Origin of the sequence: Lacticaseibacillus suibinensis, from assembly GCF_003946175.1 — a bacterium.
Taxonomy (GTDB): Bacteria; Bacillota; Bacilli; order Lactobacillales; family Lactobacillaceae; genus Lacticaseibacillus; species Lacticaseibacillus suibinensis.
The window spans coordinates 1-93,904 of the sequence record NZ_RHOK01000012.1; the positions used below are offsets into that span (position 1 = coordinate 1).

83 protein-coding genes, 7 tRNA genes and 1 riboswitch are annotated in these 93,904 nt (G+C 53.9%); of the genes, 21 read left to right on the plus strand and 69 right to left on the minus strand.

What is annotated here, in order from left to right:
- Positions 1-581: 581 nt before the first annotated feature.
- The 19 genes from EKM90_RS07215 to EKM90_RS07305 all read right to left on the minus strand — a co-directional run bounded on the left by EKM90_RS07215 (position 582) and on the right by EKM90_RS07305 (position 19,519).
- Positions 582-923 (minus strand): phage holin family protein, encoded by a 342-nt coding sequence (locus tag EKM90_RS07215; protein WP_125581171.1) that lies wholly within the window; start codon positions 921-923, stop codon positions 582-584.
- Positions 923-1,210, minus strand: coding sequence for a hypothetical protein (locus EKM90_RS07220; protein ID WP_125581173.1), 288 nt, complete (start codon positions 1,208-1,210; stop codon positions 923-925). Before EKM90_RS07220 ends, EKM90_RS07215 begins: the two co-directional genes overlap by 1 nt.
- Positions 1,211-1,221: 11 nt before the next feature.
- Positions 1,222-2,664 (minus strand): daptomycin-sensing surface protein LiaX, encoded by a 1,443-nt coding sequence (gene liaX, locus EKM90_RS07225; protein WP_125581175.1) that lies wholly within the window; start codon positions 2,662-2,664, stop codon positions 1,222-1,224.
- A gap of 181 nt (positions 2,665-2,845) precedes the next feature.
- Positions 2,846-3,523, minus strand: coding sequence for a phosphate signaling complex protein PhoU (phoU, locus tag EKM90_RS07230; protein ID WP_125581177.1), 678 nt, complete (start codon positions 3,521-3,523; stop codon positions 2,846-2,848).
- A 24-nt stretch (positions 3,524-3,547) separates the two neighbouring features.
- On the minus strand, positions 3,548-4,306 hold the full coding sequence (gene pstB / locus EKM90_RS07235) for a phosphate ABC transporter ATP-binding protein PstB (protein ID WP_125581179.1): 759 nt from the start codon (positions 4,304-4,306) through the stop codon (positions 3,548-3,550).
- A gap of 23 nt (positions 4,307-4,329) precedes the next feature.
- A complete protein-coding gene (gene pstB / locus EKM90_RS07240) occupies positions 4,330-5,136 on the minus strand; it encodes a phosphate ABC transporter ATP-binding protein PstB (protein ID WP_125581181.1) in 807 nt (268 codons plus the stop codon).
- Between the two features lie 16 nt (positions 5,137-5,152).
- Positions 5,153-6,040, minus strand: a complete 888-nt coding sequence (gene pstA / locus EKM90_RS07245; RefSeq protein WP_125581183.1) for a phosphate ABC transporter permease PstA — start codon at positions 6,038-6,040, stop codon at positions 5,153-5,155.
- The gene (gene pstC, locus EKM90_RS07250) at positions 6,040-6,960 is read right to left on the minus strand and encodes a phosphate ABC transporter permease subunit PstC (protein ID WP_125581185.1); all 921 of its coding nucleotides are present in this window, start codon (positions 6,958-6,960) and stop codon (positions 6,040-6,042) included. The genes pstA and pstC overlap by 1 nt, the downstream gene beginning before the upstream one ends.
- 1 nt (position 6,961) lies before the next feature.
- Positions 6,962-7,810 (minus strand): phosphate ABC transporter substrate-binding protein PstS family protein, encoded by an 849-nt coding sequence (locus EKM90_RS07255; protein WP_373301018.1) that lies wholly within the window; start codon positions 7,808-7,810, stop codon positions 6,962-6,964.
- Between the two features lie 71 nt (positions 7,811-7,881).
- Positions 7,882-9,558: a two-component system histidine kinase PnpS gene (gene pnpS, locus EKM90_RS07260; RefSeq protein ID WP_125581189.1), complete on the minus strand. Its 1,677-nt coding sequence runs from the start codon at positions 9,556-9,558 to the stop codon at positions 7,882-7,884.
- The gene (locus EKM90_RS07265) at positions 9,551-10,255 is read right to left on the minus strand and encodes a response regulator transcription factor (protein ID WP_125581192.1); all 705 of its coding nucleotides are present in this window, start codon (positions 10,253-10,255) and stop codon (positions 9,551-9,553) included. The genes pnpS and EKM90_RS07265 overlap by 8 nt, the downstream gene beginning before the upstream one ends.
- Positions 10,252-11,358, minus strand: coding sequence for a PDZ domain-containing protein (locus EKM90_RS07270; RefSeq protein WP_125581194.1), 1,107 nt, complete (start codon positions 11,356-11,358; stop codon positions 10,252-10,254). The genes EKM90_RS07265 and EKM90_RS07270 overlap by 4 nt, the downstream gene beginning before the upstream one ends.
- A gap of 192 nt (positions 11,359-11,550) precedes the next feature.
- Positions 11,551-12,438, minus strand: a complete 888-nt coding sequence (ftsX, locus tag EKM90_RS07275) for a permease-like cell division protein FtsX (RefSeq protein ID WP_125581196.1) — start codon at positions 12,436-12,438, stop codon at positions 11,551-11,553.
- Complete coding sequence (gene ftsE, locus EKM90_RS07280; protein ID WP_125581198.1) at positions 12,428-13,114, minus strand: cell division ATP-binding protein FtsE; 687 nt, start codon at positions 13,112-13,114, stop codon at positions 12,428-12,430. Before ftsE ends, ftsX begins: the two co-directional genes overlap by 11 nt.
- Positions 13,115-13,196: 82 nt before the next feature.
- Positions 13,197-14,313, minus strand: a protein-coding gene (gene prfB, locus EKM90_RS07285) for a peptide chain release factor 2 (protein WP_125581200.1) whose coding sequence is annotated in 2 segments (ribosomal slippage) — positions 13,197-14,240 and positions 14,242-14,313 — 1,116 coding nt in all. Because the reading frame shifts where the segments join, the coding sequence is not laid out codon by codon here.
- A 93-nt stretch (positions 14,314-14,406) separates the two neighbouring features.
- The gene (secA, locus tag EKM90_RS07290) at positions 14,407-16,773 is read right to left on the minus strand and encodes a preprotein translocase subunit SecA (RefSeq protein ID WP_125581202.1); all 2,367 of its coding nucleotides are present in this window, start codon (positions 16,771-16,773) and stop codon (positions 14,407-14,409) included.
- Positions 16,774-16,918: 145 nt separating this feature from the next.
- Positions 16,919-17,479 (minus strand): ribosome hibernation-promoting factor, HPF/YfiA family, encoded by a 561-nt coding sequence (gene hpf / locus EKM90_RS07295; RefSeq protein ID WP_125581204.1) that lies wholly within the window; start codon positions 17,477-17,479, stop codon positions 16,919-16,921.
- 121 nt (positions 17,480-17,600) lie between these two features.
- Positions 17,601-18,209 carry a ComF family protein gene (locus tag EKM90_RS07300; protein ID WP_225422773.1) on the minus strand — a complete coding sequence of 203 codons (609 nt, stop codon included), beginning with the start codon at positions 18,207-18,209 and terminating at the stop codon, positions 17,601-17,603.
- Positions 18,210-18,259: 50 nt separating this feature from the next.
- Complete coding sequence (locus EKM90_RS07305) at positions 18,260-19,519, minus strand: helicase-related protein (protein WP_125581206.1); 1,260 nt, start codon at positions 19,517-19,519, stop codon at positions 18,260-18,262.
- A 28-nt stretch (positions 19,520-19,547) separates the two neighbouring features.
- On the opposite strand from EKM90_RS07305, the gene EKM90_RS07310 reads away from it, so the two are divergent.
- On the plus strand, positions 19,548-20,183 hold the full coding sequence (locus EKM90_RS07310) for a YigZ family protein (RefSeq protein WP_125581208.1): 636 nt from the start codon (positions 19,548-19,550) through the stop codon (positions 20,181-20,183).
- A gap of 63 nt (positions 20,184-20,246) precedes the next feature.
- On the opposite strand, the gene EKM90_RS07315 is transcribed toward EKM90_RS07310, so the two are convergent.
- The 11 genes from EKM90_RS07315 to EKM90_RS07365 form a co-directional block, all read right to left on the minus strand.
- Entirely contained in the window at positions 20,247-22,334 is a 2,088-nt protein-coding gene (locus EKM90_RS07315) for a KUP/HAK/KT family potassium transporter (protein WP_125581210.1), read from the minus strand.
- Between the two features lie 804 nt (positions 22,335-23,138).
- Positions 23,139-24,707 (minus strand): ribonuclease Y, encoded by a 1,569-nt coding sequence (gene rny, locus EKM90_RS07320; protein ID WP_125581212.1) that lies wholly within the window; start codon positions 24,705-24,707, stop codon positions 23,139-23,141.
- 172 nt (positions 24,708-24,879) lie between these two features.
- Entirely contained in the window at positions 24,880-26,124 is a 1,245-nt protein-coding gene (locus EKM90_RS07325; protein WP_125581214.1) for a competence/damage-inducible protein A, read from the minus strand.
- A 66-nt stretch (positions 26,125-26,190) separates the two neighbouring features.
- Entirely contained in the window at positions 26,191-26,778 is a 588-nt protein-coding gene (gene pgsA / locus EKM90_RS07330; protein WP_125581216.1) for a CDP-diacylglycerol--glycerol-3-phosphate 3-phosphatidyltransferase, read from the minus strand.
- A 2-nt stretch (positions 26,779-26,780) separates the two neighbouring features.
- A complete protein-coding gene (locus EKM90_RS07335) occupies positions 26,781-27,692 on the minus strand; it encodes a helix-turn-helix domain-containing protein (protein ID WP_125581218.1) in 912 nt (303 codons plus the stop codon).
- 86 nt (positions 27,693-27,778) lie between these two features.
- On the minus strand, positions 27,779-28,504 hold the full coding sequence (gene ymfI / locus EKM90_RS07340) for an elongation factor P 5-aminopentanone reductase (protein WP_125581220.1): 726 nt from the start codon (positions 28,502-28,504) through the stop codon (positions 27,779-27,781).
- Positions 28,501-29,805 carry an EF-P 5-aminopentanol modification-associated protein YfmH gene (gene yfmH / locus EKM90_RS07345; RefSeq protein ID WP_125581222.1) on the minus strand — a complete coding sequence of 435 codons (1,305 nt, stop codon included), beginning with the start codon at positions 29,803-29,805 and terminating at the stop codon, positions 28,501-28,503. Before yfmH ends, ymfI begins: the two co-directional genes overlap by 4 nt.
- Entirely contained in the window at positions 29,805-31,064 is a 1,260-nt protein-coding gene (gene yfmF / locus EKM90_RS07350; protein WP_164507901.1) for an EF-P 5-aminopentanol modification-associated protein YfmF, read from the minus strand. The genes yfmH and yfmF overlap by 1 nt, the downstream gene beginning before the upstream one ends.
- A 13-nt stretch (positions 31,065-31,077) precedes the next feature.
- On the minus strand, positions 31,078-33,342 hold the full coding sequence (locus EKM90_RS07355; RefSeq protein ID WP_125581226.1) for an FtsK/SpoIIIE family DNA translocase: 2,265 nt from the start codon (positions 33,340-33,342) through the stop codon (positions 31,078-31,080).
- A 113-nt stretch (positions 33,343-33,455) separates the two neighbouring features.
- Entirely contained in the window at positions 33,456-33,965 is a 510-nt protein-coding gene (locus EKM90_RS07360; protein WP_125581229.1) for a tRNA (cytidine(34)-2'-O)-methyltransferase, read from the minus strand.
- A gap of 205 nt (positions 33,966-34,170) precedes the next feature.
- On the minus strand, positions 34,171-35,001 hold the full coding sequence (locus EKM90_RS07365; RefSeq protein ID WP_225422775.1) for a putative RNA methyltransferase: 831 nt from the start codon (positions 34,999-35,001) through the stop codon (positions 34,171-34,173).
- A 71-nt stretch (positions 35,002-35,072) separates the two neighbouring features.
- Between EKM90_RS07365 and EKM90_RS07370 the strand changes: the two genes are divergently transcribed.
- Both EKM90_RS07370 and EKM90_RS07375 read left to right on the plus strand, forming a co-directional pair.
- Entirely contained in the window at positions 35,073-36,020 is a 948-nt protein-coding gene (locus EKM90_RS07370; RefSeq protein ID WP_125581231.1) for a magnesium transporter CorA family protein, read from the plus strand.
- 221 nt (positions 36,021-36,241) lie between these two features.
- A complete protein-coding gene (locus tag EKM90_RS07375) occupies positions 36,242-37,219 on the plus strand; it encodes a GMP reductase (protein ID WP_125581233.1) in 978 nt (325 codons plus the stop codon).
- Positions 37,220-37,288: 69 nt separating this feature from the next.
- On the opposite strand, the gene EKM90_RS12810 is transcribed toward EKM90_RS07375, so the two are convergent.
- Entirely contained in the window at positions 37,289-37,459 is a 171-nt protein-coding gene (locus tag EKM90_RS12810; RefSeq protein WP_164507902.1) for a hypothetical protein, read from the minus strand.
- 482 nt (positions 37,460-37,941) lie between these two features.
- On the opposite strand from EKM90_RS12810, the gene EKM90_RS07380 reads away from it, so the two are divergent.
- The 3 genes from EKM90_RS07380 to EKM90_RS07390 all read left to right on the plus strand — a co-directional run bounded on the left by EKM90_RS07380 (position 37,942) and on the right by EKM90_RS07390 (position 40,572).
- On the plus strand, positions 37,942-38,976 hold the full coding sequence (locus EKM90_RS07380; protein ID WP_125581235.1) for a lactonase family protein: 1,035 nt from the start codon (positions 37,942-37,944) through the stop codon (positions 38,974-38,976).
- Between the two features lie 120 nt (positions 38,977-39,096).
- The gene (locus tag EKM90_RS07385; RefSeq protein ID WP_125581237.1) at positions 39,097-39,918 is read left to right on the plus strand and encodes an undecaprenyl-diphosphate phosphatase; all 822 of its coding nucleotides are present in this window, start codon (positions 39,097-39,099) and stop codon (positions 39,916-39,918) included.
- Between the two features lie 12 nt (positions 39,919-39,930).
- A complete protein-coding gene (locus tag EKM90_RS07390; RefSeq protein ID WP_125581239.1) occupies positions 39,931-40,572 on the plus strand; it encodes a copper homeostasis protein CutC in 642 nt (213 codons plus the stop codon).
- Between the two features lie 67 nt (positions 40,573-40,639).
- Here the strand turns inward: EKM90_RS07390 and EKM90_RS07395 are convergent, their stop codons facing one another.
- From EKM90_RS07395 to EKM90_RS07410, 4 genes are read right to left on the minus strand one after another with little or no spacing between them, the layout of a single operon-like run.
- Positions 40,640-41,509, minus strand: a complete 870-nt coding sequence (locus EKM90_RS07395) for a DegV family protein (protein ID WP_125581241.1) — start codon at positions 41,507-41,509, stop codon at positions 40,640-40,642.
- Between the two features lie 13 nt (positions 41,510-41,522).
- Positions 41,523-42,419, minus strand: coding sequence for an RluA family pseudouridine synthase (locus EKM90_RS07400; protein WP_125581243.1), 897 nt, complete (start codon positions 42,417-42,419; stop codon positions 41,523-41,525).
- Positions 42,409-43,218 carry an NAD kinase gene (locus EKM90_RS07405; RefSeq protein ID WP_125581245.1) on the minus strand — a complete coding sequence of 270 codons (810 nt, stop codon included), beginning with the start codon at positions 43,216-43,218 and terminating at the stop codon, positions 42,409-42,411. The genes EKM90_RS07400 and EKM90_RS07405 overlap by 11 nt, the downstream gene beginning before the upstream one ends.
- A 2-nt stretch (positions 43,219-43,220) precedes the next feature.
- Complete coding sequence (locus EKM90_RS07410) at positions 43,221-43,886, minus strand: GTP pyrophosphokinase (RefSeq protein WP_125581247.1); 666 nt, start codon at positions 43,884-43,886, stop codon at positions 43,221-43,223.
- A gap of 104 nt (positions 43,887-43,990) precedes the next feature.
- Here EKM90_RS07410 and EKM90_RS07415 point away from each other — a divergent pair, with 104 nt between their 5' ends.
- The 3 genes from EKM90_RS07415 (at position 43,991) to ald (ending at position 46,530) form a co-directional block, all read left to right on the plus strand.
- Positions 43,991-44,578 (plus strand): CYTH domain-containing protein, encoded by a 588-nt coding sequence (locus EKM90_RS07415; RefSeq protein WP_125581249.1) that lies wholly within the window; start codon positions 43,991-43,993, stop codon positions 44,576-44,578.
- A gap of 103 nt (positions 44,579-44,681) precedes the next feature.
- A complete protein-coding gene (locus EKM90_RS07420) occupies positions 44,682-45,290 on the plus strand; it encodes a DsbA family protein (RefSeq protein ID WP_164507903.1) in 609 nt (202 codons plus the stop codon).
- Between the two features lie 130 nt (positions 45,291-45,420).
- Positions 45,421-46,530, plus strand: a complete 1,110-nt coding sequence (gene ald / locus EKM90_RS07425) for an alanine dehydrogenase (protein WP_125581253.1) — start codon at positions 45,421-45,423, stop codon at positions 46,528-46,530.
- Here the strand turns inward: ald and EKM90_RS07430 are convergent.
- Positions 46,513-47,550: a competence protein CoiA gene (locus tag EKM90_RS07430; protein ID WP_125581255.1), complete on the minus strand. Its 1,038-nt coding sequence runs from the start codon at positions 47,548-47,550 to the stop codon at positions 46,513-46,515. The genes ald and EKM90_RS07430 overlap by 18 nt on opposite strands.
- 186 nt (positions 47,551-47,736) lie before the next feature.
- A complete protein-coding gene (gene recA / locus EKM90_RS07435) occupies positions 47,737-48,828 on the minus strand; it encodes a recombinase RecA (protein ID WP_125581257.1) in 1,092 nt (363 codons plus the stop codon).
- 197 nt (positions 48,829-49,025) lie between these two features.
- On the opposite strand from recA, the gene EKM90_RS07440 reads away from it, so the two are divergent.
- On the plus strand, positions 49,026-49,340 hold the full coding sequence (locus EKM90_RS07440; RefSeq protein ID WP_125581259.1) for a SemiSWEET family transporter: 315 nt from the start codon (positions 49,026-49,028) through the stop codon (positions 49,338-49,340).
- A gap of 44 nt (positions 49,341-49,384) precedes the next feature.
- Here EKM90_RS07440 and EKM90_RS07445 read toward each other — a convergent pair whose 3' ends face one another.
- The gene (locus EKM90_RS07445) at positions 49,385-50,317 is read right to left on the minus strand and encodes a diacylglycerol/lipid kinase family protein (protein ID WP_125581261.1); all 933 of its coding nucleotides are present in this window, start codon (positions 50,315-50,317) and stop codon (positions 49,385-49,387) included.
- 149 nt (positions 50,318-50,466) lie between these two features.
- On the opposite strand from EKM90_RS07445, the gene EKM90_RS07450 reads away from it, so the two are divergent.
- The 4 genes from EKM90_RS07450 to asnA all read left to right on the plus strand — a co-directional run bounded on the left by EKM90_RS07450 (position 50,467) and on the right by asnA (position 54,054).
- Positions 50,467-51,024, plus strand: coding sequence for a TetR/AcrR family transcriptional regulator C-terminal domain-containing protein (locus tag EKM90_RS07450; RefSeq protein WP_125581263.1), 558 nt, complete (start codon positions 50,467-50,469; stop codon positions 51,022-51,024).
- A 96-nt stretch (positions 51,025-51,120) separates the two neighbouring features.
- A complete protein-coding gene (locus EKM90_RS07455) occupies positions 51,121-51,762 on the plus strand; it encodes an SDR family oxidoreductase (RefSeq protein ID WP_125581265.1) in 642 nt (213 codons plus the stop codon).
- A 261-nt stretch (positions 51,763-52,023) separates the two neighbouring features.
- A complete protein-coding gene (locus EKM90_RS07460) occupies positions 52,024-52,677 on the plus strand; it encodes a YoaK family protein (protein WP_125581267.1) in 654 nt (217 codons plus the stop codon).
- Between the two features lie 369 nt (positions 52,678-53,046).
- Positions 53,047-54,054, plus strand: coding sequence for an aspartate--ammonia ligase (gene asnA / locus EKM90_RS07465; protein ID WP_125581269.1), 1,008 nt, complete (start codon positions 53,047-53,049; stop codon positions 54,052-54,054).
- A gap of 66 nt (positions 54,055-54,120) precedes the next feature.
- Here asnA and EKM90_RS07470 read toward each other — a convergent pair whose 3' ends face one another.
- The 3 genes from EKM90_RS07470 to EKM90_RS07480 all read right to left on the minus strand — a co-directional run bounded on the left by EKM90_RS07470 (position 54,121) and on the right by EKM90_RS07480 (position 55,895).
- Positions 54,121-54,732, minus strand: a complete 612-nt coding sequence (locus EKM90_RS07470; RefSeq protein ID WP_125581271.1) for a histidine phosphatase family protein — start codon at positions 54,730-54,732, stop codon at positions 54,121-54,123.
- 62 nt (positions 54,733-54,794) lie between these two features.
- On the minus strand, positions 54,795-55,103 hold the full coding sequence (locus tag EKM90_RS07475) for a hypothetical protein (protein WP_125581273.1): 309 nt from the start codon (positions 55,101-55,103) through the stop codon (positions 54,795-54,797).
- 9 nt (positions 55,104-55,112) lie between these two features.
- On the minus strand, positions 55,113-55,895 hold the full coding sequence (locus EKM90_RS07480) for a tyrosine-protein phosphatase (RefSeq protein ID WP_125581275.1): 783 nt from the start codon (positions 55,893-55,895) through the stop codon (positions 55,113-55,115).
- Between the two features lie 267 nt (positions 55,896-56,162).
- Between EKM90_RS07480 and EKM90_RS07485 the strand changes: the two genes are divergently transcribed.
- The 3 genes from EKM90_RS07485 to EKM90_RS07495 are packed head-to-tail and all read left to right on the plus strand — an operon-like array spanning position 56,163 to position 58,812.
- A complete protein-coding gene (locus tag EKM90_RS07485; protein WP_125581330.1) occupies positions 56,163-57,512 on the plus strand; it encodes an MFS transporter in 1,350 nt (449 codons plus the stop codon).
- A gap of 60 nt (positions 57,513-57,572) precedes the next feature.
- Entirely contained in the window at positions 57,573-58,193 is a 621-nt protein-coding gene (locus EKM90_RS07490; protein WP_125581277.1) for a hypothetical protein, read from the plus strand.
- A 10-nt stretch (positions 58,194-58,203) separates the two neighbouring features.
- Positions 58,204-58,812: a GNAT family N-acetyltransferase gene (locus tag EKM90_RS07495; protein ID WP_164507904.1), complete on the plus strand. Its 609-nt coding sequence runs from the start codon at positions 58,204-58,206 to the stop codon at positions 58,810-58,812.
- A gap of 213 nt (positions 58,813-59,025) precedes the next feature.
- Here EKM90_RS07495 and EKM90_RS07500 read toward each other — a convergent pair whose 3' ends face one another.
- The 7 genes from EKM90_RS07500 to EKM90_RS07530 form a co-directional block, all read right to left on the minus strand.
- Entirely contained in the window at positions 59,026-61,545 is a 2,520-nt protein-coding gene (locus EKM90_RS07500) for a M1 family metallopeptidase (RefSeq protein WP_125581281.1), read from the minus strand.
- Between the two features lie 107 nt (positions 61,546-61,652).
- The gene (locus tag EKM90_RS07505) at positions 61,653-62,192 is read right to left on the minus strand and encodes an RNA polymerase sigma factor (protein WP_164507905.1); all 540 of its coding nucleotides are present in this window, start codon (positions 62,190-62,192) and stop codon (positions 61,653-61,655) included.
- A 209-nt stretch (positions 62,193-62,401) separates the two neighbouring features.
- Complete coding sequence (locus EKM90_RS07510; protein WP_125581285.1) at positions 62,402-62,686, minus strand: hypothetical protein; 285 nt, start codon at positions 62,684-62,686, stop codon at positions 62,402-62,404.
- Between the two features lie 137 nt (positions 62,687-62,823).
- A complete protein-coding gene (locus EKM90_RS07515; protein WP_225422776.1) occupies positions 62,824-63,231 on the minus strand; it encodes a hypothetical protein in 408 nt (135 codons plus the stop codon).
- A 39-nt stretch (positions 63,232-63,270) separates the two neighbouring features.
- Positions 63,271-64,839, minus strand: coding sequence for an ATP-binding cassette domain-containing protein (locus EKM90_RS07520; RefSeq protein ID WP_164507907.1), 1,569 nt, complete (start codon positions 64,837-64,839; stop codon positions 63,271-63,273).
- 106 nt (positions 64,840-64,945) lie between these two features.
- Positions 64,946-66,730, minus strand: coding sequence for an ABC transporter ATP-binding protein (locus EKM90_RS07525; protein ID WP_125581332.1), 1,785 nt, complete (start codon positions 66,728-66,730; stop codon positions 64,946-64,948).
- Positions 66,723-68,447 (minus strand): ABC transporter ATP-binding protein, encoded by a 1,725-nt coding sequence (locus EKM90_RS07530; RefSeq protein WP_125581291.1) that lies wholly within the window; start codon positions 68,445-68,447, stop codon positions 66,723-66,725. The genes EKM90_RS07525 and EKM90_RS07530 overlap by 8 nt, the downstream gene beginning before the upstream one ends.
- Before the next feature lie 191 nt (positions 68,448-68,638).
- Between EKM90_RS07530 and EKM90_RS07535 the strand changes: the two genes are divergently transcribed.
- A tRNA-Leu gene (locus EKM90_RS07535) sits at positions 68,639-68,722 on the plus strand.
- A 133-nt stretch (positions 68,723-68,855) separates the two neighbouring features.
- On the opposite strand, the gene EKM90_RS07540 is transcribed toward EKM90_RS07535, so the two are convergent.
- The 7 genes from EKM90_RS07540 to EKM90_RS07570 form a co-directional block, all read right to left on the minus strand.
- Positions 68,856-69,806 carry an ATP-binding cassette domain-containing protein gene (locus EKM90_RS07540; RefSeq protein ID WP_125581293.1) on the minus strand — a complete coding sequence of 317 codons (951 nt, stop codon included), beginning with the start codon at positions 69,804-69,806 and terminating at the stop codon, positions 68,856-68,858.
- Entirely contained in the window at positions 69,796-70,896 is a 1,101-nt protein-coding gene (locus EKM90_RS07545) for an ABC transporter ATP-binding protein (RefSeq protein WP_125581295.1), read from the minus strand. The genes EKM90_RS07540 and EKM90_RS07545 overlap by 11 nt, the downstream gene beginning before the upstream one ends.
- Positions 70,897-70,911: 15 nt before the next feature.
- Positions 70,912-71,859: an oligopeptide ABC transporter permease OppC gene (gene oppC / locus EKM90_RS07550; protein WP_125581297.1), complete on the minus strand. Its 948-nt coding sequence runs from the start codon at positions 71,857-71,859 to the stop codon at positions 70,912-70,914.
- Between the two features lie 3 nt (positions 71,860-71,862).
- Positions 71,863-73,371 carry an ABC transporter permease gene (locus EKM90_RS07555; RefSeq protein WP_125581299.1) on the minus strand — a complete coding sequence of 503 codons (1,509 nt, stop codon included), beginning with the start codon at positions 73,369-73,371 and terminating at the stop codon, positions 71,863-71,865.
- Positions 73,372-73,482: 111 nt separating this feature from the next.
- Complete coding sequence (locus EKM90_RS07560) at positions 73,483-75,453, minus strand: peptide ABC transporter substrate-binding protein (RefSeq protein ID WP_373301006.1); 1,971 nt, start codon at positions 75,451-75,453, stop codon at positions 73,483-73,485.
- Between the two features lie 337 nt (positions 75,454-75,790).
- Positions 75,791-77,290, minus strand: a complete 1,500-nt coding sequence (locus EKM90_RS07565) for a hypothetical protein (RefSeq protein ID WP_125581301.1) — start codon at positions 77,288-77,290, stop codon at positions 75,791-75,793.
- A gap of 240 nt (positions 77,291-77,530) precedes the next feature.
- Positions 77,531-77,614 (minus strand) — tRNA-Leu (locus tag EKM90_RS07570).
- A 129-nt stretch (positions 77,615-77,743) separates the two neighbouring features.
- On the opposite strand from EKM90_RS07570, the gene EKM90_RS07575 reads away from it, so the two are divergent.
- On the plus strand, positions 77,744-78,568 hold the full coding sequence (locus tag EKM90_RS07575) for an NAD(P)H-hydrate dehydratase (protein ID WP_125581303.1): 825 nt from the start codon (positions 77,744-77,746) through the stop codon (positions 78,566-78,568).
- 26 nt (positions 78,569-78,594) lie between these two features.
- Here the strand turns inward: EKM90_RS07575 and EKM90_RS07580 are convergent, their stop codons facing one another.
- The 3 genes from EKM90_RS07580 to leuS form a co-directional block, all read right to left on the minus strand.
- Positions 78,595-79,296 carry a pseudouridine synthase gene (locus EKM90_RS07580; protein ID WP_125581305.1) on the minus strand — a complete coding sequence of 234 codons (702 nt, stop codon included), beginning with the start codon at positions 79,294-79,296 and terminating at the stop codon, positions 78,595-78,597.
- A 4-nt stretch (positions 79,297-79,300) separates the two neighbouring features.
- Positions 79,301-80,929 (minus strand): putative polysaccharide biosynthesis protein, encoded by a 1,629-nt coding sequence (locus EKM90_RS07585; RefSeq protein ID WP_125581307.1) that lies wholly within the window; start codon positions 80,927-80,929, stop codon positions 79,301-79,303.
- Positions 80,930-81,094: 165 nt separating this feature from the next.
- Positions 81,095-83,503, minus strand: a complete 2,409-nt coding sequence (gene leuS, locus EKM90_RS07590; RefSeq protein ID WP_125581309.1) for a leucine--tRNA ligase — start codon at positions 83,501-83,503, stop codon at positions 81,095-81,097.
- A gap of 703 nt (positions 83,504-84,206) precedes the next feature.
- Here leuS and EKM90_RS07595 point away from each other — a divergent pair.
- Positions 84,207-84,905: a phosphatase PAP2 family protein gene (locus EKM90_RS07595; protein WP_125581311.1), complete on the plus strand. Its 699-nt coding sequence runs from the start codon at positions 84,207-84,209 to the stop codon at positions 84,903-84,905.
- 49 nt (positions 84,906-84,954) lie between these two features.
- Here the strand turns inward: EKM90_RS07595 and EKM90_RS07600 are convergent, their stop codons facing one another.
- The 6 genes from EKM90_RS07600 to metK form a co-directional block, all read right to left on the minus strand.
- Positions 84,955-85,884, minus strand: coding sequence for an ROK family protein (locus EKM90_RS07600; RefSeq protein ID WP_125581313.1), 930 nt, complete (start codon positions 85,882-85,884; stop codon positions 84,955-84,957).
- A gap of 15 nt (positions 85,885-85,899) precedes the next feature.
- Complete coding sequence (locus EKM90_RS07605) at positions 85,900-87,330, minus strand: 6-phospho-beta-glucosidase (protein ID WP_125581315.1); 1,431 nt, start codon at positions 87,328-87,330, stop codon at positions 85,900-85,902.
- Positions 87,331-87,412: 82 nt separating this feature from the next.
- Entirely contained in the window at positions 87,413-88,759 is a 1,347-nt protein-coding gene (locus EKM90_RS07610) for a PTS sugar transporter subunit IIC (RefSeq protein ID WP_125581317.1), read from the minus strand.
- A gap of 242 nt (positions 88,760-89,001) precedes the next feature.
- Positions 89,002-89,751 carry a MurR/RpiR family transcriptional regulator gene (locus EKM90_RS07615; RefSeq protein WP_125581319.1) on the minus strand — a complete coding sequence of 250 codons (750 nt, stop codon included), beginning with the start codon at positions 89,749-89,751 and terminating at the stop codon, positions 89,002-89,004.
- A gap of 76 nt (positions 89,752-89,827) precedes the next feature.
- Positions 89,828-91,285 (minus strand): MDR family MFS transporter, encoded by a 1,458-nt coding sequence (locus EKM90_RS07620; RefSeq protein WP_125581321.1) that lies wholly within the window; start codon positions 91,283-91,285, stop codon positions 89,828-89,830.
- 72 nt (positions 91,286-91,357) lie between these two features.
- Entirely contained in the window at positions 91,358-92,542 is a 1,185-nt protein-coding gene (metK, locus tag EKM90_RS07625; protein WP_125581323.1) for a methionine adenosyltransferase, read from the minus strand.
- Positions 92,540-92,625: riboswitch (SMK box riboswitch) on the minus strand. (Overlaps the previous gene by 3 nt.)
- 94 nt (positions 92,626-92,719) lie before the next feature.
- On the opposite strand from metK, the gene EKM90_RS07630 reads away from it, so the two are divergent.
- A complete protein-coding gene (locus EKM90_RS07630) occupies positions 92,720-93,355 on the plus strand; it encodes a hypothetical protein (RefSeq protein WP_125581325.1) in 636 nt (211 codons plus the stop codon).
- 48 nt (positions 93,356-93,403) lie between these two features.
- Here EKM90_RS07630 and EKM90_RS07635 read toward each other — a convergent pair.
- From EKM90_RS07635 to EKM90_RS07655, 5 genes are all read right to left on the minus strand, one after another.
- A tRNA-Asp gene (locus EKM90_RS07635) sits at positions 93,404-93,477 on the minus strand.
- An 18-nt stretch (positions 93,478-93,495) separates the two neighbouring features.
- Positions 93,496-93,568, minus strand: a tRNA-Val gene (locus EKM90_RS07640).
- Between the two features lie 8 nt (positions 93,569-93,576).
- Positions 93,577-93,648: transfer RNA gene (locus EKM90_RS07645), tRNA-Glu, on the minus strand.
- A gap of 10 nt (positions 93,649-93,658) precedes the next feature.
- Positions 93,659-93,747, minus strand: a tRNA-Ser gene (locus EKM90_RS07650).
- A gap of 8 nt (positions 93,748-93,755) precedes the next feature.
- Positions 93,756-93,828, minus strand: a tRNA-Asn gene (locus EKM90_RS07655).
- Positions 93,829-93,904 lie beyond the last annotated feature (76 nt).

The window sequence follows — 93,904 nt, forward strand, 5'->3', positions numbered from 1 at the left end:
GAGTTGTTGGTAATGCTTGTGGGTGTTAGTCTGAGAGTGGGTCATGAAGATTCCTGCTTTCTTGTTTAGCTAGTACTAACAAGAATAGGTCTTCATGGCCTTTTTGGTCTAGTCGTCAGGGTGTTGCACTTGAATTGTAAACTGGGGATTCGAATGAAGCCTTTCTCTATATTGTGTAACAATTAAGGTCTGGCCGAAGGTAGCCATTGGTGTTAAACGCTAAGGATCTAATAAGCAGCCGCATCATAAAACTACCAAAACACAGGAAATGCACCTCCTGTGTGTAACCGCTCTTGTCAGGACAGATCCCAATCGAACAATTCCGGAACTAGTCAGGCTGGGATCAGAAGTGTCCTATCAGGGTGTAACTTGAAATTTTCACTTTCAATCAGCTAACCTAAAGGAGCATCGGGTTTAAAATCTGATGGGATTCATGATAATGGCAATGAACTTGGGAAAGGTGGCGAAGCGCCTATTCGCTTCATTGGCTTTCAATCAAACAAAAAGGACCAAGACTAGAAATCTTCGTGATTTCCGAGTCTTGGTCCTTTTTTGAGGGGTTATGTCACGCTCCCCTTCCATTAATCTCGTCTCGGTTCCCCTAACGTGGCATTCACGACACTGACAATGATGGCCAAAATCATTTCGGCCCCAAAGCCACTGAAGATAATACCTGGCACCAAATTCGCCATCAAGCTGACCATCAAGGCATTCAAGATCAACAATGAAATGCCTAACGTCAGCAAGGTCAGCGGGAAGGTCAAGACCTTCAGGATTGGTCGCAAGAGCCCATTCAAGAGCCCAAGCACCACCGCGCCGGTTAACGCGGTTTGCCAATCCGCCACATACAGTTGTGCCGGAAAGAGCTGAGAGTAAACGATGAAAATCACCATCGTTAAAACCACTTTACGGATGAAACCCATTAGAAATCACTCCAGTCATCATGATGCTCATGATGCGCTGGCTTTTCTTCGTGCACATGATGGGCTTCTTTGCGTTGCCGCGGCACGAATTGTTGCCAATCTTGATGCCGCGCCGGCCGGTTGCTGCCGTTGCGGCGGCGTACAATCCACCACACAATCAAGCCGATCACCACTGGCCAAAAAAGAATGTGAATCAACGCGACTCCGATAAACAGGCTCATGCCGATCACCAAGATCAACGCAATGCCCACCGCGATTAAAATGATGGGAAGTAACAGTAATGGCATGTTAGCCCTCCTTATTTCGTCAGCTCAGTGTCTTTCAGTTGCACATTACCACTGGAAACATTGAGTTTCAATTCGCCGCTGCCGGTGCCTGGGCGATCCAAGGTCAGATTTTTAACCTTATCGTCCAACACCACGCCGCTCATGCGACTCTTCAAACTGCCAAAGCGGGTTTTGATTTCACCCTTGGCCGCTACGCTGGCAGGCAAAGCCAGTTTCAGATCACCATTGACGCTTGAAGCCGTTAATTGGGTGAAGTCGCTGACCAAAGTGGCCCGCACCGTCCCATTGACAGTTTTCAGGTTCAGCACTTTGGCATTACCCTTAACTTTGATATCGCCATTGACGGCATCCACCAGCAGATCGTGAATCTGGCCGCTGACATGGACACTGCCATTAACGCCTTCGGTTTCCAGCATCACGGCATCTAAATCAGTGAACTGCAAGTCGCCATTGGTGCTCTTGGCATAGAAATCCTTACCGGTCAGGTGCGCACCTTTCACGTTCCCATTGAGCAGGCGCAACGACACATGGTCATAGCTGCGCGTTGGCAAGGTAATGATGAGGTCGGCTTGCACCCGCTTGTTCGGCACTTGGAAAATCAAATGATCATCCGTCACTTCGATGCGGCTGCGATCCAAGAAGGCTTGAAGCGGCTCGCCATCCATTTTACCGAATAATTTCACATCGGCTTGAATGGTGATGTCGTCGCCGTCGCCTTGCACCAGCTGCACATCCCCGTTGGCCACCTTGACGTCAATAATCGAAGCTTGGCTGTTCGGGTAAGTGAAAGTGTGACTGAACTTTTCTGTTGCCAAGCCTGGCACGCGAACGGTCACATCTTTCCAATCCACGTTGTCGAGCACATCGCTGAAGGTCTTCTTCATGAAAGAGCCCAGCTGGTTGGTAGCGTCATTTACAGTTTTGCCAATGTCATTCAGTGCGCTCTTGGTTTGGTCTTGCCAGTCATCAGGCAGGACATGGTCGGTGAAGCGCTGCTTGGTGAGCTGACGCTTTTGCCGGTTCAAATCGCTGAGCTGGTTGCGCAGCTGTTCTTGCTGATCGGCCAGCTGCACGAGTTCCTCACCTAACTGCTCATTTTCGCGTTTCAAGGCGCCGCGTTCTTGGTATTTATCCGCCGTTAAGGTGTCCAAGTCTTCCATCGTGTCGAGCACAATGATTTGTTCCTTGTTGGCCGCCACTTTAGCGCGAGTCTTTTTGATCTGCATCGTGGCCGCATCCAGGCTGCCAGCAGTTTCAGCAATCTGGGTATTCAAGGCGGTTAATGCTTCGTCTTCAGCAGAAGATTGCTGCTGGGGTTGCGCGGCTTCCGGCTGCGCGGTGGTTTTGTTATCAGTGGTTTGGGCCTTAGCCAAGTTTTCGAGCAAGACTAATGCTTCTTCACTGGTGATGATCCCTTGTTTGACTAAATCTAAAATCCGTTCACGTTCATTCATGAGATTACCTCCACGGTTTTGACTACTGCTCTGTAGTTATAGTATGAACGGTCCCGGGTAAAATGACATAGGGCCTAAGGTTGATTTTGGCTTCGGGCCGAAGATGCGCAGGCGTCTGCACCCACCGCCAAAGAAAAAAGCCCAAGCCGGGATGCGGCTTGGACGCGAGGGTAATCAGGAGCTAAAACCCATCCTCTTTGGCATTGGAATTCAATTCCAAGAGCTTGCCCGTTTTGAGGTACAAAATCCATTCGCAGATGTTGGTGACGTAATCGCCGATGCGTTCCAAATAGGAAGACACCAGCATGTAATCCATTGAGCCCACAATAGTGTCGGCATCGCGGGTCATTTCGTCAATGCAGCGCTGGTAGATGTCCTTAGAGAAGGCGTTGATGCCATGATCTTCTTCGGCGATTTTGCGCGCCTTCAGCACATCTTCTTTGACGTAGGCATCCAGCACGGATTCCACCATCGTCTTGACCGCCGCCGCCATTTCGGCAATCACTTGCTCAATCGCAGGCACGCGAGTTTCGCCTTTCACGCGAATGGTGGATTTGGCAATCGAGACGGCATGGTCACCCATTCGTTCGAGATCTGAGCTGGCCTTCATAACGGTCACAATCATGCGCAGGTCGGTGGTCACCGGCTGCTGCAAGGCAATCAGTTCAAAACAGCGTTTTTCCAAGTCAACTTCGCGCTTGTTGATGTGGTAATCATTGTCGATCACCGTGTGCGCCAAGGCCTTGTCATGATTCACAAACGCCTTCACGGAATTAAAAATTGCTTCGTTGACCATCATGCCCATCTCGGAAAAACGAGCGTGCAAATCATTTAACTCGTCTTCAAATAGTCGCCGCATGTCGGGCCTCCTTTGTCTGTTGACTTACCCAAACCGGCCGTTCAGGTAATCTTCCGTTTCTTTTTCCTTGGGATTCAAGAACATTTTCTTCGTATCATCGAATTCCACGACCCGGCCTTGCAAGAAAAAGGCCGTTTTGTCGGAAATGCGCGATGCCTGGTGCATGTTGTGGGTCACTAAGATAATTGTATACTGACTGCGCAATTCCAGCAGCATATTTTCGATTTGAGTACTGGAAATCGGATCCAACGCCGAGGTCGGCTCATCCATCAAAATGACTTCGGGCCGCACCGCCAGCACCCGCGCGATGCACACGCGCTGCTGCTGACCACCAGATAAGGACAAGGCGCTTTCGTGCAGTTTGTCTTTGACTTCATCCCAGATGGCCGCCGCCTTCAAGCTAGTTTCGGCTGCTTCGTCGAGCTGCGCCCGGTCCTTGACACCAGCTAACCGCAGCCCATACACCACGTTATCATAAATCGAAAACGGGAACGGGTTGGGCTGCTGAAACACCATCCCCACCTGCTTGCGTAGCTGCACAACATCGGTGTCCGGTGCGTAAATGTTTTTGCCTTCAAGTTCGATGTCGCCGGTGATTTTGACGTTAGGAATCAAGTCGTTCATGCGATTCAAAATCCGCAGGTACGTGGACTTCCCGCAACCAGACGGGCCGATCATGGCGGTGATTTCATGTTCATTGAAGGCCAGATCAATGCCGGTTAAGGCCTCAAAGTCGCCATAAAATAAATGCACATCGCGACTGGTGATGACTTGTTTTTTCATCGCTGCCTCCTTGTTATCCCGGCTTAGCCAAAGTGGCCTGATACATAGTCTTCCGTGGCCTTAATCTTCGGCCGGGTGAAGATTTTGCGGGTTTCATCGTATTCAATCGCAGTGCCGGAATAGAAAAACGCGGTGTAGTCGCTGATCCGGGCCGCTTGCTGCATGTTGTGGGTCACGATGATGATGGTGTAATCATCCTTCAGCCGCAGCAGCGTTTCTTCAACGGTGGCGGTGGAAATCGGATCCAAGGCACTCGCCGGTTCATCCAGCAGCAAAATATCGGGCTTCATGGCAATCGCTCGCGCGATGCACAGGCGCTGCTGCTGCCCGCCTGAAAGTGACAAGCCGCTTTGATTGAGGTCGTCTTTGACCTGATCCCAGAGTGCCGCCTGTTTGAGGCTGGTTTCCACCAGCTCATCCAAGACCGCCTTGCGCTTTTCGCCAAAGCGCCGCGGCGCAAAGGTGATGTTGTCGTAAATCGACTTGGCAAACGGATTCGGGCGTTGGAACACCATGCCGATGTGCTTGCGCATTTCATACACGTCCACTGCATCGGAGTTAATATCGAGATCCCGGTACATAATCTGCCCCGTGACTTTAGTGCCTTCAATATTATCATTCATTCGATTCAGGGACCGCAGAAAAGTCGACTTCCCCGAGCCACTGGCGCCAATCAACGCCGTGATTTTGTAGCGTTCAAATGGCAACGACACGCCATGAATCGCTTCTTTTTCGCCATAAAGGACTTTGAGGTCCTTGGTGGCGATGGCGATTTCTTGACCTTCATCAAAAGGCTTGAGATACGTATCGGTCAGCGAATAGTTTTGCATAAAATCCCTTCTTCCGCTACGATTCAGCGGTCATCTTGCGATACAAGCGATTGCCCAGGAACCGGGCCAAGATGTTGAATAGCAGCACCGCTAAAATCAATACGGCGCTGGCGCCAGCGGATACCGCGGCGGCATCCGGCTGAATGCCTTCAGAATTAATTTTCCAAATATGGACGGCTAAGGTCTCGGCCGGCCGAATGGGATTCAGCGGGCTCGCAATGTCGAACGGATTCCAATCGCTGAAATTCAGCGCCGGGGCACTTTGCCCAGCAGTGTAAATCAGCGCGGCGGCTTCACCAAAGACCCGGCCAGCCCCTAAAATCATCCCAGTGATAATCCCAGGTAGCGATTCAGGAATCACGACATGAATCACCGTTTCCCAGCGTGACAGCCCTAGCGCCAGCCCCGCTTCCCGTTGCGCAAAGCTGACTTGCCGCAGCGAATCTTCCACGTTTCTGGTGAGCAGCGGCAAGTTGAACATCGTCAAGGCCAAGGCGCCAGAGAGAATCGAGAAGCCAAAGTTGAACTGCAGCACGAAGACCAAAAAGCCGAACAACCCTACCACCACTGAAGGCAGCGAGCTCAGGATTTCAATGGCAGTCCGCACGACATCCGTGATCCAGTTGGCCTTGGCGTATTCCGCCAAGTAAATGCCGGCGCCAAGCGCAATCGGTACAGAAATCAGCATGGACAAAACGAGCAGATAAACCGAATTGAACAACTGAATGCCAATCCCCCCGCCGGCTTCAAAGGCTTTGGCGGGCGACGTGAGGAAATGCCAGGACACATGTGGCAAGCCTTGGATTAAGATGTAACCCAGCAGGCTGGCCAACAGCAGGACGATGATGCCAGCAATGGCATACAAGATGCCAGTCGCCAGTTTGTCTTTTTGTTTGGCGTCCATCACTTCATCTCCCCTTTCTTCCCAATCCAGCGAATCAGCAGGTTAAAGGCCAAGGACATCAAAAGCAATAGCAGGGCCAAGGACCACAACGCATTATTTTCAAGGGAGCCCATCACGGTATTACCGATGCCCGAGGTCAACACCGAAGTCAGGGTTGAAGCCGGACTGATCAGGTTTTGCGGCAGCAGGGCGGCGTTACCAATGACCATTTGCACCGCCAGTGCTTCCCCGAAGGCCCGCGCCATGCCGAACACCACGCCCGTTAAAATCCCTGGCATGGCGGCGCGCAGCACCACTTTGGAAATGGTTTGCCAGCGGGTGCCACCTAACGCCAGACTGGCTTCCCGGTAATGGCGCGGCACGGCACTTAAGGCATCTACCGTCATTGAAGTCACCGTCGGTAAAATCATGACGAACAGGACAAAGGTCCCCGCTAGAATCCCAAAGCCAGTGCCGCCAAACACATTGCGAATCAGTGGCACCACCACGGACAGACCAATGAACCCGTAAACGACACTGGGAATGCCCACCAGCAATTCAATCACCGGCTGGAGCACCCGTTTGCCGACTTGCGGCGAGATTTCCGTCATGAAAATCGCGGCCCCTACCGCAAACGGCGTGGCGACAATCGCTGACAGGAAAGTCACCCCAAAGGACCCCACAATCATCGGCAAAGCGCCGACTTGCGGGGCGCCATGGGCATCTTTCACGGCAGGCGACCAGGTGGTTTTGCTCAGAAAGGACCAGAGATTGACTTTGTTATCGAAAAACGTCGCCAAGCCCCGCGTGGCCACGAAGGAAAAAATCGCCACCACCACGAGCACGATGATGCTGATACAGGTGAAACTGATCCAGCGGCCGCGCCGCTCCAGCTTGGCCGCTTTGGAGCGATGGAGCATCGCTTCTTTGATTGGATCCATCTTACTTGCCCCCTAGTTTAACGAGATTGCCGCGATAATCGCGTTCAACTTTCATTGCGGTCATGGGAATGTAGCCCATCTTGCTGACGAGCTTTTGCTGCATGGTGGCACTTTGAATGTAGGCCAGGAACTTTTTGGTCAAGCCAGTCGGCGCGCCTTTGGTATACATATGTTCATACGACCAAATGGGCCAAGCCCCAGTCGTGACATTCTGATCGGTGGGCTTAACGCCGCTGAGGGCTAGTGGCCGCACGGTTTTGTCCACATAGGAGAAGGCCACGTAAGACACAGCGCCTGGCGTGCTGGCCACAATCGACCGCACCATCCCTGTGGAGTCTTGCTCCTGGGCCGCCATCGGTTGGCGGTCGCCGAGCACCCACTTCTCAAAAGTGGCCCGAGTGCCGGAGCCTTGCGCACGGTTAACCACCACCACCGGCAGGTCCTTGCCGCCGACTTGCTTCCAGTTGGTAATTTCGCCAGTGAACAGACGACGCAATTGCACCACGGTCAAATCAGACACCCCCACTGCCTTGTTGACAATCGGGGTGATGCCGACCACCGCCACGCGATGATCGACCAGCTTTTTAGCGTTGATGCCGGATTTTTCTTCGGCGAACAGATCCGAATTGCCAATTTCCACGGCGCCTTCTTGAATCTGCGACAGGCCAGTGCCACTACCGCCGCCTTGGACGTTGATGAACACCCCTAAGTGATCGCTTTGATACTGCTCCGCGGCAGCTTCCACCAGCGGCTGCAAGGCACTGGAACCTACCGCGGTAATCGATTGGCTGTTACTTTGTTTTCCGCACCCGACTAAGGCGAGTAAACCGGCCAACACAATAAAAATCAGTCGTTTTTTCACATCCAACCCTCCATTGACATAACAGATTTAATTGTAGCAATCACGTGTAAAACTAAAGGTCAATCCTTGTAAAAGGTGGGTAAATCGGCCAAGGGCAAGGACACAACGAAGGTGGTGCCCACCCCAAGCTGACTGGATAAAGAAACTTCCCCACCCAGTTGCAGCACCATATCATGCACAATTGCCAGCCCCAGCCCGGTCCCACCATTATGGCGGCTGCGGGCCTTGTCGACGCGATAGAAGCGTTCAAAAATTCGCGCCTGATCATTCTCGGCGATCCCAATGCCGGTATCGGCGACACTCAGCAGCAGGCTCTTATCATCAGTGGTGGCAGTCACGGTGACCTTGCCCCCATTGCGATTATAGAACACCGCATTGTTGAGCAGGTTGCGCACGACTTGTGAGAACTTCACCGGCACCGTGGTCAAGGTCAAGTCATCGGGAATGATGGTTTCCAAGGTCAGGTTCTTTTCTTCAATTGGCTTGCGCAAGTTCACCAAGGCGGTTTGCACCACTTCGGCGACCTTCACCGCCGTGGCTTGCGCCTGCCCGGTATCAGGCCGCGACAAGGTCAAAATATCGGTAATCAGTTGGGTCAAGCGCGTGCTTTCATCAAAAATGATCTGCAGGAACTGATTGAGCGTCGCCGGATCATCTTTGGCGCCATTCAGCAGTGTTTCGGCAAAACCGCTGATCGCTGTCACTGGCGTCTTCAGCTCATGGGAGACATTGCCGACAAAGTCCAACTGCATCTGTTCAACTTGCCGCAGATAGGTCACGTCATACAGCATCACCAAGACTTCCAAATGGTCGGTGCCACGGTTAAGTGCAATCACGCTCGCATCAACCGCTTTTTGGGTGTTCAGCATGGTGAGTTCTTTGTGATGCGTTTTCTGGTTGCGGTAGGTGTGCTCAATCATCCGCGCTAGGCGGTAGGTTTTGATGTCATCAAAATAATCATGCTTAACCGCCGCAATCTGGTGGCCGACCATCGTGCCCATCGCTTGGTTGGCCAGTACCACCTGACGCTCATCATCTAGCAGCATGATGCCTAGAGGCAAATGATCGATCAAGCGGTCAAAGGACGCTTGGCGGATCGCCACCTTATCGCGCAGGTGGCGCATTTCTTCGTCCAAAGCGTCAATCTGTTTGCCCATGGCCATAAACGCCGAACCTGGCGTCAAAATAATTGGCTCTGGCACCCCGCCAGCTTCGATCCGCGCCAAGTTACTGGTCATTTTCTCGACATGGCCATTCCAATAGTGGAATCGTTTGATCATGAGGGTGGCGATGGCCAGCAGACCGAGCACGCCAATCACAATCAGCGTCCACGCAAAGGCTGGCGCCGCAGAAAACAACGTAGCGCGCTGCTGCCAGACGCCAATAAACGTGGTGCCTTCCCGGGCGACATAGACCTGCTCCGCTTGGCCATTGACTGTCAGCGTGGTGGTATGGCCAGCAATCGTGCGCTGGCGGTCCACCAGATCCTGCAGCAACGTGCCGCGCCGATCAGTGGGTTTGCCTTTCAGCACAGTAAAGGTCACATGGTTGTCTTTTGCCAGGGGTTGCACTTGCGCCGCCGCGCCGTCAAAATCGCGATACGTTTGATACAGTGCGCTTAAATGGTCGCCTTGCTGCTGATAAAGCGTCCGGTCCATGCCGAACCAGAGTAGAAAAAAGCCTGCGACGAAAGTAATCCCCGTCCAGGCGAGCCGGCGCTTGAATCTGCTACTCATTAGGCGCCTCCATTTGGTAACCAAAACCACGGACCGTCTTAATGTAGTCCGGATGCTTTGGGTCCACTTCAATTTTATCGCGTAAATGACTGACTTGAATATCCACCATCCGCGTTTCGGCCGGGTACTCAAAACCCCAAACGCCGTTCAAAAGCGCATCCCGCGAGAGAATTTTGCCGACCCGTTGCGCAAAGAACACCAGTAGTTCGAATTCTTTCGGGGTCAGCTGCAGGCGCTCGCCGTTTTTGGTCGCCTGATAATTATCGGGGTCAATCACCAGCTCCCCAACGCTGAGAATCTTGGCTGGTGCCTTGGCGCTAGTTGGCGTCGGGGCCTGCACACGCCGTTCGATGGCCTTAATCCGCGCCACGATTTCCCGCGGCGAGAACGGCTTGGTCACATAGTCATCCGCGCCTAACTCCAGGCCCACAATCTTATCGGTTTCACTATCCTTGGCGGTTAAAATCATGATTGGGGTTTTATTGTCAGCCGCCCGAATTTTCTTGGTGACTTCCAGCCCATCCAACCCTGGCAGCATCAGATCCAAAATGATGAAGTCGAAACTCTGCTGGAGCGCCAGGCTTAACGCCGTGTCACCGTCGCCGGCGGTGGTGACAGCATAATGTTCTTTTTCCAAGTTGTATTGCAATAAGGTCACGATCGCTGGTTCATCATCGACAACAAGAATTTTCTTCATGCTTGCTCCTCCGCAAATGTGATCATTCCTAATTCATGTGGGGCCCCTTTGAAAATCGCGGTTTCGGCGAGGCGAATCGCCCCATCTAACCGCTCTACCTTCAGCCGGCAATAGGTCGGCTGGGTTTGAAGCGCCGCGTAGAGTTCGGCTTCATTGTGCACTGGCAGATGGTTGCAGGTCAAAATAATATCGCCGGCCTGCAGCGCCATTTTGCTGGCTGGGGTATCGGGTTGCACTGCCACCAACCGCACGCCGGCACTGGTTTGGGAAATCGCGGCAGCGCCTAGCTTGGTGGCGCGCCAGTTGCCAATGCCCACAATCACGCCCAGCACCGCCAGCATCACAAGCGCTGAGCCCGCGGCGGCCGGCCGCCAAAAGGTCAACCCGGCAATGATCAAAGCCAGCACACTAGCGCCTAAGTATTGCCAGCGCCATTGCAGGGTTGCGGCTTGCGGCAGCTGCCGCTTGGTCATCAGCGCCGCCCCAATCACCAGCGGCACAAACAGGAGCGCAAACTGGTGCGTCCCAATCCCCAAAGTCGGCCACCAGCTCGGGGCAGTGAACCAAGTCCCAGGCACTGGCACCACCAGCGGCAACCAGTACCACTGCCGATGCCGGTAAACCGCGACTTTGGCGCCGCGCTTGCCTGCCACCACTTTGGGAATATCAATCGGCGGATTGAGCAAATGAAGTAGCAGCGCCGTGGCGGCCCATATCCCCGCCACCAACACCGCAAACCCACCAACCCACGGGCCCAGTGCAATCTGCACGCTAGGCAAGAACGCAATCAGGCCCGCCACGGCAAAGAACCAAGGCGCAAAACCCAGCCACGACAGTAGCAGTGCCAGCACATTCAGTGCCACCAGCGCCAGCCACACCATTTTTGGCAGGAGGGCCCCGGCCGCCAGCAACATCCCGTCTAGCACCAGACTGACCGCAACGCCGCCAATTAACCCGGCCCATAGCCCGGTCCAATGGCGATCAATGCCGACCCCAAAAAGCCGTCGTTCTTGGCGAATACGCAGCACCCGGCCTAAGTCAGCCACCAGCGCCCCCACCCAAGTCACTGGGCTTAAGATAAATGAAAGCACAAGCTGTCCCATAGGTGCCCCTTTCCAGACTGGATTTACTGTAAGTATAGCATATCTGACGCGAACTCGAAGGGGGATGAATTAGGGCTAAGCAGGCATCACAAAAGGAGCTGCGACGAGTGTCACAGCCCCTTAGCAATTACCTTAACTGTTATAGCAGCACCGCGGGCCAACCAGGTAAAAACACCCGGTTTTACAGCCCGTTTAGATTTTCAGGAAGCGGCGCATGGAAACCACCGCGCCTAACGCCCCGATGACCATCCCGATCACCGCCAAGGCGAGATCGATCCACACCAGAAATGGCATGTTGGGATACAACGAGAACCCGTTCGCTGCCACGGTGAATGGCGCATTGCGTGTCACCAAGCCGTAACCAAAGTCGACAATCAGCATCGGTAGCACGGCCCCGAACAAGCCGGTCCAGGCGCCTTCCAGCAGAAATGGCCAGCGAATGTAGGCATTCGTTGCCCCCACCAGCCGCATGACGCCAATTTCAGTGCGCCGCGACAAGATGGTAATGCGGATGGTGTTGGAAATCAGGAACACGGCAACAAACAACAGTAAAATGGTAAAGCCGAGCCCCCAGCGCTGAATCGTGGCCACGGTCTTAAAGAGCTGTTTGGCCTTGGCGCCCCCATAAGTGGCTTCCGACACATGCTTGAGCTTATCAGCTTTCTTGGCCACTTTGATCGTGTCCTTGGCGTCTTTCGTGTCCACCACGAAGACGTTGTTCAGCGGGTTTTGATCGCCTTTGAAAGTCTGCCACTGCTTACCGTAACTGCCAATGATGTTATCCAGTTCTTGGCTAGCCGAGCGGAATTGCACCGACTTCACTTCAGCGAAATTCTCCAGTTCCTTCTTCAAGGCCGCCTGCTGTTTGTCCGTGGTTCCTTTTTGAATGGACACCCGCACCCGGACATCATTCTCAACTTGGCTAGAAACCCGGTTAACATTGGCCAACAAGGCTAAGAAAATCCCCACCAACAGCAAGGTGACCGTCACGGCAGAAACTGCCGCCACTGACATCCAGCCATTGCGTTTCAGGCTCTTGAGGGAGTCTTTGAGGTGACGCATCATGACATCAGTCTTCATCGCTGTAACTCCCTCCTTCTTCGTCGCGGACCAGGCGGCCGCCGGCAATTTCTAGCAGGCGGTGCGGCCGGGCGTTGACCAGTTCGCGATTATGCGTGGCCATGATGATTGTGGTGCCATCGGCGTTGATGCGTTCCAAAATGTCCATGATGCCGTCAGACGTATCCGGATCAAGGTTCCCAGTTGGCTCATCGGCAATCACGACATCTGGCGCGTTAACAATCGCGCGGGCAATGGACACCCGCTGCTGCTCCCCACCAGAAAGTTCACTCGGGAAGCGGCGCACTTTTTGTTCCAAGCCGACCAGCTTCAACACATGCAGCACCCGCGGCTTAATGTCTTCGTCACGGGCTTCGATGACTTCCATCGCGTAGGCAATGTTTTCGTACACCGTCAGCCGCGGCAGCAACTTGAAGTCTTGAAACACAATGCCAATGCCGCGCCGGAAATAAGGCACATCCTTATCGCTCATGGTACTGAAATCATACTTACCAACCTGGATGGTGCCACTGGTGGGCACCAGTTCATGGTAAAGCATTTTAATCAGCGTTGACTTCCCGGCACCACTGGGGCCGATGACATACAAAAATTCCCCGGGGTCAACCGTCAAGCTGAGGTCTTTAATCGCGATGACGCCGTTGGTATACTTTTTCATCACGTTTTTCATCTGAATCATGACTTCGCTCCTTTATTGAATCACTAGGCCGAGTATAGCAGACCAATAACACAGACTGATTGCAACCACGTTACAATTGCTTTCAGACTGGATTCGATTGGGCCAATTGCCACTGCAGGTAAGCATAGATGAACGGACTAAGGTCGCCATCCATCACGGCTTGGCCATTGCCGGTTTCATAATTACTGCGGTGGTCTTTAACCATCGTATAGGGATGAAAGACATACGATCGGATTTGGGAGCCAAACGCCACGTCTTGCTGCTGGCCCTTGATGGCCGCCGCCTCTTGGGCCTTTTTTTCTTGCTCGCGCTGATAGAGTTTCGCCTTCAACATCGCCATCGCGGTGGCTTTGTTTTGGAACTGACTCCGCTGGGCCTGACTGGAGGTCACAATGCCAGTGGGGATGTGAATTAGCCGCACGGCGCTAGAGGTTTTGTTAATATGCTGCCCACCGGCCCCGCTAGAGCGGAAGACTTCCATCTTGATGTCTTCCGGCCGCAGATCAACTTCGATGTTATCATCCAGTTCTGGCATGACATCAACTGAGGCAAAACTGGTATGCCGGCGGCCGGCCGCGTCAAACGGCGAAATTCGAACCAGGCGGTGCACGCCTTTTTCGCTGCGTAGCATGCCATAGGCGTTGGTGCCATTGATCAGCAGCGTCACACTCTTGATGCCAGCTTCATCCCCTGCTTGGTAATCGGCGACTTCCACGCTGTAATCATTCTGGTCGGCCCACCGTTCATACATCCGTGTCAGCATGGAGCCCCAGTCTTGGGCTTCGGTGCCCCCAGCGCCTGGGTGAATTTCAACGATAGCGTTATTGTGATCATAAGGTTGGTTCAGCAGCAAGGTCATTTCGTAATGATCCAACTGTTCTTGCAGCGTGGTGATCTGGGTCGTGACTTCCGTTTGCAGCTCGGCGTCAGGTTCTTCCTGCAATAGCTCAAACGCTACTTCGATGTCTTCCAGCTGATTCTGCAGATTCAGGAAGTTATCGTGCTTGCCTTTTAGTTGATTGTTTTCGTCAATCAACTGCTGAGCCTGCTCGGCGTGGTCCCAGAACCCGGGTTCCGCCATGCGGCCTTCGTTTTCAGCGATGCGTTCGTTCAAGGCATCGAGGTCAAAGCGACCCCCTAAAGTGATTGATTTTGGCCCGCATGGTGGCCAAGATGGTGCGCATTTCTGCTATTTCCATATTTGATGTGCTCCTTTTTTTGCCTCGTCTAGTGTACCATGCCGACAAAAATGGGACAAAACCATTTTGGTTTGCCCCATTCCCGATTCGCTATTAACGACGAATGTTTTGCCGAATCTGTGCCTTCATGAACAGGCGCGTCACGCCATCGTCCATGTTCGCAATCATTTCTTCAAACATCCGGTACGCTTCTTCTTGGTATTCGACCAGTGGGTTCATTTGCCCATAACCCCGCAGGCCAACGGATTGACGCAGCTGATCAAGCGCATCGATATGATCTGTCCACAGACTGTCAACCACCCGCAAAATCACGACTTTTTCAAACTCAAGCATTTGGTCTTTATCACCGAGCTGGCTGAGCTTGTCTGCATAGTTGGCTTCCGCTAAGGCTTGGAGTTGCGCAATGATTTCGTCTGGCGTCTTGTCATCCAAGGCCGTGCGCTTCAAGTCCTCATCGGTGACCATATTGGTGGTGACATAGTCGTAGATCTTGTCCAGATCCCAATCCTTCTTGTCGCCTTGGGTATGCGCCAAGACGATGCGGGTCACGCAGCGGTTGATCATCGCCATCAGCACTGACTTCAGGCTTTGGTCTTCGTTGATCACTTGCTGACGCTGCTTATAAATGACTTCGCGCTGTTCCCGCATCACATCATCATATTGCAAAGTGTTCTTACGGGTATCGTAGTTGTTCCCTTCAACCCGCTTTTGCGCGGATTCAACGGAGCGGGAAATCATGCGGCTGCGAATCACTTGTTCATCGTCTTCCAGCTTGAAGCGATCAAGCATTTGCTTGATGCGATCTGAGCCGAAACGCTTCATCAAGTCGTCCTCAAGGGACAGGTAGAACTGAGTCGAGCCGGGATCCCCTTGCCGGCCTGAACGCCCACGCAGCTGGTTATCAATCCGGCGGCTTTCATGGCGTTCGGTCCCAATGACGGCCAAGCCGCCCACTTCCTTGACGCCAGGGCCGAGCTTGATGTCGGTCCCCCGCCCAGCCATGTTGGTCGCGATGGTGACGGCACCGCGCTGGCCTGCGTTCATGACGATTTCGGCTTCACGGGCATGGTTCTTCGCGTTCAAGACGCTGTGCGGAATGCCTTCATCATCCAGTTGTTTAGACAGGCGTTCAGAAGATTCAATGGCTACGGTGCCGACCAAAATCGGTTGGCCCTTTTCGTGCCGCGCCTTGATGTCAGCGGTAACGGCGTTGAACTTGGCATCCAGCGTTGGGTACAGCACGTCAGGTGAGTCCACCCGAATCACCGGCTTGTTGGTGGGAATGGAAATAACTTCCATGTTGTAAATTTCGCGGAATTCTTCTTCTTCGGTTTTCGCCGTCCCGGTCATCCCGGCCAGCTTGTTGTACATCCGGAAGAAGTTCTGGTAGGTGATGGTCGCCATGGTGGCATTTTCGTCTTGAATCTCGACGCCTTCCTTGGCTTCAATCGCCTGGTGCAGTCCATCTGAGAAGCGGCGACCTTCCATAGCACGCCCGGTGAACTGATCGACAATCAGCACTTCGTTTTCTGGCGACACCATGTAGTCGATATCCTTGAGCATGATGAAGTTCGCCCGCAGTGCCTGATCCAAATGGTGGGTCAAGGCGGTGTTTTCGGTGTCATACAGGTTCTTCAAGCCGAAGATTTTTTCGGCTTTGCGAATCCCATTTTCGGTCAAAGACACGGTCTTGGTCGGCCAGTCGATCTTATAGTCGTCTTCTTCTTTGAGCGTCTTGACGAAGCGATCCGCCCGGATGTAGAGCCCGGTAGATTTTTCGGCCCCACCGGAAATAATCAACGGAGTCCGCGCTTCATCAATCAAAATCGAGTCCACTTCATCGACAATCGCATAGTTCAGCGGCCGCTGGACCATCTGCTGCTTGTACACCACCATGTTATCGCGCAGGTAGTCAAACCCGAGTTCACTGTTGGTGGAATAAGTGATGTCGGCATCGTAAGCCGCCCGCTTTTCATCGGAACTTAAGTCGTGGGTATTGAGACCCACACTCAAGCCGAGCCAGTTATACAACTCGCCCATTTCTGTCGCGTCACGGCCACTCAGGTATTCGTTAACGGTGACCACGTGCACGCCTTGGCCGCCAAGGGCATTCAGGTACACGGGCATTGTCGCGGTCAGGGTTTTCCCTTCCCCGGTTTTCATTTCGGCGATGTTACCTTCATGCAAGGTAATCCCACCAATGATTTGCACGCGGAATGGGAACAGCCCCAGCACCCGCTTGGCGCCTTCACGGGCGACCGCAAAGGCTTCTGGCAAAATATCATCCAGCGTTTCGCCTTTTTCCAGGCGCGCTTTGAGGGCAGGTGTTTTCGCCTGCAGCTGTTCGTCGCTTAACGCGGCATATTCATCTTCATAGCTTTGGACTTGATCGGCGATTTTACCAAGCCGCGTCACTTCGCGCTTGTCGCTTTCAACCCATTTTTTTAAGACGTTAGGCATTGTTGATCCTCTCCTGTCATCAGTATGCGCATAATACTGACAGTATCTTATGTATTTTAGCATTGATGAAGCGGCTTTAACACCTTGGAAAAATAAAAAAACGCAAATCCTCACCGGATCTGCGCCATGTTTAATCAGCGATTGCTTATTCGTCGGTTTCAATCAGCCCATAACGGCCATCCCGACGCTTATACACGATGCTGGTCCCATTGGTATCGGCATCTTCAAAGATAAAGAAGTTATGCCCAAGCATATCCATCTGCAAAATGGCTTCCTGCGAATCCATTGGCTTCAGTGATACCCGCTTGGTGCGGACCACTGTCAGGTTATCCTCTTCTTCAGCTGGCTCAGTTGGTGCTGGCGTGCCTTCTGGAGCCACGTCAATCGGGGCAAAGCCCTTTTCCCGCGACTTACGGTTGATCTTGGTCTTGTATTTACGGACCTGCCGTTCCAGCTTGTCAGTCACTAGATCGACACTGGCGTACAAATCAGGGCTAGTTTCTTCAGCACGCAAGGTCAGATAGGACAATGGAATTGTCACTTCGACTTTGGCGGTTTTATCAGGATACACCTTCAAGTTGACGTGCGCGGTCGCCTGAACTGAGCTCTCAAAGAACTTGTTGAGCTTGCTGATCCGCTTTTCGACATAACTGCGGATGGCATCAGTGACCTCGATGTTTTCGCCACGAACGTTGTATGTGAGCATAAAACTTCTCCCCTTTCATCCGTGCAAGTCGCTTGCACGTGGGCGATTGGGTCTATTAAAGCCCTTTCACCCTACACCCTTATTATAGCGAACTGCTCGCCTTGAAACAAATATAATCCGTTTATCTAATCAAGGTCCGAGCCGTTATCTTGCCCGTATAGCCAGCCTCACGCAGCGCGGCTTGGGCATGATACAAGGTGCGGCCGGTGGTGTATAAATCGTCTAATAAAATCACTTGCGGCGGCAACTTGGCCGGCAAATGCGCCGTGAAGCTTTGCGGCGTCTGCAGGCGGCCTTGGCGATCCTTTTGGGCTTGCGGCATTGCCGTGTCGGCTTTCTCCAACCACAGCGCTAGCGGCAAATGGCCGAACAGCCCAATCACCGGATCAAAGCCGCGCCGCGCATAATGCCCAGGTTCAGAAGGCAGTGGCACCAGTGCCGTGCGCCGCGTGGGTAGCTGGAGTTGGTCAGCAAAGACTTGATGTAGCCGAAAATCGCCTAATCCTTTGTACTGCTGAATGAAAGCCTTCATCGCCGGCGTGTAAGCAAACCACGCGCGGTTGTGCAGCAGCGCATACCCCTGCCGCCGCCAGCGCTGACAGTCGTTGCAAAGTTTCGGCGAATGAGCGCGGCCGCAGCCAGGGCAAGCCGAGGTCGCATCGATCGGCGTGAACTGGGCCAGACACTGCGGGCACAGCCGACTCAGCGTTAGCGGTTTAAAACTGAGCAACTGCGCCAGCGACCAATCACTGCGCAAAGGCTGCTGGCATAGCAAGCAGTTCATGGCTGGCGCCGATTCATTTGCCGAATGGCATGAATCGCCTCAATCTGGGCCAAGGTGATGTGTCGGGCTAAAAACAACACCGGATCATCCGGACTCGCCGCACTGCGCCCGGCCCGGCCGGCCATCTGAATCAGGCCACTGGCCGAGAATTGTGGGTCATCGGCGGCCACCACCACAACGGCACAGCGGGGAATGGTGACCCCCCGCTCCAAAATCGTGGTCGTCAGTAGCACCGTAAACTCACCTTGTCGAAAGGCCTGCACCACCGCCGCCCGTTCGGGATCGGCGGCGTGCGCCGTGCGCACCGCCAGCCCAGCTTGCCGCAGGTGCGCCGCCAGCGGCTTGAGCCAGGCAATCCGGGGCACAAATACCAACACCCGGCGGTCAGCGGCCAGATTTTGCAACAGCGCCAAATCCCGCCTTCCCAGCTGCTTAGGTACTTGTTTGAGCCCCGTCAGCCGCTGCCGCGGCACCGGCAGCGGCGCGCCATGAAACCGCCGCGGCAGAAACGCCACTGCCAGTCGCGCGCGTTTAACCGCCTGCTGCATCGGCTTATCTGGTGTGGCGCTCAAAAAAATCGTTGGCCCACGGCGCGCCTGCTGCACCGCAGCCGCCAGCATCGGGGTTTGCGTATACGGAAAGGCATCGACCTCATCCACCACCATGAGATCAAAATGTCGATAATACCGCAGCAGTTGATGGGTGGTGGTCACCGTCAGATCTGCTGGGACTTCCGGCCAGGCGCTGCCGCCAAACAGTACCGCCAGCGACGCCCCGGCGAAAGCCTGCGCGAACCGCGGCGCTAATTCACGCACCACATCCACTCGGGGTGAGGCAATGGCCACCCGCAGGCCCCGGCTTAAAAACGCTGCCACCACCGGAAACAACATCTCGGTTTTGCCGGCGCCAGTCACCGCCCACAGTAAAAAATCCCGGCCTTGGTTGACCGCGGTTAACGCCGCCTGGGCAGCTTGCTTTTGCGCTGAGGTTAACGTGCCGCGCCAAGTCATGGCACTGGGGGTTGCCGGCCCTGACGGCAGGCGCCACAGCTTGGTCGTGGTCGTCACCCGGCCCAGCCCCACGCAGGCGGTGCAATACTGCCGGCCATCCGGCAATGGCGCCAAGGCGCGCTGCTGACAGCGCTGGCAGCGCCCGGATTGAATGGCCATGATTGGCGTCAGCTGTGCTAAACTGGCCATAGTGAGGCCCACTTTTGGCAATTCTTCATCGGTCAATTGAAAGCCTAAGGGCAACATTTTGCTCACCTCAAAAGGAGATTACGCAATGTCTGAGTATCGCACCATCAAAGCCGCTGGTCAGGCGGAACTGGTGATTAAAAAATCGCGGTTCATTTGCCAGGTGGGCCGCGTGCACACCGAAGCCGAGGCCCAAGCGTTTATCGCTGCGGTACGCAAACAAGAACCGAAAGCCACCCACCATGTCCCGGCCTATCAACTGGGCGACGACGATCACATTCAGCGCGCCACCGATGATGGTGAACCCGCAGGCACGGCAGGCGTCCCGATGCTTAAAACGCTCCAAGAAATGGGCTTGCATGATGTCGTTGCCGTCACCACCCGGTACTTCGGCGGAATCAAACTTGGCGCCGGCGGCCTGATTCGCGCCTACGCCAACAGCGTGGCGGCCGCGGTTCATCAAGTGGGCATCGTGAAGCGCGTCATGCTGCAAACCATGAACCTAGCTGTGCCTTACCCACAACTGGATTCGCTCCAGCACTATCTCACCGCCAACGCAATTACCTTACTCAACAGCGATTACGGCGCAGCGGTCGCATTAACCATTGCGGTCCCAAAATCCGAAGCCGCCGCCGTGGCCACTGCCATCACCAACCAAACCGCCGGCAAAGTCACCATCACCCTGGGGTCGCTTCAAGCCAGTGAGGTGCCAGTGACTGAATAGAGCGCTAGCAACGCAAAAGAAGCCATCAAACCGCTGCCGGTTTGATGGCCTCTTTAGTTGCGCTTATTCTGGATCTTCTTTGGGATTGATGATCTCAGTTTCGGTTTGAATCGGTTGGTTCTTCGCTCGGAGCTTGAAGGCTTTCGCGTTCATAATCTGGTGCTTCGAGAAAGCCACGGTGCGCGGCACACTGATAAACAGTGGCACGACTTCTTCGACCACATTCGAGAATTCAAGGCCGTACCAGTTGGCCGGGCTTGTGGTGACGTTTTGCAACCAGAGCCGACCACCAATCAAACGGCGCTGCCAACCAGGAATATTTTCCGTCGCCATCAAATTCTGGGCTTGCTCGCGAATGATGACGAACTTGAAGTCCCCGACATTGCGATTTTTAACCGTGGTGTACTTCGGCGTTTGCGGATCGATCACCTTGGCACTGAGCAGGTCATTGATGATCTTGCGAATGTAGACATTGACATGCTGCGACATTCTGAAGCCCAGGTAAATCTGGACGGAAATCACATTGCGGGTGTGGAGCATGTCGACGGTGTAGCGCATTTCCACCGGTTTGTCGGTTTCGTTCACCGTCACGAACCAGTAGACCTTAGCGCGCTTGGGCCGTTTGTCCAAAATGGAGTACAGCGTGGAGCGCTTCAGCCGGTAGCCCGGCTTAACCTTGGTCATATACACCAGGTTCGTGGTGTAGGTGGGGATGGTGTCATCGGCAGCCAACGCCGTCAGCTGATCGAGGTAATCGGTCAGCACGACATATTCGCTTTCATCCTGGTAATGCTCGCGGACTTTGTTCCCAAAGTACCACACCACCATCATCGCCAAAATCAGCAACATGATGAACAGCGTGATGTAGCCCCCATGCAGGAACTTCACCAGGCTGGCAATCAGAAAGACCGTTTCAATCAGGCCGAAGAACCCAGCCACTAACGCCGCCATCGCCCGCTTGATGTGCATGGCTAAGAACTCGTACAGCAGCAAGGTCGTCATCAGCATGGTGACCGTGATGGCCAAACCATAAGCCGCTTCCATGGCTTTGGAAGTCCGAAAGAACCAAACCACGCTTAAGGTGACCAAACACAGGAACCAGTTCACAAAGGCGATGTAAATCTGACTGCGTTCACTGGAGGGATGTTTGATGGCCATCCGCGGCAAAAACTTCAGCCCCACTGCTTCATGCACCAGCGTGTAGGACCCCGTGATCAAGGCCTGCGAAGCGATGATTGCCGCCGCAGTCGCCAAAATAATCGCGTATGGCCGCATCCCGGTCCCTAGCATTTCATAAAACGGGTTCATGGTCGTCAAGTTGGCATAAGCCGCATCTTGATAATGCGCAATCAACCATGCCCCTTGGCCAAAGTAGTTCAGCATCAACATGACATAAACAAATGGCCAAGTGGCATAGATATTACCTTTGCCGACATGGCCCATGTCGGAGTACAAGGCTTCTGCCCCAGTGGTGGCCAGGAAAATACTGCCTAGCAAGAAAATGCCGACTTTATTTTCCGGACTGAACAAGATCTTGATCGCATATACTGGCGACAAAGCCTTGAGAATTTCCAAATGGCCAGACATATGACTCAGACCAGCCACCCCGAGAAACAAGAACCACAAGAACATGATCGGTCCAAAGGCATTCCCAATCTTCGCGGTGCCAAAGCGCTGAATCAAAAACAGCGCCAGCAAAACCCCAGTGGTGATCACCAGCACCACGGTTTGGTTATTGCTGAACACAAAGCGGCCGAAGGTTTGACCCTTCAGCCCTTCCAGCGCCGTAGTGACCGTCACGGCTGGCGTCAAGGTGCCATCAGCCAGCAGCGCCGCGCCCCCAATCAAGGCCGGAATGGCCAACCACGCCCCGCGGCGACGGACTAAGGCATAAAGCGCAAAAATGCCGCCTTCGCCGTTGTTATCGGCCTGCATCGCCAGCACCACATATTTGATGGTGGTCAAAATCATCAGGGTCCAGAAAATCAGCGATACCGACCCAATAATATAATCAGGCGAAAGCGCCCCAACCGAGCCGGCATCAGCGATGATCGCGTTCATAACGTACAGCGGTGACGTCCCAATATCGCCGTACACGATGCCCAGAGTAATCAACATGCCAAGCATGGTGGCTTTTTTCTTACGTGTCATTTTTCTCTCCTCAACCTCCACGCTTTACCGCGGTGGAAGAAACTACTGTCAAGGAATCATAGCTCATTGCCGTGATTGCGTCAAACCGGGCAGGCTGCGGAGTGAGGCCGCCTTTAGCCGGATGGGTAGCCTAGCATGGCGTCTTGAAGCCGCGCTTTGGCTTCGAGGCGCCATGCGTAGCTAGCCACTCGGGCGTTGGCCTCACGCAGCGCGACTACGCTAACAGACCTGCGGGAGACAATCTGCCGGGCAGGTCAGCTTCCGCAGCCATGGGCTGGAACGTGGTGGCCAGCGCTTTCAGCCTCTGCGAGTCTCAAAGTCGCGGCTTGTTCTAAGCCAACAAGTTGGCTAAGAACAATTTCACCACTGAGCCCCTGCCTGCTCCAGCTGACTTGCCCTAGTTTAATCGTCAACTGATTAATAGAGCTGCACCCACGAATTCCGTCTAATTCATTTGAATACCAAGACCATACAGCAGTCAAACTGGGTGTCATGACGTAACGATAAGCCTTGAGCATCACCGTTATTGAGCGGGTTCGGTCGGGGTAGCAGAGAGGCGCGGTGGTGCGGCAGCGAAACAGTTGGCACACGAGGAGACTGCGCAGCAGGCTGCTCCTGTGCTAACTGGGGGCAAAGGCGAGACAGCGTTGAGCGTCAGCGATGCTGGCTTGCCTTTGAGGCTGGAGACCGCTCTTTGGCTCCGGCCGACCCCGCAGCCGCACCGCCGCGCCTCGGCGCCACCCCGACCGGACCCAGCGGCCATCAAGGCAAAACAAAAGCGCCAGGTTACCCCAGCGCTTGTGGTCACTTCGCGTATTCCACCGTCCGCTTCTCGCGAATAACAGTGACTTTGATGTGACCGGGATATTCGAGTTCTTTTTCGATGCGATTGCGAATGTCGCGGGCCAGGACCACGGATTGTTCATCCGACAAGGCCTCAGGCTGCACGATTACGCGCACTTCGCGGCCAGCTTGAATCGCATAAGAATGATCGACGCCAGTGAAGCTGTTGGCAATTGACTCCAACTTCTCCAGGCGGTGCAGATAATTCTCCAGCGATTCGGACCGCGCGCCTGGCCGGGCGGCGGAAATGGCATCTGCTGCCGCCACTAAGACCGCAATCACACTGGTTGGTGCCACGTCGCCGTGATGCGAGGCAATCGTGTTGATCACCACTTGTGGTTCTTTGTACTTGGTGGCTAATTCCACCCCAATTTCCACGTGGGAGCCGCCGACTTCACGGTCCTGCGCCTTCCCGATATCATGCAGTAATCCTGCGCGTCTCGCTAAATTGACATCTTCACCCAGCTCAGCGGCCATAATCCCAGCCAACTTCGCCACTTGAATCGAGTGATCCAACACATTTTGCCCATAACTGGTCCGAAAATGAAGGCGCCCTAAAATCTTGATCAGATCCGGATGCATGTTATGAATGCCCACATCAAAAATGGCTTGCTCCCCGACTTCACGAATGCGTTCGTCCATTTCCTTGCGCGCCTTGTCGACCATTTCTTCAATGCGGGCAGGGTGGATTCGGCCATCCTGAATCAGTTTTTCAAGCGCCATCCGCGCAATTTCACGCCGAATCGGGTCAAACCCTGACAGCACAACGGCTTCCGGGGTGTCATCGATAATCAAATCAATACCCGTTAAGGTTTCCAAAGTCCGAATATTACGCCCTTCACGGCCAATAATCCGGCCCTTCATGTCGTCATTCGGCAAAGTCACTGTCGTCACCGTGGTTTCAGCCACGACATCAGAGGCACTTCTTTGGATGGCATCAGCAATCAACGACTTGGCCGTGCGGTCAGCCGTTTCATGTGCTTCATCTTCACTTTCTTTAATCAACTTCGCCCGTTCATGGGCCAACTCTGCCTTGGTGGCAGTAAGGATTTGGTCCCGCGCTTGGTCTTTGGTTAAGCTGGCAATGCGTTCAAGTTCTGCTTGTTGTTTGGCAATGGTCGAAGTAATGTCTTGTTCTCGCTCGTCCAATTGTTGCTGCCGATCGTTGAGGTGCCCCTCGCGATCCGACAAGCTCTGTTCCTTCCGATCAAGGGTATCATCACGATGGTCCAAGGCCTCTTCCCGCTGCAAAACGCGGTGTTCTGACTGTTGGACTTCATGGCGCCGTTCCTTGAGTTCGTTTTCCACCTGCGTGCGATATTGATGGGATTCTTCTCTGGCCTCGACTAATTTCTCTTTTTTTAGCGTCTCGGCTTCTTTGTTAGCAGTCTCGATGATCCCGGCAGCACTATCGTGGGCTTGGTTCAAAGTATTCTGGTGGCTCCGTTTCTGAAGCCAGTTTCCGATCAACAATCCGAGCAATAAAGCGATGACTGCGAGGATTATCGAGATCAGCATTTCTGCGCTCATCTTTTCACCTCCGCATCATCAATTTCTTTCAAGATGCAAATTATATTTTTAAATATGACACAAGGTCGATTGTAGCGGTTTCGCGATTTACTGTCAATACAGGGCCAAGCCGCCAGCCTTACGCTAAAAGGGCTTTGACGCCGGTTCCAGCCAGCATCAAAGCCCTTTTCTGTTAATCTGCTTGCAACGTTTTCAACAGCCAAAACAACCCGGCTTTAACCGCCCGCCCGCGGACTGCCGCCCGGCTACCAGGAAAATGAAACAACTGCGCTTGCGGCGCCTGGCCGCGCTGGGCCAACCCAATCCACACGGTGCCTGCCGGCTGACCGTCATTGGGACCCGGCCCGGCCACGCCGGTAAAGCTGACGGCGACATCCGCTTCGACCTTGGCCAGCGCACCAGTAGCCATCGCCTTAGCAGTGGCTTCACTGACGGCCCCATCACGATTAATCGTGGCTTCATCGAGGCCGAGAAAAGCAGCTTTGGTGTGATTTGAGTAGGTGACAAAGCCGCCTTTGAACCATTCAGACACCCCTGGTACATCCGCCAGGGTCGCTTGGAAAGCGCCTGCGGTCAAACTTTCCGCAGCGGTGACTTGCTTCTGCTGCTCAGCCAAGGCTTTCACCACGGCTTGCGGCAAGCTATTGTCGTCGCCATAACCATAAAAGTATTGCCCGAGACGCGTCTGAATTTCGGCTTCTAGGGGATCAAGCAGCGCCTTGGCCGCGGTTTCATCAGCCGCTTTGGCGGTCAGGCGTAGCGTCACTTCGTAAGGCTTGATATAAGTGGCCAAGGTCGGGTTCTTTTGGCTCTCAATCAAATCCGCCAGCACCGTGGTGACTTTGGATTCACCGATACCGAAGAACCGGAGCACACGGCTCACCATTGTGGCATCGTGACCAAGGCTTTTCAGCAAATAAGGGACCAGCTGATCGAGCACCATGGGTTCGAATTCTTTCGGCGGGCCTGGCAGCAAGATGTACTGTTTGCCTTGGCTGACGCTCACTGCGCCTACCGCCAAGCCGACCTTATTCGTCAGCACCGTGGCGCCGGCAGGATATTTAGCTTGGAGCAAATTGTTGGGCGTCATCGGTTGTTGCTGCTGGGCGGCATACGCCTTCAGTTTCGCCAAAGCCGGCGCATCATCCACCAGCGCCACGCCCAAATGTGCGGCTAAGGTTTGCTTGGACAAATCATCTGGCGTGGGGCCCAACCCGCCGATCAAGATAATGATTTCGGCGCGTTGCTCCGCCAGGGTGATGGCGGCGTCCAACCGGGCCTGATTATCGCCCACCACCTGCTGGTTAAGGCTATCAATGCCTAATTCCGCCAGCTGGTTGGCCAAAAACGCGCCATTGGTATTGGTGATTTGACCCAGTAAGATTTCGGTACCGACTGCGATTAATTCTGCGTTCATTTTGCCACCTCGTATGGTCTTGATTGCATGAGAAAAGCGCAAGGGCAAAGGCCCCTGCGCCGTTGGTTATTGTCCAAATGAATCCGCAAAGACACTGCGATTTTTGTAAAAGTATTCGACCCCGGAGTACACGGTGAAAATTACAGCCAGGTAGAACAGGATTTCACCCAAACCGACCCCGAAGATGGCAGGAATACCAAAGTCGTTCATGAACAAGAAGACAATGGCCAAATCTTGAGTCACGGTTTTGATTTTGCCAGGCCAAGCCGCCGCGAGAACCTCTCCGCCATTGGCCAACAGCAGCCGCAAACCGGTCACCGCCAGCTCTCGCCATAGAATAATGGCAACGCCCCAGGCCGGGATAATGCCAGCCGCTGTGAGGAAAATAAAGGCGGTCATCACCAGAAGCTTGTCGGCCAAAGGATCGGCAAACTTACCGAAGTTGGTAACCAAGTGCCGGGCCCGGGCAATTTTGCCATCGGCCAAGTCCGTCAGCGAAGCCGCCACAAAGATAATGGCTGCCACCAGGTAGGTGACGCTGAGCTTCGCGCTCCCCAGCATGATGGTGCCTGCTGGCCAGCCCAAGACCAGCAAAATGGTGAACACCGGAATCAGGATAATCCGTAGCATCGTCAGTTTATTTGGTAAATTCACGCCTAATCCCCGCTTCCTGTGGTACTGCTATCAGCGAGCTTGAAGGTGATCGTCCGGACCACGCCAGTCGCACCGCTGATATCCACGGTCTTGTCATTCAACTTGATGGTGGTGCCTGGCGTATTACCGGAATGCACGGCAAAACTCGTGACCCCATCTGGCAAATCAACAGTGTGGTCTGAGCCGCCTTGGAGCGTCCCTTGCCAAGTGATACTACCGTTGACATACACTGCAATCCAAGCGGCGCCATCAGGAGCGGCAACGGTCAACTGATTGCCAGATTTAGGCAAGTTAGTGACAGTAGCCGTTTGCTGACTGGCGCTGACCGTGGTCACGGCAACGCTCTGTTCAGCTTTTTTACTGCTGGATGAGGCCTTCTTCTTGCTGGAAGAAGCCGCCTTTTTGCTCGAACTGGTCTTCTTGGAAGAAGACTGAGCGGAGCTGCTGGCTTTCTTCGAAGAAACCGAAACGCTGGCGCTGTCGGTCGGCACGGTTTGCTTTGGCCCTTGCGAGGACTTCCACATCACAAAGTACACGCCAAACACAATAATCACCACGGCCACCACAATCATGATAGGCACAGCATGTTGGCGCAATTTGTTCACCGGGCTGGCGGCGCTACTACGTTCACTGCGGGTCCGATTTTCAACTGATTGTTCAACATATTCCTGCGGCTGCGTGTCGGGAATATCCTGCTGAAATTGTGTGAGCAGCTCGTCGGCGTTCAGGCCAACGGTTTCCGCATATTGCTTGATGAAGGCCCGAACATAAAAGTCACCTGGGAGCGCATCAAAATTGCCTTCTTCAATCGCGATCAAATAACGCTTTTGAATCTTCGTGATTTGTTGAAGGTCATCTAATGTATACCCTTTTTCAATTCGAGCAGTCCGCAGCTTTTGCCCAATTTCATCCATTTGTTTTCTTCACCCGCTATTAATTATTCGTCGTTTTCAGTATAGCATGAAAATTACATCCCATGAATTAAGAAATTGTTGAGATGCTAACGTAGCCAACCCCCGGTCACATATAACGTTTGGCCGGTCAAATACATCGCCTCTGGGGCCAGCAAACTGGCCACATAGTAGCTGATGTCCGCTGGCTGCGCCAACCGCCCGGCGGGAATATCCGCCTGCACCGCCGCTAAAGCCTCGGGCGAGAAAAAGCGATTCATCTTGGTCGCCACCGCGCCTGGCGCCACCACATTCACCGTGATGCCCAGACTAGCCACTTCTTTGGCATAAGCGCGGGCAAACGCTGACTGGGCGCCTTTTACCGTGCTATAAGCGACTTCCATGGCACTGCCACTGCCGCCGTACACCGAACCAATAAACACGACCCGGCCGTGGCCTGAAGCGGCCAGTTTGCCTTGGAGCTTGGTTAATAAGGCCATGGGCGTCAGCAAATGCACCTGCATGAGCTGGGTCATTTCCGGCAGCGTGCTGCTCTCAAACAAGTGGTACGCCGTCGCGCCAGCCGCAAATACCACCGCATCCACCGCAAATAATTGCGCGGTAAGGGCCTCTAAATGTGTCGGGTCGGTTAAATCATACCGCATCGGGATAAAGTCTTGCTTGGGATAAGCCTTCGCCAATTCGGCGATGAGGGTCGTGACCGGTGCCTCGTGGTCATGATAATGCAGATATAAGGACCAGCCTTGACGCGCGAGCCGCCGCGCACAAGCTTGGCCAATATCGCCGCTGGCCCCAATGATCAAGACTGAGCTCATGGTTGCACCTCCGGGCGAATATGGAAGACTGACAACGCGTCAACGTCAAAGAACATCGCCGCCGCCGCTTTTAAGTCCGCTAACGTGATGGTGCGCATGATTTTGGCCATGTCAAAGTCATTCACCTGGTAAAAGCTTTGAGCGCTGAGCTGGTTCGCAGTTTGTTCCAGTGAATTCAAGGACATGTAATACTTACCCAAACTGGCCTGCTTGATGCGGTCGAACCGCTCCTGCGTCAGGCTCGGCTGCTCCGCGCCATTGGCAATCACTGCCGCCACGGCATCAGACAGTTTTGAGGGTTCATCCGTATCACCAGAAAAAAGCGCGTAGTTATACGTGCGGCCGGCGGTGAATTCAAAGTCAAACGAATCATCCACCCAGCCCCGGTCATACCAATCCTGATAGAGCGGTGACGAGTCGCCAAATAACATTTCCAGCAGGAGCAAAATCGTCAGCTTATACCGCGTGCCGGCTTCATCATCAGGAATATCCACTTGCCCTTTAAGCCCAACGGCACTTTTCGGTCGAATGACAGGTAAATCGGCGGCGCGATAAGGCAAAATTTCCGCCAGTGCGCCATCAAAAGCCACCCCACGCACAATCGGCGTCGCCGGCGCAAAGGTCTTGGCGGCTTGGTTGGCGCTGATCAACGCCATGATTTGGTCAGGATCAAAATGGCCCACCAAGGTCAGCGTCATGTTGCTTGGCTGATAAAACGTGCGATACGCCCGGTATAGTTTCTCCGGCGTAATGGCCGCAATCGAAGCCAAACTTCCGGTCACATCTTGGGCAATCGGATGGCCGGGATACAAGTTGCCCAAAATGCCATAGTACAAAAGCCAGCCAGGATCATCTTGGTACATCTGGATCTCCTGGCCAATAATGCCCTGCTCCTTCGCCACAGTTTCGTCACTGAAATAAGGCGCTTGGACAAAATCCAAAAGCGCGGTGAGGTTTTCCGCCACTGCATTCGCTGAGGAAAATAGGTACGCCGTATTGGTCGCCCCGGTAAAAGCATTGGCTGAAGCACCGGTTTGGCCGAATAAGGCAAAGGCGTCGTGATCTTCTTTTTCAAACAGTTTGTGCTCCAGAAAATGCGCGATACCTTCCGGGTCCTGCACCATTTCGCTGCTGCCAGCCGGTTGATAACGCACATCAATCCCGCCGTAATCAACGGCAAACATGGCATAAGTCTGATGATAGGCCGGCTTGGGCACCAGCTGGACGCGCAAACCATTGGACAGGGTTGCTTTGAGCAGGGTTTCCCCTACTTCGGGATACTCGAACTTCTCCAGCGCCATCACCCTTCCTCCTGTTCTTTCAGCAAATACACAGCCTGCAGGCGCCAAGTTTGCGCTGCCGCCTGCACCTCGGCTTTGGTCACAGCATCAATCGCCGCGGCATAAGCGGCAAAGCCCGGTTGGTGGTTCACTGCTAAGGCGTGCAGCAACTCCTGGCGGGCCAAAAAACGAGGCGAATCATAGGCCGCTTGCCGGCTATTGCGCAAGCCTTCCTTGATGCGGTCCAGCAGGTCATCCTCAAACGCCCCAGTCTGGACGGCTTGCAGTTGCGCCGCAATCAAGGCCTGCACGCGCTTGGCGTTTTGGCCATCGATGCCAGATTGCACCACCATCATGTTCCGAAACGGATCGAAAGCGGCGCTGGCATAGTACGCCAGACTGGCTTTTTCCCGCACGTTGGTGAATAAAAGCGACAGCGGCGAGCCGCCAAACAAATCAGCCGCGACGACATTAGCAAAGTATTTACGCCCATACAAATCGGCATCCACATGGTATGCCAAGTTCAACTTGGCTTGGTTGACATGCGCCGTTTGCGCCTTGGTGCGCAGCTTACCGACGGGCTGGTCGACGGTGAGTTTCATCGGCGCCACTGCCCGCGGCGCAAAGCCCAGGGCTGAAGCCAGCGGTAAGACGTCTGCTTCTGTCACCTGGCCCAGCACCACGATTTCGATTTGGTCATGCGCCAGCATCTGCTGATAGGTTTGCATCAAGGATGCTGGCGTCACCGCCTCCAGCTGCGTAATGGTGCCAAAGCTCGGGGTCATTTGTGCCGGCTGACCCTCGAAATATAACCGCTGCGTTGCCATACTGGCCTGCAACTGGCGATCCTCGTCCAAACTCCCTAGGTAAGCGGCGAGATTTTGCTGCTCTCGGGCAAAAACTTGGTCATCAAACTCGCCGTTCGCCAGCAGCGGGTGCATCAAAACTTCCTTCAACAAGGCAAACCCCGACGCCAGTAGCGGTGCTTGGGCCAGTTGGTCGCTCACCAAATTTAAGGTTGCTGTCACGCGATGCATCTGGCCATCTTTGGCCACCCCGATACCGAAACTAGCGCCAAAGAGCTGCTCTAATGCCGCCGACAACAAACTCTGGGTAGGATAAGCGGCGCTACTGGTTTCCAGCACCGAGGTCAATAACGTGCGGGCCGCATAAGTGGCGGCATTTGCCGGGGCGATAAAATGAATCGCCACCCGCGTGGTTTTGAACTGCGTGGTGGGCACCACATTCAGGTAAACCCCTTGCGTCAATTCCGTTCGCATAGTAACTCCTTTGTTAGTCGTGATTAGGTGCGTCAGGCTGGATATAGACCTTGCGCGGTTTGCTGCCTTCGCTTGGTCCCACCACATGATTGGCAGCCAAATCATCGATCAGCCGGGCCGCGCGGTTGTAGCCAATGCGAAAACGTCGCTGCAACAGTGAGGTCGAGGCCCCTTGTTGTTCAATCACAAATGCCTTAGCTTCTTCATACAACTCATCTTCCGAATCGCCCTGATCGGCTTTATCTGTGCTTTCACTCGGGGCCATGTCTTCAACATATTCTGGTGCCACTTGGTCAGTGATGGCCTTCACCACGGCTTCCACGTCAGCGGAAGGGATAAAGGCACCTTGAATCCGCATTGGCTTAGCCGCATCAATCGGGGCATAAAGCATATCGCCACGGCCCAGCAGTTTTTCCGCGCCGTTCATATCCAAAATCGTCCGGGAATCGACGCCGCTAGACACAGCAAACGCAATGCGGGACGGGAAGTTTGCTTTGATCAGGCCAGTGATAACATCAACCGAGGGCCGCTGAGTGGCGATGATGACATGAATACCAGCCGCCCGGGCCATTTGTCCCAGCCGCACCAAGGCGGTTTCGACTTCATTACCAGCCACCATCATCAGGTCGCTTAATTCATCGACCACCACCACTATCAGTGGCATGTGCGGCAAATCCGGGTCGTTAGCCGCGGCCACTTTGCGGTTGTACTCGCCGATATTGCGCACGCCAGCGGCAGAGAAGCGCTCATAGCGATTCTCCATTTCCTTCACGATTTTATTCAAAGCCGATGGCGCCTTTTTGGCTTCGGTGATGACTGGGGTCAACAAGTGAGGCACGCCATCATACACCGACAGCTCCACTTTCTTCGGATCAATCAACATCATCCGCACGGCTTCTGGTTTAGTGGTCATGAGGAGGCTCGTGATGATGACATTGATCATCACCGACTTACCGGACCCGGTCGCCCCAGCAATCAGCAGATGCGGCATTTTTGTCAGGTCAAAGGTGATCACATGACCATCGACATCTTTCCCCAGCGGGATGACCAGTGGCTTGCCAGGGTGCGGCGGGGTTGCTTCCAGCACATCACGATAACCCACCGTAGCGATTTGCTGATTCGGGACTTCAATCCCAATCACCGACTTACCAGGAATCGGGGCCTCAATCCGGATATCTTTTGCCGCTAAGGCCAACGCCAGGTCATCAGAAAGATTCGTGATTTTGGACACTTTCACGCCCACTGCTGGTTCAATTTCATACTGCGTGATACTGGGGCCTAAGTTGGCGGCCTTCACCGTCACATACACGCCAAAACTCTTCAGCGTGTCGCGCAACTTAGCACTGTTCGTACGAATTTTGCTCATTTCCTTGGACTGATCGACGGCTGGGATAGCGGTCAGCAGTTGCATGCTGGGCAGATTATAATCTGACGTGCCATCCCCAGCGGTCAGCGGCGTTTCGTCTTTTGCCGCCGGGTCATCCGCCAATATTTCGGTTTGTTCTACTTTAGGTTTGGGGACATTGATTTTAAACTCGTCGGCCTCAGCACGCGGCGTTGGCAAGTCCTTCTCCGGGGCCGGCTGCGGCTCAGGCTCAGGCGTCGGGGCTGGTTGCGGATTAAGCTTGGCTGCAGCTTTTGGCTTGGCGGGACGGTCTGCGAATTGCGCCTGCAAACTGCGTACGCCTTCAGCGAGCTTGCTACCCAGCCAGTGCGCAGCAGCAAAGACTTGCGCCGCTTTGACGCCGGCGAGAATACTGAGGCCCACCAACACGAGCAGCCAGAACAAGATCAACGCCCCAATATTGGCCAACAGCGGCGTCAGCACATTCACTAGCGCCCCACCAATCAGACCCCCGCCCACGCGATTGGACGTGGTCATTAACGTAAAATCTTGTTGCAACAGGCGCCAAGTCGCCAGCAAAAAATGCGCATGCACATGCTGTGCGGTCATCGCCATGCTGGACAAAATGCCCAGGCCCCCAAGCGCCAGCACCCCACTGCCCCACAGCAGCCGCCCGGTTGGTCGCAGCGGTTTGCCCGCCACCAACAGCCAGGCGCCATAGGCAATGAGCACCCCGGCGCCGATCAGATAGGCATCCCCAATCACCAAGCGGAAGCAGTTAGCAAAAAATGTGCCCACAATGCCCAGCCGGAAAAAGGCCAGCGCAGCCACAACAAAAAGACCGCAGCCCACCCAATTGAGCGTGTGGTCATCCGGCCGTTTCCGTTTGGTGGCCGGCCGTCTCTTTTTACTGGTTTTTCGCGCTTGCGCCATAACTGCCTCCTTGAATCATTCACGCCCATTATACACGAGGGTTAACCGAACTAAAACCGCCGAAAGCCCTAGGCCCCCCAAGAAAAAAGCGGCCTTGACAGCCGCTCATGGGGTTATTTGAGTTTATCATGCGGGTAAGTGTGACTGCGCTCCAGCCCAGCGAAGTTTTGCTGCCGCAGCGCTTCGTACACCACCAGCGCCGCACAATTCGAGAGGTTAAGGGCCCGCACCTTGTCAGTCATGGGAATGCGCACTGCCTTTTCGGGATTGGCTCGCATAAACGGCTCTGGCAGGCCAGTGGTTTCCTTCCCGAACATGAAATAGTGATCCACCGTGGGATCGCTTAAATCGCGGTCGGAATAGGTGGTTTCTGCAAACTTGGACACCAAGTACAGATACCGCTGATCCGGCACGGTTTTCATGAAGGCCTCAAGCGATTCGTGGTAAACGATTTGGACTGAAGCCCAATAATCAAGCCCGGCGCGCTTCAGATGCTTATCATCGACGGAAAAGCCCAAGGGTTTGATCAAATCCAGCACACTGTCGGTGGCTGCCGCCGTGCGGGCAATATTACCGGTGTTGGCCGGAATTAAAGGTTGATACAACACAAGGTGGTTCGTCATTTTACGCCTCCGCTAAAAACATTGTTTCTATCTTACCACACAAAAAAACGTACTGCCTCGGTGTCTGCACGGCGAGGCGGTACGTTAATAAAGTTTTTCATCGCTAACTTTTATCAATTTCCCAAAAGCAAGCCCTGATAAAAGCCAGAAATAAAAATGCTTGTCAATAATCTAACACTTTTGTTCAGGAAAAGCAATCGAATCTTTAGAAGTTGTTCACTTGTAATAGACGAACTGCCACATGAATGTGCGTCGGTGGTGCTGCTAGCAAGGCCTCACGTTTGGCCGCCGGCGCCTGCCAGCTCAGTGGCGTCATGGCCATCACATCCTCAAATTGCGCTGACGTCACTGCGAAGTCGTAGCTAAACAACTGACTGGTGGCCTGCGGATAAGTCGCCATGAAGCGGCTCAGCACCGCCTCGTTGCTATAAGTGGCTTTATCAGTGCCGGCATACAAGCCGGTGCGCAACTCTTGAAGATAACCGGCTTCCGGGATGACCTTAAACAACCGGCCGCCGGGTTGCAGCACCCGATCAAATTCCCGATAAGCGCCTGGCGAAAACAGATCCACCACGGCTGAAAAGCGGCTCGCCAGAAAGGGCAACCGGGCCAAATCGGCCACACAGTACAGCGCCGAGGTCGCCAAACTGCCAGCCAGATTAATTGCCGGCGCCGAAATATCAAAGCCCACGGCCTGCGCCACAGTCGCCAGAAACGCAGTCGGGGTGCCTTCCCCGCAGCCAACATCAAGCACTAAATCTGCCGCGGTGAGTTGCGATTTGATGGCTGTTAAAAACGGCTCAAAGAACCCCGCTTGCAGCACTCGGCGCCGCGCCGCCAGCATTGGCGCATCGTATTCCGTCGGTACTGGCTTGTTCAGAAAGTTCACCGTGCCTTTTTTGGCCAAATCAAAGCGATGCCCATTTTCACAAACCAGACTGGTGCCCTCAATCTGCAACGACTGCTGACACACTGGACAAGCAAATAACGGTTCTAACGCTGCCATCGCTTGCGCTTTGGCTAATATTTTGCGCAACTGCTTCGTCTCCTCTGTATTCTGAGCGCGTTTTCCAGTACACTTAACCTAAAGTGCTAAAGGAGGTTCACATGCTCTCGATTTATAAATACGATGATACCGTGGGAAAAATAAAGTCACAAGACAAAATCGAAGCCGGTGTGTGGATCAACGCCGTGGCGCCCACCACGGCGGAATTGACCAAACTGATCAAAAAAGCGCGCGTGCCGGAAGACTTTTTGCTCTATGGCCTTGATCCAGACGAAGGGGCCCGCTATGAATATGATGAAGACGTTGATGCCCACCTGCTGATTTTTGACATGCCGGTGGCCTCAATCAATGATAAAAAGCGCGTCATCTACAAAACTGTGCCGCTGGCCATCATTATTACGGCCACCGCGCTGATTACCATTGACCGCGAACCCCAGCCCTTACTGGCGCTGTTTGCGGAAGGCAAAGTGGCCAATTTCAACCCCAAGATGAAGAACAAAGCGGCGCTGATCATGATGTACCGGGCCACGGCTGCTTACCTGACCTACTTGCGTGACATCAACAAAGATCGCGAAAATTTGGAAAACAAACTGCAATCTAACCTGCGCAACGAAGATCTCTATGCGTTAATGGGTGTGCAGCGAGGATTGGTGTACTTCATGATGAGTCTGCGCACCGACCGCAACGTGCTGGAACAACTGCAGCGCAATAACCCGCTGCGGCTCAATGAAGATGATCAGGATCTGCTCGATGACATCTTGATTGAAAATCAACAAGGGACTGAAATGGCGCAGATTTCCAATTCCATCATCAGCGAAACTTCGGATACGTACTCGTCCATCATCTCCAACAACATGAACGGCGTCATGAAGTTCTTGACCTCTTACTCGATTATCCTCACCATCCCCACTTTGGTCTTCTCCTTCTATGGCATGAACGTTGAATTGCCACTGGCAGGGATGCATGTCAGCTGGATTATCACGATTATCATTTCCTTGATCATCGCAGTCCTACTGGGCTATCAGTTCTGGAAAAAGAAGTATTTCTAACACTTACCTGCCAGGTTGGCCTTGCCACCTGGCTTTTTTCATGGCAAAAATCCTGCCACCGGTGCATTCGGCACCGTCTTTTCATTGAATGTTCGATACGTCACGAACATTATTCTGACATTATCCGAAAAAATTTGACATTTCCGGACAATGTTTGTATATTAGCGCGTGGTGGCCTGCAACCCTAACGAAAATTCACTGCAGGCGAAAGGACGATCAACATGGAAATTTTCGATTATGAAGACATTCAACTGATTCCCAACAAATGCGTGGTGCGCTCCCGCAAGGAAGTTGACACCAGCGTTGAGTTTGGCGGCCGCACCTTCAAGCTGCCGGTTGTCCCCGCCAATATGCAAACCATTATCGACGCCCCCCTGGCGAAGTGGCTAGCAGCACATGACTACTTTTACGTCATGCACCGGTTTAACCCAGAAACGCGAATGCAGTTTATTCAAGACATGCATGCCGCCAACTTGTTTGCCTCGATTTCAGTCGGCGTCAAGGCCGAAGAATTCTCCTTCATCAAAGAACTCGCCGGCGCTGAACTGGTGCCAGAATACATCACCATCGACATTGCCCACGGCCATGCCGACATTGTGATGGATATGATTCGCCACATCAAAAAATACCTGCCCGATAGCTTTGTGATTGCCGGTAATGTTGGCACCCCACAAGGTGTCCGCGACCTTGAAAATGCCGGCGCTGACGCCACGAAAGTTGGCATCGGTCCCGGCAAGGTCTGCATCACCAAAATCAAAACCGGTTTTGGGACCGGCGGCTGGCAACTGGCCGCCTTGCGCTGGTGCGCTAAAGCCGCCCGCAAGCCCATCATCACCGACGGCGGCATCCGCACCAACGGCGACATCGCTAAGTCGATTCGCTTTGGCGCCACCATGTGCATGATTGGCTCGCTGTTTGCTGGCCATGAAGAAACCCCCGGCAAGCACGTCATCAAAGACGGCAAAGAATACCAAGAATACTTTGGCTCTGCCTCAGAATACCAAAAAGGCGCCAAGCACAACGTCGAAGGCAAAAAAATCCTCCTGCCGGTGAAAGGCTCTATCAAAGACACCCTCACCGAGATGCAAGAAGACCTGCAATCTGCCGTCTCCTACGCCGGCGGCCGCGACCTCAAAGCCTTAACCACAGTTGATTACGTTATCGTCAAGAATTCCATTTTTAATGGCGATCAATACTAAGCCAAGTAAGGACCGACAATTCGGTCCTTTTTGCTTACAACGTTGTCGTAGCATCCTGGTCAAGCTAATCTATTTTCGATACCTCACCGCCACCGCAGCAGTGCCAATCAAGCCGACCAGACTAAAAATTAGCGTCAACGTGAGTGAAATTACCCTAGCCGCGCCCAAAAGCAGGGCAATAGAGGTCAAGCCAACAAACAGCCAGCCCCAACCAGTCCGACCCCAGAATTTCTTCGACATGGACTGCCACCTCCGAAATGATTTGACAACACTTTAAGCCAGAATCGCAGTAGATACAATCAATCAGCATCGCCGCGAGGTCACCACCCCAGGGCCGGTCAGCCGGAGTCGGCAGGGGCTCAGGGGTGAAATTGTTCTTGGCCAACTTGTTGGCCTAGAACAAGCCGCGACTTCGAGACAAGCTTTGCTTGGCTCAAAGCGCTGGCCACCCCGTTCCAGCCCCTGCCGGCGGAGGCTAACCGGCTCGGCAGTTAACACTAAACCCTCTCCACAGCCTAGTCGCGCTGCGCTGGGCAACGCCCGAGCAGCTAGCTACGCCATAGGCCTTCCCGCCAAGCTCGGCGGCAATGCCTATGACTAGGCTACCTGTCGGGCTAAGTGCGCCCAGCTCCACAGCCTGTTCACGCCGCTGCCTGTTCTTGCGGGAGCGTTTTCTGGTATAATGCAGGAGATCGCGCTATTGCGCAAAGGAGGCAACATTGATGAAGGAAACAGTATTACTCGGTGGCTATACCCGGCATGAAGGCCAGGGCATCTACCGCGCCGACTTCGATTCAGATACTGGGGCGATGAGCACCCCGGAACCTTATATCACGTCTTTGGGCTCACCCACTTACATGGCCGTCTCCAACGCCGGCATTGCTTACGCCGTGGATGCAGCTGACGGCAAAGGCGGCGTGGCTGCCATCGACTTGAACCAAAACCCACCTGTTTTGTTGAATACGGTCTTAGAACCTGGCACGTCGCCGGCTCACATTTCAATCGATGAAAAGCGCCAGCTGGTATTTGCTGCCAACTATCACGAAGGCCGCGTGAATGTCTACAAGATCAACGCGGATCACACCATTACCCCGACTGATGTCGCACGTCATCACGGCCATGGTCCCAAGCCGGAACAAGATGCTAGCCATGTCCACTTCGCTGGTCTTACCCCAGACGGCCGCTTAGCTGTGATTGATTTGGGCACCGATGAGGTTTACACCTACCCGTTGAATGATGAAGGCAAGTTGGACACGCCAGCGATTTTGAAGCTGGCGCCAGGGTTTGGCCCGCGCCACCTGGTGTTCCACCACAGCAAGCCGATTGCCTACTTGCTGGCTGAACTCTCCAGCCAAATCACGGTGTTGCAATACGACCCTGCCACTGGGCGCTTCACCCAAGGCCAGACGCTGAAGACCATCCCGGCTGATTGGACGAAGCACAATGGCGCTGCCGCCATTCGCATTAGCGCTGATAGCCGGTTCATCTACGTCACCAACCGCGGTTACAACAGCGTCACTGTGTTTGAAGTGAGCGAAGATGGCCAAAGCCTCACCGAAATCCAGCAGATTCCTTCTGAAGGCGACTTTCCGCGGGACGCTGCGCTAGACTTGTCAGAAAACTTCTTGCTGGCAGTGAACCAGAACACCAGCAATGGCACGCTGTACAAGCGTGATTCCGACAGCGGCAAGCTGACGCTCGTGCAAAAGGACATTGTCGCACCCGAAAGCGTCAATGTGGTTTTCCTGAAAGCCTAGGCTTAAACTGACCCAGCAATGGGTCTTTTTTATTGGGATTGTGTAAAATTTGCTTTTCCCCCTCGCCAGCACCGTCTTGCAAGGTATACTGAAAACATTGAAATGCTTTAGGAGGAAATTATGTTAGATATTATCAAAGCCGTGATCATCGGGATTGTTGAAGGGCTCACCGAGTTCCTGCCCATCAGTTCCACCGGCCATATCGATTTGGTCAGCCAACTGGTGAAAATCAACCAACCTGCCGCTTTCATGGCGATGTTTGAATATGTGATTCAGTTCGGCGCCATTTTGGCGGTGGTGCTGCTGTACTTCAATAAGCTCAATCCTTGGAGTCCCCAGAAAAACCACGACCAACGCCAAGCCACCTGGGTGCTATGGGCCAAAGTCGTGGTTGCCGTCCTACCGTCAGTGGTGATTGGCCTGCCGCTGAATGATTTCATGGATGAACACCTGCACAAGCCGCTGGTTGTGGCCTCGATGTTGATCCTCTATGGGATCTTGTTCATCGTCATTGAAAACATCTTCAAAAACCGCGCACCGAAAATCAGTAAGCTCGCTGACTTGAGCTTCCAAACTGCCCTCTTCATTGGCCTGTTCCAAGCGCTCTCGATTGTGCCAGGGACCAGCCGTTCTGGCGCCACGATTCTTGGGGCGATCATTCTCGGCACCAGCCGGTATGTGGCCACGGAATTTTCTTTCTTCCTGGCAATTCCGACGATGGTTGGGGTCTCCATTCTCAAAATCGGCAAATTTCTGCTGCAAGGTAATGCCTTCACCGGCGCTCAGTGGGCCATTTTAGCCACTGGGATGATTGTTTCATTCCTTGTCGCGGTGGTATCCATCAAGTGGCTGCTGAAATTCGTGCAAACCCACGATTTCAAACCCTTTGGCTGGTACCGCATTGCCTTGGGGCTGGTCGTGCTACTCGTTTTGTTCCTATAAGGAGGCAAATTTATGTTACTGAAAGAAGCTTGTGTTGAGAATTTCACCAATATCCCAGCCGCGCTGCAAGCCGGCGCCAAGCGCATCGAATTGAACGATAACTTGGCTGTCGGCGGCACTACCGTTTCCCGGGGCGTGATGGCAGAAGCAACCCGCTACGTCCATGAAAATGACGCCAGCTTGGTGGCCATGATCAGACCGCGCGGCGGCAACTTTGTCTACTCGGACACCGAGCTGAAAATCATGGAAGCCGATTTGTTTGTCGCGCAGGAACTTGGTGTGGACGCCGTGACCTTTGGCGCCTTGACCCCGGACGGCTGGCTGGATGAAGAGGCCATGGAAAACCTCATTGCCGCTAGCGCCGGTATGACGGTGGTAATGCACATGGCCTTTGATGCCATTCCTGAAGCCAAGCAAGCGGCCGCCATTGATTGGCTGGCCGCCCGAGACGTCAGCCGCATTCTCACCCACGGCGGTCCGCTCACCGAGTCGATTGACGCCACCACCCCTCATCTCAAGGAATTAGTGACGTTGGCGCAAGGCAAGCTCGAAATTCTGCCTGGCGGCGGCATTACCGCAGCCAACGTCGAAGCCGTCACCTCGGCAATTGGGGTCAACCAAGCCCATGGCACCAAAATCGTGACCATCGCGTAATGCTTGAAACACAAACAGAGCCGCACTGCTTCAAATGTTGAAGCAGTGCGGCTCATTTTTTACGGTTTTACTTGCGGTCGGCGGCGCCCATCACGAACGCCGCTACGCAGCCAAAGCCAGTGTGGCTGGCAATGGTGAGGCCGATGTCGCCGAGGGTCACGTTCGCGTCAGGCGCTTTGGCCAAAATCATCTTCTTGGTTTCTTCCGCCGCGGCGGTGTCCCCTGAGGTGCCAATTAACACAGGCTGCTTGGGGTCACTGGGCAAAGCGGCAACCACTTTGTCGGCTAAGGCCTGCAGCGAACGCTTGCGGGCGCGCACCTTGCTGACCACGCGCAACTTACCGGCGGGATCGACATCCATCACCGGTTTGATATTCAGCATCGTCCCTAACGCCGCTGAGGTCCGCGACACGCGGCCGCCGTGGTACAGGTAATCTAGGCTGTCCACCGTGAACCACTGCTGCAAACGCAGGCGGTTGGCTTCAAACCACGCGACCAATTCGGCCAGCGTCTTGCCTTCTTGCTGCAGGCGGATGGCTTCCAGCACCATCCGGCCTTCGCCTTCAGAAGCTGCCAGCGTATCCACGATTTCCAACTGGGCATCGGGATACTGCTCCAGCACCATCGCCTTGGCTTGCTGGGCGCTGGCCATTGAGCTGCTCAGCCCGCCGGAGAACCCAATATAGACTGCAGGTGTGCCTGCCTTCGCGTAAGGCGTGAAAAAGTCCACATACTCGCCGATGTTGATGGCTGAAGTTGATGGCATCACCCCGGCTTTGATTTTCTCAAAGAATTCTTGGAGCTCATACGAGCCGCCCATGTCATCGGTCAAATCCTGGCCGGCCACATTAAAGTGAAACGGCACGAACGCCACCTTGTTGGCCTTTAAGGTCGCCAAGGGGAGATCACAGGCAGAATCCGTTAATAGTTGATACATCTTTTCCACATCCTTACTTGAGCTGCAACTTTTCTTGCGCTACCAACGATAACATATCAGGCGGCAGCGCCGCGGTCAACTCTAGCCGCTTTTTGGCAATGGGATGCCAAAACGTCAAAGCGGCGCAGTGCAGGGCCTGCCGCGCCATCCCTGGCGGCCCGCCATAGAGGTCGTCGCCGAAGAGCGGATGACCAATCGCGGCAAAATGCACCCGGATCTGGTGGGTGCGGCCGGTGTGCAACTGCACCTGCACTAACGCCGCGGCAGGATTAGCCGCTAGGGTTTCATATTCAGTCACCGAGGTTTTCCCAGTTAAGGTCACTTGGCGCTTCATGTAAAAATCCTGACTGCGGCCGATTTTGAGCACCAACCAACCATGCTCAGCCAAGCCGGCGCCACCTCGCACCACCGCTAAGTAGGTTTTGCTGAGGTCATCGGTGTGGAGCTGCCGGTCCAGCAAGCTGTGAACAAAGCCACTTTTGGCAAACAGCATCAGGCCACTGGTATCTCGATCCAGCCGGGTCACCACATGAATGGCCGCACTTTCGGCATGGGTCTTGATCAAATAGGCCTTCACCCGATTGGCCATACTGTCGTTGCCTTTGGCAGCATCGGGAATCGAGGCCACCCCGGCCGGCTTATTCACCACCAGTAAATATTCATCTTCGTAGCAAATGGCCAGTGGCGCTTCATATGGCACCACGGTATCCACCGCCACTTCCGGCGCCGTTTGCAGGAAAATCTGATCCCCCGACCGCAAGCGAAAGGCGGTATTGCGCTGCTTTCGATTCACAAACACAAAACCGCCATGAAATTTTAGCTTTTTCAATTGGGCCAAGGAAAAACCTTGTTGAATCAAAAAGTGTTGCAAGGTGTTGCGCGGGCCTTCATACGTCCACTTAAAGCGCATCAGGTTTCTTCGCGCCGATAAAGGCGTCCTCCACGCGGTCCCAGAAGTGCATATGGCGATAGCGAGCAAAGTGAATGCGCTCGCTGGCAATTTTGAAGCGGATGGCATTGATCATCGAGGGCCGGGCAGTGAATTGATCGATGGTCATCACGTAATCCTGGAACGGCTCTGGCCGGAGCGAAATCCATTCGTCTGGCGCCAAAATCATCGGGGCGGCCAACGTCCGGAACACCCGGTTGTTGATCGAGGCGATTTCGGTGACTTGCATCGCATCCAGCCGCGGATGAATCACGGCCCCGCCGTTGGACTTACTGTAAGCCGTGGAACCGGTTGGCGTGGCCACACACAACCCGTCGCCGCGGAAGCTTTCGAAGAAGTTCTCCCGGATGTACACATCGCTGCGCATCGTGCCGCTTTCCCGCTTCAGCGTCGCTTCGTTCAGCGCTAGGTAATGCGCCGTCGTGCCGTCTTCAAAGTCGGCCAGGACGTCGAGCAAAGGATACGAAATACTTTCGCCGGAATCGCGATTCAGGGCTTCAATCAAGGCATCCACTTCAAAATCGCGCCAGTCCGTGTAAAAACCCAAGTGCCCAGTGTGCACGCCAATAAACCGGACATGATCTAGCTGGTCGGCATAGCGGTGAAACGCTGATAACAGCGTGCCATCGCCGCCGACGGTAATCACCACATCCGGGTGCGCTTCATCGATTTGAAATGCTGGGGCCTTCAAACCAGCCAAGAGCTTGCCCTTGGCCACTTGGGAATTCGCGTTTGAATTGGCGTGAATAGACACTCGCATGCTTAGTCATCCTTTTTTTCTGGCAACGACTGGCGGCGCGGCATGTTCTGCCCTTTGCCATATGAAAACAGTTGCTGCGCTTCTTGAATTTCCTCACGAATTTCGGACATTTCATCATCCAGCAAGGCACTGGCTTCGGCGGCGCGCTTGAGCCGCTCTTTCAAGGCATCAGGGAAGTCGCCTTGATATTTATAATTCAGGCTGTGCTCAATGGTGGCCCAGAAATTCATCGCCATGGTGCGAATCTGAATTTCCGCCAGTAGCTTCTTTTCGCCTTCGACCATTTGGACCGGGTACTCGATCACCACATGGTAACTGCGATATCCCGACGGCTTGACGTTGGTGACATAGTCGCGCTCTTCCACGACCTTCATATCCGTGCGCTGGTGAATGAGCTCCACCACAGCGTAAATGTCTTCAACAAATTGGCATTGAATGCGTAGACCGGCAATATCTTGCATGTCCTGCTCCAGCAACTCGTCGGTGATATACCGGCGCGACTGCTTTTCCACAATCGAGTCCACTGGCTTCACCCGCCCGGTGACGATTTCAATCGGGGAATAGGTGCCTGACTGCAGGAATTGACTGCGCATCCCGCGAAATTTAATTTTGAGTTCCTTAACCGCTTGTTCATACGGCATCAAAAACGTTTCCCAATCCCGCTGCATCTTGCCGCCTCCAATTCTAACCTGTTTCATTTTACCATAAAGTCGCGCTCACCTCGCGCTTGTCATTGGAACATAGCGTATACTTAATCCGAGGTGATTTGACCATGAGTATCCACAGCGAACAAGAATTCAAGACCCTGATCACGCCGGCCCAAAGTGCAGCTATCTTGGCTGCTCTGCCGTTCGCCCCGGCTTTTGACCAAACCAACACGTACTACGACACCCCTGACTTTGCGCTACGCCAGCAAAACCAAGGCCTGCGCATTCGCCAGTTTGCCACTCGCGCCGAGCAAACCTTGAAACAGCCCCATGGCGCCGGCCACCAGCTACTGGAAATCACGGACCCTTTGACGGTGAGCGAAGCGCGGGCGCTGATCAGTGCCAACAGCGTGGCCAATCACGGCCAAATCAAAACGACGCTAGAAGCCGCGGGCATTGAACCGAGCTCACTGCAACAGTTTGCTGCCGCAGTCACGCGCCGGCGCGTCTCCCACCAACCAGGCGGGCTAGTGACTGTGGACGAGACCCACTACCCGAATGGCCACAGCGATTTCGAGTTGGAACTGGAATACACCACTGATGCGCATGCCTATTGGCAGACCCTGCTGAAGCAATTCGCCATCACGCCTTCCCCGGTGCAAAACAAGGTGGCCCGGGCGGCCGCCAATGTCAGCAATTCACAAGCACATTAATTGTCATAAATTAGTTTTCTGGTAAAGTGAGGAGTAGAAGCCCATTATGCAGAAACCCTTCTTTTCCGCGCTTCCACTTAAAAACTCTCCGGGAGGACTCACCGTGTTAGAACTTTTCCTATTCATCAATCCCATTGGCACCCGCTGCCGCGAAGCAGAACGTGCGGTTCAGCGTTTGGCAAAAGAACTGACGCAAAAAGTGAAGCTCCGCTTTGTCCCACTCGTGAATTTTACCGTGATTGACCGTTATATGGCCGAACTGGGGCTCGACGCCCATGACCTCGACCTACGCAACCAGCTGTTCGACACTGCCTACCAAATCGCGGTGGACTACAAGGCCGCTCAATTCCAAGGCAATAAAAAAGCGCGCGCCCTGCTGTTGGCAGAACAAGCGCCTTTAACCTGCCCCGCCCAGGCGTACGATTCGCAAGTGGCCGCCGAGGCCGTCGCGGCGATTGGCTTTGACGTGGCCGCCTTCAACGAAGACCGCGCCCGTGAAGCGATGCATCAGTGTTTATGCTCAGATCAAGCCATTGCCCTGGAAATGGCCATCACCTCCACCCCAGCAGCAGTGATTTTCGACACCAACAAGCCGCAAGAGGGCCTGCGCCTTGAGCAACTGCCCTCGCTGCACATGCTTAAACGCATCTGTGAAAAATATCTGCTCCAACCAGAACTCCCAGCACCAGAAGCGATGTTGCGGGTGCTTTAGCCATCAAAACCGGATTAGCCTTTGACTAATCCGGTTTTTTATTTGGCCGCAAGTGTTGAAACGCGACAATGCCCCTTTCACTTAGGTATGATAAGTTAAAGTCGTCAACTAAATCCAGGGAGGGATTGCGATGAAAATTGGTGTGCCAAAGGAAATCAAGAACAATGAAAATCGGGTGGGCCTGACCCCTCCCGGCGCGGCGAGTTTGATCAAGGCCGGCCACAAGGTGGCAATTGAGCATACGGCCGGTACCAGCGCCGGCTATGCCGACGCAAAATACGAGGCGGCGGGCGCGCAGCTGGTCGATGCCGACACCGCTTGGCAAGCGGACTTGGTGATCAAAGTCAAAGAGCCCCTCGCCAGCGAATACCACTACTTCCGGTCGGATTTGATTTTGTACACCTACCTGCACTTGGCCGCTAACAAGCCCCTAACGGAAGCCCTGATGGCCGCTGGGGTCACCGCCATTGGTTACGAAACCATGGTCGGCCCCGCCGCTGACTTACCGGCGCTGGCGCCAATGAGTCAAGTGGCTGGCCGCATGGCAGTGTTATTCGGCGCCCAGTATCTCCAAACGCAAAACGGCGGTAAAGGCGTGCTACTCACCGCCGTGCCTGGCGTGGCCAAAGCCAATGTTGTCATCATTGGCGGTGGCGTGGTCGGCTTGAATGCCGCCAAAACTGCTTTGGGCCTTGGCGCCAATGTCACCGTGCTGGATATCAACAGCCACACCCTGGCGCGCATTGATGCCCAATTTGGCGGTCAAGTCCAAACGCTGTTCTCCAATGAGGCCAATCTAGCTGCCACCATTAAAACTGCTGACCTGGTGATTGGAGCCGTGCTTATTCCAGGCGCCGTGGCCCCAAAGCTGGTTTCGGAGCAAATGATTGCCAGCATGACCCCTGGTAGCGTCGTGGTTGACATCCCCATCGATCAAGGCGGCATTTTTGCCACCAGTGATCATGCCACCACCTTTGATGATCCGATTTACATCAAACACGGGGTGATTCATTACGCCGTGGCCAATGTCCCGGGCGCAGTGCCAAAAACCGCGACCGATGCCTTAACCGCAGTGACAACGCCACTTGCGGTCAAGCTCGCCACGCAAGGCCTCACTCAAGCCGCGCAAACCGACCACATGCTTTACACCGGCGTCAACATCTATGCCGGTCAGCTGGTCGAACCCGCCGTTGGCGCAAGCCTGAACCTAGCTTATGAGGATTTAGCGAAGCTGCTGTAGTTTCTCCGTCACCGTCGCATACCAATTTGGCTGCTGCTGCCATTGCCAAAACAGCGGCGTTTCCTGCAAATAACCCGCCTGTTTTAATACTGCCAGCCACTGCCGCCGCACGGCTTCCAGCACCGCTTGATCTGGTATCAGCGGCGTGCGCACCTGCGAAAACTGCCGCCAAAAAGCCGCTTCGGCGGCTTTTTGAATCGGTGCGGTTTGAAACTGTAGCAACCACCAAGTGCGCAGCTGCCACTCTGGCAAAACCAGTCCCGGCAAATGCCGCTGCTGCTGATGCACCACCCACGGCACTCCGGCCACGTTCAACCCAAACCTAGCCGCCTGACCCTGCAGCGCCATGACCTTCGGCTCCCGAAAGCGTAGCCCAGCTTGCACGGCCTTGGCCTCAGCCACCAGCCGCTCGGCATAATCGAGGCGCCGCTGTTGCACCCGGTTAGGCCATTGCAGGCGCTGATCGATATGATCAGCGTGCAGCGTCCACTGACTCAGCACCCCCGCCTGCGGATCCAAGAATAATAATTGAAACCCGCCGGCGGTGTAGCGCAGAAATTTGGCCTGTTTTGCTGCCGGCCAGCGATCAAAATAGCGCGGCCCGGCAATCCAAATCACGACCAAATCGAGCTTAGCATAACCGGCAGTACGCTGCGCCAGCGCCTCAACGCTAAGCGGACTGCATTGATACTCCAAAACCGTGCGCTTGCCTTCCCGCAACCACACGACATCCGCCCGCTGCTTAATTGCTGGGTAGTAAACCTCTAACTCACTGCGATAACCGAACTGCTCACCCAACGCCGAGAGCCACTGCTTACCAAGCAAATGCGGTAAACTCTCAGGCTCACTGGCTGCACAGGGCGGCCCCAAATGATAAAAATGGGCCGGCATCAACGCCCCATTGCGAATCCCTACAGGCCGCAAACACGCGGGACACACAAACCGCTCATGAAGTGCTTTAGCCTGCTGATGATCCCGCAACGTCACCAACCGACCATTTTCTGCTTGGGCAACAAACATGCTCCTCACCTCACCCAAACATTACGCAAACAAGGTAGGCGCAGACGCTATGAACTCTTCCTTGTGCCTGCACCGCGACAGCCAACCGACGCGCTCTTGTTTCTGGTCCTTGAATGAGCGCGTGACGTAGCGGTTTCGGCCGCCGGGCACGCTAAAACCGCCAGCAACTTGCTGACGGCTAAAGGCTTACTTATCGATATCAAGGGTGGATGGGTCGGATTCTTCCGCTTCAGCCGGCGCTTCGTCAGCTTCGGGCTTCGGGAACAGCTTGTCTTGCAACTGCTTGCGCAACTTGTCGGTGACATCCTGATGGGCAATCAAGTAGTTGGCCGCATTGTCGGCCCCTTGCCCAATCCGCTCGCCATCGTAAGAGTACCAAGAACCACTCTTCTCGACGATTTCGTTATCCACGCCCAAGTTGAGCATATCCGCCTCTGGCGAAATCCCGTGGCCATAGCTCATCGTGGTTTCTACCGTCTTGAATGGCGGTGCCACCTTGTTCTTGGTTACTTTGATCTTGGTGATGTTACCCACGACATCCGTGCCGTTTTTAACTTGCTGCGCGCGCCGCACCTCCAGCCGAATGGTGGAATAGAACTTCAAGGCGCGGCCACCAGGCGTGGTTTCTGGGTTGCCGAACATGACGCCGATTTTTTCCCGCAACTGGTTGATGAAAATCACAATCGTCTGCGTCTTGAAAATCGTGGACGTCAGCTTCCGCAGCGCCTGAGACATCATCCGGGCTTGCAGACCGACATGGCTGTCACCGATTTCACCTTCAATTTCGGCTTGTGGCACCAAAGCGGCGACGGAATCGACGACGACGATGTTAACAGCCCCAGACTGAACCAAGGCATCAGCAATTTCCAATCCTTGTTCACCGGTATCTGGCTGCGATAACAGCAAGTCGTCGATGTTGACGCCCAGCGCTTCGGCATACTTAGGATCCAAGGCGTTTTCAGCATCGATATACGCCGCCGTGCCGCCATTTTTCTGGACACTGGCAACGGCTTGCAGGGCAATGGTGGTTTTCCCTGAACTTTCAGGGCCATAAATCTCGATGACCCGGCCTTTCGGAAAACCACCGACGCCCAGCGCCAAATCCAAAGATAAGATACCGGTGGAAACCACCGCAACATTCGTGAGCGACTTGTCGCCCATCTTCATCACGGCGCCATCACCGAATTGTTTCTTGATCTTCTTCAGCGCCGCATCCAGCGCCTGTTCGCGGGCGCCGCCATCCAGTGAGGTTTGCCCATTCGCAGATTTTTTAGCCATTGTTTTCGTCCTCTCTATCTCGTTGTCTGATTAATTATACACCAAACGAATGTTCGATGCGACCCCTACCAATAATTAAATTCGCAATTACCTGGTATTCACCTTTCATTGCTGCCCGGCTTTTTGCATTGATCCAACATGTGCGTTAAACTGGAACCCAAATTTGGGGGACAAGCAAACGCAGAAAGGATGATTCAATGCGTATCGACACAAGCAAGTACCCAGAAGGCCAAGACGCGGTTGATCCCAAGCGGGTCAAACGGTTAAAAATCCTCAGCCGCGTCGCCACCATTACCTGCATCTCCATGTACATCTCTTACATTCCGCAAATCATCGCCAACTTCTCTGGCAATCCAGTTTCACCACTGCAGCCGCTGGTCGCGATGATTAATGCGACGCTCTGGGTTGGCTACGGCTGGTTCAAAACATACAAAGACTGGCCTGTGATTATTTCTAATCTCCCAGGGATCGTCTTTGGGTTCATTACGGTCTTAACCGTCTACATTCACTAAACGCAAACGGGCAATCAACGCAGCGGCGCTGATTGCCCGTTTTTTTACTGAATGGGAAGCAACATGGTTTGATCGACTTGCGTCAGCACCGCATGCACTGGGCTGGTGTACTCCTCACCGTCCAACTGAATATGTTCATGTGCGTCGGTACTGAATTCATAGCGGTTCGCCTTCACATGGCCAAGCTTGCGGTGCTCCGACTTACCGCTCAAAATTGCCATCAGCACTTGAATCAGCAACCGCCATTTCTCCTTGCGCACCAAGACAAAACTAAGCTGATGCCAATCTTGAGCACGGTCTGGGAACAGGCGCAAACCGCCGCCTAAAAACGGATGGTTGGTGAAAACGCACAGGAAGGTGTTATCAATCGTCACCGGCTGATCGATTTTCACCGTGGACCGGAAGGCTTTCTGGCTCACCACGGCACGTAAAATGTTGGCGGTGTATGAAAGCTGGCCCAAATGCACCTTGTTTAAGGCGGCCTTGCTGGTGGAATGATTGGTGTCGTACACGATACCGCCATCAACTCCGACGCCGAAGTTGTTCAAAAAGTACAAGGTGCCATATTCCTCAGTTTCGGCCTTGCCGATGCGGGCGGCGTGCGGGCGAGCGGTTTTTAACGCCGCCACTGCAGCAAAGGGGTCCAAAGGAATGCCATGCGCCCGGGCGAAATCATTGCCGGTGCCATTAGGAATGTAACCGACTGGGATATCCCCTTGCCCCAAAGCTTGCAAGCCGTTCACGACATCGTGCAAAGTGCCATCCCCGCCAATCACCACCACGAGGGGCTTGACGCTGGCCGCCTCGACTTTGGCTACCACGGCAGCGACGGCATCGCGGGCATCACCGGGTTGCTTCGTATAAGTGGTGGTGGCGAAGGTATACTGCTCGGCCAAAGCCGCCATCAGCGCTGGAATTTGTTTTTTCGTCCGCGCGTTGCCGGCATATTCATTAATAATTAATTCGATTTCTTCCACTTCGCACCCCATACTCTAACGACTGATTAAACATTAATGCTTAGATTATAGCAGAAAAATCATGGCCTATCGCAAGTTAAAGTTTCCGGTCAGCGGGCAGTTTTTCACCGCGCCACTGCTTGTGGTAAGCTAACGACGGAGATGAGACCATGGCAAAAGCAAAAGCGACCATCGTGAAAACGACCAAAGTATTGGTGGGGACCATGCCGCTGACGCAAATCAACGTGACCACCATCATGAAACAAGCCGGCTTGCGGCGGCAAACCTTTTACGACTATTACCGAGATAAATTCGATGTCCTCGGTGACATCTACCGCACCGAAATCGATGCCGATGTTTGGTACTGTGGGGATTACCGGCGCTGGCCGCAAACGGTACACGCGATGCTCACGTATTTTGATGCCAACCGTGACTTCTACCGGCAGGCGCTACAACTCGATGAGCAGAATGCGCCGGAAACTTACATTCGCGCCCACCTAGAAGAAATGTGTCGCACCATTTTGCGCGATCTACAGCACGCCGAGCAACTCACCTTACCTGCTGACTACCAGCAGTTTCTCGCCGCGGCGATGGCCGATATGAGCTTAGGCGTGTTGCGCCGGTTCCTGTTGGCCACTCCGGCAGAACCGGTGGCGACAGTGGAGCGTCATCTGAGCACCTTGATCGCCGATAACCTGGCCGGGCTCAAAGCCCGCACCGGACACTAGGCTCATATTGTCCGCTTTGCTTACTTTAAATCAGTGTTACACTCTATTTGTCGTTAATCAAAACGCAGCTTTCTCTGCGTCAAAGGAGTGAAAAATATGAGTCATGTCTTAATCTTAGGTGCCAACGGGCAGATTGCTCGTTTGGCCGAACAGCAGTTGCTAAGTACCACCTCACACCAGTTGACCTTATTTTTGCGGCACGCGAGCCGCCTGCAGGTTCAAGACCCAAGCCGTGAAACGGTGATCGAAGGCAATGCCACCGACGTTGCTGCCCTCAAAGCGGCACTGACCGGAATCGATATTGTGTACGCCAACTTAGGCAATGCCCAGATTGAAAAGCAGGCCCAAAGCGTCGTCGCGGCGATGGACCAGGCCGGCGTCAAGCGCCTGATTTGGATTTCGACATTGGGGATTTACGATGAAGTGCCAGGCAAGTTTGGCGCTTGGAACCACGCCCAACTCGATGGCGGCTACCTTGAACCTTATACTGCTGCCGCCAAGGTCATTGAGGATTCCGATTTGGCCTACACCATCATTCGGCCAGCTTGGCTGTCCAATAAGGATATTGTCAGCTACGAAATCACGCACCGCCATGATGCCTTCAAAGGCACCGAGGTTTCGCGTAAGAGTATCGCCGATGTGGTCGTCAAGCTCATCGATGATCCCTCAAAGGCTCAACGTGATTCGCTGGGGGTCAATCAGCCCAATACCGATGGCGACAAGCCTTCGTTCTACTAACTTTAAAGCAAGGACCGAGACCTCATTAGCGTTAATGATGGGTTCTCGACGATTTCAGAACAGTACGAGCCAAAATGCGACGCCCTAGCCGTATAAGCCAAGCGGCCTGCAAAACCGAAGTTCGGGTTTTACAGGCCGCTTGGCTTATACTCTGGGCTAAAACCGCATTTTGTCTCAGCCTCTGGGTGGTCAAGGCGAGTTGCTTGACCTCCCTAGCGGATGCGGTAAACTGGCAGCCATCACGCAAAGGAGGCGACATGAATGACTCGCCCTGATTACACCGCACTCCTGCCTGGCGCGCTGCTCGCCGCAACGGCAGGGAGCTTAGATGGGTACACCTTTTTGCATCAAGGTGCCGTGTTTGCCGGCCTGCAAACCGGCAACTTGATTTTACTCGGCGTCCATCTCGGCGGCGGGCAGTGGGCTGAAGCCGCCCATTACGCCGGGGCGCTCCTGACCTTCATGCTCGGCACGGCGGTGGCACGCGGCATCCAGCACCGCTATCAAGGCGCTAGGCTAGACCGAGGAACCTTGATTTTGTGCTATGAGCTCTTGTTGATCAGTCTGGCCCTGCTGGTGACGCAGCTTGGTCCTCAGCCCCTGGTCACTTGGCTTTTAGCGGCGGCCGCGGCGGCGCAACTCCAAGAATTTCGCTCGCTCCATGGCGCGCCATTCACCTCGCTCATGATGACCGGTAATCTGCGGTTATTGGTTGAATCAGGCTACGACTGGCTGATCAGACGCGAGCATCAAGCTAAGCGCCGCACCGTGGATATCCTGGTGATTTTGCTTAGCTTTGCTGCGGGTGCCGCAGCCGTGCAGGGTTTGTCGTTCATCCTTGGCCGTAGCGCCCTGGTTTTGGCTTTGGCGAGTTTAATGCTGGTCATCGCCACCGGCCACCGAAAAAAAGTTTGAGCGGCCTCTTTTCAAACCGCACCGAAGATGCTAAAGTAAGTCCAACATTAAAAAACGAAAAGAAAGTTCAGTAACCGCAGCTGCTCTGCCAGTGAATCGAGGCCAGTGGAAACTCGATCAGACCCCAACTGCGGTGAATAACCCTTTCTTATGTTGCTACCCCAAATGGCTGCGGCCAAAGTAGGCGTAGCCGTGACCGGCCCGTTACCATCCGGAAACGCATGTTAGTGCGTGTTGAGGTGGTCTATTTTAGATAGGCAACTTGGGTGGTACCGCGAAAAGTCTTTCGTCCCTTGCTTAAGGGGACGAAGGGCTTTTTTTGTGGCCATCCCTGCTGGCTGTTGCGATTTTCAAAAGGAGTGCATTGATATGACTTTAATAATTCCAGACCACTATGATCCAAAGCTTTCAGTCAAAGAGACGGAAGCGGCCATTCGCTACATCCGGGAAACCTTCCAGGATGAATTCGGCCAGCAAATGGGCTTGCAGCGAATGTCGGCGCCGATGATGGTGGAACAAGCCACCGGGCTCAATGACAACCTTAACGGCGTGGAAAAACCGGTCAGCTTTACCATGCAAGCCCTGCCTGGGGAGCAGCTCGAAATTGTGCACTCCTTGGCCAAGTGGAAACGCATGGCCCTTTATCGTTACGGCTTCAAACGACACGAAGGCCTCTACACCAACATGAACGCCATTCGTAAGGATGAAGACCTCGACAACTTTCACTCCATCTATGTCGATCAATGGGACTGGGAAAAAATCATCACCAAAGAAGAACGCACCGAAGCGACGCTAAAGGCCACTGTTCGCCAAATCTTCAAGGTCATCAAGCACATGGAAGATGAGGTTTGGTACAAATATCCTCAGGCCGTCCATCACTTACCGCAAGAAATTCACTTCCACACCACGCAAGAACTGGAAGACCGCTGGCCCGACAAAACCCCACAAGAGCGGGAAGCGGCGATTTGCCAGGAGGACGGTGCCGTTTTTCTGATGCAAATTGGCGGCCTACTCAAATCCGGCCAGCGCCATGATGGCCGCGCCCCTGACTACGACGACTGGACCTTGAACGGTGATCTCCTGTTCTGGTACGAACCCCTCCACCATGTAATGGAGCTGTCCAGCATGGGCATCCGCGTCGATGAGGCGGCCATGCGCCGGCAGCTCAAAGCCGCACATGCTGAAGACCGGGCGCACCTACCGTTTCATGAGTTGCTACTGGCCGGCAAGCTGCCTTACACCATTGGCGGCGGCATTGGTCAATCCCGGCTGTGCATGTTGCTACTCGGCAAGGCGCATGTCGGCGAAGTGCAGGCTAGCGTTTGGCCGCAAGCCACGCTTGATGCCTGTCAGGAAGCGGGCATTCAGATTCTCTAGTTTGGCAGATGAAAAGAGCTGCTTCATTTACGAAGCAGCCCTTTTTGCATGGATGCAGTTAAACCCTCATTGCGGAATTAGCACCCGATCATACGTCAACAACCGCGCCCTAAAGCCATCGTGTTCGTCGAAATGCAAAGCGTTTACCGCCACATTTTGCGGTGCGGCTAAGGCTTCCGGCGACAGATGCAAGGCTGCCGCCACCAAGGCGCGAATGGTCATACCATGGCTCACTGCCAGCACCGAGGCAGACGGCGCCGTGCGCTGCAGCATCGCGAGAAAATCCATGGCCCGGACGGTCAATTCGGCATAGCTTTCGGCATGCGGGGCATGCTTGCTGAAGTTGGCATTGAACATGCCATGATAATCGAAGCTATCTGGGAATTGATGCCGGAACGGTTCCGGATCAAGCCCTTCCCAATCGCCGAAGCCCATTTCCACCAGCCGCGGATCCTCATGTAACGGCATATGCTCGCCTGTCAGCAGCGCCGCCGTTTGCTTGGCGCGGGTCATCGTGCTGGTGTAAACCACATCGAACCGCTGCCAATCAAAAGCGCCGGCACACTGCTTGGCATAGGCAATGCCCGCCTCAGACAGGGGCACATCATCACCGTTCCCAGAGATGCGTTCCTGGTGATTGGACACGCTGATGCTGTGACGCACAAGTACAAGTTCCATTAAGTCATCCCTCCATTTGTAAGCAGTTTCAGGATACCATACTTTGCTTGCGCTGCGCCGGCTTAATCCTGGTCGGCCCCGGCTTTATCGACGAGTTCTGGATGGGAGGCTTGAAAATCCTTCCAAGTACTCATCGAAGTCGTGATGAACTTGTTGGTGTTCACATCCAGCAGCGTCACCTTGGTGCGGCGAGTCAAAAACAACGCAAACGCACCGGCACTAGCGACGGCAATAATCAGGAGCCACCACCAAGCGGTAAACAGCATGACGGCCAAATCAACAATGATGATGCCGGCGGTGAGTTGAAACGCCTTTTGGGTCTCGGCGCCAGCCTGCTGCGAATAATGATGTGTGGGGTCTAATGCGGTCATGTTACCCTCCTACTCTAAATACAATTCGCGAAGCGTCGTTAATTGTCGATTCGACAAGGCCAGCGCCTCACTCAAGTATTGCTGCATACTGCCATAAGTCTCGTGAATCGCCGCCAGCGCCGCATCAAGATATTCTGGATACACGACCCAAATATCATGCATTCCTTGCAGCATGTTGGCATTGCCGCCAGCCTGTTTGGCCTGGGCAATCACTTCCGCCACGGCCTGCTCCATGTACTGATTAGTCGCGAGATAGTCCATGCGAATCGTGGCTTCATCCACGCCCAGCGCTGAGAGCAAATAGACCGCGCCCATCCCAGTCCGGTCTTTGCCGGCAGTGCAGTGGAACAAAAGCGCGTCTTTGTCATTGGCCAACACCAAATCAAAAAACTGGCGGTAAGCCTTTTGTGCCGCATCACTTAATACAATGTCGCGATAGGTCCGCAGCATATTATGGTACCCAGCCTGACCATCCAGTGCGAAGGCCTTTTGCTCTTCAGCCCAGGATTTGGACACTTGGGTTTTGTCTTCACTGAACACCGGATCGAACACGTACCGGGCCGACCCGGGTAGCCGATCAGGTTTGGCGCTGCGCTCATCTTGCGTCCGAAAGTCGACATCCACCCGCACCCCGTATTGATGCAAAAAGTCGATGTCGCGCTGGGAGAGCCGATCCAGACTCCCTGAGCGAATCAACCGGCGTGCCTGGATGCGCTTGCCATCGGTGGTCGGATAACCGCCTAAATCACGAAAATTATAGCCATGGTGAATATTCAGGAGCATCGGTTCCACTTGATCACTTCATTTCTATCGTTGTCTTAACATTGTAGCGCAGATTCGCACAAAAGTCGTTAGCCGTCAGCCCGACTTGGTTGCGCTTACGCCTTAATGACTAGCCGCTGGTTGGTGATGGCCATGGCTGGCAGTACCGCTTAACCACCTCGACCAATCCCGCCTAACAGCCGCCTTAACTAGCCTCAAGGCCTGCTCAAGGCTATAATGGACGTATTCCAATTTTCAGAAAGAGGCTAAACCTTGGCTGCAAAAAAGCAAAATCCCATGCTGGTGGTTGCCATTGTGGCGCTAATGTCGTTTCTTGGCATCTTGACCGAAACCGCCATGAATACGACTTTTCCGACCTTGATGGCCGACTTCCACGTATCGCTCAGCACCGTGCAGTGGGTCACTTCCGGCTACCTATTGACGGCAGCGTTAATCATGCTCACTTCGGCTTACATGAAACGACGCTTCACGAACCGGCAACTTTTCGTCTGGGGCGCGCTGCTTTTTTCCTTAGGGGACTTGCTGTGTGCCACAGCCGTGGTTTTCCCGCAAATGCTACTCGGCTGCTTGATTCAAGCTGGTTGCGTTGGCTTGTGCACGCCGCTGATGGTCAATATCATCTTAGATGTCGTCCCGCGCGCCAAGCTCGGGGTGTACCTTGGCATTGCCAACTTAATCATCCTGATTGCCCCAGCCCTCGGCCCGACATTTGGCGGCGCGCTGGCGGCGATGGGCAGCTGGCGGCTGATTTTCTGGATTACCTTACCGCTGGCGTTAGTACTGATGGCGCTCGGCCAAAGCCAAATCAAGCAATACACCAAAGCTGAACCCCTGGCCTTTGACTGGACGCGCTTTGGCCTGCTCGCTACCGCTTTAATCGCTTTGGTCGTTGGGCTGACCGCTTTCGGTGATGGCCGCTGGGCCTTTGCCTTCGCTCTGCTAGTGCTGATGCTGGCGGCCGGTTGGGGCTTTTTGCGGGTGTCCCGCACCAGTACGCGCTATCTGTTCTCGCTGCGCGTGTTCCATGAACCGGCCTTTTTGTTCAGTTTTTTACCTTATATCACCCTGCAATTTGCCAACGTCGGCTTAAACTTCCTGCTACCCAATTATGTGCAGGACGTCTTTTCTGCGACCGCGCTGGTGGGCGGCCTGATTTTACTGCCCGGTAGCGTCTTTAACGGCATCGGCCAGCCGGTGTACGGCTGGATGCTGGACCGCTTCGGCGGCAAGCTGCCGCTGTTGCTCGGTGCCGGCCTGTTCACGGTCTCAATTCTCGTTTTTGCCATCTTTGGCCCAGCGCTAGGCGTCGTCGGGGTCACTTGGGTGTACCTCGTTTTTGCCATTGGCCGGTCAATGGCTTTCAGTAATTCAGTTGCCTATGGCCTTAAAGGGCTGCCCAAAGACCTGCAAAATGACGCCAATGCCTTGTACAACACCGGCCAGCAAGTCGCCGGCGCAGTCGGCACCACCGTTTTATCGCTGATGATGACGATGATTAACCACCCCGGCTGGAGCAAGGCGCAGCAAGTCACCGCCGGCTCCAATGCCGCTTTTTGGCTCCTAGTCGCCCTAGGGCTAGTCGTGATTGGCTTATTCTGGCGCTTACTCAAACCACAAGCGGCTTAGTCATTTGCCTGCCACTGCGGTACACTGAAGGAAACAATGCCTGATCAGGGAGGATTCACCATGCATTTATTCACCATTGCCGTTGCTCCAACCATAACCGTGCCTTCAGCCGCGACGTGGCCGATTAGCGAAGCACCCGCCGCCTGGACGCAAATCGCGGCCACCGTTGGCTTAGCCGGTCCAGCCGGTATCCCTGCTTTCGAAACCGCTGCCGATTGGGCGGCGATCGAACAAGCCGCGGCGGCTTACGAACAGACGCAACTTACCCCTTGGCTGGCGCGACTTTTGCAGGCGGCCGCCGCAGATCATCTGGCCACCACCTGGGACTTTGGCGACGCCAAGGACCCGCTGCCACGGCCGCTGTTGACGCAGTATTTCAAGACAACCAGCGTGCTCAAAGCGGCGTCTATCACCGCGGCTTGGCTGCAGCAGCGGCCACTGATTGCCCAGCCTGCGCAGGAATTTACGCGGCTGTTTGAGGCTGGTGCGGATGTCACCGCCGTGCTGCCTACCTACCGCCATTATGAAGGCATGACCATTCGCGAGCTGGCTTGGCAAATGAGCATCGACATCGAAGACTTGGAACTGCCTGAAGCACTCGTTGCCAATGATCAAGCCGCGCTACAAGCCGCAACGGCAGAGTTTGCCCAACGTTACCCAGGGTTTGCCTTCACCGCATAAGGAGCACCTCATGATGACAATCCGTCCCCTCGCCACCAAAGATTTTCCCCAAGTGGTCACTTTCGCCATTGAGGGCATGCACTTTGACCGTTATTTTCAAAATCCGCTGATGCTACGGGCCTTTGGCTACTATTTCGTAGAACACGAATACGCCAATGCTACCCAAGCGCTGGGCGCCTATGAAGCTGGCCGGCTGGTGGGCGTACTGCTTGCCAGCGAAACAGCGGCCCCAAAGCCTCACGCCACTTGGCTGCGGCGCCTCTTGGTTGCCAGTTATCAGCGTTTGATGCGCGTTTTTGCGGGTCACGGCACCCCGGCTTACGACGCCGCCAACGCCGACATGCTCGCGGCTTTCATGGCCAAAAAACCGGCCGATGGCGAAATCAGTTTACTGGCCACCGACCCGACGCTGCAAGGCCGCGGCATTGGCAGTCAGCTGCTGGCGGCGTTCGCACACACTGCCAAAGGCAAACGTTACTTCCTCTATACCGACAGCGACTGCGTGTACCAGTTCTATGATCACCGCGGCTTTATTCGCGAGCAAACGCGCCAGATTGAACTCACCCTGGGCGCCAAGCAATTTCCACTGACCTGCATGCTTTATAGCCAAGTCTTTTAGTTGCTGAGCCAAAATGCGGTTTTAGCCCAGAGTATCAGCCAAGCAGCCTGTAAAACCTGAACTTAGGTTTTGCAGGCCGTTTAGCTTATCCGGCTAGGGCGGCGCATTTGGCTCGTACTATTCCGGAATAGTCGTGGGCCTATCCTCGGGTCTCAATCACCTTCTTTTGCCCACGCAAAAACGCCGGCCGCAGCCGACGTTTCGGTCATCTGATTATAAAGCTTTGGCAATCGCCGCGTTGACTTGATCTTTCTGGTCCTCAATCAAGGCCACCCGCGTTGCAATCACTTTGGTGTCCATCTGGATTTCGCGCCCCAGCCCTGGCACCTCCAGCTTCGGTTCAAAGAAGGCCTTGAATTCAGCCAAACGCTTAGCCGTATCGAAGCGGCTGGCCACCACGGTGATGTAGGTGGTGAATTCCATGTCGCCGCCGACCGTCTTGTTCAACCAGTCCCATTCGTTGCGCAGCCAATCCCAAGCCAGCTGTTCACCTTGCGGGTTGGCCAACACGCCGCGGAACCAGCTCCGCAGGTCTTGCGGCTTGATGGTATCAGCCTCTTCAAAGTAGGTCACAATCTGCTTCAAAATTGCTTCGTCCTTGAAGGCTGGCGTTGCGTACATCAGGGCTTCTTTGACACTTGGATCGGCCGTCTTCCGGTACTCAGCGATGAAATGGTCGAACAGGGCCTGACTTGGATGCTGCTTAGCTTCATTCTTCAGGACATAAGGCCGAGCATCAGCTGACATGGCCGCAATATCGGTAATGGTGTACAACGCATGCGCATCGGCTTCGAAGTCAGCATTGTGGCCGAATGCAGCCCCATCCAGAATATATGGCCGGCCGATTTGGTCATCATTGGATTCGCCAGCCTTTGGCGTGAGGCCAAGGCGGGCATATTGGCCAGCAGACAACAGCTTGAAGAAGGCGCGCAATTGCTTGTCCTCTTCCGAATCCGGCGTGGTGAATTTCTGCAGCCGGCCGGCGGTTTGCATCACCGCAGTAATGACAATATTGCTCGTGTCATCCTTGAACGTCTTCAGGAGCGGCACAATGTCGGCATAAGAGATCACGCCTGCTTCAGCCTGGAGCCGCATATCTTGCAGCAGCTGCAACTTGGAAATAGCATCGAAGTCTGCCGCTTCGCTGAGTAGGTCAGCCATCAAGGTGTCATCGTACTTCACGATGAAGTGCGAGTTGTTGCCGACGTTCAGGCGGAAAGCTTTGCCTGCTTCAGCGCGCAAGGTCTTGTAGTCGCCCAAGCTTACCGTTTTTTCGCTCATAATCTGCGGTGCAGCGGCGTAGTTGCTTTCCAGCGGAATCTGCCACTGGCGGCCAACTTCCTTGCCTTCACCGATGAAGAACTGCTGTTGGCTGAGCTGCAACTGACCGTCAACGATTTTGGCGGTGACCAGTGGGTAGCCAGGCTGTTCCAACCAGGACGTCATGATGGCGCCCACATCGATCCCAGACGCTTCACCCAAGGCGGCCCAGAGATCGGCCCCTTTGGCATTGCCGAACTTGTGGGCGTCAAAGTATGCCTTGAGGCCCTTGCGCAGGTTGTCGTCGCCAATCAAGGCGCGGACCATCACCAAAAGCCGTGAGCCTTTGGCGTACACAATCGCGCCGTCGAACACAGAGTCGATGTCCGCTGGATCTTCGACTGCGACATGGACCGACTGCACGCCATCCGTTGCATCCCGCTGCAAAGCAGCCGACGCTTCAGAAGTCTGGAACATTTCCCAAATGTGCCAATTGGGTTCCATGGCATCAACGCTCAGGTATTCCATCATGTTGGCAAAAGATTCGTTGAGCCACAGGTCATCCCACCACTTCATGGTCACCAAGTCACCGAACCACTGATGTGCCAGTTCATGCGTGATAACGGTCGCGACAAGCTGCTTCATGCGCAACGAAGTATTGTCAGGATCCAGCGTCAGGTACGCTTCCCGATAGGTGACTAAGCCCCAGTTTTCCATAGCGCCAGCCGAGAAGTCTGGCAAGGCCAACTGGTAGGAATGTGGCAGCGGATATGGGGTTTCGTAGAAGTCTTCGTAGAATTCAATCGCCCGCTTGGCAATGTCCAAGGCAAAATCGAGTTCTTTTGGCTGGTGAGCTTTGGTGGCAAAGACGCCGATTTCCACGCCGCTCTTGGTTTTAGTCAGTTTCTTCTGCATATCGCCAAACGCGAAGGCCACCAAGTACGTGGACATGCGCATAGTGGTGTCAAAATAGTGCACGCCAGCTTCAACTTTCACTTCTGGCATGTTGGCAATGACGGTTTCGCCCGGTTGTTCGTCGAACTTCAACGCCAGGCTGAAGGTCGCCTTCGCTTCTGGTTCATCAACGCCTGGGAAGGCTTGGCGCGCGGCGGTGGATTCGAATTGTGTCCCAATCAGGAGCTGCTTTTCGCCATTGATTTCATAATAGGAAGGATAAATGCCCATCATGGTATCGGTCAGCGGCGCCGTGTAATCAAGCGTTAGCGTCACCGCGCCGGCTTGCGGCAACGTGATCTTGACGGTTTCAGCCTGGTCATCCACCGTAAACGGCACGGTTTGACCATCGGCTTGCACGCCGCTAATTTTCAAGTACTTCTGGTTCAGGGCGATGTCCGCTGCTTTGGCCTCGCCTTGAACCGTGGTTTTCCCGGTGATGGTTTTGGTGCCCCGGTCAACATCAATGAACAAGTCATAGTGTGCTGGCTGGAAAGTTTCGTATAAGTGTTTTGCCATTATTTTCCCTCCGAAATTTTATAATGATCCCATTATATACCCTATCGCAGGCAAAAGGCCACCAACCCGGCAATCAGGCGCCGGGTTGGTGGCCTCAATACTACCCTCTATTGTTCCGCCTGCCACGTCAGGTATTTCACCGCAATCTGGCGGCGCACCGCGTTGACCCGCTGCGGGCTAAGGTTCAGGTGAAGGGCAATTTCGCGATTTGATAGCTGTTCGCCATAGCGCAGTGCTAAAATGGTGCGTTCACCGGGCGTGAGCCGCGCCGCAAGCGCGGTCAATGCCTCTGCCACCAGCACACTGCTCATGCTGGATGCTTGCCGCGCACCCGTCATTGCGGCGGCTTGGTGCCACTGCTCGCCGGCCGTTTGCTCAAGGGCTTGGCGCCGCTGCCACTTCAGTCGGTGTTGCAGCAAGCCCAGATAGACCATTTTGCCGGCCAGCCGGTTGAATTTTTGCACCGCCGCTGGCTGATTCAAGGGTTCTTCATACTGCTGATAATACGCTAGGTACAGGAGCATCCCCTCCTGTCTCAAATCCTGATAGTCTGGCGTTTGCGGGCGCACGCCCAGCCTGCTCAAAGCATAGTAAACCACCCGCTGATGCTGCAGGTAAAACGCAAATGCTGCTTGATCTGTCGCCACTGCGACCCCTTCTTGACGCCGCCTTGGCCCAGGCCGCGAGGTGAATTTCATCACCGGTCATGATGGGGTCAGTGTAACGACTAGTTGCGCAAACGAAAAAAGCGCATCGACCACGCTGCAGCCGCGTGGTGACGCCTTTGAGCCTCGGCAAGGATCAGCGGCGGCTTGGTTTCACGTGCTTTGGGGCGCTCTCATGCGCGTGAATGCGATTAAGCCGAAGGGGCCAGTCCCACCCTAATCACCGCTAAGGCTAGTTTGATGGCATCCTTGATCACTGGGGGCAACACAATATCAGCCGTTTGATCCCACATCCAGCCGGCAGTGGGCCCCGCCCGAAAATAAAAACTCGTCTGTGTTGCCGGTTCATACACCGTCAGCTTCCAGCTCGCCTCGGCGCCGCTCGCATCTTGAATCGCGCCGGCAATCAGCTCCAACTGAGGAAACTGCGCTTGAACGGCTTCCGCGACAGCCGCGATTTGCGCTTGATACGTCATTCGTGTCACCTCAGGGTTATTGTAGCAGAATATCGAACGTATGTTTGCTTTAACGATTTTTTTAACCCTTGCCGGGATTCAAAAAGACGCTGATGACAACATCAGCGTCCCACCAACTGATTCAAATATGGCAATGCTTAACCGCAGTGGCAATCCTCAGACTCCGGAAAGTCCTTGCTGCAAACCAGCAGTAAGTCCCCGGTTGCATCTGGCACCATCAAGCCAGCGCTAGTCCGGCCTTGCAGTAAATACCCGGTCGCTCCAGCTTGCGCAAGCGGCACTATGAATTGCTTGCTCACCTGGTCGGCAAACGCATCCAGCGCCCCCGCCTGCAGTGAGCAAGCCAGCTGCTCCGCTACCGGCGGCTCGCCTTGAATGCGGTACGCCAAAATGCTGTTCATGCCGATGCGCGCCATGTCAAAGAAATCCTGTAAACGGCCCGCCTCAATCACACGCACCACTTGTTGCGGGGCAGTGGGGACAGCCGCTACCCTCGCGGTAATCGTTGCAGTATCTGGCATCATGAAGCCTTCTTCCTGTGTCATCGGTTCCAAGGCTAATATAGCACAAACACGTGGCTGGCATCAGCTAGTCGTCAATGTTGTCTTGCCAGAATCAAGTCTTAGGATTCCGTCATAGTTAGCGCGTTTGACTGTCTCTAAATGATGCGTCACATGTAGAACAATGCCGGGGTACTCGCGAATCAATCGTTCCACCCTCGCTGCGTTCTCTGGGTCCAAAGCGGAAGTGACTTCATCCAAAAGCAAAATACTGCTATTGAAATATAAACTACGGGCAAAAACAATGCGTTGCTTCTGGCCTTCGGAAAGCTTTTCGCTTTCTTTGCCCATCTCACCTGCCATGCCCACACGAGCTGCGATGCGCCGTGATTGTGTTTCAGTGATTGGATTGAGAAGCGAAATGTTGGCACTAAGCGGCAAGTCAAACAACAGACGAGTCTGATCGATTAGAACAATTTGATTAACCGTTGTACCTTTCGGAAGTGTAATCGCACCAGCAGTAGGTAAAAGATTGCCCTTGATCAAGTTGAGCAGAGTGCTTTTCCCCGCTCCAGAATCACCAACTATCAAGTAGTGCTTCCCCGCCTCGAAAGTAGCCGTAACCGCATCTAAAATTAACTGGCCATCCACAGCATAGTGCAATTCCTTTAACTTCAACTCAGAGGTTACACCAGCAAGTGGGACGACTGTTGTTTCGACCGCAGGTTTAAGTATCGGCGCCACCTCATCAAGCACCGGTGCCGTACTCAGCAGTTGCTTAAGGGCATCAGCAATTTGTTGGATGGGCAGCACCAGATTTTCACTCAGTTGCAAAACGGCCGCAATCGTCCCCACTGTGATAATAGCTTGCGCTGCTCGGATTGCTCCCACAGTCAAAATCAACACCGCGCTCAGATAAAACGCCGCCCCACTCAAGACATTGACAAATGCGTTTTGTCGACTAAAGTTTAAATATGTTTTTTCGTAACTCCGATTGGCGTGATTAAATCGACTCCGAAACAAACCGCCGACGCCAAAATTATGAATGACCGCATGCCCAGTAGCAAGGTCATTAAAAGCGCGCAAACTTTCGGACTGTTGATTCAAATACATCCGCTTTCGATAGGTTAAGCTTCGCCTAAAGCAAAATGGCAGAATTAACGGTAAAATCGCGGTGATGAGCGTAAGTCCCATTAGTACGGGGTCTAGAACGGTCAACACAAGTAAACTACCCGCCAAGCCTAAGCCCCCTTGATAGAGGCGTAGCAGTGGCGCGTAGAAATCATCGCTAATCGTCGGAATTTCATTATTGTAAACATTACGATAATGATTTATTTCAGCGCCTCTAAAATGCCTAGGCAGCAACTTCACCAAATGGGCAACCAACGCGGCCTTCATTCCTGCCTCCTGGTGAACTCGGAAAGCACTTTGAAAATATTGGGCAAAAAAGTCACTGACCGTAATCGCCAGTGCACAGGCTAAATAAGCTAAACATTTTTGACCAATTACACCCAGGTTTTTCTGGGTCGCAGCATCAATGATCTGCTTCGTCAACACTGCTGGTATGACTGCCAACAACTGAGTACTGGCAATCGTAATCAACGCCAGCCAAAACCAGGGTTGGTTTAGAACAGGTTTCAACCTTTCTTTCACTTTGGTCGCCTCCCTCCCATTACGATAAATGTACAGCTTAGGGCATGAAAACAACAAGCCTATTCTGTGAATCGCGAAACAATGCCAATCAACAGACTGCCTAATTTCAGGCTTGGTCAAATTGACTATTGTACAGCCTAGTGTAGGCCCCATTTTGAGCCAAGAGCTGCTCATGCGTGCCGCGCTCAATCACGCGGCCGTGATCGATCACCAGAATTTGGTCCGCATGCTGAATGGTGGACAGCCGGTGGGCAATGACAAAGCTGGTTTTGTCCTGCATCAATGCGGTCATCGCGTGCTGGACATCGGCTTCCGTGTTGGAGTCAATCGAAGCCGTGGCTTCGTCCAGCACCAACACCGGCGCCTTGGCGATAAAGGCCCGCGCAATGCTGAGCAGCTGCCGCTGGCCTTGCGAAAGGTTGTGCGCATTTTCGGTCAGTACGGTGTCGTAACCTGCTGGTAGCTGGCGAATGAAGCCATCCGCGTGCGCATTTTGCGCCGCTTCAATCACCTCAGCATCGCTGGCTGTGGCGCGGCCGAGGCGAATGTTTTCCTTGATGGACAGGGAAAACATGAACGGCTCTTGTTGCACGACCGTGATCAACCGGCGCAAATCGGCACGGCGAATCGCAGCCACATCCCGCCCGTCCAACAGCACCCGACCGTGTTGCAACGGATACAAATTGGTGAGCAAATTCATGATGGTCGTCTTGCCTGCGCCAGTTTCGCCTACCAGTGCCACCATCTGCCCAGCCTTGGCGGTTAGATTAATATCGCGCAAAATCGGCCGCGTATCATAGGCAAAATCCACATGGTCAAACGTGACATTGCCTTGGGTGGCGGTCACCGCCACCGCATCTGCACGATCCTGCTCCCGCGGCGCATCAATCACTTCAAAAATCCGCTCGGCGGAAGCCAACGATAGCTGCAAGGTGTTGACCAAATCCAAAATATTATTGATGGGTCCAGTGAAGTTCCGCAGATAAATCAAAAACGTGAAGATCACCCCGACCGTAATGCCGCCGCGCCCAGCCAGAATGGACCAGGCACCGACAAAGGTGATCAGCAGATAGGCCACGTTATTGGTGGCATTATTGATAGGGCCAAGAATGCTACTGAAGGCCTGCGCGCGAAACGCCGCGTTGGTATAGGTTTCATTTGTGGCATCAAACTTCGCAAGCGTCGCCGCCTGGTGGTCAAACAGTTGCACCACCTGCTTTCCAGACACATTTTCTTCAATCTGACTGTTGAGCTCCCCGAGTGCCTGTTGCTGGGTCACAAACGCCTGCTGGGTGACCTTGGCCACTGCGCGGGTGACCAGGTAAGTCACGCCAGAGCTCAAAAGCGCAATCAGCGTCAGCAGCGGCGAGAGGATCAGCATCGCCGCCCCCATCCCAATCACTGAGATAATCCCAGTGAAGAGCTGGACAAAAGTCTGCATCATCGCGGTATTAATGTTGTCCACGTCATTGGTCAGCCGGCTCATCACATCCCCATTGTCATGGGTGTCAAAATACCGCATGGGTAGCCGTTGCAGATTGGCAAAAATATCATGGCGAATGCGGGCCGAAGCCTGCTGCGCGACCTTGATGATCACCGCATTTTGAAAATACGTGAACACGCTGCTTAGCGCATACATCCCGGCCAACAGTCCGCAAATGATAAAGAGTAAAGGCAGCTTGGCCCGGGTGAGAAACTGGTCAATCACCACCCCGTTGACCCGGTTGCCGATAATCGTCGCCGCGGTGGTGAACACTGTCAGGCCGAACACCACCAGCAAGCGGCCTTTGGCAAAGCCCAAGTAGCCCAAAATCCGGCGGGTCGTTTGCCGCCAGTTTGTCAGTTGCACTTTTTCTTGATGCAGGCGCCTTGGCCCGCGGCGATTAATCATCATAGCGCCCACCGCCTAACTGCGTTTGCACCAGCTGAGCATAAAATGGCGACTGTTTGACCAGGGCCTCATGCGAACCGGCAGCCGTGATGCGCCCCTCTTCTAGCACGAGGATTTGATCGCAGTGCATGATGTTAGTCACGCGCTGCGAGATGATGACCGTGGTCCGGTCGTGCCGCGTTTGGGTAAGCTGGGCCTGAATGGCGGCGTTGGTGGTTTGATCCACCGCACTGGTCGCATCGTCCAGCACCAAAATATCGGCATCTGGCACCGCCGCGCGGGCGATGTTTAGCCGCTGCCGCTGACCGCCAGAAAAGTTCTTGCCGCTTTGTTCCACTGGTGCCTCGTATTGCGCCGGCAGCGGGTCAATAAAGCTCGTGGCAGCCGCTACCGTTGCGCCGGCCGAGAGCTGGGCCTGATCAGCCTCAGGCGCCCCAAACCGTAAATTAGAGGCAATCGTGCCAGAAAACAGCATCGCTTCTTGCGTCGCCACGGTGACTTTGTGATGGAGTGCCGCCAAGTCGAGCTGCTGAATATCCACCCCACCGACTGCGATAGTGCCTTGATAATCATCGAAGGCGCGGGTCAACAGGTTAATCACTGACGACTTACCGCTGCCGGTGGTGCCGATGATGCCTAACCACTGCCCGGCTGGCACGGTGAAGGTGATATCGTCCAAAATTGGGCGGCTTTGTTGATACCCAAAGGTGACATGGTCAAACGTAATCGCGCTACCCGCCGGCGCATTGCTAGCAGAGCCGACTGGCACTTCACCGGTGGCTTCGGCAAGCACTGCCTGCACCCGGGCCGCCGAGGTGATGGCGCGAGAAAAAGCCGTGATGATGTTGACGGTCATCACCATCGCGTTGGTGATTTGAATCATGTAATTCACAAACGCAATGATTTGCCCATCCAAAATCACGCCATTAACGTCCAGTTGGCCGCCGTAAGCCAGCGCCACCACCACGCCTAGGTTCAGCGCCAGTTGGATGATGGGGCTGAGCGGCACCGTGGCCAAAGAGGCGCGAATGCTACTATCCAGCAAGTCCGCGTTCGCCTGGTTGAACTGTGCCAGCTGGTGATCTTCCAGCGTATACGCCTTAATCGTTTTCGCCCCTTGCAAGTTCTCCCGCATCACTCGGTTCATGCCATCGACTTGCTGCTGCATGTGCGTGTACAAGGGAATGCTACGTTTCATCACGACCAAGATGAACACCGCCAAAAGCGGCATGATGATCAGCAAAATCGGTGCCAGTCGCGGTGACACAATCACGGCCATCACCATCCCGCCCAGCATCAGCATCGGTGCGCGCACCATCCCCCGCGTCACCATCATCACCAGATTTTGCATTTGGGTCACGTCATTGGTAATCCGCGTGATCAAAGTCGCCGGGGTCAGCCCACCAGCCGCTCGGCTATTCAGCGCCACCGTCAGCATATGACTGCGCAGCTTTTGCCCCATGTGCAAAGAAGCATAGTTGCCCAGAATACCGGCGGCACTGCCGGCAGCGACCCCGATCAGAGCAAACATCAGCATTAAAAGCGAGGTGCGGATGACAAAGTGGAGGTCGCCTTTGGCCAAGCCATGATCGATGATATCGGACATTAAAGTGGGCTGCTGCAGATCCGAAAAGACCTCCACCAACATCACCGCTGGCGCGAGAAAAAAACACCAGCGCGCCCGCCCATGCATATGTGTCATCAATAATTTGAACACACCAACACCTCCGCAAAAAAACGCCACTGATCCCGCAGCCTAGTAAGGACTAAGGAATCCGTGGCGCGTTATGAAAAACTCATTAAAATCATGTTAGCGCTAATCATTGCGATGTCAACTCATTTGACCCTCCCCAGCGACAGATTCCAGTTGGCAAACGTCAGGCAACTTGCTATAATACTAATGTTGTCGCCGCAATGGCGGAATTGGCAGACGCGCAGTGTTCAGGTCGCTGTATGGTTATCCATGTGCAGGTTCGACTCCTGTTTGCGGCAGCAGATAAGCCCCTCACTAACTTCGGTTGGTGAGGGGCTTTTTTCGGACGGCTAAGTGCGACGGTCTTCGCAGCCTACCAAAAAAGCCCGCGCAATTGCGCGGGCCTGAGCATCCAGAGGGGACCAGATGCGATTAGATTTGGCCTTGTTCGTGCAGCTCCTTCTTGTAGCGAGCTTCTTCTTCTTCGTTGCAGTACACGAAGTGGCCAGGTTTGATTTCGACAAACTTCGGCTTGTCGGTTTCATAGTGGTGCATGTTCGGATCATAAACATAAGACTTGCGCGTCTTCGCCAGCTGCGGATCCGGTACCGGCACCGCAGACAGTAAAGCTTCGGTGTACGGGTGGATAGGGTTGGTGAACAACTCTTCCGTTTCCGCCAGTTCCAAAATCCGGCCGGCGCGGATAACCGCGATCCGATCAGAAATGAAACGCACAACCGACAAGTCATGGGCAATGAACAAGTAAGTAACGCCCTGTTCACGCTGGAACTTCTTCAGCAAGTTCAGCACCTGGGCGCGAATTGACACGTCCAAGGCCGAAATCGGTTCGTCCGCTACCACCAGGTCTGGTTCCATGATCAGCGCGCGGGCAATCCCGATCCGCTGCCGCTGGCCACCGGAGAATTCATGGGGATAACGGTACAGCTGTTCTGGCAGCAAGCCGACTTCTTCCAGCATCGTGCGGACTTTCTTGATGCGGTCTTCTTCGGAGTCGAACAAGCCGTAGTTGTACAAGCCTTCAGAAATGATGTAGTCAACGGTGGCCCGGTCGTTCAAGGAAGCCGATGGGTCCTGGAAAATCATCTGAATTTTGCGTTCGATTTCGTGCTTGCGCTTTTCCGAGATTTTACCGTTAATTTGTTGGCCTTCAAAGGTAATCGTCCCATTGGAGGTCGAGTTGATACCTAAAATGGCACGGCCAATGGTGGTTTTACCAGAACCGGATTCACCAACCAACGAGAAGGTTTCGCCTTTAAAAATGTCAAAGTTGACATCTTGCACGGCGACAAACTTATCTTTGCCGGCGCCAAAAGAAATTTCAAGATCCTTCAGAGAGAGTAGGACGTCTTTCTTATTCTCCATCGCTGTCTTTCCCTCCCAAATCTAGATTTTCCAAGTGTGACGCACTCATGACCTCAGACATCCGCTCATGCAGATTCTGAATCAGCTCCGGCTTTTCAGTCTTCGGGGCCCGCGGGTCAAGCAGCCACGTCTTGGCATAGTGGGTATCTGTGACTTTGAAAAATGGCGGTTCAGCCTTGAAATCGACCTTCATTGCCCACGGATCCCGTGGGGCAAAGGCATCACCCACAATATCTTTGTACAAAGATGGCGGGGTGCCAGGAATGGAGTAGAGTTGACCGCCGCGCTGCGCCAGTTGCGGCAGCGAAGACAGCAAGCTCCAAGTATACGGGTGCTTAGGATCGTAGAAGATCTCATCGCAAGTCCCGTATTCGATAATACGCCCAGAGTACATCACAGCAATGCGGTCAGCAATTGAAGCCACCACCCCTAGGTCATGGGTGATGAAGATAACTGTAAAGCCGTATTCTTTTTGCAGATCCTTGATCAGATCCAAGATTTGTGCCTGAATGGTGACATCCAGCGCCGTCGTTGGTTCGTCGCAGATCAAGATGTTCGGCCGGCAAGCCAGCGCTACCGCGATGACGATCCGCTGCCGCATGCCGCCTGAATATTCGAAAGGATATTCGTTGTAACGGTCTGCCGCATTCGGAATACCAGTGCGGTTCATCAAGTCGATAGCCAATTTCTTGGCTTCCGCCTTGCTCTTGTGCTGGTGCTTAACGATAACTTCGGCAATCTGCGAGCCAATCGTCCGAATCGGATCCAGTGAAGTCATTGGGTCTTGGAAAATCGTGGCGATTTCGTTCCCCCGAATGCCTTCCCACTGCTTATCTTTCTTCAGTTCTTCGAGGTGCTTGCCGTTGTAGACAATGGTCCCACCGGCAATTTCCCCGTTTTCTTCCAGCATCCCAGTAAACGTCTTGGTCAAAACCGACTTGCCCGAGCCGGATTCACCAACGATTGCCAGGACTTCGCCTTCATAAAGATCCATTGAAACATGATGAATCGCCTTCAGCACCTGCCCACGAACGTGGAAGTGCACAGAGAGGTCATCAACTTCTAGAATTTTTTTACGTTCTTCACTCATCGTTGTTCCCCCTCTTTACATGTGAGTTCTTGGATCTGACGCATCAGCAAGGCGCTGGCCAACCAGGTACAAGGAAACCGCGATCAAAGCCAGAACCAACACTGGCAGCCAGAACAGGTATGGATAGCTGACAATGTAGGGTGCGTAAGTTTGAATCAAGCGACCCAAGGATGGCACCGAGGCATTCAGCCCGACACCCAAGAAGGACAGGAACACTTCATATGAAATGAAGGATGGCAAGGACAGCGAAATCTGCGTCACAATGACTGAGGTCAGATAAGGCATGATATTGCGAATGACCATGCGGCCCAGCCCTGTCCCCAGAGTCTTGGAGGCAATGTTGTATTCGCGGTCACGCATAATCATAACCTGAACGCGGATGAAGTAGGCAGTGCCTAGCCAGCCGGTAACAGTCATGGCAAAAATCAAGTTCCAGAACCCATTCCCGAAGGAGTAGGACAGAACGATGATAATCAGCAGTTGTGGCACGTTGGAAATCACGTTATAAACTTCCAACATGAACCGGTCAATGCCCTTGGAAGTGCCCCAAATGGCACCCACCGCCACCCCAATCACCGTGGTGATCAAGGTTGCAATCACAGAAATCGAAATCGAGGTCTTGGCCCCGGCCCAGATGGCATCGAACAGTGATTTCCCATCACCGTCAGTCCCGAACCAATACTTGGCATTAGGCCAGTTGTAACGGGCGCCAAAGTCGTTGATGTTCGCCACATCGTTCAAGTTATACCCGGAAAACAGCGGCTGAATGAAGGACATCAGCAGGATAGCCAACATCAAGAACAGCAAGAAAATGGTCATTTTGCTGGAGAAAAACGCGCGCCCTACAGAACCCCAGTAGGAGTACTTTTCGGTATCGAGTTTTTCGGAAGCCATTTCATCGATCTTCACCGCAGTAAAGTCGGAATCTAAAATTTCTGGTTGGTTTTGTGTGCTTTCAGCCATTCTTTATTCCTCCCCCTTCGATGAATCGGATGTCGATAACTTGATCCGTGGATCCACAATGACCATCAACAGGTCCCCAAGCAGGACAGACAGCACAGCCACGGTGGTAAAGATGAAGACCAACGCAATAACAATCGAGTTGTTATGGGCAATGATGGAATCAGGCAGCATCTTCCCCATCCCAGGCATGGCGAAGACTTCTTCAGTCATCGTCGCGCCACCGATCAGGCCGATGATGCTCCCAGGAATCCCTTGCACAATCGGAATCGAAGCATTCTTAAAGATATGCTTGGAGTAGATTTCACCTTCGTTGAGCCCTTTGGCTTTGGCAAACTTCACGTAATCAGACTTTTGCTGATCAATCATGAAGCGCCGGAACCAAATGATCAACCCGGACACTTGCAGCAGCCCTAAGATCACGGCTGGTAAGATCCATGAAGACGCGACATTAGCGCCCAGGGTTGGGAAGGAGTCTGGCAGGCCAAACAAGGCTGACCCAAGATAACGGAAGGTGTAGATGAAGGCCAGACTTGGGACGGCAATCAGCAGCGTGACCACGAAGGTCCCACCACGGTCGAACCACTTGCCCTTTTTCCGGGCCATCAAAATCGCCACTGGGATTGAAACCACGTAGGAAATAACCAACGCAATCAAACCAGCGCGGAAAGAAGTCCCAATCATGGAAGGATCGCGCAGGTTCTGTTCGGTATCAGAGTAATCATCGCCGAACTGCTCACTGGCAGTGTCGCTCTTGCTGGTGCGGTATTGATATTGCCGGCTGTAAACGTCAGATGCGGTGTTCAGCGTCTGGCCGTTCTTAAACTTCTTTTGCACCGTCACAGTTGGGCCTTGGCGCCCGCCAATGACATCCATCACGGACTCCCCGGCATAAGTTGGGTACGAGGTCCCTAAGTTCAAGTGAATAAAGTTCTGATGAATGAACGGGAAGCTGCCATTGAAGTAAATCTGATAACGATACTTGGTGCCTGAACCAACCAAGGCCCAGCCCACTGTCGGATCGTTTTCGATTTTCAGGTAGCGTGCCAAGTGTGGATTATTCTTGTCATGAATTGCCCATGGCGTGTCAATCTGGAACATGTTGCCATAGAAGCGGCCTAACCGTTCCCACAGCGGTAATTCCCGAATGGCATAATAGTCCTTGCTTTGCTTATAGCGCTTGAGTTCGTAGTTGTTTTTCTTGGCCCATTTTTCGAACTGGGCCTTATTAGAGGCAGTATGGGCGGATGTCACCGTCACTTTAGGATTGGCTTTTTCGACGTCCTTGATCAGCGCCTTGGTATCGAGATAGTCAAGATAGTTCATTTTTGCGTACGCATTATTCTTGTAGTCGGTCAGCTTGTCTGGCGTCGCAGCCAATTTCTGAATCATCAGGTCGCTTTTGAAAACGTCTCGTCGTGGAATCATCGAGTAGATCACGATATAAGTCAACGTGGTAACCAAGAAGATACTCAGAATCGACCGAAGTACGCGAAAGAACAGGTACTTCTTCATGTTGCGGTTCCCCCTCTATGCTCAATTAAAGCAAAAGAGCTAGTCACATAGTGTGCTAGCCCTTTCACACGTCTAAGTTCAAAGAGCTTGTTTGAGCTCAAAGCTTAGTGCTTAGTCGTTCTTTTTAGCAAGTTCAAGGCGCTTAGCGGTCCAGTCCTTAACAGCCTTGTCGTATGCCTTTGTCGTGATTGCCTTCTTGGAAATCTTCATCCCTTCGAAACGAGGAGAAGGCGTACCGGACCAGGTTGCTGGCCGGGTGAATGGAATCACTTTGGTTACAGAAGGAGTGCCGCCCAGAGAATTAACAGGAATTTGAACACCGAGGCTCAACAGGTAAGCTTCAGCCTTAGCAAATGCCTTGTAACGTGCGTTCGTGTCAGTGGTGATCGCTTCAGCAGCATCAACCAGCTTCTCGTACTGATCCAAGCCAGTTTCCTTGGCAACAGCGTCGTATTCGGTCTTTTGAGCACCGGTTGCGCCGATCACGAAGCCAAGGGTTTGTGCCATCGCACCAGAGGTTGGCTTGAAGATGTCAAGGTATGAGGAAGGATCTTGATAGTCAGGGCTCCAACCAGAAGCGTTACTGATATCGAAGTCAGACTGGGCACCCGTTTGTGCTTGGTAAGTGCCAGCCAGGTACTTGTCTTCAGCCAGCTGCTGGATGTCGATTTCAACGTTATCCTTGCCCAGGGTCTTTTCAACTGAAGCCTTGAAGGACTTCGCTTGGTTCAACAGCAGCGCTGCCTTTGATTCTTCTGGCAGATCCAACTTGATTGGGAAAGCCACGCCTTCCTTTTGCAGTTCAGCCTTGGCCTTAGCAAAGAGTTCCTTCGCCTTAGCAGCGTTGTAGGTACCATCTTGCGCATCAGCAACGTTGTACTTACTGAAGGTGCTTGAGTCGAGATCCTTCAAATCAGATTCAACATAGGTCCCGTAATCCTTACCATCAGCTTGCACGAAGCTTGGTGGGGTGATTTCGTTACGCAGAGACTTCGTAGCACCGGCAGAACCAGTGGACTGAGCGTTGTAGTTAGCCTTATCAAAGGCGAACTGAATGGCCAAACGGAAGTCCTTGTTCAGGATTGCCTTCTTGGTATCAGCCTTTTGCTTGTCCGTGGTCTTGGAAGTTGCGTTGTAGGACTTACGGTTCAAGTTAAAGGTGAAGTTATAAACGGAAGCATCTTGCTGTGACCAAACGATGTTGTTCTTGCTCTTCTTTTCAACATCCTTGTAGCCTGGCAGGTTAGGATAAACCCGAGCCGTGGTGTAGTCACCCTTGGCGAATGTCTTGTAGAGTTCGTCTGGGTTAGACCCATCATTGTAGGTTTCCTTAACGTCAGTCACATGAACGTTCTTCTTGTCCCAATACTGGTCATTGGCCTTGTATTCGATAACGGACTTAGAAGTGAAGTTCGACAGGATATAAGGACCGGTGTACAAGATGGCGTCGGCCTTAGGTTGGCCATACTTCTTGCCTTCTTGCTTCAGGAACTTAGCGTTAACTGGTTCCAAAACGCCATATTGGAGTTTGGAGTTCCAGTAAGGTTCAGCTTGATTCAAAGTGTATTGAATCTTGTTGTCGCCGATGGCCTTGATCCCAACGGTTGAGAAGTCCTTGGTCTTACCATTAACGTAATCATCCAAGCCCTTGATGGAGTCTTGAACAATGTACAAAGCTTCGGATTTGCCATCAACGGCGTGCTTCAAGCCGGTGATAAAGTCTTGGGCCTTAACGGTAGCGTAGGTGTTACCTTCGCTGTCAACCCACTTCACGCCCTTACGCAGCGTGTAAGTGTAGGTCTTGCCATCGTCAGAAACCTTCCAAGACTTAGCCAAGCCAGGAACGATTTGGCCGTACTTGTCAGTCTTGAGCAACGGATCTTCAAAGTTGGCCAAGTGATCATTGTTCGTCGCACGACCAGTGATCGAGTAGTCAAAGTTATCTGGATCTGTTGCATAAACATAATTATAAGTGCTGGTAGCAGTGTCGCTAGAGCCGGTTGACTTGCTGCCGCAAGCTGCAAGCAGAGTAGCCAGCGTCAGTGCAACAACCACTGCACCGCGTTTCTTGTTCATCTTCATACACATAAGCCTCCAACCTATGATAGTTTCCCAATTCCGCCTCTAACGGTATTAGAATAATGAAGATTATAAATTGATTAGAGAGGCATGTCAAGCATGTGTTGCGTTTTTTGTGAACAAATGCGAAATTTTCTTGAACACTTTCCCGAAAGTGCAAGCTGCCCAAAAGCAAAAACGCCTGTTCGCCTGCTTGAAAACGCGGTTTCATCAGTTTTCTGATGAGAAAATGCTGAGCCTGTTTTCACAATGAGAAAATTCTAAGTCCGCCGGCGGCTTCTTAGAATCAGAAAAAGCGTGCGAGTGGCCTTCACTCGCACGCTTCCCTTACCTTGTGTCATTAACCTCGCTTAGCGAGTTCCGCCTGCGCCGCGGCATCCCCTTGCGCCGCTAGCGCTTGCAGCTGGTTGTAGCCGAGCCGGCTGTAATCCGTCTTTGCTGGCGTTGGGACTTGAGCCGCCATCTGCTGCGCCTGAGCATCGCGCTTAGCCAGTTCTGCTTGCGCCGCTGGATCATCTGGCAGCGCCTTAAGCTGGTTGTAGCTCATCGTTGCATAAGCCTTAGTCCCAACCGGGCGCCACTGGTCAATTTTGGCGGCGTTGGCATCGCGCTTAGCCAATTCGGCCGTGGCGCCTTCATCGTTCGCTGCGGCCAAAGCCTGCAGCTGGCTGTAGCTCATGGTGACGTATGCTTTGGTGGCGTGCGGTAGCCAATCCTCGATCTTGGCACTTTGCGCATCGCGCTTGGCAATCTCCTTGGTGGCTAATAGGTCGCCGGCGGCCGCCAGGGTTTGAAGCTTGGCATAGCCCAAAAGCTGATAGTCGGCAGCCGCATAGGTCTTGGCGGCTGGCGCTGGCGTATTCTCCCGGCGGGTCAATTCACGCTTGGCATATAGATTACCAACCCCAGCCAATTCGGTTAAATGGGCCGTGCTCATCGCCGAATAACTGGTCGCCACGGTATCCCCGTATGCTTCCGCAGCCGCGCCGTTAGCATTGCGCTTCGCCAGTTCGTCGCGAGCGGCCGGATCGGTGGCGGCCAAAGCGGTCAGCTGGCTGTAGCCCATCGCCGCATAGGCTGGCGTCTTCGCTGGTAGTACAGCCGTGAGCTCGGCGGCATTGGCATCCCGTACGGCCTTTTCAGTGATGGCAGCCGCAATGCCTTGGGCTGCCGCCGCGCTCAACTGGTTGTAACCTATGTTCTTGTAATCTGGGGCTTGCGGCGCAAAGTAAACGTCAAACTGAGCCGCATTCGTGTCTCGCTTACCTTTTTCAGTGATGGCGGCCTCAATCCCTTGCGCTGCGGCGGCGCTGAGCTGACTGTAGCCCATGTTCTTGTAATCTGGGGCTTGCGGCGCAAAGTAAACGTCAAATTGTTCCGCATTCGCATCCCGCTTGCCTTTTTCGGTAATGGCCGCCGCAATGCCTTGGGCTGCCGCCGCACTGAGCTGGGTGTACCCCATGTTCTTGTAATCAGGGGCTTGCGGCGCAAAATAAGCCGCAAATGGATCAGCATTGCCATCCCGCTTTGCCTTCTCCGTGACCGCAGCGGCGATCCCTTTTGCCGCCGCGGTGCTGAGCTGGCTGTAACCCATGTTGCGATAATCAGCCGCCGGTGTGGCGCTGACTGTCGCCACGGCCGTTTTGACCGCAGTCTGCTTGGCCACCTTTGCGGCTTTGACTGGTGACTGCACATTAACTTTGACTTGCTGGCTTTGGCTGCTTTGCTGCTTACCTGCGGCTTGGCCAACCAGGGCCTGAGTACTAAATAAGGCTGCGGCGGCAATCCCTACCGCAAGCCAGGCCTTACGCTTACCACGAGAACGAGTTGTGCTTGTCATATCCTTTCCTCCCCCGGAAAATGGACCCCCAACGACACATATTCGGCCTTAAGTATTTTTTACTATCCGAATATTCGCCTAATTATATGATGCAAATAAATCACTTGTCACGAAATAAATTAGCCAATTATGATATATTTGCCATTTTATAGAAGCGTTCGTTCGCACCAAAAGGGCAGAGCCGCACAAAAAAACCTCATCAACCGAAGTCGATGAGGTTCACTTGGATGTTGCATCTAATGCCGCAAACAGGAGTCGAACCTGCACATGGATAACCATACAGCGACCTGAACACTGCGCGTCTGCCAATTCCGCCATTGCGGCAACAACAGGTAATAGTATAGCAAGAAGCACCGCCAATGCCAAGCCTTTTTTACATTCGGCCGACTCGCTAATTGGATTGAGCAGTGTTCGACGCAGGCAGTGCGGTATAATGCGATTGAGGTGATAACTGTGAAAACAATCGATCAGGCGCTGCCCGCTGAGGTGATCAAACCGCGGCCAGCAAACAGCCACAAAGGCACCTTTGGTCGGGTGCTCATCGTCGGCGGTAATCCTCAGTATGGTGGCGCCGCGATCATGGCCGCCAGCGCCGCGGTGTACGCCGGTGCCGGTTTGGTCAGCGTGGCGACGGCGGCGGTTAATCGCTCCGCCTTGCATGCGCGGCTGCCAGAAGCCATGATGCTCCCTTATGACGATCCGAGCTTACCTGCCTTGATTCAAAGTTGCGATGTCATCGTGCTTGGCCCAGGCTTGGGCACCGATGCCACCGCCCAAAAGGTCCTGGCCACCGTCCTCGCGGCAGTGACTCCTGAACAGTCGCTGATCATTGATGGCTCGGCGATTACCCTGGTTGCCCAGCAGCATTTGACGGTCGCTTTGCCCAAGGCAGTGTGGACCCCGCATCAAATGGAATGGCAGCGCCTCTCAGGCCTAGCCATTGCGCAGCAAACCCCAGCCAGTAACGCGGCTGCCGCCAGTAAGCTCGCTGGGACGGTCATCGTCAAATCGCACCGCACTGAAATCTTCACTGCAGCCGGGAGTTTTCTGAACCCGCTGGGCACCCCGGCAATGGCCTCTGGCGGCATGGGCGACACCTTAACCGGTATTTTGGCCGCCTTCATCGCCCAGTTTGGACATCACGCCAGCTCGATTTGCGCCGCGGTATACACCCACAGCGCCATTGCTGAACAGCTCGCACAGGACCATTACGTCGTGGTGCCATCACAGCTGATAGCGGCGTTGCCCACCTACATGGCCCAACAGGCAAAAAAATAATCGGTTGCTCGCGGCAACCGATTTTTCTATGCTCGTTTCAATGCTGCCAGCTCTGCCGCCGTCAGCGGTCGGTACTGCCCTGCCGCCAAATCCGCAGGCAAATGCAGCGGGCCCATTTGCACGCGCTTAAGCGCCACCACCTCATTGCCCACCGCATGCAGCATCCGCTTCACCTGGTGAAATTTACCTTCATGAATAGTAAGTAAAATCTGTAGCGGCTGATTGGCCACCGCGGTCACCGTCGCCGGCGCACTGGTGAACTCGGCAAAAGTCAGGCCATTTTCCAACTGCGTCTTCATCGCTGGCGTCAAAGGCGTCGCCATGGTAACCAGGTACTGTTTGGGCACATGGCGGCTTGGCGCCAGCAAGGCATGCCCCAGGGCGCCATCATTGGTCACCAAGAGTAGCCCGGTGGTGTCCTTATCCAGTCGGCCCACTGGGAACAAGCCCGGTCGCAAATCTGCCGGTGCCATCAGATCCAATACGGTCCGGGCCGTGTCATCCTGAGTCGCCGTGATCACGCCGGCTGGCTTGTTGAGCAGGTAATACACCTCAAGGGCACCACTGGCGGCTTGGCCGTCAACAGTCACCTGGGCTTCGGCGGCAACGTCAAAGCCAGGATCTCGAACCACGACCTGGTCGACGGTCACCCGCTTGGCTTTGATCATTTTTTTCACTTCAGCCCGACTACCAAATTGCAAATGCGCTAAGAACCGATCTAACCGCATCGGCCTACCTCATCCGCAGCACGGCGCGCAGGCGCGCGACCCGCTGGCCCAAAATCATGTCCGCCAAGCGCGTTTTCAGCACAGCATAGCCGTACACCAGCACCCCAATCGGAACTGCCACTAACAAGGCGATAACGGCGCCCAAGGCACGATCTGGGGAAACCACCAAGCCGACGAGCTGGACGCAGCCAAAGACGACCACCGCCATCAGCACGGAAAACGCGGCGATGCCCAGCAGGCGCCTGCCGGTTTGACGAATACGGAAACGGTAACGGGCGTGCAGCGAATACAGCATCAGCACACTGGAAACCAGCATCCCCGCCGCTGTTGCTAACAGTGGGCCCCAAACGTTGAAGAAGAAAATCAGTGGCCATTGCAAAATTACCTTGACCACCATGCCGGCCAGCATTTCATAAATGGCAATGCGGTTGTAGAACAGACCTTGCAACGCCGCCGCCAAAATGGTGAATAGCCCCATGGCCACCGCGACGAAAGCGGACAACACCAAAATCGCGATGCCGAGATGATCGTAGCCATAAAAAACCACGTACAGCGGCTTAGCCACTGCCGCCATCCCAAAGGCACAAGGCACCATGACGATGAAGAAAAGCTGCAAGATGTTAGTCAGCTGTTCAGCAATCGCCTTGTCATCGCCGCGAGTTTTTGCGCCCGACAGGAGCGGCAACACCGTCGAAGACATCGCCACGGCCAGTGAAATGACAATCATGATTAGTTTGTTGGCATTGCCGGCAAACAAGGTAAAGAAGCTGTTGAGTTGCGTCATCGAGGTCACCCAATGGCTTTGCATCATCGGGTAAAAACTGTACTGGTCGAACAGATAGTAGAGATTGACGCCAGAGCCGATAATGATGAACGGCACCGCCTGCTCCACAATTTCGCGCAAAATATGCGGCGTAGAAATCTGCACCTGATCGAGACTTTGATCAGCCAAATCGCGGAACTTGTGGCGCCGGGAGATAAACACCAGCACCAGCAGCCCCAAGCCAAACACCGCCCCCACAAAGGCGGCAAAGGTCGACTGCGAAGCGGCATCCACATAATTGTGATTGCCAGCGACCATGATGGCATACGTCATCATCAGCATATAGATAATGCGGGCCAGCTGTTCCACCAGCTGACTCAGCGCGCTCGGCGCCATGTCGTTATAACCTTGGAAAAAGCCGCGCATGATACTCATCACTGGAATGATCAACAGTGGCCACGCCAGCGACCGGTACACTTGGGTCAGCGCCGCATCGTTTAACGCCAGCCACGGCGCCAGCAGCCACATCAAGGCGAAGGAAACCAGCCCCATAATGCCCATCATGATGGCGCCTTGCCGAAACAGGCGGAACCCAGTGCGGTACTCGTTCATCGCATTGTAATGCGCCACCTGTTTGGAAATCGCCCCTGGCACCCCAGCCGTGGCAATCGTGAGGAAAATACTGTAGATATTGTAGCCTTTAGTAAACAGATTATTGGCCGCCAAAAAAGCCGCACCCAGCCAGATGCGCCAAGGAATGATGTAAATCGCGCCTAACACCCGTGATAAAATACTGCCCGCCGTCATCCAGGCGGAGCCACGCAGCATTTGTTCACGTGCGGTCGGTTGCGCTTTCGGCTCTTTTGCCATCTTCAATACCCCAATTTCAGTCCATGTTAATCACCATTTTAGTTGAAGCGCGCCTCGCTTTCAATCAGCCGCGGCAGTCTTTGCCATTCCCTAACATTCAACGCACCCTGGATTTGCGGTCTCAGCCTGACAAAAAAACGCCGGCAGCTGCCGACGTTTGCGCATTTATTTAACAACGATGTTCACAATCTTGCGCGGAATGATGATTTGCTTAACGATGGTTTTACCAGCCACAAACTTCTGGACGTTATCGATGGCCATGGCATCCGCCTTGATCTTCGCCTCATCGGCATCCACCGACTCCATCACATGGCCCCGGAGCTTGCCATTAACCTGCACCATCAGCTGATATTCTTCAGTGACCAAAGCCTTCGGATCATAAGTTGGCCATGGTGCGTAAGTCAGGCTGTGGTCATGGCCCAGAATCTGCCAGATTTCTTCCATCAAGTGCGGTGCGATCGGCGCCAGCAGCTTCACGAAGCCTTCGACATATTCATAGGGCAGGTCGTCCACCTTGTTGGCCTCATTGATGAAGACCATCATCTGGGAAATGGCAGTGTTGAAGTGAAGGTCATCAAAGTCTTCGGTGACCTTCTTGACCGTTTCGTTGTACACCTTGTCCAGCTTGCCGTCGTTAATGGTGGTGATGTGATCACGCATTTTACCATTATCATCGACAAAGGTGCGGTACACCCGATCGAGGAACTTGCGGGCACCGGCGAGGCCAGTGGTGCTCCAAGCAATGCCAGCATCCAGCGGCCCCATGAACATTTCGTACAACCGCAAGGTATCAGCGCCATATTCTTCAACCACATCATCAGGGTTGACCACGTTGCCTTTGGACTTGCTCATTTTTTCGTGGTTATCGCCTAAAATCATGCCTTGGTTGAACAGGCGCTGGAACGGTTCCTTGTTCGGAATTGCGCCAATGTCATACAGGAAAAGATTCCAGAACCGGGCATACAGCAGATGCAACACCGCATGTTCGGCGCCACCGATGTACAAGTCAACTGGCAGCCATTCCTTCAACTTGTCGTAATCGGCCAGGGCTTCCTTGTTGTGGGGATCGACAAAGCGCAGGTAGTACCAAGATGAACCGGCCCATTGCGGCATGGTGTTGGTTTCGCGCTTCCCTTTGCGGCCATTTTCATCGACCACGTTTACCCAATCATCCAGGTTGGCCAGCGGGGATTCACCGGTGCCACTTGGCTTGATGTCAGCTTCTTCAGGTAGCACCAAAGGCAGTTCGGATTCTGGCACCAAGGTCGTTTCGCCATCTTCCCAGTGAATGACAGGAATTGGTTCACCCCAGTAGCGCTGGCGTGAGAAGACCCAGTCGCGCAACTTGAAGTTGACCTTCTTGGTGCCGATTTGTTTATCTTCTAGCCACGCAATCATGGCATCGATGGCGTCTTGCTTGTTTTTGCCATCCAAAAAGCCGGAATTGATGTGAACGCCGTCGCCGGTGTAGGCTTCCGCTGCAACATCCCCGCCTTCAATCACCGGCCGAATCGGTAGGTTGAATTGCTTAGCAAAGGCATAGTCACGGTCATCATGGGCCGGCACCGCCATAATGGCGCCGGTGCCGTAGGTGGCCAGCACATAGTCAGAAATCCAAATTGGCAAAGCTTCGCCGTTCACTGGATTGACGGCATAAGCGCCAGTCCAGACCCCGGTTTTGTCCTTACTCAAGTCGGTGCGTTCCAGATCAGACTTGTGCGCCACCTCGGCCCGATAAGCTGCCACAGCGGCTTTTTGCTCCGGACTGGTAATCTGGTCCACCAAGTCATGCTCTGGAGCCATCACCACGTAAGTTGCGCCAAACAAGGTATCAGGGCGCGTGGTGAAAACATCAAAGTGGGCCGCGGTGTCTTTCACGTCAAAAGTGATTTGAGCGCCCACCGAGCGGCCAATCCAGTTGCGCTGCATCTGCTTGATGTTTTCAGGCCAATCTAGGTCGTCCAGGTCTTCCAGCAAGCGGTCAGCATAGGCGGTAATCTTCAGCATCCACTGGCGCATCGGCTTGCGAATGACAGGGAAGCCGCCACGCTCGGTTTTGCCGTCGATGACTTCTTCGTTCGCAACCACGGTGCCGAGATCTGGGCTCCAGTTCACCGGCACTTCGGCTTCGTATGCGAGGCCGTGCTTGTACAATTGTTCGAAAATCCATTGCGTCCACTTGTAGTAGTTGGGATCCGTGGTGGCAATTTCGCGATTCCAGTCATACGAAAAGCCCAAACTGTTGATTTGCCGCTTGAAGGTTTCAATATTCTTGTGGGTAAAGGCCTTCGGGTTGTGGCCAGTGTTCAGCGCGTACTGTTCCGCCGGCAACCCAAACGCGTCCCACCCCATCGGATGCAGCACATTGTAGCCCTGCGCCCGCTTCATCCGCGCCACAATATCCGTGGCGGTGTAGCCTTCTGGATGCCCTACATGCAGGCCCTGGCCTGACGGATAAGGGAACATGTCCAGCGCATAGTAGTTCTTCTTGTTCGGGTCTGTGGTGGTATTGAACTCGTTATGCTCGGCCCAATGCTTTTGCCACTTTTTTTCGATCTGCTTGTGATCGTACATGAAATTGCCTCCTTGAGATTTCGAACCAACACTCTGAAAAAACAAAAAGCCGCCCTAAACATTGTTAGGACGGCTGGATGCCGCGGTACCACCTAAGTTCTGCTATAAGCAGCGCTTGAACTGGATAACGGTCAGGGCCGGCCAATCTGGCACGCAAAAGGTCAGTTCAGTCGCGCCCGCGTCAGGCTCACAGCACCCGCCTGCTTTCTGGACTCTGGTTGCGACTTACTCGTCCTTCGTTCGTTCGATATTGGCCTAATCATAGCAAACAAAAGCCGGTGAAACAAGACCAGGCTGCGAAGGTCGACGAACTTAGCTCGACGAATAGCCTAGCTCTGGCCATTATCGGTGCACTTTGCCGATGAGGGGCAGAGCGTAGCTATTCGCTCGAGCGTTGTCGACCTGAGCGCAACTATGACCAGGCTGCGAAGCTGGGCGCTTTTAGCGGGATGAGTAGCCTAGCCTAGGGCATGGAAGCCGTTCTTTGGCTTCGAGGTCCTAGGCGTAGCTAATCACTCCCGCGTTGCCCGGCTGAGCGCAACTATAACCAGGCTGCGAAGACGGGCGCTTTTAGCGGGATGAGTAGCCTAGCGGAGGGCATTGCCCAGCTGAGCGCAACTACAAGCCACAGCTCACCTCCGCCCAACCCCTTACCATTTATTAACCATTGCTGGGCCTTGCCTTATGCTAAAATAAAACCACTATGCAAAACAAAGAAGGTGAGCCTGTGAAGCGTCCGCATTATCCCTTAATCATTGCCGCCTGCGCCTTGGTTGGCTTAATCCCCATCATGATTGGGGTCGGTACTAACGCTGCTTGGATTCACACCATCGATCAAAGCGTCATCAACGTCATCACGGCGCACCGGCCAGACTGGCTGACCACCATCGTGCTGTTCATCACCAGCCTGGGCAATCCGCCAGTGGTCGTCTTTTTCGGCCTGGTGCTCGTTGGCATTTTGTTTTACTTTCGGCGCCGGCGCTACGCGTGGTTCGCGGCGGTCAGCGTGGTGCTCCTAAGTTTCGTCAACACCTCAGTGAAGCATCTGTTCTTGCGGCAGCGACCGTTCGTTCAAAACCCCAACATTCATCCCCTGACCTTGGCTGGCGGTTACAGCTTTCCTAGTGGCCATGCCAGCGGCGCGATGTTGCTGTATGGCACGGTGATTCTGCTCACCTTGACGTTGATCACGCTGCCTTGGCTCCGCCGCCTCTTGGTGAGCTACAGCGCCGTCATGATTGGCCTCATCGGCTTGTCGCGCATCTACGTACAGGTCCATTTTCCCACTGATGTCCTAGCCGGCTGGCTGGAAGCCTTGGTCGGTTTGATGCTGGTGTGGTGGCTGATGTACCCGTGGCTGACTGAAGTGGGCCCGACCGGCTGGGTCAATGATCAAAAATAATCAAAAATCCCGCATTGCAAATGGTTTGCAATGCGGGATTTTTTGACGCTTAAAGTTGGCGGGTCAGCGGATATACCGCACCAATCAAGCCGGCGTTGTTCTGCAGCCCCGCGGCTTCAATCCGGTATGGGAAGCTCTTCTGTGCCCCATTGAGGCCTTTGTGGCGAGCAACATATTCCTTGAAGCGCGCCTGCAGGTCGGCCATGAAGGTCGCATTGGCACTAATGCCGCCGCCAATCAGAATCCGTTCAGGATCAAGCGTCCCAATCAAATTCATCAGCATCACTGTCACATCGGCGAGAAAACGGTCATACACCGGCGCGGCGACTTCATCATGTTCGTGGGCCAAGGCAATGATTTGCGCCGCATCTTTTTCTTCCGGGGCGTCATGATCAAGGGCCTGCAGCGACAAATTGTACCGCCGCACCAGGCCGGTGACCACCGAAGCCGCGTAATTCAGCGACACCGATTCCAAATCGTCGGTCAGGTCCAGATCGTGCGTGATGCTCCAGCCAATTTCACCCGCCATGCCATGCGCGCCGCGGTAAACATCCCCGTTCAGCACCAGACCGCCGCCAATGCCGGTGCCCAGCACCAAGCAAATGTAGTCGTCAATCCCTTGCGCATTGCCCAGCCAGCGTTCGGCAATCGCCGCGGCGTTCGCGTCGTTTTCGACTTTCACTGGCAAGTGCAAGGCGTCCTTGAGGGCCTGCGCCAGCGGGAACTGGTAAAACCCAGGAATGGCCCCGCCGGTGATCATGTAGCCGTCTTTGGTCACAATGCCGGGGGCGTCGATGCCCACCCCGGCAATCGAGGTTTGCTTTTGGTAATCCTTGACCACGGTCACCATTTTGGTCACATTGGTCGCCGCATCTTTCGCCGTGGCAAAATGCCCATGCGCCAAAATCTGGCCACTTTCATCGAGCAACCCGTATTTGATGCTGGTGCCACCAATGTCAAAGCCCACAAACTGTTTCATTCCATTCTGCCTCCGTTACAGCTGATCGCCGTTTGATTGGATGACCTGCCGATACCAAGCAAAAGAATCCTTCTTGTAGCGCTTCAAGGTCCCTTCGCCGGCATCGTTTTTATCCACATAAATCATGCCATAACGTTTGTCCATTTGGCCAGTGCCGGCGGAGACCAGATCGATAAAGCCCCATGGCGTGTAGCCAATCAGATCCACCCCATCGTACTCAACTGCCAGCTTCATCTGCTCGATGTGGGCTTTGAGGTAAGCAATGCGATAGTCATCATGCACCTGGTGATCCGCGGTAAGTTGATCAACCGCGCCGAAGCCATTTTCGACAATGAACAGGGGCAGGTCATACCGGTCATTGAACCAGTTCATGGCATAGCGCAGGCCAACGGGGTCGATTTGCCAGCCCCATTCCGAACGCTGAACGGTAGGGTTTTCCACCTGATCAGCGGCTTCTTCATAGGCAAAATCGGCTGGTTCATCGGCTTTGGCTTTGACGGCAAAGGACATGTAATAGGAAAAGCCAATGTAATCCACAGTGCCAGCCTTCAGCACATCCAGGTCGGCCAGCGTGATATCCAAGTCAAACTTGCGGGCCTGGTACGACCGTAGCCAGCGCGGATAACGGCCATTAGCCTGCACATCGGCGAACCAGTAGCGGCTTTGCATGGCGCGTTCGGCTTTAAAGACATCGCGCGGATCCGGACTGGCTGGATAAATCGGTACCATCGCAATCATCGCCCCGATTTGGAAGGCGGGATTGATTTCATGGCCAATTTGCACCGCCAGTGCCGAAGCGACACACTCATAATGCGCAGCTTGGTACATCACGGCTTCCGCATTCTCGCCGGGCTTAATTTGTAGGCCAGAGTTGGTGAACAACGCAAAGGTGCCGTGGTAGTCGGCTTGGTTATTGATTTCGTTGAACGTCATCCAGTACTTGACCTTGTCCTTGTAGCGTTTGAACACCGTCGTGGCAAAGCGTACGAAGAAGTCAATCACCTTGCGATTACGCCAGCCCCCGTACTCGGTCACAAGGTGATAAGGCATTTCAAAGTGGGACAAGGTGATCACCGGCTGAATGCCGTTTTTCAGCAGTTCGTCGAATAAGTCATCATAGAACTGCAGTCCGGCTTCATTCGGCTGGTCCTCGTCACCATTAGGATAAATCCGGGTCCAGGCAATCGAGGTACGGAAGCACTTCAGCCCCAATTCCTTGAACAGCTGAATGTCTTCTTTGTAGTGGTGGTAAAAATCAATCGCATCGTGATTCGGGTAGTTTTCCCCTGGCTGGACGCCATCTGTGATCCGGCGCTGGACGCCATTGGCCCCCACCGTCATCACATCAGCGACGGAAACGCCTTTGCCGCCTGCTTGCCAACCGCCTTCCAGTTGGTGCGCCGCCACTGCGCCGCCCCAGAGAAAGTCTTTGCGTAATTTTGCCATGATTGTTGTTCCTTTCTACCAAAAGCGCCCAGGTTCAGCGTACTGAACCCAGGCGTCATCAAAATCATTTTCGTTGCAACGCTTAGGCGTTAGCCTTTTCTGCTTGCTCCTTAGCAAGCGTTTCTTGTTCTTGCTTGAACAAGGTGTTGTCGTAGCTACGGATGAATGGGAAGTAAACCGCAAACGACATTGCGAGCATCAAAGCTTGCCACAAAGCAGTCTTCCAGCCGCCGACCAAGAAGCCGGAGAAAATGGCTGGTGTGGTCCATGGGACGTAAACCCCATTAAACAGCGGAATGAGCCCGAATTTAATCGCCAAGTAAGTCAGCGACATGGACAAAGCTGGGACCAACATGAATGGAATCAAAGTCAATGGGTTCATAACCAACGGAATCCCGAACAGGAATGGTTCGTTGATGTTGAAGATCGCTGGCGCGACTTCAACCGCACCCAAAGCCTTCAACTGAGCAGACTTAGCAAAGAACAGAATGTAGAAGACCAAGCCAATGGTAATCCCGGCCCCGGTCACAGTGCCGAACTGATCCAGCAAAGCCTGGGTGAAAATGTGGCCGCCGTTAGCAACGGTCAAAGCCTTACCAGCCTTGAACAAAGCGGCGTTGTCGGTGGAGTTGGACATCAAAACCCCAGTCATGATCCCGGAAACAATCGCGGAACCGTGAACCCCGAAGAACCACAGGAAGGAAATCGCCAGACTCATCAGGATAACGCCACCCAGTGAGTCGGTCAAACCTTGCAGTGGCACTTGCAGGACGGAGTAGATCCAGCCCAGCATGCCTTCGTGCAGGAAGTGATCAAAGAACATGTAAACCAAAGTCCAGCCGGTAATCAAAGCAGCGGCAGGAATCAAAGCGACGAAAGAGTTGGCAACGTTGGCAGGCACTTGGTCTGGCAGCTTGATGGTGATGTTGTTCTTAACGAACCAGCTGTAAATCCAGCCCGTGAGCAAGCCGATGATGATCGCGGCGATCATCCCTTTACCACCTAAGAAACCAGTGTCGATCCAGCCGGTAATGCCACGGCTGTTAGCAACTAACGTCTTGCCAGTGGCAGAAACGATGGGATTGGAAGGCTGCAGAACGATCAAGAAAGACAGCAGGCCAGTAATCCCTGAAGCCAGTGGATCGACTTTTTCGGCCTTAGCCCATTCATAGGCAATCCCGGTGACCGCGATGATAGACATGACGTTAAATGAGAAGTTATAAGCTTGGTTGAAGTATGGCACCAAGCCGGTACTGTTCATCCAAGCCGCCCATGATGGCACAGGCAAGGACGCTAAAATCAGAAAGACAGAACCAACGATGATGAAGGGAATGGTGTAAATCATCCCATTTTTCAGCGCGGTGATTGGCCGGCTGCTAGTGAACTTCATCACTTTTGGCAAGACTTTATTGTTCACGTAGTCCATAATGTTTCCCCCAGTTGCGCCAAATTGGCGTCGAATTTTATCATTGCTAAAACACGGTCCGACGAATGGTCGGGTGAAGCATGAATAATAGTTTGATTTCGGCCGAAATCAGATGATCAGTGGTACCTGACCACAACAACTAGTGTAACCGGTTTCGTATGAAACCGGTACCTTATTGCCCGATTCAGAAACCGGTTTCACACAAAAACACCCGTTACAGAAATGTAACGGGTGACAAATCGGCGTTAAGCCTTGGTATGATTGATTTCGTCCAGGCGGTGCCCGATTAGTTCAATCAGGTAGACCACTGGCACTTGGGTCGTTAAATTCAAATCAGCATGTTTAATTTCTGGCATAAAATAGCTGATACTTAAATCTGCCATTTTCGCCAAGGTGGAATTGCCAGAGTTAGTGACCGCAATCACCTTGACGGCTTCTGGCTTCACCTTGTTGACCAGATCCAGCACCTCATGGGTTTCGCCGGACACCGACAGCACCACCAGCACCGTGTCTTTCGGCAAAGGACTGCTATTAGGGAACGGCTGGAAGGGATCAAACACCGGCAGTGACATCTTACCGGCATTCGACCAAAACCGCGCGCCATACTGTGCCAGCGAATTGCCACCGCCCAGGCCAAAGAACATCACCAGCGGCGCCTTGACGATGAGGTCCATCGCGGAATCAATCAACTTGTTGAAGTCGGTTGAATTCACCTTGGAAAAGAAATCCGCCAGTGGCACCGAGGCATCATAACTGGTGGCTTGCGCCTCTTGCTCTTTGTTTTTGCGGTCTTGCTTCAGCGCAAACCGCAATTCCGAATAACCATCAAAGCCCATTTTCTCCGCAAAGCGCAGCACGGAAGCCGTACTGACATGGGCATGAGTGGCTAACTCGCGAATCGGCATGGTTTCCACCGCTTCGGCGTGCTTGATCACATAGTTGTAAATCGAGGTTTCAATATCATTCAGGGTTTGAAGCTTGTCATAAGAAAACACAGTTGTGCCCCCTATCCAGCGTAATCTTCTCTTCTATCATGAAGACTTTGACCGGAAAACACAAGCGCTTGTGCGGTTATTTTGACTGCCGGTCGAGCGCATTGATGATAAGCCCCGCCACCACAATCAACACCGAGAAGAAATAAATGTTATGCAGGCCGGAATACAGGATTTCATGCAGCACTGGCAGTAATTTTTTCGGCAGGTTCACCGCCGTTTGCGGATTGATCAGTTGGTTGAGCATCGAGGCCTTAATGTTGGGATGAGCGGCGACGCCTTGCGCCATCCGCAAATTCAGCACCACCCCATACAAGGACACCATCAGCGTTTGGCCCAGCGTCCGGGACAAGGTGTTAAAGCTGCTGGCCACACCAATTTCGCCTGGGTCGACCACCGCTTGCGCCCGCACCGTGGTGGTCGTGATCACAATCCCGAAGCCAAACCCCAGCACCGCCGCAATGCCTAGAAAGGCCAGGTAAGGCGTACTCTCAGGGACCAGCGCTAACGCCAAGGTCCCAATCAGAATCGTGGTCATGGCAATGGTCAAAATCCGCCGCACCGACAGGCTCGTCAGCATGCGCCCAGCCACAAAAGAGCCAATCACCCACATCAACGAACTCGGCGTGATGGCAAAGCCGCCATACGATGCACCCATGCCTAAAATGCCTTGCACCCACATCGGCATGTAGGTTTCATAGCCAATCACCACCCCGGAAATCAGCGCCGCAATCGCGTTGGCCACGACAAACGGCCGGTTAGCGAATAACTTGAGGTCGATAATGGGATCCGCCGCCTTGCGTTCCTGGCGGGTAAACAACCACAGCGCCACTGCCGCCAGCACCAGGAGCCCGGCAAAGCCCAACAGGCCATGACTGCCGGCTAGCGCCTGAAAGCCCAGCATCAAAAACAGCAGGGTCAATACCAACCACACCGTGCCCAGGTAATCGACCGGCGCACTGACGGCTTCGTGTTGGTCATGGTAAAACACCATGATTAGGGCCATCGTGATGAGGCCAATCGGCACATTGATGAAGAAAATCCAGTGCCACGATAGCTGATCGACAATGAAGCCGCCCAATAGCGGGGCCACCACCGAGGCAATGCCCCAAGCCGAGCCATTGAATCCCAGCACCTTCGCCCGTTTTTCATAGGGATAAATATCCGCAATGATGGTGAATGTCACTGGCATGATGGCCCCAGCGCCGATGCCTTGAAAGGCCCGCGCCACAATCAAAATCGGCATGCTTTGGGACAAGCCAGAAGCCGTCGAGCCTAAAATAAAAATCAGCAGGCCCAGCATGAGCACCGGCTTGCGGCCAATTTTGTCCGCGAATTTCCCATAAATCGGCGTCGCCATCGCATTGGTGAGCAGGTAAATTGAGACAATCCAGTTCATCAGCGCGACGCCGTGCAAATCGCCGACGATGGTAGGCATGGCCGTGGCCACAATTGTGCCTTCAATCGCCGTCATGAAGGTGGCGATGAAAATTGCAATCGTGGTGATCATCACGTTGGTTGGTTTAGCTTTCGTCATGTAACAGTTTTCGCTCCTTTGCGTGAAAAAGCGACCGTCCAGAAAAGCTGGAACGGCCGCCTCTTTTCTCGTTTAATCTAAGTACTTGGCTAACTCAGCAACTTTGTCCAAGTGCTCCCAAGGAAGATCAACATCTGTACGTCCAAAATGACCATACGCCGCGGTTTGTTCGTAAATCGGCCGCTGTAGGTCAAGCATTTTAATGATGCCTGCCGGCCGCAAGTCAAACAACTTGCGAATGGCAGTGGTAATCGTTTGTTCAGAAACTTTATTGGTGCCAAAGCAGTTCACTGAGACGGACACCGGTTGGGCCACGCCAATCGCGTAAGCCAACTGCACTTCCATCTTATCCGCTAAGCCAGCGGCCACCACGTTCTTAGCGATGTAACGCGCCGCATAAGAAGCGGAGCGGTCCACCTTGGTGGCATCCTTACCGGAAAAGGCGCCGCCACCATGCCGGGCAAAGCCGCCATAGGTATCGACAATGATTTTACGCCCGGTCAAGCCAGAGTCGGCTTGTGGCCCGCCTAACACGAAACGACCAGTCGGGTTCACGTAGATTTTGGTGTCCGCATCCAGCAAGTTGGCTGGAATCACTGCACGAATGACCTGCTGCTCAACATCGGCCCGAATTTGCGCCAACGTGGCATCTGGATCATGCTGGGTGGAAATGACGACGGTATCGACCCGCACCGGCTTTTCTTGATCATCGTATTCAACGGTCACTTGCGCCTTGGCATCGGGCCGCAGGTAACTGATGGTGCCATCCTTGCGCAATTTGGCAATCCGCTGCATCAGCTGATGGGCCAGCGCAATCGGTAGTGGCATGTACTGCGGCGTTTCGTTGATGGCATAGCCAAACATCATGCCTTGATCGCCGGCGCCAATTTTGTCCAACGAATCGGTTTCACCTTCCCGCGCTTCATAGGAGTCATCGACCCCTTGCGCAATGTCAGGCGACTGTTCGTCCAGGGCGGTCATCACACCCACGCTATCCGGGTCAAAGCCGGATGCTTTGTCGTAGCCAATCCGGCGAATGGTATCGCGGACGACTTTTTGGATATCAACATAAGCGGTGGTTGAGATTTCCCCCACCACCAGCACCAAGCCGGTGGTGACAGTAGTTTCACACGCAACCCGGGCATTTTTGTCCTGGGCCAACATTGCATCCAAGATGGCATCGCTGATTTGGTCGGCGATTTTATCTGGATGGCCTTCAGAGACAGACTCCGAAGTAAATAAATGACGTTCTTGCATTATTTTTCCCCCTAAATTTGTTTCGGTTACAAGGCACCTCTGACTATCCGGTCAGATCCCATCGGGAATTCGTTGCAACTGATTTATTCTATCACATCCACCGGTCAAAATCGAAATTACTTTGCCAGCCGGCAGTGACTCCGCTATGATAGAAAGCGTACTGAAAGGAATTATGTGATGACAATCAAATCGTTATTTGCCGCGGTGACAGCGGTCATCCAAATTGCCCTGCTGCCACTGCTCCTGAACCCCGGCCTCGTCTTTTCAGGGCCACTGATCGCCTTGTTGGCCTTAATTCTCGTGATGGCCGGCCTCGCCCACTTCGCCAAGCCGTTGTGGTGGACAGTGGCCGCCTTGATTTTGGCCGTCATCAGCAGTAGTGCGAACTGGACGCTATTGCCCCTGGCCCTGGCTCAAATCGGCCTCGGGCTCCTACTGGCCACGCAAAAAATGTCCCCGTTGCTCAAAGCGAGTGGCTGGCAGCTGGAAGTGCTGTTCTTACAGCTGCTGCTCAGCGCCAGCATCACTCATGGCTTAACCATCACGGCCCTTATCATCAACTGCCTGTTTGCCGCTTTGATGCTGCTACTCATTTGGGCTGAGCGCCTGCCTTTTGCCGCCACCATCATCGGTTTGCTTGCAATTCTCGGTATCGGCTTTTGGCAGCAACAGTTCACCTTGCTCTTTGCGCTGATTACTCTGGCCTGCAGCGGGATCTTGACGGTCCGGCATTGGGCCAAACAGCCTGGCGTGATTGCCTGGACGCAAATCAGTTTAAGCGCACTCCTTTACCTGGTTCGGCTCCACGGCTAAACGCAAAAGGCACGCTTCGCAAAACTGCGAAGCGTGCCTTTTTTCGGCCGGTTCCAACGAGACTCGAACTCGTGATCTCCTGCGTGACAGGCAGGCGTCCTAACCAACTAGACCATGGAACCAAAAGAAAGGTAAAAAAATGGAGGATACAGGGCTCGAACCTGTGACCCTCTGCTTGTAAGGCAGACGCTCTCCCAACTGAGCTAATCCTCCATATGCAATGACCCGTACGGGATTTGAACCCATGTTACCGCCGTGAAAGGGCGGTGTCTTAACCACTTGACCAACGGGCCATACAATCAACGGAGAGTAAGGGATTCGAACCCTTGATACGGGCAAACCCGTATACATGGTTTCCAACCATGCTCCTTCGGCCTCTCGGACAACTCTCCATAAAAAACTCCGGATGTCAGGCTCGAACTGACGACAACCTGATTAACAGTCAGGTGCTCTACCAACTGAGCTAATCCGGAATAAAAACAAAGCGCGGCAGCTTCCTACCCTCGCAGGCAGTCACCCACCAACTACTCTCGGCGTAGAGAAGCTTAA

Bases quoted from the DNA above. Each gene is read 5' to 3' on its own strand.
- ymfI (WP_125581220.1), bottom strand. From the start codon at position 28,504: ATGAGCTCAGTCTTGATCATTGGGGCCAGCGGCGATATTGGCCAAGCT.
- EKM90_RS07585 (WP_125581307.1), bottom strand. From the start codon at position 80,929: ATGGCAAAAGAGCCGAAAGCGCAACCGACCGCACGTGAACAAATGCTG.
- EKM90_RS07560 (WP_373301006.1), bottom strand. From the start codon at position 75,453: ATGAAGATGAACAAGAAACGCGGTGCAGTGGTTGTTGCACTGACGCTG.
- hpf (WP_125581204.1), bottom strand. From the start codon at position 17,479: ATGCTCACATACAACGTTCGTGGCGAAAACATCGAGGTCACTGATGCC.
- yfmF (WP_164507901.1), bottom strand. From the start codon at position 31,064: ATGCGAACGGAATTGACGCAAGGGGTTTACCTGAATGTGGTGCCCACC.
- EKM90_RS07540 (WP_125581293.1), bottom strand. From the start codon at position 69,806: ATGGAGAATAAGAAAGACGTCCTACTCTCTCTGAAGGATCTTGAAATT.
- EKM90_RS07490 (WP_125581277.1), top strand. From the start codon at position 57,573: ATGCATTTATTCACCATTGCCGTTGCTCCAACCATAACCGTGCCTTCA.
- EKM90_RS07390 (WP_125581239.1), top strand. From the start codon at position 39,931: ATGTTACTGAAAGAAGCTTGTGTTGAGAATTTCACCAATATCCCAGCC.
- EKM90_RS07220 (WP_125581173.1), bottom strand. From the start codon at position 1,210: ATGCCATTACTGTTACTTCCCATCATTTTAATCGCGGTGGGCATTGCG.
- EKM90_RS07360 (WP_125581229.1), bottom strand. From the start codon at position 33,965: ATGACGAACCACCTTGTGTTGTATCAACCTTTAATTCCGGCCAACACC.
- ftsE (WP_125581198.1), bottom strand. From the start codon at position 13,114: ATGATTCAGATGAAAAACGTGATGAAAAAGTATACCAACGGCGTCATC.
- pstB (WP_125581179.1), bottom strand. From the start codon at position 4,306: ATGAAAAAACAAGTCATCACCAGTCGCGATGTGCATTTATTTTATGGC.
- EKM90_RS07385 (WP_125581237.1), top strand. From the start codon at position 39,097: ATGTTAGATATTATCAAAGCCGTGATCATCGGGATTGTTGAAGGGCTC.
- secA (WP_125581202.1), bottom strand. From the start codon at position 16,773: ATGCCTAACGTCTTAAAAAAATGGGTTGAAAGCGACAAGCGCGAAGTG.
- recA (WP_125581257.1), bottom strand. From the start codon at position 48,828: ATGGCTAAAAAATCTGCGAATGGGCAAACCTCACTGGATGGCGGCGCC.
- phoU (WP_125581177.1), bottom strand. From the start codon at position 3,523: ATGCGGCGACTATTTGAAGACGAGTTAAATGATTTGCACGCTCGTTTT.
- rny (WP_125581212.1), bottom strand. From the start codon at position 24,707: ATGAGCGCAGAAATGCTGATCTCGATAATCCTCGCAGTCATCGCTTTA.
- EKM90_RS07595 (WP_125581311.1), top strand. From the start codon at position 84,207: ATGCAAAACAAAGAAGGTGAGCCTGTGAAGCGTCCGCATTATCCCTTA.
- EKM90_RS07620 (WP_125581321.1), bottom strand. From the start codon at position 91,285: ATGACGAAAGCTAAACCAACCAACGTGATGATCACCACGATTGCAATT.
- EKM90_RS07525 (WP_125581332.1), bottom strand. From the start codon at position 66,730: ATGATTAATCGCCGCGGGCCAAGGCGCCTGCATCAAGAAAAAGTGCAA.
- liaX (WP_125581175.1), bottom strand. From the start codon at position 2,664: ATGAATGAACGTGAACGGATTTTAGATTTAGTCAAACAAGGGATCATC.
- EKM90_RS07215 (WP_125581171.1), bottom strand. From the start codon at position 923: ATGGGTTTCATCCGTAAAGTGGTTTTAACGATGGTGATTTTCATCGTT.
- ftsX (WP_125581196.1), bottom strand. From the start codon at position 12,438: ATGAAGACTGATGTCATGATGCGTCACCTCAAAGACTCCCTCAAGAGC.
- pstB (WP_125581181.1), bottom strand. From the start codon at position 5,136: ATGCAAAACTATTCGCTGACCGATACGTATCTCAAGCCTTTTGATGAA.
- EKM90_RS07430 (WP_125581255.1), bottom strand. From the start codon at position 47,550: ATGTTTGTTGCCCAAGCAGAAAATGGTCGGTTGGTGACGTTGCGGGAT.
- EKM90_RS07440 (WP_125581259.1), top strand. From the start codon at position 49,026: ATGCGTATCGACACAAGCAAGTACCCAGAAGGCCAAGACGCGGTTGAT.
- EKM90_RS07450 (WP_125581263.1), top strand. From the start codon at position 50,467: ATGGCAAAAGCAAAAGCGACCATCGTGAAAACGACCAAAGTATTGGTG.
- EKM90_RS07265 (WP_125581192.1), bottom strand. From the start codon at position 10,255: ATGAAGAAAATTCTTGTTGTCGATGATGAACCAGCGATCGTGACCTTA.
- asnA (WP_125581269.1), top strand. From the start codon at position 53,047: ATGACTTTAATAATTCCAGACCACTATGATCCAAAGCTTTCAGTCAAA.
- EKM90_RS07495 (WP_164507904.1), top strand. From the start codon at position 58,204: ATGATGACAATCCGTCCCCTCGCCACCAAAGATTTTCCCCAAGTGGTC.
- ald (WP_125581253.1), top strand. From the start codon at position 45,421: ATGAAAATTGGTGTGCCAAAGGAAATCAAGAACAATGAAAATCGGGTG.
- EKM90_RS07545 (WP_125581295.1), bottom strand. From the start codon at position 70,896: ATGAGTGAAGAACGTAAAAAAATTCTAGAAGTTGATGACCTCTCTGTG.
- EKM90_RS07500 (WP_125581281.1), bottom strand. From the start codon at position 61,545: ATGGCAAAACACTTATACGAAACTTTCCAGCCAGCACACTATGACTTG.
- pstC (WP_125581185.1), bottom strand. From the start codon at position 6,960: ATGGATCCAATCAAAGAAGCGATGCTCCATCGCTCCAAAGCGGCCAAG.
- EKM90_RS07375 (WP_125581233.1), top strand. From the start codon at position 36,242: ATGGAAATTTTCGATTATGAAGACATTCAACTGATTCCCAACAAATGC.
- EKM90_RS07455 (WP_125581265.1), top strand. From the start codon at position 51,121: ATGAGTCATGTCTTAATCTTAGGTGCCAACGGGCAGATTGCTCGTTTG.
- EKM90_RS12810 (WP_164507902.1), bottom strand. From the start codon at position 37,459: ATGTCGAAGAAATTCTGGGGTCGGACTGGTTGGGGCTGGCTGTTTGTT.
- EKM90_RS07370 (WP_125581231.1), top strand. From the start codon at position 35,073: ATGCTCTCGATTTATAAATACGATGATACCGTGGGAAAAATAAAGTCA.
- EKM90_RS07405 (WP_125581245.1), bottom strand. From the start codon at position 43,218: ATGCGAGTGTCTATTCACGCCAATTCAAACGCGAATTCCCAAGTGGCC.
- EKM90_RS07335 (WP_125581218.1), bottom strand. From the start codon at position 27,692: ATGGATGAAATTGGGCAAAAGCTGCGGACTGCTCGAATTGAAAAAGGG.
- EKM90_RS07605 (WP_125581315.1), bottom strand. From the start codon at position 87,330: ATGGCAAAATTACGCAAAGACTTTCTCTGGGGCGGCGCAGTGGCGGCG.
- pnpS (WP_125581189.1), bottom strand. From the start codon at position 9,558: ATGAGTAGCAGATTCAAGCGCCGGCTCGCCTGGACGGGGATTACTTTC.
- EKM90_RS07475 (WP_125581273.1), bottom strand. From the start codon at position 55,103: ATGACCGCATTAGACCCCACACATCATTATTCGCAGCAGGCTGGCGCC.
- EKM90_RS07515 (WP_225422776.1), bottom strand. From the start codon at position 63,231: ATGACACAGGAAGAAGGCTTCATGATGCCAGATACTGCAACGATTACC.
- EKM90_RS07315 (WP_125581210.1), bottom strand. From the start codon at position 22,334: ATGACACGTAAGAAAAAAGCCACCATGCTTGGCATGTTGATTACTCTG.
- EKM90_RS07470 (WP_125581271.1), bottom strand. From the start codon at position 54,732: ATGGAACTTGTACTTGTGCGTCACAGCATCAGCGTGTCCAATCACCAG.
- leuS (WP_125581309.1), bottom strand. From the start codon at position 83,503: ATGTACGATCACAAGCAGATCGAAAAAAAGTGGCAAAAGCATTGGGCC.
- EKM90_RS07460 (WP_125581267.1), top strand. From the start codon at position 52,024: ATGACTCGCCCTGATTACACCGCACTCCTGCCTGGCGCGCTGCTCGCC.
- EKM90_RS07415 (WP_125581249.1), top strand. From the start codon at position 43,991: ATGAGTATCCACAGCGAACAAGAATTCAAGACCCTGATCACGCCGGCC.
- EKM90_RS07355 (WP_125581226.1), bottom strand. From the start codon at position 33,342: ATGGCGCAAGCGCGAAAAACCAGTAAAAAGAGACGGCCGGCCACCAAA.
- EKM90_RS07395 (WP_125581241.1), bottom strand. From the start codon at position 41,509: ATGTATCAACTATTAACGGATTCTGCCTGTGATCTCCCCTTGGCGACC.
- EKM90_RS07555 (WP_125581299.1), bottom strand. From the start codon at position 73,371: ATGAAGAAGTACCTGTTCTTTCGCGTACTTCGGTCGATTCTGAGTATC.
- pstA (WP_125581183.1), bottom strand. From the start codon at position 6,040: ATGGACGCCAAACAAAAAGACAAACTGGCGACTGGCATCTTGTATGCC.
- EKM90_RS07565 (WP_125581301.1), bottom strand. From the start codon at position 77,290: ATGACAAGCACAACTCGTTCTCGTGGTAAGCGTAAGGCCTGGCTTGCG.
- EKM90_RS07305 (WP_125581206.1), bottom strand. From the start codon at position 19,519: ATGTTGCCCTTAGGCTTTCAATTGACCGATGAAGAATTGCCAAAAGTG.
- EKM90_RS07630 (WP_125581325.1), top strand. From the start codon at position 92,720: ATGACAATCAAATCGTTATTTGCCGCGGTGACAGCGGTCATCCAAATT.
- EKM90_RS07270 (WP_125581194.1), bottom strand. From the start codon at position 11,358: ATGGGACAGCTTGTGCTTTCATTTATCTTAAGCCCAGTGACTTGGGTG.
- EKM90_RS07410 (WP_125581247.1), bottom strand. From the start codon at position 43,886: ATGCAGCGGGATTGGGAAACGTTTTTGATGCCGTATGAACAAGCGGTT.
- EKM90_RS07510 (WP_125581285.1), bottom strand. From the start codon at position 62,686: ATGACGTATCAAGCGCAAATCGCGGCTGTCGCGGAAGCCGTTCAAGCG.
- EKM90_RS07325 (WP_125581214.1), bottom strand. From the start codon at position 26,124: ATGAACGCAGAATTAATCGCAGTCGGTACCGAAATCTTACTGGGTCAA.
- oppC (WP_125581297.1), bottom strand. From the start codon at position 71,859: ATGGCTGAAAGCACACAAAACCAACCAGAAATTTTAGATTCCGACTTT.
- EKM90_RS07600 (WP_125581313.1), bottom strand. From the start codon at position 85,884: ATGAAACAGTTTGTGGGCTTTGACATTGGTGGCACCAGCATCAAATAC.
- EKM90_RS07400 (WP_125581243.1), bottom strand. From the start codon at position 42,419: ATGCGCTTTAAGTGGACGTATGAAGGCCCGCGCAACACCTTGCAACAC.
- EKM90_RS07310 (WP_125581208.1), top strand. From the start codon at position 19,548: ATGTCTGAGTATCGCACCATCAAAGCCGCTGGTCAGGCGGAACTGGTG.
- EKM90_RS07380 (WP_125581235.1), top strand. From the start codon at position 37,942: ATGAAGGAAACAGTATTACTCGGTGGCTATACCCGGCATGAAGGCCAG.
- EKM90_RS07580 (WP_125581305.1), bottom strand. From the start codon at position 79,296: ATGCGGTTAGATCGGTTCTTAGCGCATTTGCAATTTGGTAGTCGGGCT.
- EKM90_RS07485 (WP_125581330.1), top strand. From the start codon at position 56,163: ATGCTGGTGGTTGCCATTGTGGCGCTAATGTCGTTTCTTGGCATCTTG.
- yfmH (WP_125581222.1), bottom strand. From the start codon at position 29,805: ATGGCGCTGGAGAAGTTCGAGTATCCCGAAGTAGGGGAAACCCTGCTC.
- metK (WP_125581323.1), bottom strand. From the start codon at position 92,542: ATGCAAGAACGTCATTTATTTACTTCGGAGTCTGTCTCTGAAGGCCAT.